Genomic DNA, 115,343 nt, shown 5'->3' on the forward strand with positions numbered 1-115,343 from the left:
CATCGGCCAGGTGGGGCTTCGCGTGCTGGAGGTCTGCGTCCAGGGCGCTCAGAAGGGCGTACTCGTCTTCCGTACCGGGGCGGCTGCCGTATGTGACGTCGTCGAAGGTGCGGGCCGCGGCGCGCAGTCGGTCGGCGTGTGCCGGCAGCGGGCGGGCGGCTTCGGCAGCCGCTTCATCGGCGGTACGGCCGGGGCCGGGTGTGAGCAGGGCGCGCTCCTCCAGGGCGAGGACGATCGCGCGCATGCGTTCCTGGATCGCCGCGCTCCATCGGCCCTCGGCGGCGTGGCCGTCGGCGGCCGAACGGTGTTCGGCCGCCGTGCGGGGAGTGTGCGAGAAGAGTGCTCCGGCGGTGGTCGGTGTGCGGCGCACGGCTCCCAGCCGCAGTCGGAGCGCCACCACCAGAAGCAGCACGAAGGCGCCGATGGCGAGGAGCCCGATCCATCCGCCTGGTGTGGCGCCCGAGGCCGCCTGGAAAAGATCGTCGACGCGATCCCAGAACCAAGTCAGCGCGCGTTGGATCGGGTTGGGGTCGTGCTGGTGGTATCGAGGGTCGGACAGCTCGCGTTCCGCCGCTTCACGGGCCGGAACACGAGGAGTCCGCACGGGTATGTCGTCTCCGGAGCGCGCTATGAGGCGTCCGACCGCGGTGCTGCTCCCCGCCGTGGTCACCGCATCAGCTTCCTGGTGCGGCGTCGGTGGGGCCCTGCGCGGGGTTGTCCCCGCCGTCGCCGGGGCGTTGAGGGGCTTCGGCGTCGGCTCGGTCGCCGCTGGTCGGACGGCTGTCGGCCGTACCGCCGTGGGCGGGGGTGACGTCGGCCGGTGCATCACCGGCGGGAGCGCTGTCGGCAGGCGTGCCGTCGGCGGTGGTGTGGGGAGCCGGGTGGGTGTCGGCAGCGTTTCCGTCCGCTGCGCTGGAGCGCTCGGCCGGGGTGTCCTCGGACGCAATGTCCTTGGCCGGGGCGCCCTCGGTTGCTTCGGGAGCGGCCGAGGGGCCCTGCGCCGGGGGCTCCGTGTAGGCGGGGAGCCCTGCGGCACGGGCCAGTTCGAGGTCGAGCGCCTCACGTCGGATGCGCTGGTCCATGTACAGGAGCGCGGTGACGCCCGCGCTGATCGGGAAGGTGATGGTGGAGCTGATGACGGCGCCGACGCCGAGCACGGTCAGGAACGTCCAACTGCTGCCGTCCGTCGTGCCGTTCGCCCAGTCCATGAGGCTCTCGCCGCCGACGAGGAAGGCGACGAGGGTGGCCGGGATCTGGACGATGAACTCGACGATGACGATCAGCAGGTAGGCCAGCAGCTGGACCCCCAGCACCCGCCACCACGTGCCGCGTACGAGCTTGGCGGACCGGCGCATGGAGGCGACGACGCCCTGCTTCTCCAGCATCAGCGCAGGGGAGGCCAGGCTGTAGCGGACCCACAGCCAGATGCTCACCACAGAGGCGGCGGCACCGCCGATCAGGGTGAGGAAGAGGCCGCTGTCCACGCTGCCCGTCGAGGCGAGGACGAGTCCGGGGGCCAGGCCGACCACGAAGACAACCGTGACGAGGAGGGGAAGCAGGACGAGCAGGCCGAGGAGGCGCGGGAGTTGGGCGCGGGCCTCGTGCCAAGCCGTCGACGTGGTCACCGGGCGGCCCAGTACGGCACGGCTGACGACCATGGTCAGCAGCCCGGTGGCGATGATCGTGGCGAGCAGGCCGATCAGCGAGGTGATGCCGGTGCCGACGAGAGAATTGCCGGCTTCCCGCAGGGTCTGGCCGAGCGGCGTGCCGGAGCGCTCGTCCAGGGTGGGGGCGCGGCCGGCGTCCTTGAACCACAGTCCGGTGACGAGGGTGACGGCCGTCTGCGAGACGACCGCGACGACGAGGGAGATGCCGAGCACGGTGCGCCAGTGGGCGCGCATGGTGGAGACCGCGCCGTCGAGGATCTCGCCGATGCCGAGCGGGCGCAGCGGGATCACACCGGGCTGCGCGGCGGGCGGCGTCGGTGCCCAGCCGGTACCCCAGCCCGGTCCGCCTCCCCAGGAGGGCTGACTGCCGGATCCGGGCTGCCCGCTTCCGCCGGCCTGGCCGACGCGCGATCGGCCACCGGCGCGGCTGCGGCTGCCCGGGCCGTCGGGTCCGCCGCTCTGGCCGGGGATGCCCGTCGGAGCCGACCACTTTCCGGGGGGCGGCTGCTCCTTGGACCAGTTCGGCGCGGGCGGCTGCTCGGCGGAGTTGGGGCGGCCCTCCGGGGCGGTCTGCTCCTGGGTGCCGCGGTCCGGCTCGTCGGAGGGGGCGGATCCGGGCGAGGCCCAGCCCGGAGAGTTGTTCATCGTCGCTCCTTCTTGCTGCCCTTCGGCCGGGGCGGCCGGGGTCCAGGGTCCGCGGTGGCAGTCATCGTGTCATGGCGTGTGGCGTTGTGTACCCGTGCCCTGAGAGCTGGGGGACCTTCTGTTCGAGGGGCTGTCGGCGGCAGACTGAGCGGATGGCCGATCAGTACGAGGTATCCGAGGTGGGCGTCGAGGCGCTCACAGTCCCGTCGTTGCGTTGGGAGGAGCTGCCCGAGGGGCCCGTCGTGGTCCTTCTTGACCAGACTCGGCTGCCGGTGGAGGAGGTCGAGTTGGTCTGCACCGACGTACCCGCGCTGGTGCAGGCGATTCGGACCCTGGCCGTGCGCGGGGCTCCGCTGCTGGGCATCGCGGGCGCGTACGGCGTCGCGCTGGCCGCGGCGCGGGGCTTCGACGTGGAGGACGCGGCGGAGACGTTGGCGCATGCCAGGCCCACCGCGGTCAACCTGGGGTACGGCGTGCGGCGGGCGGTCGGCGCCTATCGCGAGGCGGCGGCCGGCGGGGCAGGCCCGGAGGCGGCCGCAGCGGCGGCCCTGGCCGAGGCGCACGCCGTGCGTGCGCAGGAGGTCGACTCCAGCAAGCGGATGGCGGAACACGGTCTGGCGCTGCTGGGCGAGCTGCTTCCCGGTGGGGGTCACCGCATCCTCACGCACTGCAATACGGGGGCCCTGGTCTCCGGGGGCGAGGGGACCGCCCTGGCCGTGGCGCTTGCGGCGCACCGGGCCGGCGAGCTGCGCCGGCTGTGGGTGGACGAGACGCGGCCGCTCTTGCAGGGGGCGCGGCTGACCGCGTACGAGGCGGCGCGCACGGGGATGGCGTACACCGTGCTGTCGGACGGGGCGGCGGGATCGCTGTTCGCGGCCGGTGAGGTGGACGCGGTGCTGATCGGCGCGGACCGGATCGCGGCGGACGGCTCGGTCGCCAACAAGGTCGGGAGCTATCCGCTGGCGGTGCTGGCGCGATACCACCACGTTCCGTTCGTGGTGGTGGCGCCGCTCAGCACGGTGGATCTGCAGACGCAGGACGGCGCGGGCATCGAGGTGGAGCAGCGACCGGGCCATGAGGTGACGGAATTCTCGTTGCCGCATGCGCAGGGTGCCGGGGCCGAGCCGGGGACCGGGATCCCGGTGGCCCCGCTGGGCGCTCAGGCCTACAACCCGGCCTTCGACGTCACTCCGCCGGAGCTGGTGACGGCGGTCGTGACGGAGGCCGGAGTGGTGTCTCCGGTGACCCGTGAGGGCCTTGCGGAGATGTGTTCCACGTCACGATGGGGAACGTCACGATCAGGTAATGGGATGATGGCCAAATGAAGGGACGCGTCCTGGTCGTCGACGACGACACCGCACTGGCAGAGATGCTCGGCATCGTGCTGCGTGGCGAAGGCTTTGAACCGTCGTTTGTGTCGGACGGTGACAAAGCGCTGGCCGCCTTCCGGGAGACCAAGCCCGATCTTGTGCTGCTCGACCTGATGCTGCCCGGACGGGACGGCATCGAGGTGTGCCGGCTGATCCGGGCGGAGTCCGGGGTGCCGATCGTCATGCTGACCGCCAAGAGCGACACCGTGGATGTGGTCGTCGGGCTCGAATCGGGTGCGGACGACTACATCGTCAAGCCGTTCAAGCCCAAGGAGCTGGTCGCCCGCATCCGGGCCCGGCTGCGGCGTTCCGAGGAGCCGGCTCCCGAGCAGCTCTCCATCGGTGACCTCGTCATCGATGTGGCGGGTCACTCCGTGAAGCGGGACGGGCAGTCCATCGCGCTGACCCCGCTGGAGTTCGATCTGCTGGTGGCGCTGGCCCGCAAGCCGTGGCAGGTCTTCACGCGTGAGGTGCTGCTGGAGCAGGTCTGGGGCTACCGGCACGCCGCCGACACCCGTCTGGTCAATGTCCACGTGCAGCGACTGCGTTCCAAGGTCGAGCGGGATCCGGAGCGGCCGGACATCGTGGTGACCGTGCGCGGGGTCGGCTACAAGGCCGGGCCCAGCTGAGATGAGTCGGGACGGTTTCGCCCCGGAGGGAAAGCGGGGGCGCACCGTCAACCCGGCGGGCAAAATGTCCTTTTCGGGTAGGTTGGTCGCCCGTTTGTTGCGGGGCGGCCAGCTCCTGCCGGACGGCGCGGTGAGCGGGCCCGTCCACCCCTTGCTTCGGCTCTTCAGCCGCTGGGTTCGGCGTCCGCTGCTGTCCGCCCTGCGGCTGTGGCGGCGCAACATCCAGCTGCGGGTGGTCGCGACCACCCTGCTGATGTCGCTGGCGGTGGTGCTGCTGCTCGGTGTCGTGGTGGTCGGGCAGGTCCGCAACGGCCTGCTCACCGCCAAGGCCCAGGCCGCCCAGAGCCAGGCGGTGGGCGGCTTCGGTGTCGCTCAGAAGCTGGCCGACGGCGGCGACGACACCCGGCCCGACGACGGCACCCGCGCCGGCAGCCGCGGCACCCAGGACTCCGCGACCTGGCTGACGAGCCTGGTCGAGCAGCTCGCCAGTGGCGGGCAGGGCGTCTTCTCGGTCGTCGCGCTCAGCTCCGACTCCGACGAGCCGTTCGGCGACTCCAGCCCCGGTACCCGCGGGCCGCGCGCCTCCGGGGACGTCGATCCCGAGCGGAGCGTGCCCGCCGACCTGCGGCGGAAGCTGGAGACCAAGGCGGGGACGTTCCGCCAGTACACCGAGATCAAGCGCATCGGGTCCGACGACGGCGTCCCGGCGCTCATCATCGGCAAGCGCCTCAACGATGTAAACAGCAACCAATACCAGCTCTACTACCTTTTCCCGTTCAGTCAGGAAGAGGAGTCGCTGAAGCTGGTGACCGGCACGCTCGCGACCGCCGGGGTGTTCGTCGTGATCCTCCTCGGCGCGATCGCCTGGCTGGTGGTGCGGCAGGTCGTCACGCCCGTACGGATGGCCGCGGGCATCTCCGAGCGGCTGGCCGCCGGCCTCCTCCAGGAGCGGATGAAGGTCACCGGCGAGGACGACATCGCGCGGCTCGGCGAGTCCTTCAACAAGATGGCGCAGAACCTCCAGGTCAAGATCCAGCAGCTGGAAGAACTGTCCCGGATGCAGCGCCGCTTCGTCTCCGACGTCTCGCACGAGCTGCGGACGCCGCTGACGACCGTACGGATGGCGGCCGACGTCATCCATGAGGTGCGCGACGAGTTCGACCCCGCCACCGCGCGCTCGGCCGAGCTGCTGCGCGGACAGCTCGACCGCTTCGAGTCGCTGCTCGCGGAGCTGCTGGAGATCAGCCGGTTCGACGCGGGCGCGGCCGCGCTGGAGGCCGAGCCGACGGATCTGCGCGATGTCGTGCACCGCGTCATCGAGGGCGCCGAGCCGCTCGCCGAGGCCAAGGGCACCAGGATCGTGGTGCGCGGCGGCGAGCAGCCGGTGATCGCCGAGGCCGACCCGCGAAGGGTCGAGCGCGTGCTGCGCAACCTCGTGGTCAACGCCGTCGAGCACGGTGAGGGCGAGGATGTGGTCGTACGGCTGGCGTCCGGGGGCGGCAAGAGCGGCGGCGCGGTGGCCATCGCGGTGCGCGACTACGGCGTCGGCCTCAAGCCCGGCGAGGCGACGCGGGTCTTCAACCGCTTCTGGCGCGCGGACCCGGCACGGGCCCGTACGACGGGCGGCACGGGCCTCGGCCTGTCCATCGCCGTCGAGGACGCCCGTCTGCACGGCGGCTGGCTGCAGGCATGGGGCGAGCCGGGCGGTGGTTCGCAGTTCCGCCTGACGCTGCCCCGTACGGCAGGCGAGACGCTGCGCGGCTCCCCGATACCGCTGGAGCCGGACGACTCCCGGCGCAACCGGGGGCTGGACGACGCCGGCCGGCCGCATCCCGGCGTCGGCAGCAAGCCCTCCACCATCCCCGTGCAGCCCGGCGCCATCGAGCCGCGCACCTCGGCCCGGCCGACGGCCGACCCGGCGGCGCTGCCCGGCAGCGGCGCACGTGTGGTGGCCCAGGGCGAGGACGTACGCGGTGCGGACGCGGCGCAGGGCCGGGACGCGGACAGTGACGACCTGTCCGCGGACCGCGCGAGCGCCGGCAGCGCGGAGCAGAAGGCAGGGCGTGGCGCGGATCGGGAAGGCGGGCTGCGTGAACACTGAGCACGGGGACGAGCGGCGGACGAGCGCGGACGGTCCGGCGCCCGCCCGCTCCGACGCCGGGACCTGGGCTGGTGGCCTGGCAGGTCGCCGCATCCGCTTCCGGGGCGGCAGGGCCTCCCGGCCTTCGTCGCGCGCGGGGCGCAAGTTCGCGCTGCTCGGCTGTGCGGCGGCGCTGCTGGCCGGTTGCGCGTCGATGCCGGACGACGGGGACGTCAAGGCGGTCGAGCAGTCGCCGCGCGCCGAGGGGGACTCGCAGGTGCGGGTCTACGGTGTGCCTCCGCAGGACGGCGCGCAGCCGACCAATATCGTCCGCAGCTTCCTCGACGCGACGACCAGCGACGAGGCGGACTTCCGTACGGCCACGCAGTATCTGGCCAAGTCGGCCAAGCGGACCTGGCAGCCGTTCCAGGCGACCAACGTCCTCCAGGAGCGCCCCAAGGCCGAGCCGACGGTGCAGCCCAACCGCGAGGACGGCAAGGGCTACACGGTCACGCTCTCCGGCACCCAGGTGGCGACGGTCGACGACAACCACGCCTACACCCCTGAGGAGAAGCCGTACCGCCGGACGATCCACCTCATCAAGGAGGGGAATCAGTGGCGCATCGACCGGCTGCCCAACGGACTGGTGCTCGGGCAGTCCGACTTCCAGCGGATCTACCGCTCGGTGAACAAGTACTACTTCGCGTCCTACAACACCGAGGCGGGGCAGCCGAAGGCGGGCCGGAACGTACTCGTCGCCGACCCCGTCTACCTGCGCCAGCGCATAGAGCCGATCAAGGCCAGCGTGGAGGCCCTGCTGGCGGGGCCGACGAACTGGCTCCACCAGGTGACGACCTCGGAGTTCCCGACGGGCACCCGGCTCGCCGCCCGTGATCTGTCCCTGGACGACTCCAACGCTCTACGGGTCAAGCTCAGCAAGCAGGCGGTCAACACCGACACCGGCCAGTGCAAGCGGATGGCGGCCCAACTGTTCTTCACCGTCCAGGACATGACACGGGCATCGAAGATCAGCGAGGTGGAGATCCAGGACAACAGCGGCAACTCGCTGTGCTCGCTGACCCAGGAACAGGCCGACCGCGACTTCGCCCCGTCCCGCCAGGCCGGGCACTCGGCGAGCGAATACTTCATCGACGCCGACCACCGGGTCGTCGCCATGTCGGACACCGCGACGAAACCCACTCCGGTGCAAGGACCGTTCGGCACCGGCAAGACCCCGCTGCGCTCCGTGGCGATCTCGCGCGGTGAGACCACCGCGGCAGGAGTGTCGAGCGACGGACGCTCGCTCTACGTCGCCGACATGGAGGACGGCATCGAACGCGGCGGCTCCTTGCTGACCAGCGGCGCTTCGGCCAAGAACCCCCAGAACGGGCTGACCGCGCCGAGCTGGGACGGCCTGGGCGACCTGTGGATCGCGGACCGCGACACGCACGGCTCCCGGCTGCTGCGGATGCGCGAGGGCAAGGGCGACCCGGAGGCGGTGGCGGTGCCCGGGCTCGGCAAGCGGCAGATCAAGGCGATCCGCGTCGCCTCGGACGGCATCCGGATCGCGATGCTGGTGGAGGACAAGGGGCGTACGACGCTCCAGCTCGGCCGCGTCGAGCGCGGCGGATCGGCGGATCACCCGGTGCTGTCGGTGCAGGAACTGCGCCCGATCGCGCCGCAGTTGGAAGACGTGGTGGCGGCGTCCTGGGCAGGCGGCAGCCGGCTGGTGGTCGTCGGCCGGGAGTCCGGCGGAGTGCAGCAGATGCAGTTCATGGAGACGGACGGTTCGGCATCGAACGCGCAGACCCTGCCCGGCGTCAACGGTGTGAAGGCGGTGGCTGCCTCGGAGGACGAGAACAGACCGCTCATCGCCGACGCCACCGAGGGAATCGTGCGGCTGCCCCCGGACGCGAACTGGAAGACCGTGGCGAAGGACGGCACCGCGCCGGTCTACCCGGGCTGAGACGGCCCGCCGCCGGGCGGAGGATGTCGGGCTGACGGCCGTAGGGCGTAGGAGCTGCCGGTCAGTACGGGCGCCGGTCGTACGAGCGCCGGAGGCGCAGGCACGGACGGGCGGCGCCGGGGGTTTCCGGGGCTGCGCGGCGGGTCGATCGCGGCGGTGGCCGTGGGCGCCCGGGTTTCCAGGCGCTGACGCGGTCCTGGCGGGAGCGCTGCCGAGGCGGCCCCGGCGTGGTTGCGCGCCCGGTACGGCACCCGTCCGGGCGCGACGCTCCCGTACGGCGTGCGAGCTATCGCTCAGCCCTCGCCACACGCGTCGGCGACCGACCGATCGACCTGCCGCTTTCCCTTCCCGCTCCGTGCCTGACGCCCTCAGGTGGCCTCGGCCGCTCGGCCCCTTGGTCTTCTCGGCAACGCCGCGCCATTCGACGTCCCGGTGTGTCCGCCCCTCGTGGCTTTCCCTCCCGCCAGTCCGCCCTCGCTTGCCCCGCCCATCCCGTATACCCGAATACCCCGACGTCCCCGGTGGTCACAGCCGTGTTTTCCACAGGGGTGGTGGGCGGGCGCGGTCGGCGGGACAGTGGAGTCATGCGGGGGCTGTGGAGAGAACTTGCCGGGCTGGTGCTGCCGGTCGACTGCGCAGGGTGCGGGCGACCGCGTACGGAGCTGTGCGCGCAGTGCCGGCGGGCTCTGGCGCGCGGCGGGCGCGGTGCGCGGCGGGTGCGGCCCGAGCCGAAGCCCGCCGGACTGCCCCGGGTGTGGGCCGGCGCGCCCTACGCCGACGAGGTGCGGGCGGTGCTGCTGGCGCACAAGGAGCGCGGCGCCCTGCGACTTGCGGCGCCGCTGGGAGCGGCGTTGGCCGGGGCGGTACGCGGTGTCGGCGCCGGCGGGAGACCGAGAAGCGGGCAGGGCGGCAGTGGGCCGCTGGTGCTGGTCCCGGTGCCCTCGGCGCGCAGATCCGTGGCAGGGCGCGGCCATGATCCGGTGCGCAGGATCGCGCTGGCCGCGGCGGGCGAGTTGCGGCGGACGGGCGCTGGGGCACGGGTGCTGGCGGTGCTGCGGCAGCGCCGTGCGGTGGCCGATCAGGCGGGGCTGAGCGCCCGGGAGCGGCTGGCGAATGTCAGCGGTGCCCTGGAGGTGCCGGACCGGGTCGGGAGGCTGCTGGCGGGGCCTCCAGTGGTGCTGGTGGATGACCTGGTGACGACGGGCGCCACGCTCGCCGAGGCGGCACGGGCCCTCGGGACTGCCGGGGGCAGAGTGGCCGGGGCGGCCGTGGTGGCGGCGCCACGCAGTGCTTTCGTCACGGACTGGAACTGAACAAAGGAGTTCGTCGTTGCAGGTATTGAGGACAAAAAGTCACCCGAACGGAGCCCGACGCTCCGAGGGGGTGTCGACACCCGTCCAGGAGAGCTATGTTCGGTTGTGAGGACTGGCGGACGCTTTGCCTCAGATGTCGTGATGCATGCGATAAAGGGCATTTGCAGAGACCCTGAAGTCGTGGGAATGGGGATCTCATCCTCGGGGGAGGAGGAGGTGAAGGTCGCCAAGTCCGAGGCTTCGGCACCCACCGAAGCCTGGTGCAAGAAGGAATCGCTCCGTCCAGCGAGCGGCGGGGCGATCCGGGAACGGAGTTCTGCGTGGACATCGTCGTCAAGGGCCGCAAGACCGAGGTGCCCGAGCGGTTCCGCAAGCACGTGGCCGAGAAGCTGAAGCTGGAGAAAGTCCAGAAGCTCGACGGCAAGGTGATCAGCCTGGACGTCGAGGTGTCCAAGGAGCTTAATCCGCGGCAGGCCGACCGTTCCGACCGAGTGGAGATCACTCTCCGCTCCCGCGGCCCGGTGGTCCGGGCCGAGGCGGCCGCAGCCGATCCGTACGCCGCTCTCGACCTGGCAACGGCCAAGTTGGAAGCGCGCCTGCGGAAGCAGCACGACAAGCGTTACTCCCGTCGCGGCAGCGGGCGCATCCCCGCGAGTGATGTCGCCGGCAGCGTCCCCGACGCCGCGATTTTGAACACCAACGGTGAACTGGCCGCCGACACGGCGACCGAGCAGAGGGTGCCGACCAAGAAGATCGGCTCCCTGGAGGTCCAGGGTGAAGGACCCCTGATCGTCCGCGAGAAGACGCACTCCGCAACCCCCATGACGCTCAACCAGGCCCTCTACGAGATGGAGTTGGTCGGCCACGACTTCTATCTCTTCGTCGACGCCGAGAACAAGCAACCGAGCGTCGTCTACCGGAGGCACGCCTACGACTACGGCGTCATCCATCTGAATCCCGACTCGTTCGGAGAGGAAGAGCCCGGCGGCGCGGGGGGCGCGCTCGGCGGCTGAAACCCACCCGTTCGGTGCCCCCGGCGTACGCCGGGGGCACCATCGTGCCTGCTGAAACCCGGAGTTGAAGCCGTATAGTGTTTGTGCCGGCCGGGGGAGAATGTGAGCACGAAACGGCGCCACGCCGGGGAGGCGGTCGTATGGCAGTGATCGGGCTGGCCGCAAGGGGCTGTAGTCAACCAGCCTTATTCCAAGCTCAGGCCCTTCGGCCGAGTAGTTGACGGGGAGGAACGATGGGGGACAGTTTCGGGCCCGTGCGTGACCACGCGGACGACCGCGGAAGCGATGCCGGGGACGGCGACGCGGAGGGCGCGGGCGCGCCCCGCAAGGAGCCGATCCGTGTCCTGGTGGTGGACGATCACGCGCTCTTCCGACGGGGCCTGGAGATCGTTCTTGCCCAGGAGGAGGACATCCAGGTCGTCGGCGAGGCCGGGGACGGCGCGGAGGCGGTCGACAAGGCCGCGGACCTGCTTCCCGACATCGTGCTGATGGACGTAAGGATGCCCAAGCGCGGCGGCATCGAGGCCTGCACCTCCATCAAGGAAGTGGCCCCCAGCGCGAAGATCATCATGCTGACGATCAGCGACGAAGAGGCCGATCTCTACGACGCGATCAAGGCCGGCGCCACCGGCTACCTCCTCAAGGAGATCTCCACCGACGAGGTGGCCACGGCGATCCGTGCCGTCGCGGACGGCCAGTCGCAGATCAGTCCGTCGATGGCCTCCAAACTCCTGACGGAGTTCAAGTCGATGATCCAGCGGACGGACGAGCGCCGGCTGGTGCCCGCGCCCCGGCTCACCGACCGTGAGCTGGAAGTGCTCAAGCTCGTCGCCACGGGCATGAACAACCGCGATATCGCCAAGGAACTCTTCATCTCCGAGAACACGGTGAAGAACCACGTCCGCAACATCCTGGAGAAGCTGCAACTGCACTCCCGGATGGAAGCGGTGGTGTATGCGATGCGGGAAAAGATCCTCGAAATCCGATAGCGCGGACGCCCGATGGCGGCGGTCTGCGGTCTGCTCTGCGTCCTGTGGACTGCGGTGGGCGCCTCGTGCAGGTGATGCCCTCGGGGACACAAGTGCCCTCCCTCGGCGCTCGGTAGCCCCGAAGGTGGCAGGCGTCGTTCGGGCGTGCGTTCCGGTCAGTCGCCGATGCGGGTGATTTCCGTGCGGAGGGCGGCAGCTGTCGCGGGGTCGTCGCAGCGTTCCAGGCGGACGGAGTCGCAGCCGACCCAGGAAGCCGCTTCATGGAGTGCCCGGGCCATGGCCGGCACGGCCTTGACGCCCTCAAGCGAGACCTGGCGGGCGACGAGTGTGGAGCCCTCGCGGGCCGGGTCGACCCGGCCGACCAACCGGCCGCCGGAAAGCAGCGGCATCGCGAAGTAGCCGTGTATCCGCTTGGGGCGTGGGACGTATGCCTCCAGGCGGTGGGTGAAGTCGAAGATCCGCTCCGTGCGCGGCCGGTCCCAGATGAGGGAGTCGAACGGCGAGAGCAGCGTCGTGCGGTGCCGGCCGCGGGGTGACTCCGCCAGTGCGGCCGGGTCGGCCCAGGCGGGCTTCCCCCAGCCCTCGACCTCTACGGGGACCAGGCCCGAGTCGGCGACGACGGCATCGACCTGCTCCGTCCGCAGGCGGTGGTAGTCGGCGAGGTCCGCGCGGGTGGCCACCCCCATCGCGACGCCTGCCTGGGCGACCAGACGGCGCAGGCACTCGGTGTCGTCGAGGTCGTCCTTCAGCAGCCGTTCCGGCACGGCTCGCTCGGCGAGGTCGTACACCCGCTTCCAGCCACGGCGCTCGGTGCAGACCACCTCGCCGATCATCAGGGCCCGCTCCACGGCGATCTTCGCGTCGCTCCAGTCCCACCAGGGGCCGCCGTTCTTTGCGCCGCCGAGCTCCGTGGCCGTCAGGGGGCCCTCGGCGGTGAGCTGGGCGAGCACCGCGTCGTACGCGGCCTGCGGCAGGTCGTGGTGCCACTTGCGGCGGGCGCGGTAGGCGCGGCGGCGGAAGGCGAAGAGCGGCCATTCCTCGATCGGCAGGATGCAGGCCGCGTGCGACCAGTATTCGAAGCTGTGGGTGTCGGTCCAGTAGGCGGCCTCGACGGTGGAGCGGCCGGTCGCGCCGAGGCGGGCGTAGGGCACCAGCTCATGGGAGCGGGCCAGCACGGAGATCGTGTCCAGCTGCACCGCGCCCAGATGCCGCAGCACGCCGCGCACACCTGCCCGGCGGTCCGGGGCGCCCAACAGGCCCTGCGCGCGCAAGGCGATGCGGCGGGCGTCGTCGTGCGACAGGGAGATCTCGGGGCTGTGGTGCGGTGTGCGCTGCGTCACGGCGGTCATGCGGAAAGGGTAGGGGCGACCACTGACAACGGCCGCGGAATCGGCGGCGGGCCTGCCCTTGTAGGACCTCGGGGCGGTCGGCGTCCGGTGGCTGAGGGCGGCGGAGGCGGGCCGGCGCGCTGCCCGGGTCGGTCGGTACGCGGCCGCGTCACCCGGGGTACGGCAGGTAGGGCGTCGCGTCCGGGGAGGGGATGCGGGTGGTACCGGCCCGGCGGCTCTCCGTGGGCAGGTCGGTCGGGAGCAGGGAGCCGATCCAGACGTCCCGCCTGGTGCCCTCGCGCACCAGTTTGGCGCGCAGGGTGCCCTCCATCCGGAAGCCGACCTTGCGGGCCACCGCCCGGGAGCCTTCGTTGCCCGCCTCGGCCAGCCATTCCATCCGCTCCACCCCGAGGTCGGCGAAGGCCCAGCGCACCACCGCGGTGGCCGCCTCGGCGGTGTATCCCTTGCCGCGCTGCTGCTTGGCCGTCCAGTAGCCGAGTTCCGCCTGCCGCTCGGGGGTGCTCAACCGGGCGAGGCGGACCAGGCCCATCGCGCCGACCAGCGATCCGTCGTCCTTGGTGAGCACCGCGAAGGGATAGGCGATGTCGTCGCGCCAGTCCTCCTGGGCGACCGTGCCGACCCACTGTTCCGCGTCCTGGAAGGTGTACGGCGAGGGGACGCTCGTCCACCGCGGAATATCGGGTTCCTGACAGGCGGCGTGTACCGCGGCCGCGTCGGAAGGCTCGAAAGGGCGCAGAATGAGGCGCTCGGTGGTGAGGGTGACATGCTTCATGGACAGAGTCTGCTCGGGCGCGGGAGGGGCGGCGAAGGGTTTTCGCGGTGATTCCCGGCACCTTCTCGTGGGCTCGCGCGTTCACGGGGGGAGGGGATACGGCCTTCGCGGTGGCGGACCTCCCGGCCGAGGAGCGTCCTCCCTTACGATGGCCGTTGCGGCGGGGCCTGCCCCCTTGGAAAAATGCCGCGCCCGCGCACTCGACCGTGCAGGCCCGACCGGCAAGGAGACCAGCCCAAGTGTCCGTCTTCAACAAGCTCATGCGTGCAGGCGAAGGAAAGATCCTGCGCAAACTGCACCGCATCGCGGGCCAGGTCAACTCCATCGAAGAGGACTTCGCGGCCCTCTCCGACGCCGAGCTGCGGGCGCTCACCGATGAATACAAGGAGCGGTACGCGGACGGCGAGTCCCTGGACGACCTGCTGCCCGAGGCGTTCGCCACGGTCCGTGAGGCCGCCCGGCGGGTGCTCGGACAGCGTCCCTACGACGTCCAGCTGATGGGTGGCGCGGCCCTTCACCTGGGATACGTCGCCGAGATGAAGACCGGTGAGGGCAAGACCCTCGTCGGTACCCTCCCGACGTATCTCAACGCGCTGTCCGGCAAGGGCGTACACCTGATCACGGTGAACGACTACCTGGCCGAGCGGGACTCCGAGATGATGGGCCGGATCCACAAGTTCCTGGGTCTGACGGTCGGTTGCATTCTCGCCGATATGACGCCGGCCCAGCGCCGTGAGCAGTACAACTGCGACATCACCTACGGCACGAACAACGAATTCGGTTTCGATTACCTGCGCGACAACATGGCCTGGTCGCAGGACGAACTCGTCCAGCGGGGCCACAACTTCGCCGTCGTCGACGAGGTCGACTCGATTCTCGTCGACGAGGCCCGTACGCCGTTGATCATCTCCGGTCCGGCGGATTCGGCCACCAAGTGGTACGGCGATTTCGCCAAGTTGGTGCGCCGCCTCAAGCGGGGCGAGGCCGCCAACCCGCAGCGCGGTATCGAGGAGACCGGCGACTACGACGTCGACGAGAAGAAGCGCACCGTCGGCATCCACGAGTCCGGTGTCAGCAAGGTCGAGGACTGGCTGGGCATCGACAACCTCTACGAGTCGGTGAACACCCCGCTCGTCGGTTACCTCAACAACGCGATCAAGGCCAAGGAGCTGTTCAAGAACGACAAGGACTACGTCGTCATCGACGGCGAAGTCATGATCGTCGACGAGCACACCGGCCGTATCCTCGCCGGCCGCCGCTACAACGAGGGCATGCACCAGGCGATCGAGGCGAAGGAAGGGGTGGAGATCAAGGACGAGAACCAGACCCTCGCCACGATCACCCTGCAGAACTTCTTCCGCCTCTACGACAAGCTCTCCGGCATGACCGGTACGGCCATGACCGAGGCCGCCGAGTTCCACCAGATCTACAAGCTGGGCGTCGTGCCGATCCCGACGAACCGCCCGATGGTCCGCGTCGACCAGGCCGACCTGATCTACCGCACCGAGCCCGCGAAGTTCGACGCGGTGGTCGAGGACATCGTCGAGAAGCACCAGAAGGGCCAGCCGATCCTGGTCGGCACCACCTCGGTCGAGAAGTCCGAGTACCTCTCGCAGCAGCTCAACAAGCGGGGCGTGGCCCACGAGGTGCTCAACGCCAAGCAGCACGACCGTGAGGCGCCGATCATCGCCCAGGCGGGCCGCAAGGGCGCCGTGACCGTCGCCACGAACATGGCCGGCCGCGGTACGGACATCAAGCTCGGCGGCAACCCCGACGACCTCGCCGAGGCGGAGCTGCGCCAGCGCGGCCTCGACCCGGTCGAGCACGTCGAGGAGTGGGCGGCCGCGCTGCCCGCCGCCCTGGAGCGGGCCGAGGCCGCGGTCAAGGCGGAGTTCGAGGAGGTCAAGGACCTCGGCGGGCTCTACGTCCTGGGTACCGAGCGGCACGAGTCGCGCCGTATCGACAACCAGCTGCGCGGTCGTTCCGGCCGTCAGGGCGACCCGGGCGAGTCGCGGTTCTACCTCTCCCTGGGCGATGACCTGATGCGGCTGTTCAAGGCCCAGATGGTCGAGCGGGTCATGGCCATGGCCAACGTTCCCGACGACGTCCCGATCGAGAACAAGATGGTGACCCGGGCCATCGCGTCCGCCCAGTCGCAGGTCGAGCAGCAGAACTTCGAGACGCGTAAGAACGTCCTGAAGTACGACGAGGTGCTCAACCGCCAGCGTGAGGTCATCTACGGCGAGCGGCGCCGCGTCCTGGAAGGCGAGGACCTCCAGGACCAGATCAAGCACTTCATGGACGACACCATCGACGCCTACATCCAGGCGGAGACGGTCGAGGGCTTCGCCGAGGAGTGGGACCTGGACCGGCTGTGGGGCGCGTTCAAGCAGCTCTACCCGGTCAAGGTGACCATCGAGGAGCTGGAGGACGAGGCCGGCGACCGTGCGGGCATCACCGCCGACTTCATCGCCGACGCCGTCAAGGACGATGTCCACGAGCAGTACGCCGCCCGTGAGGAGCAGCTCGGCTCGGACATCATGCGGGAGCTGGAGCGCCGGGTCGTGCTGTCCGTCCTGGACCGCAAGTGGCGTGAGCACCTCTACGAGATGGACTACCTCCAGGAGGGCATCGGCCTGCGGGCGATGGCCCAGAAGGACCCGCTGGTCGAGTACCAGCGCGAGGGCTTCGACATGTTCACCGCGATGATGGAGGGCATCAAGGAGGAGTCCGTCGGCTACCTGTTCAACCTGGAGGTCCAGGTCGAGCAGCAGGTCGAGGAGGTCCCGGTGGAGGAAGCCGCGGCGAAGACCTCGCTGGGCAAGGAAGCTGCGGAGGCGGTGCCGGCGGGCGCCGGCCGCCCCGAGATTCACGCCAAGGGCCTGGAGGCGCCGCAGCGTCCGGACCGGCTGCACTTCTCCGCGCCGACCGTCGACGGCGAGGGCGGTGTCATCGAGGGCGACTTCGCCAGCGACGAGGACGACTCCCCGGCCCGCTCGGAGTCCGACGGCCTCACCCGCGCGGAGCGCCGCAAGGCCCAGAAGAGCGGCGGCCGTCGCCGCAAGAAGTGAGCCGGTGCGCCGTGCGCGGCGCGCGGTGACGAGCAGAGAACGTGAGAAGTGAGGTGGCCCGGGCACGGTGTGTCCGGGCCACCTCACGTACGGGCGCCCCGGCCGGTGATCGGCACCGTGCTCCAGGGGCCGGGGCCGGGGCCAGGGGCCAGGCGACGTTCGGATGCGCGCGGGGCGGGCGCTGTCGGCTCAGTGCGTCATCCGTGCCGAAGGGCTCCAGGGCTCCAGGGCTGCGGGCCGAGGTCGAGGGCGGCGCAGCGCCATCGTGCGTCGGCGCCCAGCTCCAGCCGGAAGGCGAGGGCCCGCAGGCGCTCACCTGCGGCGATCCGGGCGAACGCCTCGATGACGCCGCGGCGCGGCCGGCACAGTCCGCAGTCGCGGAGGGTCGGGGCGGGGGCGCGCCGTCCGGGACCGAGGACGGGCCGCAGCGGTGCCTGAGGCGCCAGCTCGGCCAGCCGGTCGTACGCGGCGGGCAGTGCGTGCCCCAGGAGGGAGTGCACCGGACGCTGGCCGCTGAGCGTGAGCAGCAGCTGGTGGGCGAACCAGTGGTGCGGCCGGTGCTCATGGGCTCGGCGTTGCGCGCCGAGGGACGGCAGAGGGGCGCCGGTGGGGCTTACCGGGCCTGACGCAGGCCGGCGGCTCGCGGCGGCCGCGCGGGCGGTCGACCGGCCGAGGGGCGGGGTGACGGGGGCGGGGCGGCCCGGGGGCGTCTCTCCCGGAGGCGGGTCGAGCAGGGGGCTGGGCTGCCTGGGAGCCGGGCGGCCCGGGGGCGTCGGCTCTTCGTCGGGGCGCTCCGGGGTGGGCCTGCTTCCGGGAGTGCTGTTCGGGAGCGGGCGGCCCGGCGTCGAGCGGGTGGTGGGGGACGGGGTGCCGGGGCGTGTGCGGGTGCGGGCGGCACCGGGCGGCCGGCCGGGCCCAGAGCCGGCAGTGGTCCGGCGGGCCGCGGCGGGGCGGCGGGGGCCGGGCACGGACGTGGGGGCGGGGACGGGGGAGCTTGCGTCGGTGCTGGGGGTGCTGGAGCTGTCGGAGGTTGTGGGGGCTGTGGCGGCTTGGGCTTGAGGGTGCTTGTCCGCGTTGTCCGTGCCCGCGGACGTAGCGGCTGGGACTCCTGTGCCGATGTCGGTGTCCGTGTCGGTGTCCGTCTCCGGGGCCGTTGGGGCGCTCGTGCTTGCCGGGACGGCCTCAGCCGTCGCGGCGTCCGCATCCGTGGCCGTCGGGACGCCCGTGCCCCTTCCCGTGCCCGCGGCCGCGCTCGTCGGGGCGCCCTCGCCCGTCGTGGCGTGCGTGCATTCGCCCGTCGTGGCGCCGGCGTCCGAGCCCGAGCCCGAGCCCGGGGCCGTGGGGCGGGTGGTCCGGGGCTCGGGGGACCTTCGGGGCTGGGGGACGGTTCGCGGGGCTGCTTCGTCACCGGAGGAGTCGGGGGCAGGGGCGCCGTCGGGTGCTTCGGGGCTGTGAGATGCGGCTGTGGCCTGGGCGGATTCGGGGTGGGGTGTGGCTCCTGGGGCGCCGGGGCCGCTGGTCGGTGTGGTGGCGTGTGCCGGGGCGGTGGGTTCCGCGGCGGCGGGTGCCGGTGTGGTCGTGCTGATCATGGTGATCCCCCGTCGTGCCGGGCCCGGTTGATTACCGGGCGGTAGCTTCGGTGGGAGATCTCTATCGGCGGGGCCGGGACGCGGGCAAGGCGGGACGGGGTGCGAGCGCGGGGGTCGCAGAGTTCACCCTTCCGTGGCGCGGCCTTGGGAACACGCGGCGAAACGGGCTCGCTGTCGGCTCCCGAGGCGGGCGGCGCCGGGGCCGCGATGGCGCCACGATGGGGGACTCACGCCCGTATGCTGGCGGGGCATTCTTCAGAGTCGAGCGAATTGAGCGAGAGCGACTGCCATGCGCGTCTATGTTCCCCTGACCCTTTCCGGTCTCGCAGAGGCGCACAGCAGCGGCGAGTTGGGTCCCGGCCCCCTGGACGCGTACGCCGTCACGCCGGCGCTGCGCGAGTGGTACGTCTCGGACGACATCGAGGAGTTGGAGTACGCGGCGCTGAACCGGGCCGCCCAGGCTTCGCTCCGCAGGCTCGCCGGGAACCCGCAGATCGCGCGACGACGGGTCGTGGTGGCGCTGGACGTGCCGGACGGCGCGGCGGTGGCCGATCCCGATCGCGGACTCGACCAGTCCTCGCTCGGCGAGGTGCGGCTGGCGGGGCCGGTGCCGCTGGCGAAGGCCGCTGCCGTGCACGTGGACGCCGATGAGGCGGAGGCGGATGTCGCTGCGGCCGCCGCGGCGCTCGGCGCGGCGGACCAGGGGGACGATGATGCCCAGTTCACGGTGGACGGCGCGGAGGACCACGACCTGATGTGGTTCGGGGTGCAGGAGATTCCTCACCTGATCGGCTGAGGGCCCCGGGCCGGGCCCAGGCCCACAGGCCCAGGCCCCGGGACCCCGGTCGGCCGATGAGGCCATCGCCCCACAGGCCACCGGCCCAGACCACGTGGCCCGCGCCCCCGGACCACGGCCCATGCCCAGAGCCCCACCCCCGCGCCCCCAGCCCCTCGCTCTTGCCCCCGTGCCCCGCCCCAGTTCCGGCCGCCCCGGCCGGTTTCTGGGCGTTGTCGGTGAGGGCAGGTATTTTTTCTTCATGGGGAACGTTCTTGGGGGTCGTATGAGGAAGGACGCGACGCATATCGTCTGGGACTGGAACGGCACGCTGTTCCACGACATCGAGGCCGTCATCGGGGCGACCAACGCGGCCTTCGCGGAGATCGGTCTGGACGCGATCACGCTGGAGCGGTACCGCGAGCTGTACTGCGTGCCCGTGCCGCGCTTCTACGAGCGGCTGATGGGGCGGATGCCGACGGAAGCCGAGTGGCTGGTGATGGACGAGGCGTTCCACCGGCACTACACCGAGCACCGCGTGGGGTGCGGGCTGGCCGAGGGCGTGGACCGTCTGCTGGAGGCGTGGCACACGGCCGGTCGCAGCCAGTCGATCCTCAGCATGTACGGCCACGACGACCTGATACCCCTGGTGCGGGGCCTGGGCATCGAGTCTTTCTTCCTGCGGGTGCAGGGCAGGACGGGGCCGTCGGGCGGCAGCAAGAGCGCGCACATGGTGCGTCATCTCGCGACGCTGGAGAGCGTGGATCCGGGGCGGACGGTCGTGATCGGCGACGCGGTCGACGACGCGGTGGCCGCCCGGGACGCCGGTGCGTACGCGGTGCTGTACACCGGCGGATCGCACAGCCGCCGCAGCCTGGAGACCGCGGGGGTGCCCGTGGTCGACAGCCTCGCCGAGGCCGTCGACGTGGCGCGCGGGGCGACCTTCTAGCTCCTGCCGCGGGAGGGCGCGGGGCCCGGGAAGCGGCCCACGCACAGATGACCCTGTCGGCACGTTGTCCAGAGGGGCCAAGTTCGGCCAGGAGTTTTGTACACCCACGGCCCATGACGGCACCCCGGGCGAGGGCGATAGCCTTGCAGCGTGATCAGCGCGATAACCCGCGGGGGCATCGAGGCCCCTGCCGTGCGCCCGGGACACCACGGTGGCCGGGCGATCGCTGGTCCTTGCGGCACGGAGACCATGTCGACTTTGTCAAAAATAGTCGATTACGGCACGGCCTTCTCTCATCGCGGCATAGCGTCGACAGCGACCGGACACCCGGCGTCGCTGCGGCGTTGTGCAGCTTCCACGGAGTTCTTCCACGACGTCACGCAACGGCGCGCGACAGGAGCCAGAGGACATGCAGACCAAGCTGGACGAAGCCAAGACCGAGCTGCTCGCCAAGGCGGCCCGGGTCGTTGAAAGCAGCCCGGCCGGGGGATCGTCCCCGGGACGGGGTCTCGCCTCGGAGACCCTGACGGGATACCTCCAGCGTTACTACCTGCACACCGCCCCTGAGGACCTCACCGACCGGGACCCGGTCGACATCTTCGGTGCCGCCCTCTCCCACTACCGCCTCGCGGAGGAGCGCCCGCAGGGCACCGCCAACGTCCGGGTGCACACCCCGACCGTCGAGGAGAACGGCTGGACCTGCAGCCATTCCGTGGTGGAGGTCGTCACCGACGACATGCCCTTCCTGGTCGACTCGGTCACCAACGAGCTCTCCCGCCAGGGCCGCGGCATCCACCTGGTGATCCACCCGCAGGTGATCGTCCGCCGCGATGTCGCCGGCAAGCTCATCGAGGTCTACGACTCCACCTGCGAGGCGCACGGCAACACCGGCAAGGGCAAGGCGGCCGAGCTGCCGCACGACGCGGTCACCGAGTCGTGGATCCATGTCGAGATCGACCGGGAGACCGACCGCGAGGACCTCCAGCAGATCACCGCCGATCTGCTGCGGGTGCTGTCCGACGTCCGCGAGTCCGTCGAGGACTGGGAGAAGATGCGCGGCGCCGCGCTGCGCATCGCCGACGAGCTGCCCTCCGAGCCGACCGCCGACGACCTGCGCGACCAGGAGATCGACGAGGCCCGCGAGCTGCTGCGCTGGCTGTCCGCCGACCACTTCACCTTCCTGGGCTACCGCGAGTACGAGCTGGTCTCCGCGCCCGGTGAGGGCGGTGCCGAGGAGGACGTGCTGACCGCGGTGCCCGGCACCGGCCTGGGCATCCTGCGCGCCGACCCCTCGCACGCCGAGGACGACGGCCACCCCGTCTCGCCGTCCTTCAACCGGCTCCCGGCGGACGCCCGTGCCAAGGCCCGTGAGCACAAGCTGCTCATCCTGACCAAGGCCAACAGCCGCGCCACCGTCCACCGCCCCTCCTACCTCGACTACGTCGGGGTCAAGAAGTTCGACGCCGAGGGCAACGTCATCGGTGAGCGCCGCTTCCTGGGGCTGTTCTCCTCCGCCGCGTACACCGAGTCCGTGCGCCGGGTCCCGGTCATCCGCCGCAAGGTCGCCGAGGTCCTGGAGGGCGCGGGCTTCAGCCCGAACAGCCACGACGGCCGTGACCTGCTGCAGATCCTGGAGACCTACCCGCGCGACGAGCTGTTCCAGACCCCGGTCGACCAGCTGCGCGCCATCGCCACCAGCGTGCTCTACCTCCAGGAGCGCCGCCGGCTGCGGCTCTACCTCCGCCAGGACGAGTACGGCCGTTACTACTCCGCGCTGGTCTACCTCCCGCGCGACCGCTACACGACCGGCGTCCGGCTGCGGCTGATCGACATCCTCAAGGAGGAACTCGGCGGCACCAACGTCGACTTCACCGCGTGGAACACCGAGTCGATCCTCTCCCGGCTGCACTTTGTCATCCGCGTCGAGCCCGGTGCGTCCCTCCCGGACCTCACCGACAGCGATGTGGACCGCATCGAGTCCCGGCTGGTGGAGGCCGCCCGCTCCTGGGCCGACGGGTTCTCCGAGGCGCTCAACGCCGAGGTCGGTGAGGAGCGCGCCGCCGAACTGGCGCGCCGCTACGGCCACGCCTTCCCCGAGGGCTACAAGGCCGACAACTCGCCGCGCAGCGCCGTGGCCGACATCCAGCACCTGGAGAAGCTCACCGGCGCGACCGGACAGGACTTCTCGGTCAGCCTCTACGAGCCGGTCGGCGCCGGACCCGGCGAGCGCCGCTTCAAGATCTACCGCAGGGGCGAGCCCGTCTCGCTGTCGCGGGTGCTGCCGGGCCTGAACCGCCTGGGCGTCGAGGTCGTCGACGAGCGTCCGCACGAGCTGCGCTGCGCGGACTCCACCATCGCGTGGGTCTACGACTTCGGCCTGCGGATGCCGGAGCACGTCAAGGGCGACGACGCCCGCGAGCGCTTCCAGGAAGCCTTCGCGGCGGTGTGGACCGGCGCGGCGGAGAGCGACAACTTCAACACGCTGGTGCTGCGGGCCGGCCTCCACTGGCGCCAGGCGATGGTGCTGCGCGCGTACGCCAAGTACCTGCGGCAGGCCGGGTCGACCTTCAGCCAGACGTACATGGAGGACACCCTCGCCAACAACGTCCACACCACCCGGCTGCTGGTCTCGCTGTTCGAGGCGCGGATGTCGCCCGAGCGGCAGCGGGCCGGGACGGAGCTGACCGACGGTCTGCTGGAGGAGCTGGACGGCGCGCTCGACCAGGTCGCCTCCCTGGACGAGGACCGGATCCTGCGGTCCTTCCTGACCGTCATCAAGGCGACGCTGCGCACCAACCACTACCAGCGCGACAGCCAGGGCCGCCCGCACAGCTACCTGTCCGTGAAGCTGGACCCGCAGGCCATCCCGGACCTGCCGGCGCCGCGCCCGGCGTACGAGATCTGGGTGTACTCGCCCAAGGTCGAGGGCGTCCACCTGCGGTTCGGCAAGGTCGCCCGAGGCGGTCTGCGCTGGTCCGACCGCCGGGAGGACTTCCGTACGGAGATCCTCGGCCTGGTCAAGGCGCAGATGGTCAAGAACACCGTCATCGTGCCGGTCGGCGCCAAGGGCGGCTTCGTCGGCAAGCAGCTGCCGGACCCGGCGCAGGACCGCGACGCGTGGCTGGCCGAGGGCGTCGCCAGCTACAAGACCTTCATCTCCGGTCTGCTGGACATCACCGACAACCTCGTCGGCGGCGAGGTCGTGCACCCGCAGGACGTCGTCCGCCACGACGAGGACGACACCTACCTGGTCGTCGCCGCCGACAAGGGCACCGCGACGTTCTCCGACATCGCCAACGAGGTCGCCGAGTCCTACGGCTTCTGGCTGGGTGACGCCTTCGCCTCGGGCGGCAGCGCCGGATACGACCACAAGGGCATGGGCATCACCGCCCGCGGTGCCTGGGAGTCGGTCAAGCGGCACTTCCGGGAGCTGGGCCACGACACCCAGACCCAGGACTTCACCGTCGTCGGCGTCGGCGACATGTCCGGTGACGTCTTCGGCAACGGCATGCTGCTCAGCGAGCACATCCAGCTGGTCGCCGCCTTCGACCACCGGCACATCTTCCTCGACCCCAAGCCCGACGCCGCGGTCGGCTACGCCGAGCGCCGCCGGCTCTTCGAGCTGCCGCGCTCGTCGTGGGCCGACTACAACACCGACCTGCTGTCGGCCGGCGGCGGCATCCACCCGCGGTCGGCCAAGTCCATCCCGATCAACGCGCAGGTGCGGGCCGCGCTGGGCATCGACCCCGGCGTGAAGAAGATGACGCCGGCCGATCTGATGCAGGCCATCCTCAAGGCGCCGGTCGACCTGCTGTGGAACGGCGGCATCGGCACCTACGTGAAGTCCTCGGCGGAGTCCAACGCCGATGTCGGCGACAAGTCCAACGACGCGATCCGGGTCAACGGCGAGGACCTGCGGGTCAAGGCCGTCGGCGAGGGCGGCAACCTCGGCCTGACCCAGCTGGGCCGGATCGAGTTCGCCCTGTCCGGCGGGAAGATCAACAACGACGCGATCGACAACAGCGCCGGTGTGGACACCTCCGACCACGAGGTCAACATCAAGATCCTGCTCAACTCGGTGGTCTCCGACGGCGACATGACGGTCAAGCAGCGCAACAAGCTGCTGGCCGAGATGACCGATGAGGTCGGCGCGCTGGTGCTGCGCAACAACTACGCGCAGAACACCGCGCTGGCGCTGGCGCAGGCCCAGTCCTCCAGCATGCTGCACGCCCAGCAGCGCTTCATGCGCCGACTGGTGCGCGACGGCCACCTCGACCGGGCGCTGGAGTTCCTGCCCACCGACCGGCAGATCCGCGACCGTTTGACCACCGGGCGCGGGCTGACCCAGCCCGAGACCGCGGTGCTGCTGGCGTACACGAAGATCACGGTCGCCGACGCGCTGATCCACACCGATCTGCCGGACGACCCCTACCTCCAGCGGCTGTTGCACGCCTACTTCCCGTCCGCGCTGCACGACCGCTTCGCCGAGCAGGTCGACGCCCACGCGCTGCGCCGCGAGATCGTCACGACGGTGCTGGTCAACGACACCGTGAACACCGGCGGTACGAGCTTCCTGCACCGCATGCGGGAGGAGACCGGCGCGTCCCTCGAAGAGGTCGTGCGGGCGCACACCGCGGCGCGGGCGATCTTCTCCCTGGGCCAGGTCTGGGACGACGTCGAGGCGCTGGACAACATCGTCGCGGCCGATGTGCAGACCCGCATCCGGCTGCACTCGCGCCGTCTGGTCGAGCGGGGCACCCGCTGGCTGCTCAACAACCGGCCGCAGCCGCTGGAGCTCTCGGAGACCATCGACTTCTTCGCGGAGCGGGTCGCCGGGGTCTGGACGGCGCTGCCGAAGCTGCTGCAGGGCAGCGACCAGGAGTGGTACCAGACGATCCTGGCGGAGCTGACCGACGCGGGCGTGCCCGAGCAACTGGCCGTCCGGGTGTCCGGCTTCTCCTCGGTCTTCCCGGCGCTGGACATCGTCGCCATCGCCGACCGCACCGGCAAGGAGCCGCTGGACGTCGCCGAGGTCTACTACGACCTGGGTGACCGGCTGCGGATCAACCAACTCCTCGACCGCATCCTGGAGCTGCCGCGCGACGACCGCTGGCAGTCGATGGCCCGCGCCTCGATCCGCGAGGACCTCTTCGCGGCGCACGCGGCGCTGACCGCGGACGTGCTGTCGGTGGGCAACGGCACCTCGACGCCCGAGCAGCGGTTCAAGGCGTGGGAGGAGGCCAACGCGGCCATCCTCGGAAGGGCCCGCGCCACCCTGGAGGAGATCCAGGGCTCGGACGGCTTCGACCTGGCGAACCTCTCGGTCGCCATGCGGACCATGCGTACGCTGCTGCGCACGCACAGCTGACGCGTCCTGTACGGCGGACGGCCCCGGAGCGACACGCTCCGGGGCCGTCCCCGTAGGTGCGGCGCGAGCCGCCCGCGCGGGCGGTCGCCGGTTACCGGAACGCTTCGTACGCCTTGACGACCTCGTCCGTCGGGCCGTCCATCACCAACCGGCCCTTCTCCAGCCACAGCACGCGATTGCAGGTGTCGCGGATCGACTTGTTGTTGTGGCTGACGAGGAAGACGGTGCCCGCTTCCTTGCGCAGCTCGCGGATGCGGGCCTCGGAGCGCTTCTGGAAGCTGCGGTCGCCGGTCGCGAGCGCCTCGTCGATCATCAGCACGTCGTGGTTCTTCGCGGCGGCGATGGAGAAGCGCAGGCGGGCGGCCATCCCGGAGGAGTAGGTGCGCATCGGCAGCGAGATGAAGTCGCCCTTCTCGTTGATGCCGGAGAAGTCGACGATGCCGTCGTAACGCTCGCGGACCTCCTCACGGCTCATGCCCATCGCCAGGCCGCCGAGGATGACGTTCCGCTCCCCGGTCAGGTCGTTCATCATCGCGGCGTTGACGCCCAGCAGGGACGGCTGGCCGTGGGTGTAGACGCGGCCGCTCGCGGGCGGCAGCAGGCCCGCGATCGCGCGGAGCAGGGTGGACTTGCCGGACCCGTTGGAGCCGATCAGGCCGATCGCCTCGCCCTTGTGGGCGACGAAGGTGACGCCCTGGACGGCATGCACCTCGCGGGTGCCGGCGGAGGTGGTGCGGCGCACGATCCGGCTCAGTGCGGAGACCGCGCTGCCCCGCCCGCCGCCCGCGCCGTGCACCTTGTAGACGATGTGGACGTCGTCGGCGATGACGGTGGGGACGCGCTCGTCGGGCGCCCCCGTCGCGGTCGGGCCGGCCGGCCGGGGGGCCGGGGAGGCAGTGGGCCGGGACGCTTCGGGGTGTTCCTCGGTAACGGTGATGGTGTCAGCCACGGCCGTACTCCTCCTCCGCCTTCCAGAAGTAGAGATATCCGACGGTGCCGGACAGCAGGGCCCAGCCCAGGGCCAGCGGCCAGACGTGCGCCGGCAGGGTGTCGGCCCGCACGGTGTCGATCAGGGCGTAGCGCATCAGGTCGATGTAGATCAGCGCGGGATTGAGGTCCAGGAGCACCGCGACCAGGTGCGGTGCGTCGCGGGTGAAGTTCGAGATGTCGTAGAAGACGCCGGAGGCGTACATCCAGGTGCGCAGCATGAACGGCATCAGCTGGGCGGTGTCGCTGGTGCGGGCGCCGATCCGCGCCATGATCATCGCGAGGCCGGCGTTGAAGACGGACTGGAGCAGCAGGGCCGGCACCATCAGCAGCCAGTGCCAGGTCAGCGGCACTCCGCAGAGCAGCACGATGGCGCCGAGCACGCCCATCGAGAAGATCAGCTGCTGGAGCTGGATGAGGGTGTGGGCGAGGGGCAGGCAGGCGCGGGGGAAGTGCAGGGCGCGGACCAGGCCGAGGCTGCCGGAGATGGACCGGGTGCCGGCCAGCACCGTGGACTGGGTGAACGTGAAGATGAAGATGCCGGTGCACAGGAACGGGATGAAGTTCTCGATGCCCCGGTTGGTGTGCAGCAGCACGCCGAAGATCAAGTAGTAGACGCCCGCGTTGAGCAGCGGGGTCATCACCTGCCAGAGCTGGCCGAGCTTGGCGGTGGTGTACGTCGCGGTGAGCCGGGCGGCGGCGAAGGAGCCGATGAAGTGCCGGCGGGCCCAGAGGCGCCGGGTGTAGGCGGGGAGCGTGGGCCGGGCGCCGCTCACCGCCAGGCCGTGGCGTTCGGCCAGCGCGCGGAGCTCCGGGTCGGGGGACGCGCCGGGGGAGGGCGCCCGGGCGGGTGCCGGGGCCGGGGGAGTGAGGGTCTGGGGCATGGAGGCCGCTTTCGTACCTGACGACGTCGGGGCGGTGAACATGCGGAGCGACGACGGAACGGGTCCGTATCGTCGCGACGCCGACAGTAGAGGGCCGGTACGTCGAAACGCAACCGTAGCGTCGTGACGCTATGCTCATGGCATGGCAAAGAACGGCAGCGAGACAGACCCCGCGGCGGCGCGCCGGGCCCCGGCCGGCGCAGCCGTGCTGCGGGAGGACAAGACCGCCGCGATCCGTGCGGCGGTCTTCGAGGAGCTGGCCGCGGTCGGCTTCGCGCGGATGTCGATCGAGGGCATCGCACGGCGGGCGGGCGTCGGCAAGACCGCCGTCTACCGGCGCTGGCGCTCCAAACTGCACCTCGTCCTGGACGTGGTCTCCGCGGTGGCGGTGGCCGGTATGCCGACCCCGGACACCGGGTCGCTGCACGGGGACGTGCGGATGCTGCTGGAGGTCGCGGCCCGCGCGCTGCGCCACCCGATGGCCGCCCAGATCATTCCCGACCTGCTGGCGGAGGCGGCGCGCAGCCCCGAACTGGCCGACGCGCTCAAGGGCGCCCTGCACGACAGTCAGGAGGGTGTGGCCACCGCGATGCTCGCCCGTGCGGCCGAACGCGGCGAGATCCCCGCGGGTGCCGACGGCCGGCTGGCCCTGGACCTGCTGACCGGGCCGCTCTACTGGCGGCTGCTGGTCGTCCGCGACGAGCTGCCGCCGGGCTATCTCGACGAGCTGTCAGCTGCGGTGGTCAGCGCACTCGCCAGGCCCTGATCGGGGCCGGGCGCCGGGCCTGCCGCCGAGGGCACGCGGGGTGTGCGGGACGCCCTCGCGGACAGGCGGGATCTGCCGTGCCATCAAATACTGGGAGCGTGCCTCTCGTCGGAGGGCTTGCTCCGGCCCGCGCGTCGCCGCGCATCGGGCCGGGCGAAGCCGCGTCCGACGCGATCCCCGATGGTGGTGGCGCCCTCGGCGCCCCGGAGGAGACCCCGAGTGCAAGCGCGCCCCCCTCGCATCTCCCGCCGCCGGCTGCTCCAGGCGACCGGCGGTGGCGTGCTGGCGGCATCGGCCGGCGCGGGGGTGTGGGCATGGCTCGCACCTGAGGACCTGCTCACCCGGTCGGCCCAAGGCGCCCGCACCGGCCGGTCCGTGGCCGCCGCCCCGGACCCCGCCTTCCTGCATGTCATCGCGCACGCCGACGACGGCCTGTACTTCATGAACCCCGATCTGGAGCAGTCCGTCCGCAGCGGCGGGCGCTCGGTCACCGTCTGTCTGACGGGCGGTGAGTCCGACGGCCACAACGTCGGCGAGGAGACCCTCGACCCCGCGAGCGTCCCGCAGGACCGGGCGGCCTTCTCGCGGGCACGGGTCAACGGGCTGCGCGCCGCCCACGCCGTGATGGCCACCGGCGCCCCGGACAGCCCCTGGGACATCGAGGCGGTATCGCTGCTGCCCGGCTTCCAGGTGGAGGTCCAGACGCTGCGGGCCGCCCCGCAGAACCAGCTGATCTTCCTGGGCCTGGTCGAGGCGCGGGCCGTCTGGGCACCCCGGGCGACCAGCCTGCGCGGCCTCTGGCTCGGGGCGTCCGACACGCTCCCCACGCTGCGCGCCGCCGGCACCCCCGTGCAGTGGCCGTTCCATTACACCCGCGAGCAGGTCGTCCGGACCCTGGTGGCGGTGCTGGAGCGGGTCGGCCCCTCGGTCGTGCGGACGCTGGACCCGAACGCGGTCCATGAGCCCCACCAGCCGGAGGACGGACCCGACTTCCACCTGGCGGGCACCGATCCCCGCCTGACCGGCCTGCGGTACTACGACCATCAGGACCACACCGCCTCCGCCTACTTCGTGCAGGCGGCGCTGGCCCGCTACTGGGGGCGCGGACACCGCAGGCCCACCCTCGTCGAGAGCTACCTCGGCTACGAGGTCGCCGCCCTGCCCGCCGGTCTGGACACCGCGGCGGCCCGCCGCAAGGGAGACCTGCTGTCGGTCTACGGCTGGGCGGACAACCGCGACTGCGGCGACCCGGCCGGCTGCGGCGACCGCAAGGTGGGCGGCTCCGCCTTCAGCGGCGGCTCCAGTGGCTGGACCCGCAGTACCAGGCTGCGCGCTCCCGGCTCCAACGGCTGGATACGGCCCGCCCGGGACGGCCGGCTCGTGGCCTTCGCCGTGCTCGACGGACGGGCATGCTGCTGGACCGAGACCGACGTGGGCAGCGGCAGCTTCGGCGGTCCGGTGAGCGTGGGCGGGGAACTGCTGCAGGGTCAGATCCAGGTGGTCCGTCACCCGGACGGCACCCTGCAGCTGTTCGCCTGCCGCACCGTCCTGCCGGGCCGCAATGCGGCCCACCGCCGTGAGCTGATGACCGCCCGGCAGCACGGCACCGCGGCGGACGGCTCGCCGGCCTTCACGCGGTGGGAGTCGCTCGGCTCGCCCGACCCGGATCCGGCCAAGTCGCTGGAGACCGGCTTTCCGGCGGCGGTGGCGGCCCGGAACGGCACGGTGCATGTCTTCGTACGGACCTGGGACGGCGGCATCGCCTGCCGCAGCGGCCCGCACGGCACGCGGTGGGGGCTGTGGCAGCGGCTGGCGGGCCCGGTCGGCTCACCCACGGCGTCGCCGCAGGTCGTCGACGGACTGGACGCCTGCCTCGACTCCAAGGGGCTGGTGCATCTGGTCGCACCGGCCCCGGGAACGGTGCACCACTGGGTGTCGAAGAAGGCCGGTGCGCTTCCGCAGCCTGCCGCTGCCACCGGCCTGCCGGAAGCGGGCGGCCCGGTCAGTGTCGTCGGGCTGGGCAACGGCGCGGTGCGGATGACCTACCGCCGGCCGGACACCGCGCAGGTGCTGATCGCCGACTGGCGGCGCCCGGCCGGCGGATGGCGGGTGACGGCGCGCTGCCCGGTGGTGGGCGGCCACGGCCGGGTGGCCGCCGCGCCGGTCGGCCGCGGCGACCGGATGGTGCTCGCGGTGCGGGACGCCGCGGGCGAGGTGCGGGTCGCGATGGCGCAGGAGGGGCCACGGCCCTGGCAGCAGGGCAAGGTGCCGCACTCGGGCGCGGCGGGTGTCGCCGTGGACGCCGAGGGCCGCGCCGTGGTGGTGGCGCTGGGCCATGACGGCTGTCTGTACGCGGCCCGCCAGCGGGCGGCCGGGAAGAGCGGGCGGTTCGTGGGCTGGCGGGCTCAGGCCGGCTCGTCGGACCGTGCCGCCGACGGTGGGGCGGCCTGAGGGCGCGCACCGTCGGGGCCCTGACCATCGGGTGCGTCGGCTCCGCGGCGGTCCGGCAGGAGGATCCGCCGGGAGACCAGGAAGGTGACCGGGAGGGCCAGCAGCGCCGCGAGCAGCGGTGCCACCGCGCTGTTCATCCCGCACCAGCTCACCAGCACCACCAGGCCGGCGCTCTGCGCAAGGTAGTTGGTGACCTGGGTCAGCGGGAAGAGCAGGAATTTACGCCAGGTGGGACGGGTGCGGTAGGTGAAATGGGTGTTGAGGAAGAACGAGCCGACCAGGCTCACCAGGAAGCCGGCGGTGTACGCCGCGAAGTACGGCAGCAGTCGGTGCAGCGGGAGGTAACAGGCGTAGAACGTCACGGTGTTGACGGCGCCGACGGCGGCGAAGCGGGCTGTCTGTCCCCACGGCACGGCCTGCGGAGACCACCGCATCAGCCCGCCTGGGAGGTGCTGGGCGCCGGGTGCGGCGGCGGGGGCGTACGGGCCGCGCGCGCGGCGTTCGCGACGTCCGTCGCGGTGATGGTGGCGGTGGTGCCGCCCGCGGTGGCGGTGGCGGTGTCCGGCCGGACGCGCGACCGGGGCGCGCCGTTGGCCTCCTTGACAAGGAAGTGCGGCCGGCGCTTGGCCTCGTAGTAGATCCGTCCGATGTACTCGCCGATCAGGCCGAGCATCACCATGTGCAGACCGCCGAGCCCGACCACGATGGCCACCAGCGTCACATAGCCCGGTGCGGTGACCCCGCCGGCGAGGGCCACGCCGATGATCCACAGGGTGTAAAAGGCGGCGCAGGTCGCCAGGCTCAGCCCGGCGTAGATCGCCAGGCGCAGCGGGCGGCAGTTGAAGGAGATCATGCCGTCCATGCCGTAGTTGATCAGCGAGCCGAAGCGCCACTTGGTCTGGCCGGCCTCGCGGGCGGCGTTGCGGTAGTCGAAGGTGACCGTGTCGAAGCCGATCCAGGAGCACAGGCCCTTGGAGAAGCGGTTGTACTCCGGCAGGGATATCAGCGCGTCCACGGCCTTGCGGGACAGCAGCCGGAAATCCCCCGCGCCGTCGATGAGTTCGACATCCACCCAGGAGTTGACGGCGCGGTAGTACATCCGGGTGAGCACGGTTCGCAGCCGTTTGTCGCCGTCCCGGCTGCGCTTGGCGACGACCTGGTCGTGGCCGAGATGGTAGAGGCCGAGCATCTTCTCGATCAGCTCGGGCGGGTGCTGGAGATCGGCGTCCATGAGGATCACCGCGTCGCCGGTGGCCTCCTTGAGGCCGGCCAGCATCGCGGGCTCCTTGCCGAAGTTGCGGCTGAAGGAGAGGTAGCGGGTCGTGTCGGCGTGCCGGCGCGCCAGGGCGCGAAGCCGGCGCAGGGTCCCGTCGGCGCTGCCGTCGTCCACGTAACACAGCTCGTACTCCACGGCGAGTTCGCCGAGGGCGGCGCGGATGGCGTCGTCGAACCGGGATATGACGTCTTCTTCGTTGTAACAGGGGACAACGATGGAGAGCTTCATGGAACTGGCCTTTTCGCCGGGGCAGGGGGCGCTTCACGCGCCGCCCCCTGAGGGCCAATTCTACTAATGTGCGCCGATGTCACTATTTGGGCGGTGCAGACGTGGTGACGCTCCGGCAGCAGCGGCCGGTGCGGCCGGCCCGGCGTCGCGGCGCCTGCGGAGGGCCGCACCGACGGCCACCGCGGTGAGCAACAGGGCGCCCGCCCCGCTCACCGCCAGCCCCGCTTTCAGACCCGGCGGAGTGTACGAGCAGGCCAATCGGGTGGCGCCGGAGCCCAGGCCGACGCTCAGCAGCCCGCTGAACGAGCGGGGCGCCCGGGACGGACCGCCGTCCACCGAACAGCTCCACCCCGGGGTGAGGGGTACCGCAAGCACCGCGTATCCCGCGCTGCCGGACGGCAGTGTCGCCGTCAGCCCGTGCCCGCTCGTGCGGAACGCGACCGGGCCCTTGGCGCGCAGGGCGTCCACCGCCGCGTCCAGCTTGCGCGGCGAGACGCAGCCGACGGCGTGCGTCGGCACGTGCTGCCGGCCGAGGCCGGTGAAGCGCACCGCGACCGTGCCGTCCGAGGGCACCGTGCCCAGTGACCTGACCGGGTTGGCGGTGCGCTCGAACCAGCCCACGGCCCGGGTCCTGCTGCCCAGCCCGCCGACGTGCCCGGAGAACCACTTCGCGTACCAGACGGCGGTGCTGCCCGGGGTGCAGCGCCCGGTGAAGACGGTCCCGGCGCGGTCCGGGTCGGCGGCCGGTTTCCGTACCGCGGGCAGGATCCAGCCGCCTCGGCTGGGCACCGCGGCGTCGCCCGGCCGGGGTGTGAGGGTGGGCACCTCGTAGACGGTGGCGCCGAGCACCCGCTCCTGGCGGGCGAAGACCGTCCTCGCGTCGCCTGCGGGCGGCAGCGTGCGTCGCACGGTCAGCAGGGGGGCGGGCCGGGCTCGGCCGGTGGTGTACCGGCCGCCGCTCTCCGGCACCGGAGCCAGATAGCTGCTGACGCCCATGATCGCCCGTCCCACGGGGTCCTCGAAGCTGAGCGTGTGACGTCCCTTCATGTACCAGCCGGCCCCCAGGCCGTGCAGGGTGGCGGCGGTCCCGGCGGGCACGAAGCTGCTGTAGTACGAGCCGCCCTCGCCGCCGATCAGCAGCGGGTCGTTGTTGGCGAACTCGTGCGGGCCGGGATCGGTGCGCGAGCGCGGCCAGTCGGCGCGCGCGGCCAGCCGGGCGTGGGCGGCCACTGCCCCCTGGTCCAGCGTGGTCTTCGGCCGGAACCAGGCGATCTTGCCGCGCTGCACCGTCACCGAGAAGGCCGCGTACGCCGAGCCCAGCAGGACCGTACCGGTCAGCGCGACGGCGACGGCGGTCCGCACCCGGGCGCGCGCGGAGTGAGCACGCAGATGGGACAGTGCCGCCAGCGCCGCCCACGCCGCGCCCCCGCCGCCGACGACCAGGATCCAGGTGGCGGTGCCGACCGAGTTCCGGTCGCGGCAGAGCATCGCGAGGAGCGCGACCAGCGTCGCCCCCGCGGCCAGTTCGCGGGGGCGCGGGCGGTACGCCAGGGCGAGCCAGGCGATCATCACGAAGATCGCGCTGAGCACGAAGGAGGCGCGGTACGGGCTGCCGTTGGGCAGCGCCCCGCCGTGCCAGAGCAGGATCGTCGGCTTCCACACGAACGACACGGCGACCCCGGCCGCCAGCCCGTACCAGCCGACGCGGACGCGCAGCGGCAGCGCGCGGACGAACGGGAAGGTGGCCACGAGCAGCAGCCCGAGCATCCCGATGGCGATGTTGGGCACCGGGGTGGCCTCTGCCCCGCCGTGGCCGCCCGGCAGCAGCTGCGCCAACTGGTCGCGCAGCGCCGGCCGGCCGAGGAAGACCGCCTCCGGCGCCGGCTGGGCGGCCTTGCTCGCCCGGTAGGTGACGGTCATCGCGGGTGCCGCGAGCGCGATGCCCACCAGCGTCGCGCCGGCGGCCCGCAGCAGCGACCGCAGCCGGTCGCCGACCGATGTCCGGTGCGCCAGGAGCAGACGCAGGAGCAGCACCAGCGCCATGGCGAGGGTCGCCATGGCCGCCGTGTAGAAGTTGCCCGCCCAGGCGAGGGCGACGAGCAGGGTGGCGGCCACCCAGCGCCGCCGGTGCAGGCACCAGTCCGCGGCGATGCCCATCAGCGGCAGCGCGATCGGCCCCCACATCCACATCGGGTCCGCGTAACCGTCGTTGAGCACCCAGCCGCACAGCCCGTAGCCCACCGACAGCAGCGCCCGCAGGAGGCCGGAGCCGGGGTGCAGCCGGGCCAGGAGGGCGGTCATCAGGGCGGAGCCGAGGCCGATGCCGAACAGGGTGACCAGGAAGACGGGGAAGTCGGCCAGATGGCGGGGGAAGAGCCCGACGAGCCAGGAGAACGGGTTCATCAGGTACGTGAAGAAGTCGGCGAGGAAGGGGACGCCGTAGCCGCTGCCCCAGTTGAAGAACAGGTCGCCGCTGGTTTCGCCGTGCAGCAGGTCCCACAGCCGGGCGTGGAACGGTACGAACTGGTTGCCCAGGTCGTTGACGGCGCGTGAGCGGGCGCCGAAGGGATAGCCGCCGTAGACCGCGAGGGCCAGGCAGTACGCCCCCATGGACAGCAGGGCCGCGAGCCCGGGTGCGGCCAGCCGTCTGATGGTTGCTCTCACGTCGCCGCGTTCTCCCTGCGCATCCCGAGGGCCGGGCAACCTCCCGCGCCCGGACCGCCTCTTACGGGGTGGAGGTCGCCGTATCGGCACCACTCCACGATCAGCGAACGCTCACACTACGGGATATGTCTCGATAGCCCGTTTTACTCTGCCGAGGTGCAGGGTGAATTCCACGGTCCGCAGGAGAGGAACGGAGCGCAGGGTGGCTGTGTCCGACGAACCGGCGGTCCCTGCCGCCGCCTGCCCTGCCGCGGCCGCTCCGACGGTCTCGGTGATCGTGCCGGTGCACAACACCCGGCGCTATCTCGCCCGCAGCCTCGGCTCGGTCTTCGCCCAGAGCCTGGACCAGGCCCGTATCGAGCTGATCGCGGTCGACGACGGCTCCACCGACGGCAGCGCGGACTGGCTGGACGAACAGGCCCGCCGGCACCCGAACCTGACGGTGGTGCGCGCGGCCGCGTCCGGCGGCGCGGGCCGACCGCGCAACATCGGGCTGGCACGCGCCACCGGCGACTACGTCTTCTTCCTCGACTCCGACGACCGGCTCGGCCCCGAGGCGCTCGACCGGCTCACCGAGATGGCCGAGACCCACGGCTCGGACATCGTCCACGGGCGCATCGTCGGGGCCGACGGCCGCTCCGCGCCGGTGGACCTGCGCACCACCAGCGGCAGCGTCTCGGTCTTCGACTCCCCGGTCTACTGGACCCTGGCCGCCTACAAGCTCTTCCGCCGCTCCTTCCTCGAAAAGCACCGGCTGCGCTTCACCGAGGGGCGGCTGCTGGGCGAGGACCTGCCGTTCGGCATCGCCGCACTGCTGCGCGCCGGCACCGTCTCCGTCCTCGCCGATCACGACTGCTACCACCTGTACGGACGGGACGACGACAGCAACGCCAGCCGCCAGGACCTGGACTGGGCCGACCAGCTTGGCTACGTCGGCACCGTGCTGGCCGACGTCGCCGAGGCGGTACCGCCCGGACCTGACCGCGACAAGCTGATGGTCCGGCACTTCCACGGCGAGATCCTCGCCTGCTTCGCCGCCCCCTACCTCGCCCGTGACGCCGCGGGCCGCCGCGAGATGGCCGAGGCCGCCCGCCCGCTCGTCGAGCGGTACCTCACCGACCGGGTACGCGCCGCCCTGCCGCCCCGGCTCCGGCTGCGCGCCCACTGCCTTGCCGCCGGACTCCTCGACGAGCTGACCGGCATCATCCGCGCCGACACCGGCACGGACCCCGACACCGGGGAACCGCGCCGGGTCGGGCCCGCGCACATCGACGAGGACGGCCGGGTGTACGCCGGCTACCCGTATTTCCGCGACCCCGGCCACGGGCTGCCGGACACTTGCTACGACCTCACCGACCGGCTCGTCCTGACGCAGCGGCTGACGGATTACCGCTGGTCGGACGGGGTTCTGCACCTGCAGGGCACCGCCGGGCTGCCCGGCTTGCGGACGCAGTCCGTCGAGGTCGTGCTGCGCGGTGGCGGAGGCGAGTACCGCGTCGCGGCCGCCCACCGTGCGGAGGGCGCCTGGCACGCCAGGATCGACCCGGCGACCGCGGCGGACGGCGCGCCGCCGGCCGACGGCTCGTGGGGCCTGAAGGTGGCGGTCGCCGCACACGTCGACGACGGTGCGGCGGCACCGGGCGTACGCCGCGAGGCGTGGCTGTGCCCCGAAGGCGGGGACACCGCCGCCATGGCGCCGCGGATCGCCGACGGCGGCGCGGCCGGCCCGCTCGTCGCCGCGCTCTTCCGCTCACAGCCGCACGGCCATCTCCACCTCGACCTGGACCGCACCGGCGTCCGCCGCCCGCTGGGCGGCGATCTGCGCGGCGAGGCGACCGTCGGCCCGTCCGGGCGGGTCGCCCTCACGACACGGCTCACCCTGCCGGGCTGCCCCGCCGACGCCCGCCTGCAACTGATCCTCTTCGACGCCGCACGGACGGTGGCGCTGCGCACCACGGTCGAACGGAGCGCCGGGGACCGCTTCACGGTGCGCTCCCTGCTGCGCAGCGGCCCGCCCGGCACCTGGCGGGTCGCGCTGCGGCTGACCGCCGGGCCGCTGCGGCGCGAACTGCCGGTGCGGGCGGCCGTACGGCGTGGGGACGTGCGGGCCCCGCTGGTCCTCACCGTGCCACCGGGCGGCTGCCTGACGGCGCCGCTGTCACGCCTCTCGCGCTGACGGCGGCGGGTCGACCGGAACGGCGCACGCCCCGTTTCCTGCCGCGCGGGGCGGCGGAGACGGGGCGTGCGGCAGGCGTCGGGGCGGCGGTCAGCCGCGGCCCTCCTGCGGGCGGTGGTGCTGCCAGCCCGCCCAGGCCGAGGTGACCATGTCGCGGACATCGTGATGGGCCTTCCAGCCCAGCTCGGTGCCGATCCGGTCCGCGGCGGCGACCACTCGCGCCGGGTCGCCCGGACGGCGCGGCGTGACCTGGGCGGTGACCTCGTCGTGTCCGGTGATCTCGGCGATCAGATCGACCATCTCGCGCACCGAAACACCCTCACCGCGCCCGATGTTGAGCGTCAGATCGCGGACCGGGCCCGGCTCGGCGAGCTTGCGGGCGGCCGCCACATGCGCGTCGGCGAGGTCGGCGACATGGATGTAGTCGCGGATACAGGTGCCGTCGGGCGTGTCGTAGTCATCGCCGAAGATGAGCGGCGCGGCGCCCTCGGTGAGCTTCTCGATGACCATCGGCACGATGTTGAAGACACCGGTGTCGGCGAGTTCGGGGGCGGCGCTCCCGGCGACGTTGAAGTACCGCAGGCAGGCGGTGCTGATGCCGTGGGCCTTACCGGCCGCACGCGCCATCCACTCGCCGGCCAGCTTGGTCTCGCCGTACGGGTTGATCGGCACGCACGGCGTCTCCTCGGTGACCAGGTCGACATCGGGCATGCCGTAGACCGCCGCGGAGGACGAGAACACCAGGCGGCCGACGCCGCCCGCGGCCATCGCCTCCAGCAGGTTCTGCAGGCCGCCCACGTTCTCGCGGTAGTACAGCAGCGGCATCTCGACGGACTCGCCGACCTGCTTCTTGGCGGCCAGGTGCACGACATCGGTGACACTGTGCTCGGCGAAGGTGCGGTTGAGCAGCTCGCGGTCGAGGGTGGAGCCGACGACCAGCGGAACGCCCTCCGGGACCCGGGCGGCCACGCCCGTCGTCAGGTCGTCCAGCACGACGACCGTCTCGCCCGCCTGCCGCAGGGCTCGTACGACATGGGCGCCGATGTAACCGGCACCACCCGTGATCAAGTAAGACATAGCGCCATCCTAGGCTCGGTGGACCTCGTCGGGTCGGATCGGGGCGGGGCGGGGGCCGCTCAGCGGCGGAGCCTGCGGGCGGCGATACGCCAGACGCTGCGCAGCCCGCACGCGATCCGCAGGGACAGCGCGCCACCGGTCGTCGCGTACGGCTGCACCAGCAGCAGGGCATGCCGCCTGCTGGGCAGCACACGGCGGCGCAGCCCCGGGCCCGTCGCCCGGAGCGACGCACGGAAACCGGCGCCGTTCGCACAGGTCACCTGCGCCATGAGGTCCCACGGCTCGGGGTCGGCGGACCGGCTGCCGTCCCGCGCGGCCAGCGCCGCGAGATCGAGCACCACCTCCGCGGTCCAGCAGACGCCGGCCCCGTCGCCGGGCGGCGCCGACGCGGTCAGCGCGGCGGTGTGCACCGTGCCCCGCCGGTCGTCGGTACGGCGCCGCAGTTCGACATCGATGGTGACCGGCTCGGCCGCCGCGAGTCGCCCGTACATCTCGTGCACGCGCAGCCGCAGCACATTGCGGGCGCCGATGACCGGCTCCGCGTCGACCGTCACCGGCAGCCGGTGCATCGGCTTGGTGCCCAGGGCGTCCAGCTCGACCTCCGGCAGGTCCGCCGACCACACCGCGCGGCCCCCGGCCTCCGCGTACGGCGGCAGCAGGCGGCCGGGCCGGGCGGCCAGGTGCGTCAGGCGCTCCAGGTCCCGCGGCTCGGGGGAGGCCAGCACCACCCGGGCGAGCCAGCGTGCCGGTGCGCGCGCCGCGAGCAGATCGGCCTCGTCGAAGCGGGCCAGGTAGGCCCGGGTCAGCCGCCACCACTCGGCGCGGTAGTCCGCGCCGCGGGTGTGCAGTTCACGGACGTACATCCGCAGGTCGTGGTCGAGGAACTTGATGTCCGCGGCGTGCGCCAGCGCCTTGTGCCCGGCGTCCTCGAAGATCTGCACGCTGGTGCGGTGGGCGTCGATGCGGGCCTGCCAGTTGGCGACGTCCTTGCGGTCCAGGGAGATCGACTGCTTGGCGGCCGCGCGGCGCACGTGCCAGACGTAGACGCTGTCGGGGATGGTCGCGATCCGCGGGGCCGCGGCCAGCACCCGGGCGGTGAACACGAAGTCCTCGTAGGTGAACCGGCCTTCGGGGAAGGCGATGTCGTGCTCGGTGAGGAACGCCCGGTCGTAGAGCTTGTTGACGCACAGGGTGTCCCGTACCAGCTGAGGGCTGCTCTCGGGCGAGCCGTGCACGGCCGCCTCGCGGTAGAGGCCGGGCTGCCAGGCGACGTCGCGCCGCGAAGGCAGCTCACGCCGTACGCAGGCGCCGGCCGTTACCGGGGCGTCGTGCCGCAGCGCGGCCGTCAGCAGCGCCTGCACCGCGCCCGGGGGCAGCACGTCGTCGCTGTCGAGGAACATCACGAACCGCCCGGTGGCCGCACGCACCCCGTCGTTGCGCGGGGTGCCGCAGCCGCCGCTGTTCTCGGCGCGGTGGATGACCCGAAGCCGCGGATCGGCGCGGGCGAGGGTGTCGAGGGCCGCGCCGGTGCCGTCGGTGGAGGCGTCGTTCACCGCGATCACCTCGGTGACCGTCTGTCCCGGTGCCCCTTGCGCCAGAGCCGAGCGCACGGCCTCGGAGACATGGGCGACATCGTTGTAGGCGATGACGACGATGCTGACCTGCGCGGTTGGCGTGATGGTGGGCCCAGGCCGTGGCTCTAGGGCTTCTTTCACAGTCACTACATCTACATTTCGTGTCGACAGCGTCTCTGGGCACGAGCGGGGTCCGGACTCCCTGTCCGATGGGTCAGAGGGGGATTCCCGCTGAGCGGTTGCACCCGTCGCCACGGTTTTCCGCGTCCTTACTGTCCTGTGACGGAACGAAAGACCGGACTTGGGTATGCGGGTGTCCGTGAGGACGCCTGCACATGCTGTAACGACCAGAGTGCCGCCGGATGCCGATCCGCGCCGTACGACTTGCCGCGGCCCGGTCGCCGCGGACGGGCCCGGCACGGGTCCGGGCGTCGCGCGTCACTCCGCCAGCAGGTCGGCGACCCGGCCCGCCGCGCCGCCGTCGTCGCGGTGGCAGAACGCCTGGCGGAAGTCCGCATAGGCGTCCGCCCCGGCCCGGGCGATGGCGTCCAGATCGCCCAGGGCGTCGACGAGTTCCTCCGTCGAGGTGAGCAGCGGGCCGGGCACGCGGGCCTCGAAGTCGAGGGTGAAGCCGCGCAGGGTGTCGCGGTAGTGCGGCAGGTCGGGGGTCAGGAAGAGCATCGGGCGGCCGGTGTTGGCGAAGTCGGCGGCGAGCGAGGAGTAGTCGGTCACCAGGACATCGGCGGCCAGCAGCAGCTCGGTGGCATCCGGGTGCGTGGAGACGTCCACGGCGAACGGCGCGTGGTGGGCCGGCAGCCGGTCGGCGACCAGCGGGTGGCCGCGGACCAGCAGCACGTGATCCGCCTCCAGCGCCCGCCGGGCGGCCGTCAGGTCGAGCGGCAGATGCAGGCGGTGGTGGCGGGCGTCGTATGCCAGATGGTCCCGCGGCGTCGGCGCGTACAGCACGACCTTCTTGTCCTGCGGGATGCCGAGGTGCGCGCGGACCGCGGCGGCCGCGCGGTCCCGCTCGGGGTGCACCAGCGCGTCGGTGCGCGGCAGGCCCGACTCCAGCAGCTCGCCGGAGTAGCCGAGCGCGGAGCGCAGCACCGGTGTGCTGTGCGCGTTGGGTGACAGCAGCACGCTCCACTGCCGTTCCGGCCGTGCCCGGGGTGCCAGATGGGCCAGTCCGGCGCAGAGCGTGCCGGCCAGGTCGGCGCCGATCCGCTTGAGCGGGGTGCCGTGCCAGGTCTGGACGACCGTCTGGCCCTCCCGCCGGGTGAACCACGCCGGCAGGTGGGTGTTGGTGACGACCCAGCGGCTGTGCGCCAGCGCGCCGTGCCAGGCGGCACTGCCCACCACCACCGCGCGGGCGTCGCCCGGTACGGGGGTCTGGGCGTCGCGTACCGCCCACAGGTGCTCCACCTCAGCTCCCCTGCGCAGCAGTTCCTCGTGCACGGCGCGCGGGGAGTCCCCGTACGCGCGTCCGCCGAAGCTGCTGTAGAGGACGGACTCGCGCAGGGGGCGGGTGCGGTGCAGCGGATAGTGCTGTTCGCGCAGCACCCGGCGGCGGTAGGGGCCGCGGTCGACGGCCGGCAGCGCGGGCCCGGCCGAGACGAACGCCTCGTCGTGCCGGTGCCGGTCGAGGACGAGCGGCTTGCCGCGGACGGTGCGGGTTGCCGGCAGCCCGTCGAAGACGGCGGGCAGGAAGCGCACCGGGGCGTCCAGTAGCGTGCCGGCCGCGCCCTGCTCGCGCAGATGCAGCGTCCAGCGGCCCTCCCGCAGCGGCACAGGACCGGCCAGCGAGGGCAGCGCGCCCAACGGCAGCGCGCAGTGGAAGCGGCTGCCGTCATGGGTGGTGGGGAAGGCCGTCTCGGTGGCGTGCGCGGCGTGCCGCAGCACCAGCTCGGTGGTGTGCGGCGCGGCGTCCGGCAGGGGGCCCGCCACCAGCAGGGTGCCGTCGGCGCGCCAGAAGACGCGGTCCAGGAACGGCTGCGGGGTGCGGTCGTGCAGGACGAGATCCCCGCCCGGGGTCGCCGCCACGACCAGTTCCCGGCCGTGCGAGAGGGGGTGGGCGACGGGTGGGAGGTCCGGTGCGCAGGCGAGGGGTTCGGTGCCGCCGTCGGCCAGGACCAGCTCCGCCGCCCAGCTCTCGGTGTGTGCGGGCGGGATCGCCCGGGGAGCGCCGTCCCTGGTGGGCCGCGCGTCGGCGACGGTGTCGAGGCGGATGCGGACGGTGAGCCGCCGGGGGCCGGACGGGGCGTCGTCCCCGCTCCCCGACGCCTCGGCGTTCTCCACCGGGAAGGACACCACCGTGCCGGTTCCCCGGTGCGTCAGGCGCAGGGCGGCCGGGGCCGGGCCGGGGGTGATGACGGTCAGGTCCAGGGCGCCGGCCGCCGCCGCGTGGTGACCGGCCAGCCGGTGCGACCGGCGCTCGACGGACAGCCGCAGCCGCCCGTCCGCGTACCGGGGGGTGACCCGCACGGCGTACGCACCGGATGCGGTGGCCGTGCCGTGCGGCGTCTGCGCCTCCCGGCCGGCCCGCTCGCCTGCCCCACCGTCCTCTCCTGCGTCTGCACCTCCCGGGTCGGACGCCGCCTCGGCGAACGGCACGACCTCGTGGCCGAGCGGCTCGGCGCCCGAGCCGGTGTCCGGTGCGCACAGCCCGGCGGCCCGCACCACGCCGGCCGAGGCCAGCAGCACACCGACGCTCCAGTCGCCCTCCTCCCAGCGGCCGGCCTTGCGCAGCCGGCGCGGGTCGAGGGCCAGCTCGAAGCCCGACCAGTCGTAACAGTGCTGTTCCTGACCGGAGTCGGCGGTGGCCTGCGGCATCGCCACCGGCCGCAGCGGCAGCAGGATCCGGCGACGCCCCTGGGAGACCACGGCCGTCCTGAGGTAGCCGTGCCGGGTGGCGGCCTCCAGGTTGCGGATATAGGCGTAGCCGCGCAGCAGCAGCGTCCCGTTCCGCCACACCGCCTCCAGGACCCGGGCGCGTACGGGGAAGTCCGTACGCTCCAGCCTGGTCACGCCCGGCGGCAGGGCGAGCGGCGGCGTGAGCGGCAGCACCGCACGTTTGCGCAGCGGCGGTCCGGTGATCGCGAAGCCGCCGGGGTTGCGTGCCTCGTGCGCGAGCAGCGTCAGCAGGTCCGCGAGCCGTCCGGCGCGGACCAGATACCAGCGCATCCGCAGCTCCACCGGCAGCGCGGGGAAGAGCTGGGGGTCGACACGGGCGAGGAAGTCGCGGGCGCACTCCAGGAAAACGGTCCTGCACTCCGCCGAGGCGGCCGGCAGCGCCTCGATGAGGCCGGGCAACTCGTCGGTGAGCACCGCCCGGTCGAAGTCCGGCAGATGTGCCGACCAGCGGCTGCGGGCCGGATCGGTGAGAAGGGCGCGGACGGCCGCCACCGCCGCGAACCGGTCCCGGACCGACCGGGCGTCCGGCGCCCGGTGGCGGCCGGGCCCGTCCGGCAGGCGCCAGTAGCAGACGTGCTCGTGCAGCACGTCGACCGCGTCGGCGAGGAAGTGGGCGGGCAGCGTCACGGCCGCGTCCTCGCACCGCTCGCCGTCGGGAAAGGCGAGGCCGTGCCGGTCCCAGAAGGCCCGCCGGAAGACCTTGTTGCGGGCGAAGTGGTCGGACAGCAGGGTGAGATCGTCGGTGATGTGGGTGCGCAGCACGGTGTCCCGGCCGGCCGGATGGTGCCGGGACTGGCTGCGGCCGGCCGCGCCGAGCCGGTAGACGTTGCCGGTCGCGAAGTCCGCGCCTGACCTGTCCAGCAGGCCGACGAGGTCCTCGTACGCGCGCGGCAGCAGCACGTCGTCGGCGTCGAGGAAGGCGAGATGGCCGGTGTCCGGATAGGCGTGCCGGGCGCCGGCGTTGCGCGCGGCGCCGGGGCCACAGGAGCCGTGCGCGGCGCCGCGGACGATGCGGAACCGCGGGTCCCGCTCGGTGAAGCGGCGGGCGAGGGCGGCGGGCGCGCTCTCGGCGGATCCGTGACCGGTGGCCTCCTCCGCCGGTCCGGCGTCCACCAGCACCACATCCAGCGCGGTCAGTGTCTGGGCCGCCACCGACTCCAGGCACTCCTCCATATTCCGCTCGGACCCCTCGGTGCGAGGGACCGGTACGACAACCGTGAGCCGAGGCTTCATGCGCGGACCAAGCCTTTCCGGACAGGTGAGACACGGGACGGGGCGTTCAACTCGCCGGTCGGCGACCCGGTCACCGGATCTGCGCTGAAAGGGTGAGGCGGATGATCGACACTCCGTATCCGCATCGTTACCCTCGGTGTCCGTCCACTGTCTGAGTGTCTCGATTCACGGGATGGCCATGCCCCGCTTCAGCGTCATCGTCCCCGCCCGCAGCGTGCAGGGATTCCTCCGCGGCTGCCTCAGTTCCGTCCTCGACCAGCCCTTCGGCGACCTGGAGTTGATCGCGGTCGACGACTGCTCGGCGGACGAGGGCGGGGGCATCATCGACGAGTACGCCGGCCGTGATCCGCGGGTGGTCGCGCTGCATCTGGCGCGGCCCGGCGGCGCGGGGCCCGCCCGCAACGCCGGGGCGGCCCGCGCGCGCGGCGACTACCTGCTCTTCCTCGACGGCGACGACACCCTCGCACCGGACGCGCTGGCCGCCGTCGACAAGCGGCTGCGCGCCACCGGCGGCCCGGACGTCCTGCTCTGGGACCACGCGCGCACGGACGTCTGGGAGCGGGTACGGCCCAGCGGCGACGGGGAGTTCCTGGCGCGCGCGACGGCGCACACCACGCCGGCGCCCAGGGCGGCCGTACCGAGCGCCGCGCACGCCCCCGGCTCCGCCGCGTCCCGCACCGACGTCTTCACCGCCGCGGAACGCCCCGCGGTGCTCGGGGTGCTGCCCGCCGCCTGGAACCGCGCCGTACGCCGCGACGTCTGGCGCGCGCAGGCCCTGGCGTTCGCCGACGGCCCCTACGAGGATCTCCCGGTCGCCTTCGGCATGCTGCTGGACGCCGAGCGCATCGCGGCCCTGGACCGCGTCTGCGTCACCTGGCGCCGGCGCCGCCGCGGCAGCGCCTCGACCACCCCCGGCCGGCACCACCTCGTCGCCGTGGACCGCTACGACGACCTTCTGCACCGCGTCGCCCGGCACCCGGACGCGGCCGTCCTGGCCCCCGCGCTCTACGACCGAGCCGCCCGCCACCTCCTGGCGATCCTCGCGGACGGCGCCCGCGTCCCGCCGGCCGACCGTGCCGACTTCCACCGCGCCGCGGCCGGCACCCTGCGCCGGCACCGCCCGTCGGGCGTGCCGCTGCCCGCAGGGCTCGGCTCGTACGGCGGCTACCGTTCGCTGCGCGGCGCCGACGCGCTGCGCCGCGGTGCGGCCGAGCAGCTGCGCACCCGCCGCGAGGCCGCCGCCCGTACCGCGTCCGAGCGCTACTACCGGCTCCAGCTGCGCCGCCCGCTGGACGACAACCTCGTGCTCTACGGCGCGGGCGGCAACCGCGGTGTGCACGGCAGCCCCGCCGCGGTCTACCGCAAGGCCCGGGAGATCGCGCCCCATCTGCACGGCGTCTGGGCGGTGAACGCCCGCGACCGGGGCGAGGTGCCGGCCGGGGTCGACCATGTCGTGGCCGGCTCCCGGCGCTACTGGGAGGTGCTGGCCCGCGCCAAGTACCTCGTGCACGACGCGGACTTCGGCCGGCCGTTCCACAAGCGGCCGGAGCAGATCTTCCTCCAGACCCACCACGGGACGCCCCTGAAGGCCATGGGCATGGATCTGCGCCGCTACCCGGCTGCCGCGGCCGGCGTCAGCTTCACCCGGCTGCTGGACCACGCGGACCAGTGGGACTACAGCCTCAGCGCGAACCCGCACTCCAGCGAGGTCCGGGAGCGGGCCTGCCCCAGCGGCTACGAGACGCTGCCCACCGGACATCCGCGCAACGACGCCTACTTCACCGCCACCGCCGACGACATCCGCGCCCTGCGCGCCCGGCTCGGCATCCTCCCCGGCACCACCGCCGTCCTCTACGCCCCCACCCACCGCGACTACCTGCGCGACGGCACCCCGCCGCTCGACCCGGAGCGGCTCAGCCGCGACCTCGGGGCGGGATACCAACTCCTCGTCCGTACCCACCCGTTGTACGGCCCGGACGCCGGGCCCGCGGCCCTCCGGGACACCGGCGCGATCCTCGACGTCTCCCGCCACCCCTGCGTCGAGGAGCTGTGCCTGGCCTCCGACGCACTGCTCTGCGACTTCTCGTCCCTGGTGTTCGACTACGCCTGCCTGGACCGGCCGATCGTGGTCCACTCCGCCGACTGGGAGACCTTCCGGCGCGCCCGCGGCGTCTATGTCGACCTGCTCTCCGGCGAGCCGGGCGACACCCCCGGCCCGGTCGCCGACGACGAGAACGCCGTCGCCGACACCTTCCGCTCCGGCCGTTGGGACGGCCCGCACGCGGCAAGGATGCGGGCCGCGTTCCGGGAGCGGTTCTGCCCGTACGACGACGGGCAGGCCGCCGAGCGGGTGGTGCGCCGGGTGCTGCTCGGTGACGACGAACTGCTGCCGCTGCTCCCGGCGTCGGAGCGCACCATGGCACCGACCCCACGCGTCGCCGAGGAGGGCGTGCGCCTGCTGGGCGCGGGCGTATGAGGTGGCAGCGGGGCGGGCGCCGGGCGGCCGGTGCGCCGCCGGGCCGGGGAGTCGTGCGGGGTGGACCGGCGCGCCGTGCGGGCCGGGCCTGCCCGATGCCGTAGACCCGTTGGGTGTCGTCCCGGCGCCGTTGCGCCGTACCCCGAGGGAAAGGTGACCGCGACCCGATGTCCGGCCGTACCGACAGCTCCGCCGCCACCGACAGCCCCGAGGCCACCGGGCCCGGCGGCGACCCGGCCGCCGCGCCGGGCACCGGCGCCCCCCTCGCCGGCACCGCACCGCACGCCTCGACCGCGCGGCTGCCCGCCCCCGGGCGCTCCGGCCCGCCGCGTACCGGGCCCGTCCGGCCCCCGTACCGCAGGCACTTGCGGCGGATCGGCCGGGGCCGGGTCCTCGACATCGGCTGCGGCGCCGGCGACGCCCTGGCGGGCTGCGCGTCCGGCAGCGTCGGCGTGGACCACGACCCGGAGGACGTGGCGCGGTGCCGGGCCCGCGGTCTGAGCGCCTATACCGCCGACGCGTTCCTCGCGAGCCCGCACGCCCGGCCCGGCGCCTTCGACACGCTGCTGTGCGCGCACGTCCTGGACCGCCTGGACGACGAGCAGGTCGAGGGCCTGCTGCGGGCCTATGTGCCGTATGTACGGCCGGGCGGCGGGATCGTGCTGATCACCCCGCAGGAAGCAGGCCACCGGGCGACCCCCGCCGCGGTCCGCTTCACCGACTTCCCGCTGCTGCGCGCCTTCGCCGAATCCGCGGGCCTGGCCGTCCGGCGCACCTACTCCTCGCCGCTGCCGCGCCCGGCCGGGAAGCTGCTGCGCGGAAACGCGTTCGTGCTGGTGGGGCAGGTGCCGCTCTGAGAGGCGCCGGCACGGCACGGCCCGTCGCGCGGCGTCCGGCCTAGCGGGATGCCGCGCGGGCCCTGCGGCGGGCGGCGACGACCGCCTTGGTGAGGACCGGCGGCAGCACGTTCAGCGCGACGCGGCGCAGTGTGCCGGGCCGGGGGCGGGGGACCACGCGGGCCGCGGACGCCGCCGGCGCCCGGTTCTCCGCCGCGCGCGGGCGGAGCGGCGAGGCGTGACGGGAGACCGGCTGGGCGGGGTCCTTGGCGCCCTTGGCGCTCAGCCGGATCAGCGGGGCGCCGTTGACCTGCTGCACCTCGTGCCAGATGTCCTCGCGGGAGTCGATCCACGCCAGCAGGGCCGTCTGCAGCGGCTCCGGGTCGCCCCACGTGCCGTAGAACTTCGTGCCGGTGATGCAGACCGGGCGCAGGCCCTCGTTCGCCACGGCCTGCCAGGTGGCCGCGGCCACGCCGGGGCAGTGCTCGGCGCGGAAGTCGTCCAGGACGACGATGCCCTGGCCGGTCAGCAGCTCGCGGACCGCCAGGATGTCGCCGTGGACGTGCTCGTACAGATGCGAGGCGTCGATGTGGGCGAAGCGCACCGAACCGTCCGCCACATGCTCCCGGACGACGGAGCTCAGGCCCTGCACGATGGTGGGCAACGCGTCGTGGAACGCGAGGTAGTTGGCTTCGAACGCGCGGCGGGTCAGGGTCGCGTAGGACTTCTTCATCTCCCGGGAGTTGGAGACGTCCTCGGCGGGGGAGTCGAAGAGGTCACAGACCGTGAAGCGCTCGCCGGAGCGCAGCCGCGCACCGAGGAAGATCGCGCTCTTGCCCATGTACGCGCCCAGTTCGAGCAGGTCGCCCGACAGGGCCCGGTCCTGCTGGTGCGCCAGGAACCAGTCGAAAAGCAGCTGGTCAGCGGTGAAGAACCAGCCTTTGACCTCGGACAGTCGAGTGGGTCGCGGGAGTTGTTCGGCACTGTGGTCTGCGGTGAGGGCAGTCATGTGCGGTCCGTCTCCAGACGGTCGGGAATCCAGGGCGAGGGGCGACGCGCAGGTGTGCGGTGCGATATGTGGCGGCGATGCTGCGCCGCGGATGTGTCCGCCGGGTGCTGCTGCCGATACGGCCGGATGCCGTGGCGTTGCCGCGGCGCGCGGGACCGGAGGGCGCCCGGGGCGCCACCGCTCGGCACGGGCGGGGTGTGCGCGCACGCGGCTGCCCCGGCGCATGCCGCTCGCACCACGCGGTGCACGGCGTGACCGTCATCGGCCGTCATCGTAGGCGGACGGAAATGAACGGAAGATGGCGCGCGGACCGGCGTCGGTGGCGCGCTGCTTCACCGTTCCTGCTACTTCACCGCGCCCGCCATCACGCCCGAGACGAACTGGCGCTGGAAGGCGAAGAAGACGATCAGCGGCACCACCATCGACACGAACGCGCCGGGTGCCAGGACGTCGATGTTGTTGCCGAACTGCCGCACCTCCTGCTGGAGGGCGACGGTGATCGGCGGGCTGCCGCTGTCCGCGAAGATCAGCGCGATCAGCATGTCGTTCCACACCCACAGGAACTGGAAGATCCCCAGGGACGCGATGGCGGGGCCGCCCAGCGGCATCACCACCCGGGTGAACAGCCGCAGTTCGCCCGCCCCGTCCAGCCGGGCGGCCTCCAGCAGCTCCCGGGGTATCTCCGCGAAGAAATTGCGCAGCAGGAACACCGCGAACGGCAGGCCGAAGGCCGTATGGAAGAGGATCACCCCGGCCGTCGTCTCGAAGAGCCCGACCGCGCCGAACAGCTTCGCCACCGGGATCAGCGCCACCTGGACCGGGACGACCAGCAGCCCGACGACGACCATGAACCAGGTGTCGCGGCCGGGGAAGTCCAGCCACGCGAAGGCATAGCCGGCCAGCGACCCGATGACGACGACCAGCACCGTCGCCGGCACCGTGATCGCCGCGGTGGTCAGCAGCGAGCCCATGACCTTGTCGTTGGACAGCAGCTGACTGTAGTTGTCCCAGGTGATCTGCGCCGGGGCCCGGAAGACCTGCCACCACCCGGACTCGGCGATCTGCTGCGGGCTGCGCAGCGACGAGATCAGCAGCCCGATGGTGGGCATCAGCCAGAAGAGGGCGACGAGGACCAGGAAGATCCGCAGCGCGCCGCCGCCGGTGCGGGCCGCCAGCCGCGCGGCCATCGACTGCTTGGCCCGTACGGGACCGTCCACGGTGGTCATCGGCGGCGCTCCTTCCGTATGCGGCGGAGATTGACGTACATCACCGGCAGCACGAGCAGCAGCAGGAAGACGGCGATCGCGCTGCCCAGGCCCTCGTCGACGTCCGTGCCGAACGACGACTGGAACAGCTGGAGGGCGAGCACGTTGGCGGACCTGATGCTGGAGCCCGGCGCGATGATGTAGACCAGGTCGAAGATCTTCAGCACGTTGATCATGAGCGTGACCAGCACGACCACCAGCACCGGCGCCAGCAGCGGCACCGTCACGCGGCGGAAGACCTGCCACTCGCCCGCGCCGTCCACCCGCGCCGCCTCCAGCAACTCCCGCGGCACCGCCGCCAGACCCGCCGCGATCAGCACCATCGCGAAGCCCGCCCACATCCACACGTAGCTGCCGATGATGGCCGGGGTGACCAGCGCGGGGCCGAGCCAGTTGATGCCGCGGTATGCCTCCGCGAAGTTCGCGGCGGGCAGCCGCAGCCGGGCGCCGTCGGCCCGGTCGGCGGGCAGCGCGTACGTCCCGTCCGCCGCCGTGGTCGCCGACGCGACCACCTTGCCGTCGCGGACCGCCTCGACCGTGATCCCGGCCAGCGCCTTCTCGCCCGGGTCGATGGCGTCGACGCGCCCGCCGCCCCCGCGCGTGAAGTCCAGCCAGACGGTGCCGGTCACCTTGCCCGGCCGGGCGGTGGCGGCGACCGCCCGCTGCGCTCCGCGCACCTCGTCGGGCTGCACGGCGACCAGCGGCACATTCGCCGGCGACGCGGCGGCCACCGCCGACCTCGTCGTGAACGCGCCGCCCCCGGACGGGCGCAGATCCGCGTTGGGCCGCGGCTTGGCGCCGGGGAACGGTGCCGGATCGGCGAACGTGTCGTGCACACCGACCCACACCGCGTTGGCGACCCCGCGCTCGGGATCCTGGTCGTAGACCAGCCGGAAGATGATCCCGGCCGCCAGCATCGAGATCGCCATCGGCATGAAGACGACCAGCTTGAAGGCCGTGCCCCAGCTGATCCGCTCGGTCAGCACCGCGAAGATCAGCCCCAGCGCGGTGGAGACCGTCGGCGCGACCACGACCCAGATGACGTTGTTGCGCAGGGCCGTGCGGATGCCCTCGTCCGAGAACATCTCGCCGTAGTTGTCCAGCCCCACGAAGCCGTCACCGGACGCGTCGAACAGGCTGCGCTGGACGGAGAAGACGATGGGATAGACCACCAGCGCGCCGAGCAGCAGCAGCGCGGGCAGCAGGAAGGCCGCCGCGATCCAGGGGCGGGTACCCGTCAGCCGTCGGCGTTTCCTGCCGGTGCGGCCCGGACCGCCGGTGGCCGGCGGTCCGCCCGCCGTGCCGTCGGCCCGCTCGGTGCTGGTGCGTACGTCGCTCATCGTGACGGTCCCCCGGTCCCGGTCGAGGCGGTCGGCGTCAGTGCCCGAACGACTTGGCGGCGTCCTTCTCCAACTGCGCCTGGGTGCCCGCGACGTCCTTCGGGCTCTTGAGGAAGTCCTGGAGGTCCTTCCACTCGCCCTGCCCCGGCTTGCCGCCGAACCCCGCGGGCGCCTGGTCGGACATGTCGAAGCGGAAGTCGTTGCCCGCCGCGATCAGCGCCTCGGCGATCTCACGCATCACGTCGTTGGCGTACGCCGCCCGGTCCAACTCCTTGTTGGGCGAGATGAATCCGCCGGCCTGCGCCCAGATCTTGGCCGCGTCCGTCGAGGCCAGGAACGTCAGCAGCGCCTGCGCCGCCTTGCCGTCCTTGAGCGCCACCGCCACATCGCCGCCGGTCACCACGGGGGACTTGGCGCCCACCGCGGGGAACGGGAAGACCTTGGCGTCGGTGCCGATCGCGGCCTTGGTCTGGCTGATGTTGGCGGCGGCGAAGTCCGCCGACGAGACCATCGCGGCCTTGGGGGCGTCGCCGCCGCTGAAGGTCTGGGTCACCGACGTCGGGAAGTCCGTCTGCAGCGCGCCCGCGTTGCCGCCGGCGAGCAGGTCCTTGCGGCCGAACAACCCGCCGAGCGTGGTCAGCGCCTCCTTGACCGAGGCGTCGGTCCACTTGATCTTGTGCTGGGCCAGCTGGTCGTACTTCTCCGGGCCCGCCTGCGAGAGGTAGATGTTCTCGAACCAGTCGGTCAGCGTCCAGCCGTCCGAGCCGCCGACCGAGACCGGCTCGACGCCCGACTCGGAGAGGGTCTGCGCGGTCTTGAGGAAGTCCTGCCAGGTCTTCGGCTCCTGCGCGCCGGCGTTGTCGAACGCCTTGGCGTTGTACCAGACCAGCGACTTGTTGCTGGCCTTGAAGTAGACGCCGTACTGCGTGCCCTTGTGGGCGCCGAGGTCCTGCCAGCCCTTGGTGTAGTTCTTGGTGAGCTGCGCCTTGGCCGCAGGACCGAGCGGCTTGAGCCAGTCCTTCGCCGCGAACTCGTTGAGCACGCCCACCTGTTGGAGCATCGCGATGTCCGGCTGGCCGCCACCGGCGATCTTGGATCCGACGAAGCCGGCCATGTCGTCACCGCTGGGTACGAAGTCGACGGTGGCGCCGGTGCGCTTTTCGAACTCGTCGAGCACCTTGACGAAGTTCTCCCGCTCGGCACCCGTCCAGACCGCCGTGACCTGGAGCTTCTGGCCGTCGAGCTTGGGCAGCGACACGGTCGGGGCGGTGCTGCCGCCCTTGCCGCCCTCGCTCTTCTCCCCGCCGCCCCCGCCGCAGGCCGACAGCGCGAGGGCGAGCACCGCGGTGGCCGCGAGGGCGGACGTGGCGCGCTTCCGTCCCGCCGGCGTCCGGCCGTGTGTGCCGCCGCCCCTTCGCGCCTGCGTGCCGTGTGCGGCCGTGCGGTCGAGTCGTGTGCGCATCCCCGTCAGCCCCTTTTCCGCCGCGCCTGCCGTGCCGGGTGCGGAGGGAGCCGTGTCACGTCGTGCCGCGGCGTCCCTGCCCGTGCCGTTCGCGTCGTGCTGTTCGCGCCGTGCCCTGAGTGGTGCCGTGGTGCCGTGCTGTGCAGCTGTGGTGTGCGACAGTCCTACGCCCTGATCACCCGGGCCGCAATACCGTCTCCCGCGCCAACTGGCCTTTTGTGATCGGGCTGTTACGGGTGATGGGGGCGGCGGGGCGGATGGTGCGAAGACGTCCCCCGGACACCCCCGGCCCGCCCACGGCTCACACCAGGGGCGGGGCGGACGGCGCCTCGGAGGACTGCGCGGCCCGCTGCAACGCGCTGGCCAGCAGCGCCAGATCGGTCGGGCCGTTGCCCAGCTCGCGCAGCGGGCGCCGGGCCGGGGGATCTCCCATCCGCTGCCACTCCAGCGGCACGACCGTCGGCCGCAGGGTCGAGGTCCTGGGTATCCGCCCGGTGACCCGGCCCGCCTGGAACGGCGTGGAGGAGCCGTCCTCCGCGCGGTGCAGCCGTCCCCGGCCGGGCGGGACCGGGTCGGACGGATCGCCGGAGGCTCCCAGCCGCACCCGCAGACCGGCGTGGGCGGAGGTCGCGGTGTCGGCCGTACGGTCCGGATGGCCGGTCGTGGCGATCAGATGCACGCCGAGCGCGGCTCCCTCCCGGGCGACCGCCTCCAGGGCCCGCACCACCGAACCGGCGGCCGGCCGGCCGGTGCTGCCCAGAGCCGGGGACACCAGCTCGTCGAAGTCGTCGACCAGCACGAACAGCCGCGGCATCGGCGTCGCCGCCCCGCCGTCCGCCACCGGCGCACCGCTGCGCGCCCGCAGCCGCAGCGTCCCCGTCGTGGACGGGTCCGGCTCACCGGCGGCGCTGCCGGTCGTGCCCTCGGTCGTACGGCGCGGGGCGATGATCCGGGGCGCCGGCAGATGCTTGGCGCGCCACTCCGCGAACGGCGTCCCGGCCAGTATCTCGGCGCGCCGCTTCAGCTCCGAGGACAGCGCCTGCGCGAACTCCCGCATCCGGACCGGGTCCGAGGCGGCGAGATACGTCGTGACATGCGGCAGGTCGGTGCACACCCGGAGCCCCTCGCCGCGTTCGCTGCTGCCGTCCACCAGCACCATCGACAGCAGATCCGGGCGGTCCGCGGCGGCGAGCGAGGCGGCGAGCGAGCGCAGCAGCTCGGTCTTGCCGGTGGCCGCCGTGCCCTCCACGAGCAGATGGGAGCCGTCGGCGGCGAGGTCGGCGGAGAGCGGGCCGTGCGGGCCGGTGCCGAGGACCGCGGCGGCGCCCTGCCGGTCGGTGTCCGTCGCGGCTGCCCAGCGGGCCATCAGCGAGGCGGGGGTCGCGCGGGCCAGCCCCAGCTCGTCCAGCAGCCGGGAGGAGTCGGGCAGCGGGACGGCGGCGCGATGCACCGTGCGTCCGCCGACGGTGGCCGTCGCGTCGGCCTCGCGCAGCGGCGCCAGCGCGCGGGCGAACCGCTCGGCCCAGGCACCGGAGACCGCGTCCACGGTCGCGACCGTGCCGTTGGGCCCGGAGCCCGGCTGGACGACGCGCAGTGCCGTGGCGACATCGCCGCTGAGCACCGCCACCGCCCCGCACTCGCCGAACGCGGGCGACGCCACGCGGGCCGCTTCGTACGTCGCGGCCAGCGGGAAGACGGGGGACGCGGCGGGGGTCTCCGCCAGGCAGATGAGGTGGATACCGGCCGCGGGACCGCCCGCCGCGAGGCGGGCCGCCGTCTCGCGCAGTGCCGAGGAGCCGAGGTCGCCGTCGACGATCACGACGGTGTAGGGGCCCTGGTGGCCCGCGGCGGCCGAGGCCACATCGGCGCGGTCGGCGCTGGCCCATCCGGGGCCCAGCGGACCGTCGTCCAGCCGGCGCACCAGCTCGGTCGTACGGGCCGTCGCCTGCTCCTTGTCGAAGGCCAGCAGCAGGCGGCAGTCCTGGCCGTGTGCGGGCCGCACCTGGGGGAGCCAGCCCAGCCAGGACCAGTCCGCCACCCGCTCCTCGGTGCTGCGCGAGCGGTCCGTGCTGAGCAGCACGATCTCCAGGGTGCCGGGGGAGTGCAGGGCGGCGAGCTGGGCGACCGCGGAGCGGGTCAGTCCGGCCAGCCGTCCGCGCGGCCCGGCGAGGCCGAGGGCGCCCGCCCGGCGCAGATCGACGGTCACGGGCACGGCGGCCCGGCCGCCGCTGCCGCTGGCCGTGCCCAGCCGGACGGTCAGTACGTCGGCGTGGTCGGGGCCGCGCTCCCAGAGCCGCGGTCCGGGGCCGAGCGCCGTCAGCAGGACCGCGGCGGCGTCGGGCCATCGCTCGTGGGCGGCGGGCCCGGCCGCCGCGGAGTGGTCGGAGGCGGCGGCCGGGGGCGACGCGGTGTGCTCCGCGGCGGCGTCCACCGTCCGCTCCGGGGAGTCCGCGGGGCGGTCCACCGCGGACCTGCCGCCGGCCAGCCGCCGCGCCCAGGCACCGATCCCGCCGCGTCGCGCACCCCTCGGGGCCTCGGTCGGGGCCAGGGCCTGCTGTCCGCCGTGCGTCCGCTCCTGCGCGCCTGAGGGCAGGCCCTCGGCGCGCTCCCGGATCCCGGGGCCGAGGCCGTCGGCGGGGGTGCCGCGCAGGGGCGTGCCGCGGGTGCCGGGTCCGGCGCCCGCCACGGGGCTGTCGTCGTACTCCTGGTGAGCATCGGGGCCGCCGGGCACCTGCCGGTCGTGGGCAGGGTGGCCGGAACGGTGGTGGTCGTGGCCCGGGTGGTCGTGTCCGCGGTCGTCGTACCCGGGCGCGGCGTATCCGCGAGCGGCGGGGCCGGGCCGCGGGGGGATTCCGGAGCCGTCCTCGGGGCGCCGGGCGGGACGGCCGGTGGAAGGGCTGTCCAGGAAGTCCGCGCCGGCGCCGGCGCGGGGGGAGGCGGGCGGCTGCGCGTCGTCCCACGCGGTGGTGCCGCGCAGCGGCGTGTCCTGCCGCACCGGTCCGCCCGCTGCCCGGGCGGGCGACGGGAAGGTGCCCGATTCCCGGCCGCCGCCGGAGCCGCCCGGCTGCGTGCCGAACGCGTCGTACGCGCCTGGCCGGGATTCCGGCCCGGTGAGGTCGCCGGGGTGGCCCGGGAGGTCCGCGCCGGGGTGCCGCGTGCCGCTGTCCTGGCTCCGTGTCCGCCCCTGCGCCGGGACGTCGGGGCCGTACGCCCCTGTCCCACCGGGTTCGGGCCACCGGACCGACGCGCCGGAACCGCCATCGGCCCGCGAGCCCGGTGGCCCCGCGGGGTCAGGCGCCCCGCCCGGGTCCCCGTGCCGAGCCCGGCTCTCGGCCCCCGCCGCCTGCGGGGTGATGCGCAGATGGCCCTCGCCGTCGGGCGTGGCGGCCAGGGCCGGGTCGGGGGCGCCGGGGGAAGCCTGCAGGCGCAGGGCGGACTCGCCGATGCGCAGCAGGGTGCCGGGACGCAGCGGGGCGGGCTGTTCGCCGAGGTCGGTGCCGTCGACGGCGGTGCCGTTCGTGGAGCGCAGGTCGGCGACGTACACGGAGCCGTCCGGCTCGACGGTCACCGCGCAGTGCAGCCGGGAGACGTCCGGGTCGTCGAGGGGGACGTCGGCGTCGGCGGAGCGGCCGATGCGGATCTGGCCGCCGTGCAGCAGATGGACGCCGCCGGCGTCGGGCCCGGAGACGACGCGCAGCCTGGCCTGGCCGTGCGGCAGGCCGTGCGCCGGGGCGGGGCCGGGGCCCTGGAGGGAGAGCACCGCGCCGTCGATCAGGGGCGGCTCGCCGATCGCGGCACGCTGGAGGTCGAGCCGCTCGGCCCCGGCGTACAGCACGACCGGGCTGCTGCCGGTCCCGCCCGGGCCGCCGGAGCTCCCGGAGCCCCCGCCGCCGACGTCCGCGCCGGAGCCGGCCACCGACGCCGCGAGGGAGCCGGCCACCGAGGCCAGTGGGGTTCCGGCGGGCGCCGTCACGAGCACGTCGCAGGCCCGGGTGGTGTGGCCGCTGCGCGGCCCGAGGACGGTCAGCCGGATCTGCATCGCCGTCAACGGTCCCTTCTGCCGGGAAAACCGGCAGGGGCCGCGCTCACTCCCCCACCGCACCCGAGCACGTCGGCACGTACAAGTCCCAAGTGCACGTCGCGACAAAGACCGCGCGCCCCACCGCATGCGTGCTGGGTGCATCCTCGCACCTGCCGCTGACAACACGCCCGCCGACCGCCAACGAGTGATCTTGTTTGGTCTTCCAAGGCCGAAAAAGTGCCTGCTTGCGCGCGGTGAACGGCCGGATTTCGATCGCAATGATCAACTTCGGAAGGGGTCGGCCCTGCCGAGGCGGTCGCGCGCCCCTGCGGCCGACCGCCGGTGGCAACCATTCGCGGCTTCGGCACGTCTTCCCCACAAGCCCCGCCGCCGTCGCGAGCCCAGGAGCTTGTACGACGGCATTACAGTGGGCGGACGGGCCGCGTGCTGACCCAGCGGGCCAGGCAAGAGGAACCACCAAGACCAGGGAGCGCATGACGTGCGGCCGGTAGGCAGCAAGTACCTGCTTGAGGAACCGCTGGGACGCGGTGCCACGGGCACCGTCTGGCGTGCCCGTCAGCGGGAGACCGCGGGCGCCGAGGCCGCGGTGGCCGGCGAGCCCGGCGAGACCGTCGCGATCAAGGTCCTCAAGGAAGAGCTGGCGAACGACGCGGATGTGGTGATGCGCTTCCTGCGGGAGCGCTCCGTCCTGCTGCGGCTCACCCACCCCAACATCGTCCGGACCCGTGACCTCGTCGTCGAGGGCGATCTGCTCGCCCTGGTGATGGACCTGGTCGACGGCCCGGACCTGCACCGCTACCTTCGCGACAACGGCCCCTTCAGCCCGGTGGCGGCCTCCCTGCTGACCGCGCAGATCGCCGACGCGCTGGCGGCCAGCCACGCCGACGGTGTGGTGCACCGCGACCTCAAGCCCGCCAACGTCCTGCTCGCCGGGTCGAACGGCAGCGGCGAGATGCACCCGATGCTGACCGACTTCGGCATCGCGCGCCTCGCCGACTCCCCGGGCCTGACCCGCACCCACGAATTCGTCGGGACCCCCGCCTACGTGGCGCCGGAGTCCGCCGAGGGCCGTCCGCAGACCTCCGCGGTCGACATCTACGGCGCCGGCATCCTGCTGTACGAGCTGGTCACCGGCCGGCCGCCGTTCGCCGGCGCGACCGCACTCGAAGTGCTGCACCGGCACCTGAGCGAGGAGCCGCGCCGCCCCAGCACCATCCCCGAGCCGCTGTGGACGGTCATAGAGCGCTGTCTGCGCAAGCGCCCGGAGGAGCGGCCCAGCGCCGAGAACCTCGCCCGCGGCCTGCGCACCGTCGCGGCAGGCGTCGGAGTGCACTCCAACCCGGCCCAGGCCGAGGCGGCGCTCGGCGTCGCCGCGCTGCTCGCGCCCGACCCGGCCCCCGCCGTGGTGCCCGGGACGGAGGGCGCCCCGGACGGCGGCGACGCCACCCAGGTACTGCCGTCCCACGCCGGCTCCTACGACCCGGCCGCGGCGACCAGCGTCATGCCGTCCACCGGCGGCCCCGGCTACGGCCAGGGCGACCCGACCCGCGCCATGCCGCCGGTGCCGCCGATGCCCCAGGGCATGCCCGGCGGCGGACCGCAGGAGCCCGACGGGCCGCACCCCTGGGAGTCCCAGATGCGGGCCGCCCGGGACCGCAGCGAGCAGACCCAGGTGCAGTACCTCGACCCGAGCGAGGACCCGCTGCGCCGCCGCCCCCAGCGCCGGCCCGCACCGCAGCAGCCGCCGCAGGGCCGGCAGCAGTACGGCGGCGGTCCCGCGCCGTACGCCCAGCAGCCGCAGGCACCGCAGCGCCGCCAGGAGCCGCCGCCGCAGCGCTACGAACCGCAGCGCCCGCCCGCCCCGGAGCCCCGGCCCCGGCGCGAGCCGCGTCAACGCAGCGCCAACCCGATGCGGATTCCGGGCCTGGGTTGTCTCAAGGGCTGTCTGTTCACCCTGCTCATACTGTTCGTGGCGAGCTGGCTGATCTGGGAACTGACTCCTCTTCAGGAGTGGATCGGCACGACGAAGGGCTACTTCGACCAGATCGGGGACGCCTTCCGCACCGTCGAGGACTTCGTGCAGAACCTCTCCAAGTAGCGCCCACCCACCGGGGCGGCAGCCCCGCCCCGGTGCGTGACCTCGTGGATTTGTCGACTTCCGGCGGGCGATTTCCTCAACAGAAGTGAAGGTTGCCGCCGTCCGGGGCACTGAACCCGTCGGTACCCGCGTAGCTTTGACGCCAACTTCAGCCCCCGCAGGACGCTCGGGGGCCCGACACGTCGGAGCAGTCTTGGCACGGAAGATCGGCAGCCGGTACACCGCCCACCAGATCCTGGGGCGCGGCAGTGCCGGCACGGTATGGCTGGGCGAGGGCCCCGAAGGGGCCGTGGCCATCAAGCTGTTGCGTGAGGATCTCGCCTCCGACCAGGAGCTCGTCGGCCGCTTCGTGCAGGAGCGTACGGCGCTGCTGAGCCTGGACCACCCCCGCGTCGTCGGCGTGCGCGACCTCGTCGTCGACGGCAACGACCTGGCGCTGGTGATGGACCTCGTACGGGGCACCGACCTGCGCACCCGCCTGGAGCGCGAGCGCCGGATGGCCCCCGAGGCCGCGGTCGCCATCGCCGCCGACGTCGCCGACGCGCTGGCCGCCGCGCACGCCGCCAGGATCGTGCACCGCGACGTCAAGCCCGAGAACGTCCTGCTGGACATGCAGGGCGCGCTGGGCCCCGGCGGAGCGCACCCCGCCCTGCTCACCGACTTCGGCATCGCCCGGCTCGTCGACTCGCCGCGCAGGACCCTCGCGCAGCCGCCGGCCGGCGGGACCCCCATCCCGCTTCGCTCGACGAAGGTCATCGGCACCCCCGACTACCTCGCGCCGGAGATCATCGAGGGCCTGCCGCCGCGCGCGTCCGTCGACGTCTACGCCCTGGCGACCGTCCTGTACGAGCTGCTCGCCGGCTTCACGCCCTTCGGCGGCGGCCACCCCGGAGCCGTGCTGCGCCGCCATGTCACCGAGAGCGTCGCGCCCCTGCCCGGTATCCCCGACGAGCTGTGGCAGCTGTTGCTCCAGTGCCTGGCGAAGGCTCCCGCGTCCCGGCTGCGCGCGCCGGAGCTGGCCGCCCGGCTGCGCGAGATGCTTCCCGACCTCGCCGGGATCCCGCCGCTGGACATCGACGAGCCGGACGGCGAATCCCAGGAGGACGAGCGGGCGGAGGACGGCGGCGCACCGCGGGAGGACGCGCTCTACCCGACGGTGTCCCCCGAGGCGGGCCCCACCCGCGGCGCGGTCCCGCTCGTCCAGGGCGCGGCGCCGGACTCCAACCGGGACACCCACACGAGCATGCGGGTCCCCGGCCCCGACGAGCTGGCGGGCGGCGCGCACGGCACCGCCCGCACCCCCAGGGCCGCCGGGGAGCGCCGGGCGGGTTCGGCCCGGCACCGGGCGGTGCGCCGCCGGCGGATCAAGCTCGGCGCGGCCGCCGCCGCGGTGGTCGTGGCGGCCGGTCTCGGCGGCTGGCTGGCCTCCGGTGACGACGAGCCGGGCGACGCCGGGCCCGGCGTCCACAGGTCGGAGCCCGACGCCCCCTGAACGCGCCTGCCGGGCCGTGCCCCCAGGGGCCCGCGGCAGCGCCCGCGGCCGCCCGGCAGCGGGCGACAGCGGCCCGGCCGGGCCTTGGCGGGGCCGTCCCGACGGGGCCGGGGCACGACGGCGGCGTCAGCCGTTAGGCTGGGTGCGTGGCAGTCGTCGATGTATCCGAAGAGCTGAAGTCCCTCTCCTCGACCATGGGGTCGATCGAGGCCGTCCTGGACCTCGACAAGATGAGGGCCGATATCGCCGTGCTCGAGGAGCAGGCCGCGGCACCGTCCCTGTGGGACGACCCGGAGAGCGCGCAGAAGATCACCAGCCGCCTGTCCTACCTCCAGGGCCAGCTGCGCCGCGCCGAGGAGCTGCGCGGCCGGGTCGATGACCTCGAGCTGCTCTTCGAGATGGCCGAGGACGAGGGCGACGAGGACGCCCGCGCCGAGGCCGAGGCGGAGCTGACGTCCGTGCGCAAGGCGGTGGACGAGCTGGAGGTCCGCACCCTCCTGTCGGGCGAGTACGACGCCCGTGAGGCGCTGGTGAACATCCGCGCGGAGGCCGGCGGTGTGGACGCCGCCGACTTCGCCGAGAAGCTGCAGCGGATGTACCTGCGCTGGGCCGAGCGGCACGGCTACAAGACCGAGCTGTACGAGACCTCGTACGCCGAAGAGGCCGGCATCAAGTCGACCACCTTCGCCGTCCAGGTCCCCTACGCCTACGGCACCCTCTCGGTCGAGCAGGGCACCCACCGCCTGGTGCGCATCTCGCCGTTCGACAACCAGGGCCGCCGCCAGACGTCCTTCGCGGGCGTCGAGGTGCTGCCGGTCGTCGAGAAGACCGACCACATCGAGATCGACGAGTCCGAGCTGCGGGTGGACGTCTACCGCTCCTCCGGCCCCGGCGGCCAGGGCGTCAACACCACGGACTCCGCGGTCCGTCTGACGCACCTTCCGACCGGCATCGTCGTCTCCTGCCAGAACGAGCGCTCGCAGATCCAGAACAGGGCGTCGGCGATGAACGTCCTCCAGGCCAAGCTCCTCGAGCGCCGCCGCCAGGAGGAGCAGGCGAAGATGGACGCGCTCAAGGGCGACGGCGGCAACTCCTGGGGCAACCAGATGCGTTCGTACGTCCTGCACCCCTATCAGATGGTCAAGGACCTGCGGACGGAGTTCGAGGTCGGCAACCCCTCCTCCGTGCTCGACGGCGACATCGACGGCTTCCTGGAGGCCGGGATCCGCTGGCGCAAGCAGCAGGAGAAGTAGCGCTTTTCGGCGCATACGCCTCATCAGACAACTGCCTCTCCTCGGAGGGCAGTTGTTTTTTGATGTGGCGGTTTGGTCACAGTCGTACGTCCATGTACCGCCCAACTTCTGGCAATTCGGTCATCGAGACTTTATTCGACCTTGACGATGTTGGCGGAACTGGGAAGGGTGGGCGCGGCATGCGTATGTCTGGGGCGCGTGTATGAACGGGGAGATGAGTGGCCCGCCCGAGTGTGGGGCCGTGACTCGCGTACCCCCTATCGGCCGTGGCCCCGGTACAGCGATGCTCCATTGACGAGTTCAGCTACTGGGGGTAGCAGCACATGACGAAGAAGACGCGGCTGCGCGTAGCGCGCATCGCAGCCGGCGCGGTGATCGCGGCCGGTGCGTCGCTCACCGCGGCCGGCGCCGCCTCGGCGGCAGGTCCCGGTCAGGGCCCCAACGGTGATGGCGACACGGGCATCATCGGCGGCCTCATCGGCGGCATCATCGGTGGCGGCGACTCCGGTGGCGACACCGGCGGCGACACGGGTGGTGACACCGGCGGCGACGACGGCGGCATCGGCGGCGAGATCGGCGGTGACGACAGCACCGGTGGCGAGATCGGCGGTGACGACAGCACCGGCGGTGAGATCGGCGGTGACGACAGCACCGGCGGTGAGATCGGCGGTGACGACAGCACCGGTGGCGAGACGACCGGCGGTGAGACCACCGGTGGTGAGACCACGGGCGGCGAGACCACCGGTGGCGAGACCACGGGCGGCGACGACAGCACCGGCGGTGAGACCACCGGCGGTGACGCCAGCACCGGTGGCGACGCCAGCACGGGCGGCGACGACAGCACCGGCGGTGACGACAGCACCGGTGGCGACAGCACCGGCACCGGCACCGACAACGAGGGCAGCAAGCCCGTCGAGCAGCCTGGTGAGGGCAAGGAGCAGATCGCTGACACGCCCGGTCAGGCGAAGCAGCAGGCCAAGGGCGGCGAGCTGGCCGAAACCGGCTCCTCCGGCACGACCTTCCTGCTGATCGGCGCGGCGACGATGATCGCCGGCGGTGTCGGCTTCCGCCTGATGCCCCGCTTCATCAACAAGAGCGGCGGCGGCGCGGCCGCGGCCTGACGCTGACGCAGTACACGACGAGGGCCCGGAGCGCAGCCAGCGCCCCGGGCCCTCCGGTGTTCTCCCGATGCGGATGCGTGCCGGCCGGGCATACACCCGACGCACGGAAAGTGCGCGTCCGCTTGCGCTACGTGAGGTACCGGGTGCTCGCACCGCACACGGCGGCGCTCACCCGCGTCTGCGCTGCCCGCCTCAGACGGTCTGCTGCAGGAGCAGCCCGACCGCGATCAAAATGATCAGCAGCGCTACCAGCATCACGGGGTTGAGCTGGGCGAACATGCCGCCCGTCTGGTGCTGAAGTCGTTCCCTGCTGGCCCGGCAGACCGGGCAGCGGCCCTCGCTCACAGGGGCCGCGCAGTTGGCGCACACCAATCGGTCGTACGTCATGCGACCTCCTTCTCCACTGCGCCAACGCACCGGAAGGCACATTGGTTCCCCCTACCACTGTGCCAGGTCCGTGACGGAACGGCGCGCCCCGCGGGATTGTGCTCCTTTTGTCCCGTAGGTGCCGTGAATAAACGCACCAACCGCCGACGGCGACTGCGCCGCCGTGTGAGGTTCGCGTATGGTCACGCACACCGACGGGAGCCGCAACCCGGCATACCGTGCCCTCTATCCAGGTCGACCGTGGTGCATCAGTGATCCGATTCGACAACGTCTCCAAGACCTACCCGAAGCAGAACCGCCCTGCGCTCAGGGACGTCTCGCTCGAGATCGAGCGCGGCGAGTTCGTCTTCCTGGTGGGTTCCTCGGGCTCCGGTAAGTCAACCTTCCTGCGCCTGCTCCTTCGCGAGGAGCGCGCCAGCCATGGCGCCGTGCACGTACTGGGGAAGGACCTCGCGAAGCTGTCCAACTGGAAGGTGCCGCAGATGCGGCGCCAGGTGGGCACGGTCTTCCAGGACTTCCGCCTGCTCCCCAACAAGACGGTGGGGCAGAACGTCGCCTTCGCGCTGGAGGTCATCGGCAAGCCGCGTGGCCAGATCCGCAAGACGGTGCCCGAGGTCCTCGAACTCGTCGGCCTCGGCGGCAAAGAGGACCGTATGCCGGGTGAACTCTCCGGTGGTGAGCAACAGCGCGTCGCCATCGCGCGGGCCTTCGTCAACCGCCCGATGCTGCTCATCGCGGACGAGCCCACCGGAAACCTCGACCCGCAGACCTCCGTCGGCATCATGAAGCTGCTGGACCGGATCAACAGGACCGGTACGACGGTGGTCATGGCCACCCACGACCAGCAGATCGTCGACCAGATGCGCAAGCGGGTCATGGAACTCGAGAAGGGCCGGCTCGTACGCGACCAGTCGCGCGGCGTGTACGGCTACCAGCACTGAAAGGACGCCATGCGCGCCCAGTTCGTCCTGTCGGAGATCGGCGTCGGTCTCCGCCGTAATCTCACGATGACCTTCGCCGTCATCGTTTCGGTGGCCCTTTCGCTCGGCCTGTTCGGCGCTTCGTTGCTGATGCGCGACCAGGTCAGCACGATGAAGGGCTATTGGTACGACAAGGTCAATGTCTCCATCTTCTTCTGCAACAAGAACGACGCCGGCAGCGGCACCAACTGCACCAAGGGTGCGGCCACGCAGCAGCAGAAGGACGACATCAAGGCCGAGCTGAACCGGCTGCCGCTCGTGCAGAAGCCGGTGCAGTATGAATCCAGCGACCAGGCATACAAGCACTACAAGGAGCAGTTCGGCGACACGCCCGTCGCCGGACTGGTCACGCCCGACCAGCTTCCGGAGTCCTTCCGGGTCAAGCTCAAGGACCCCACGAAGTACACGGTCATCAAGTCGGCGTTCTCCGAGCGGCCCGGCGTGCAGGAGGTCCAGGACCAACGGGACACCGTTGAGCCACTGTTCAACCTCCTGAACGGCATGAATATCGCCGCGCTGTGTGTGATGGGGCTGATGCTCGTCGTTGCGCTGATGCTGATCGTCAACACCGTCCGGGTGTCGGCGTTCAGCCGAAGGCGGGAGACCGGGATCATGCGCCTGGTGGGAGCGTCCAGCTTCTACATCCAGATGCCGTTCATCCTGGAGGCCGCCATCGCGGGGCTGCTGGGGGCGGTGTTCGCCTGCGTGCTGATCGTCGGCGGCAAGTACATCCTGGTCAACAACTGGCTGGCCGAGAAGATCCAGGTGATCAACTTCATCGGCTGGGACTCGGTGGCGGCGGTCTTGCCGCTGGTGCTGCTGATCGGGCTGCTGATGCCCGCGCTCGCCGCCTTCTTCGCGTTGCGCAAGTACCTCAAGGTGTGAGCTTTGCCAAGGGGCGTCGTACGGTCAACTCACCGTACGGCGCCCTTTTGTCACCTAGACTCACCGGCATGTCGGGCCCGTGTGCGTACGACCGGCCCCGCCGCATCCGCCGCGGGGCAGCCCTGACGTTGGTCTTCGCGAGTGTGCTCGCGACCGGCGCCGCGGCGGGTACATGGAACGAGAGCGCCGAAGGCGCCGTGGAGCGGCCGGTGCGTACCAGCGCCGACGGCCGGGCCGAGCGGATCGCCGACCGCGCGGCCGTCGAGCGGGCGGCGTCCGAGGCCATGGAGGACGGCAAGTCCGGTTCGCAGGCCGCTGCCGACGTCGTCAGCCGCAGCGGCGACCGCTGGTCGGCGATCTACTCGCCCGGCGAGTTCGAGGGCTTCCAACAGCAGCTGGACGGTGCCTACGTCGGCGTCGGCCTGTGGGTGCGCCAGGCGCACGGCGGCCGGATCGAGGTCTCCGGGGTGCAGGACGACAGCCCCGCGGATCGCGCCGGCATCGCCGTCGGTGACGCGCTGCGTGCCGTCGACGGCCGGCCCTCCCGGGGCAGGCCGGTCACCGAGATCGTCGCCCGGCTGCGCGGCGCCGCCGAGGACGGCTCGGGCGAGCACTCCGCCGAGGCCGGTACGTCCGTCCGGCTGGATCTCCGGCGCGGGTCCCGCTCCTGGACCGCGACCCTGCACCGCACCCGTCTCAGAACGCAGAACGTCACCACCGAGCGGTCGGCCCACGGCCTGACCCGGATCAAGGTCGCCGCCTTCGCCAAGGGCACCGGTGAGGAGGTGCGCCGGGCGGTCCGCCGTGCGGCGCCGCACGGCGGCCTGCTGCTGGATCTGCGCGGCAACACCGGCGGCCTGGTGACGGAGGCCGTCGACGCCGCCTCCGCCTTCCTGGACGGCGGCCTGGTCGCCACCTACGACGTCCGCGGCAGCCAGCGCGCCCTGTACGCCGAGCGGGGCGGCAATACCCGAGTTCCGCTGGTGGTCCTCGTCGACGGGGGCACGATGAGCGCCGGTGAGCTGCTCGCCGGCGCCCTGCAGGACCGCAGCCGGGCGGTCGTCGTCGGCTCCCCGACCTTCGGCAAGGGCTCGGTGCAGATGCCCAGCGAGCTGCCGGACGGCTCGGTCGCCGAGCTGACCGTGGGCCACTACCGCACACCGTCCGGCCGGGCCGTCGACGGCCGGGGGATCACCCCCGATGTGCTGGCCGAGAGCCGCACGGAGAAAAGGGCCCGGACGGTATTGAGTGGCCTCGGGGGTGGGTCGTAGTGCGAAAATGGCCGCACTATGGCTAAAGAGACGGGGCGCAAGCTCATCGCGCAGAACAAGAAGGCGCGGCACGACTACCACATTCTGGACACCTACGAGTGCGGCCTGGTGCTGTGGGGCACCGAGGTGAAGTCGCTGCGGCAGGGCAAGGCGTCGCTGGCCGACGGCTTCGTGCACATCGACGGTCACGAGGCGTGGCTGCACAACGTCCATGTGCCGGAGTACACCCAGGGCACCTGGACCAACCACAGCGCCCGCCGCAAGCGGAAGCTGCTGCTGCACCGCGCCGAGATCGACAAGCTGGAAGCGAAGAGCCAGGAGAGCGGCCACACGATCGTGCCGCTGGCGCTGTACTTCAAGGACGGCCGGGCCAAGGTCGAGATCGCTCTGGCCAAGGGCAAGAAGGAATACGACAAGCGGCAGACGCTGCGTGAGCAGCAGGACCGCCGCGAGACGGAGCGCGCCGTGTCCGCCGCCCGCAGGCGCCAGCGCGCCTGACCCCCGGCCGGCGCCCGCCCGCCACGGGGCCGGGGGCAGGGCCGGGGAATACGCTGGCATGGTCGTGCGTTGGTCCCGTACGATGGCACTGCACCTCACGGGGTGTGCAGGAGCTGCCGCCCCATGCGGGTGTCAGTGCATCACCTTGAAAAAACAACATGGGGATGATCGGTTTCGACAGCGGATGTTGAAGCAGGGGAAGCGAGTCGAGGAAGCGGCAATGATCTCGTAAACCATATGTCGCAAACAATAATCGCCAACACCAAGCGCGATTCCTTCGCCCTCGCTGCCTAAGTAGCGACTTGCGAAGTGTCAGCCCGGGGCTGTTCCCGACCCGGATCCTGGCATCAGCTAGGGAACTAAACTTCTAGACCCGGTCACGGGGTTTAGAAGGAAATCAAACAGTGGCTGAGCCCGTCGGAGACTTGTTCGCGTGATCTCCGGGGCCGAGAAAATCGCAGCGAACTGCACTCGGAGAAGCCCTGTTGCTGCACCGTTGGACGCGGGTTCGATTCCCGCCATCTCCACAATTCCCATGTGAGGCCCAGGCCCCGTGTGTCCGTGAGGACACCGGGGCCTGAGTCGTTTTTGTGGTCGCCGGCCACATATCGGCGCCCCCGGGGCCCGCCTACCGTCCCTCGGCAACGACGGACGGCGAAGGGCAGGGACGGGGCGTGATGAGACGGACGATGCGGACGAGATGGGGCCGGCGGACGGCCGGGGTGCTGGTGCTGCTCGCCGGGCTGCTGGCGGGCGGGCTGTCGCCGGTGGGCGGCGCGCGGGCGGAGGCGGCCTCCGGGGCGATCGAGGAGGTCACCGGGTTCGGGACGAATCCCGGGGCGCTGCGGATGTACCGCTATGTACCGTCCGGGCTGCCGGCGGGGCGACCGGTCGTGGTCGCGATGCACGGCTGTACGCAGAACGCCGTCGACTACGGACGGCAGAGCGGGTGGGTCGAGCTCGCCGACCGGTGGGGCTTCTCGGTCGTGCTGCCGGGGCAGAGCACGGCGAACAACGCCACCTCGTGCTTCAACTGGTTCACCGCGGGCGACACGGCCCGCGGGCAGGGAGAGGCCGCGTCCGTCGCGCAGATGGTGCAGCGGCAGCGGTCGGACACCGGGGCCTCGAAGGTCTATGTCACCGGTCTGTCGGCGGGCGGCGGGATGGCGACCGTGATGATGGCCGCGTATCCGGAGGTGTTCACGGGCGGCGGGGTGGTCGCCGGGCTGCCGTACGGCTGTGCGCAGGCCGCCGGGTCGCCGTATGTGTGCATGTACGTCGGGGCGACGCAGACGCCCGCGCAGTGGGGTGATCGGGTGCGGGCGGCGTATCCGGGGTACGGCGGCCCCTGGCCGACGCTCACGGTGCTGCACGGCACCGCCGACACCACCGTGAAACCGGTGAACATGGCGGACCTCGTCGAGCAGTGGACGAATGTGCACGGTATCGACGGGACGGCGGACCGGACGGACACGGTGGGCGGATATCCGCACGCGGTGTATGAGGACGCCGCGGGGGCCCCGGTCGTCCAGACGTACGCGATCACCGGCATGGGGCACGGGCAGCCGGTCGATCCGGGGACGGGACCGGCCCAGTGCGGGACGGCAGCGGCGTATGTGCTCGATGTGAACCTGTGTGCCGCGTACGAGTTGGGGCGGGGATGGGGGCTGGGCGGCTGAGCGGCCGTGCGCCCGCCGGGGCCTGCCGGTTCAGCGGCGGGCCCGGGCGGCGAGGAAGGTGGTGACGAGCGCCAGGCCGGCCGCGCAGGCCGGGACGGTGTAGGCGGCGGGGGGTGAGTCGGGGAGGTGGTCCACCGCCCAGCCGCCCGCTGCCGTGCCGGCCGCGATGCCGCCGAGGAGGGCGGTCACGGCCAGGGTCATCCCTTCGTTCAACTGCCCGACGGGCACCCGTGATTGGACCAGGCCCATGCCGGTGACCATGGTCGGCGCGGTGGCCATGCCGGCCGGCAGGAGCGCGGCGGCCAGGGCCACCACGCTGCCCGTCGAGGCGGCGAGGAGCGGGAGCAGCATCAGGGCGGCCATCGCGGCGACGCAGAGGAGGAAGCGGCGGGCGGTCCGGCCGGCGGGCGGCAGCAGGCCGTAGAGCAGGCCGGCGGCGCAGGAGCCGGCTGCCTGGAGGGCGAGCATGGCCCCGGCGGCGGAGCGCACACCGTGGCGGTCCGCGAAGGCGACGGTGACGACCTCCAGCGAGCCGAAGATCGCGCCGGTGCACAGGAACGTGGCGAGGAGTGGCGGCAGGCCGGGCAGGCGCAGCGGTGGCCGGGGGCGGGCGCGGTCTTCCCGGGGGGGCGGCACGGGCGGTTCGGTGCGGCGCTGGGCCGCGAACAGCAGTACGCCGGCGAGCAGGAGCGCCGCCGCCACGGCCGTACCCGCCTCGGGGAAGAGGGCGGTGCACAGCAGGGTGGCGAGGACCGGGCCGAGCATGAAGCAGAGTTCGTCCGCCGCCTGTTCGAAGGAGTTGGCGGTGTGCAGGGCGGCGGGGTCCCCGCGCAGCAGATGGGCCCAGCGGGCGCGGGACATGCCTCCGGTGTTGGGCGTGGTGGCGGTGGCCGCGTAGCAGGCGAACAGGGTCCAGGCGGGCGCGTCATGGCGCACGCACAGGAGCAGGCCGACGGAGCCGAGGACGGCGAGGACGGTGGCGGGGACGGCGATACGTGCCTGGCCGTGGCGGTCGATCAGCCGGGCGGTCCACGGGCCGGCCAGCGCGGTCGCGGCGAGCCCGGTGGCGGTGACGGCCCCGGCCAGCGCGTAGGACCCGCGCGATCCGGCGATCATCAGGACCGCGCTGATGCTCAGCATGCCCATCGGGAGGCGGGCCAGGAGGTTCGCTGCGGTGAAGGCGCGGGTGCCGGGCACGGCGAAGATCCGGCGGTACGGCACGAGCGGCCCGCGGCGCGAGCGGCGCGGCCGGGGCGCGCGACGGGGCGGCCGGGCAGGGGGCCGTACGGGCGGGGCGGTGACCGGGCGGGCGGCGAGGAAGAGGATCATGCCTCTACCGTCGCGGCGGACGAGGCCGGTCGTCCAACACCTGATCAGACCGCATTCACGCAACAGGGTTGTTAATGCTGGGTGGTGGCTGGGAAGGTGGCCCGGTGCCGTATGACATCGACCCGCGTCTGCTGCGGGCGTTCACCGCCGTCGCCGAGGAACTCCACTTCACCCGGGCCGCCGCCCGGCTGTACGTGGCCCAGCAGGCGCTCAGCCGGGATGTCCGGCGCCTGGAGCGGGAGCTGGGTGCCGTCCTCTTCGTGCGGACCACGCGCCAGGTCGCGCTCGCGCCGGACGGGCAGCGGCTGCTGCCGTACGCCCGGCGGGTGCTGGCCGCACAGGACGAACTGGCCGCGGCGTTCCGGGCGGTGCCGGAGCGGCCGCTGCTGGTCGACGTGGGCGTGCCGATCGGGACGGCGCACCGGGTGCTGGAGACGGCTCGTGCCCGGGTGCCGGAGAGCTGCGAGCTGGTCGCCCGCTTCCACAGCGGACTGACGGGCGCGGCCGCGGAATTGGCGGACGGACGGCTCGATGTGTCCTTCGGCCGGGTCGCGGCGCTGCCGGCCGGGGTGCGGGCCGGTCTGGAGCATCAGCCCGTCCGGCTGGAGCCGATGGCGGTGCTGCTGCGCGAGGGCCATCCGCTGGCCCCCCGGGGCGCGGTGCCGCTCGCGGCGCTGGCCGGGGAGACGCTCTACGCCGGTGCCGGGAATCCGCAGACCGCGGAGTGGACGGATCTGGCGGCCCGTCTCTTCGAGGGGCGCGGGATCGCGATGGCCGCTCCTTTCCCGGAGATCGAGGGCTCGCGGGAGTTCGTGCGGGTGGTGCGGAAGCGGGGCTGGTCGGTGCTGGCGAGCGTGGAGTTCATCGAGGTGCCGGGGATGGTGCTGCGACCGCTGGTCGATCCGGTGCCGCTGTCGCCGATTTCGATGGTGTGGCGCAAGGGGCTGCGGCATCCGGGCCTCGACGCGCTGCGGACCGCCGCACACGAACTCGCCGCCGACGCGGGCTGGCTGACCGCTCCGGCGAAGGCGTGGCTGCCCCGGGAGGACGCCCGCGCGATGGGCGTCGGCTGACGGAGCGGCTCCGTACCCGGCGCCGGGCGGGCCCTGCCGGGGGCGTGGGGTCGACAGGGCCCTGTGGTGGTGCCGATTCACCACCAGCCGTGGTGGAATCCGGCCAGGCCGTCCCGGTGGGGGCCGAGGAACCCGAGCGCCGGCTCGGTGGAGTCGCCGGCCTCCGCCGGCTCGGGTGCCTCGTACTCGGCCTGCTCCTGCGGTTCCTGCATGGAGGTGTCCCCTTCCTCGGACGGGCCGCGCACCGGTCATGCACGCATGTACGCAAAGTGCCGTGTTGATTACCCAACGTTCTCTTGTCAGGTTGTCAGCGGCCGGCGCCGATGCCATTGCCCCCATCGGGTGAACGGAGGGGGCGTGCGGCGCATCCGGTCGCGGAGCTGTGCCCCCGCGCCGCCGGGCCTCTGCGCCGCACAGCGCGCGCTGCGCCCGTCCGTTACGGTGTCGGCTCACCACGTGGCCGGGGAAGGCGTGAGTGCAAGGTTTCGCCGTGGTCACCTGTCGGCACGGGCCGGAAACGCGCCGTACCTAGCTTCGGGGGAAGAGGACACGACCCTGGGAGGCGCGATGACGGCCGAGGCCGCGGCAGAGACCGGTAGCGGTAGTCGTACGAGAAGAGGAGGCCGGTGGATCGAGCGGTGGGATCCCGAGGACGAGGGCTTCTGGAAGGAGACCGGTGAGAAGACCGCGCGGCGGAACCTGGTCTTCTCGGTGCTCTCCGAGCACATCGGCTTCTCCATATGGAGCCTGTGGTCGGTCATGGTGCTCTTCATGGGCCCGGAATACGGGGTCGATCCGGCCGGGAAGTTCTTCCTGGTGGCGATGCCGACGATGGTGGGCGCCGTGCTGCGGGTGCCCTACACCTTCGCGGTGGCGCGCTTCGGCGGACGTAACTGGACGGTGCTGAGCGCGCTGATGCTGCTCGTCCCGACGGCCGCAGCGGCGCTGGTGATGACGCCGGGCACCTCGTACACGACATTCATCGTGGTCGCGGCGCTGGCCGGGGTCGGCGGCGGCAACTTCGCCTCGTCGATGACCAACATCAACTCCTTCTACCCGCTGCGCAAGAAGGGGTGGGCGCTGGGCCTGAACGCCGGCGGCGGAAACGTCGGCGTGCCGGTCATCCAGCTGCTCGGCCTGCTGGTCATCGGTACGGCGGGGGCCGCGCACCCGCGGATCGTGCTCGCCGTCTACGTGCCGCTGATCGTGGTCGCCGCGGTGCTCGCCGCGCTCTTCATGGACAACCTCGGGCCGGTCACGAACGACACCGGGGCGGCGCGCGACGCGGCCAAGGAGCCGCACACCTGGGTGATGTCGCTGCTGTACATCGGCACCTTCGGCTCGTTCATCGGCTACAGCTTCGCCTTCGGCCTGGTGCTGCAGAACCAGTTCGCCCGCACGCCCCTCCAGGCGGCCTCCCTGACGTTCATCGGGCCGCTGCTCGGCTCGCTGGTGCGGCCGGTCGGCGGGCGGTTCGCGGACCGGTTCGGCGGCGCCCGGATCACGCTGGGCAACTTCGTGGCGATGGGGGCGGCGACCGGCGTGGTGATCTACGCGTCGGCGGCGCGGTCGCTGCCGGTCTTCCTCGTGGGGTTCATCGCCCTGTTCGTGCTGACCGGGCTCGGCAACGGCTCGACGTACAAGATGATCCCGGGGATCTTCCAGGCCCAGGCCGTCAGGCGGGGGCTCGCGGGGGAGGCGGCCGCGACGTACGGGCGGCGGCTCTCGGGAGCAGCCATGGGGCTGATCGGCGCGGTGGGCGCGCTCGGCGGGCTGGCCATCAACCTCGCCTTCCGGCAGTCGTTCCAGATGACGGGATCCGGCACCCCGGCGTTCGTGTCGTTCCTCGCCTTCTACGCGGTGTGTTGCGCGGTGACCTGGGCCGTATACCTGCGCAAGCCGCGGCGCGGCGGGGCCGCGGCCGGTCCGGAGACGGGCGCGGACGCGGGAGAGGCGGCCGCCCGGCCCGTCTACGCGGAGGTGTGAGCGGCGCCGCGGGACGCGCTGTAACACTTGGGAAATACTGGGTGACCGGGCCTGTCACGTGGTGTTGGCAGGCTCGGCACCATCGGACCCCTCTCGCCCGAGCCGCGGCGGTGAGGGAGCGCGTACGCACGATGCACCACACCACTCTGGGCGGAGCGGGACGACCATGCACGATCAGCAGCAGGAGCAGCAACCACAGCAGCCGGGCGACCAGCAGCCGCAGCCGGGCGACGGGGACCGGCCGGAGACCCCGCGTGAGGCCGCGCAGGGCGTTCGGCCGCTGGAGGGATTCACCGTCGGTGTCACCGCCGCGCGGCGTGCGGAGGAGCTGGGCACGCTGCTGGAGCGCCGCGGCGCGCAGGTGATGCACGCACCGGCGCTGCGTATCGTCCCGCTGCCGGACGACACCGAGCTGCTGGCCGCCACCCGGGGCCTGATCGAGGACGCGCCGGACGTGGTGATCGCGACCACCGCCATCGGCTTCCGCGGCTGGATCGAGGCCGCCGAGGGGTGGGGGCTGGGCGAGGAGCTGCTCGGCCGGCTGGCCGGCGTCGAGCTGCTGGCGCGCGGGCCGAAGGTGAAGGGCGCGATACGGGCCGCCGGGCTGACCGAGAAGTGGTCACCCGCCTCCGAGTCCATGGCCGAGGTCCTCGACCGGCTGCTGGAGGAGGGGGTCTCCGGGCGCCGGGTGGCCATCCAGCTGCACGGGGAGCTGCTGCCGGGCTTCGTGGAGGCGCTGCGGGCCGACGGCGCGGAGGTCGTGGGGGTCCCCGTCTACCGCTGGATGCCGCCCGAGGACATCGCCCCCGTGGACCGGCTGCTGGACGCGGTGATCGGCCGTGGCGTGGACGCGGTCACCTTCACCAGCGCCCCTGCCGCCTCGTCGCTGCTGCGCCGCGCCGAGGAGCGCGGCATCCGGGAGGAGGTGCTGGCCGCCTTGCGCCAGGACGTGCTGTCGGTGTGCGTGGGGCCGGTCACCGCACTGCCCCTCCAGGCCCACGATCTGCCCACCCTCCAGCCGGAGCGCTTCCGGCTGGGGCCGATGGTCAGCGTCCTGTGCCGCGAACTCCCGGGCCGGGTGCTGTCGTTGCCGGTCGCCGGGCGGCGCATCGAGATCCGCGGCCACGCCGTCGTCGTGGACGGCGAGCTGCGGCCGGTGCCCCCGGCCGGTATGGCGCTGCTGCGCGCGCTGGCCCGCCGCCCCGGCTGGGTGGTGGCCCGAGCGGACCTGCTGCGGGCGCTGCCGGGCGCGGGGCGGGACGAGCACGCGGTGGAGACGGCGATGGCCCGGCTGCGGGTGGCCCTGGGCGCGCCGAAGCTGATCCAGACGGTGGTCAAGCGGGGCTACCGGCTCTCGCTCGACCCGCACGCGGACACCGGCAAGTACGACGGCGTCTGACCGGTCCGCCCGGGCGTGCCGGGGTGATGGCGGCCGCGGCGCGGGTCAGGTCGGGTTGTTGACGCGGATCTTGGACTGGCCGTGCGGCCGCTTCTCCCAGTCCTCCATGAACCGGGCCTCCAGGCCGTGCTTGCGCGCCAGCCGCAGCAGGGTCTCGGTCCGGTAGTAGAAGTCCTCGCGCAGCACCTGGTGTTCGGCGCCCTCGGTGCGGTCGAAGGTGAAGTCGAAGAAGCCGCCGGGCGCCAGGACGCGGCCGACGTGGGCCAGGCACTCGTCGATGACCTCGACCGGCGAGTGGGAGAAGACGCTGTGCGCGTGCACGACGTCGAAGTGGCCGTCCGGCAGGAAGTCCAGCGTGAGGTCGTGCGTGAGGGTCAGATGCGGCAGCTTGGCCTGGAGGCCGTAGGTGGTGAGGGTCTTCTTCGCGGAGATCAGGATGTCCGGCGAGATGTCGATCCCGTAGTAGTTGCCGGTGTCCAGGTACTCGATGAAGCGCCAGCCCGCCCGCAGGTTGCCGCAGCCTATGTCGAGCATCCGGTGGACCGGCTTGAGGCCGTGCTCCGCCAGGTAGTCGAACTGCATCTCCCCCAGCGCCAGCCAGCGCTCATGGCTCCGGCTGCCGACCGCCGCCTCCGGGTTGCGGGCCGCGTCGGACGCCATGACCGCGCGGTAGTAGTCCACGTGGCGGGGGTGCTTGACGCGCAGCCAGGTGTCGCGCGCGGTGCGCTTGAGGTAGGGGGTGACGCGGGCCGGGTTCCGGATCGCGTAGGCGACTTTGTGGGTCAGGCTGGCGCGGTTCCTGAGCAGGGATTTCGGCGACATGGAGACCTTCGTCCTGGAGGGGCCGGAAGGGGCAGGGCGCGGCGGTCGGCAGGGCCGTCCGGGCACCACGCCGCGGACTATACCCGAGAGGTATACATCCAGTGTCTACTCGATGTGTCTACGGGCGGTGCACCTCCGTGGTGGGCGCCCCCGGAGGGTTCCCGGCGGCCGCCGCGCCGGGCACTCTTGGGGCACACGCGTTTGTTCTCTAAGGAGTGACAGGCACATGGCGGCGCCTCACGACCTGCGGTTCGACTGCGGGCGGATCTGCCTGGATCTGGTGGCCACGACCGGCGGCACCCCGGCCGAACGGCTCACCGGGCCCGAGCATCTGACGGCCTGGCTCGTCGGCGCGGGGGTGGTACCACCCGGAGTCCCGCTGGAGGCCGTCGACGGCGGCTGGGTCACCCGCTTCAGGGCGCTGCGCGAGCTCCTGCGCCGCGTGGTGCACGACGAACTCCGGGACCGGGCGGCCGACGCCGACCTGACGCTGCTCAACGCTACCGCCGAGGTCGCGGATCCGCCCGCCGTGCGCCTGTTGCGTACCGCCGATGGGAGCCTGGCCCGTACCTTCTCCGGCCCGCCCGACTGCGCCGGGCTGCTCGCCGCGGTCGCGCGGGACGCCGTCGCGCTGCTGACGGACGGGGCGGCCCGCGGGCAACTGCGGGAGTGCGAGGGCGAGAACTGCTCGCTGGTCTATCTGGACACCTCCCGGGGGCGGCGCAGGCGGTGGTGCTCCAGCGAGGTGTGCGGCAATCGGGAGCGGGTGGCGCGGCACCGCAGGCGGTCGATGCGGCGGGGCACGGGCGCGCCCCCGGGCGAGACCTCCGGGAGGGCCCCCGGCCCGGCATCCGCCCCTCCCGCCCCTCCCGTCCCTCCCGTCGTTCCCTCGGCGCCCGCGCCGCCGGCCCCCGCCGCGCCTTCGTCCCCCGCCGCGGCTTCCGCCCCTTCCGCCCCCTCTTCGGCCACCGCCGCAAAATTTTCCGCCGGACAGTGAGTCGCCCCGCCCCTTTGGCCCGTACTCCTCTCCGCAAGTCCGATCCGTGGCATGGTCCCCGGCCCGCTCCGGTGATCCGCGCTATCGACCCGGGAGTTGGAGTGCGCAAGGATGCCGTCGTGGCAGACCGGACGACACCAGACGAGGCGCTCATGCGAGCCCTCTACGACGAGCACGCGGGTCCGCTCCTCGCCTTCGTGCTGCGGCTGGTGGCGGGCGACCGGCACCGCGCGGAGGACGTGGTGCAGGAAACGCTGGTGCGCGCCTGGCGCAACGCCGACCAACTGCAGCGCGCGACCGGCTCGATCCGGCCGTGGCTGGTGACGGTGGCCCGGCGGATCGTCATCGACGGACACCGAAGCCGCCAGGCCCGGCCCCAGGAGGTCGATCCCACCCCGCTGGAGACGATGCCCGCGGCCGATGTGATCGACCGGGCGCTGCGCCTGATGACGATCTCCGAGGCGCTGAGCGACCTCAGTCAGGCCCACCGAGAGGCCCTCGTCGAGACGTACTTCAAGGAGCGTACGGTCAGCGAGGCTGCGGCGGTGCTGCGGGTGCCGGCCGGGACCGTGCGGTCCCGGGTGTTCTACGCCCTGCGCTCCCTGAAGCTCTCGCTAGAGGAACGAGGAGTGACGGAGTGAACCCGCCCACGCAGCCGGACCGGCACACCGACGTCGGCGCCTACGCGCTGGGCGTCCTGGACGCCGCCGACGCGGACCGGTTCGAGGCGCATCTGGCCGGCTGCGACCGGTGCGCGGCGGAACTCGAGGAACTGATGGGCCTGCCCCCGTTGCTGGCCGAGTTCAAGGAGTCCGCCCCCACCCCGCAGACCCTCACCGCCACCCCGGGGCCCGGCGTCCTGGACGGCCTGCTCGACGAGGTCGCCGCCGCCCGCGGCACCCGGCGCCGGCGCAGGCTCTACCTCGTCGCCGCGGCCGCCGTGCTGATCATCGGCGGGCCGCTCGCCGCGGTCTCCATGACCTCCGCCGGATCCGGGAGCGGCACCGAGGCCGTGCCGCCGCTCGCCAACGCCGTCCGCGCCCAGTACGCCGAGGGCGAGCGGGTGACCTCCGTCGATCCCGACACCAAGGTCGCGGCGGGCGTGTCCATGGCGCCCCGGCCCTGGGGTACGCAGATCGTCCTCGAACTCGCCAACGTCAAGGGCCCGCTCACCTGCGACCTGGTCGCCGTCGGCAAGGACGGCCGGCGCCAGACCGTCACCACCTGGGCGGTGCCCCCGGGCGGTTACGGCATCAAGGACAGCGCCGCCAAGTGGAACCGGCAGCCGCTGTACGCCGCGGGCGGGGCGGCCCTGGGCCGGGGCGACATCGACCGGTTCGAGATCCGCACCCTGGCGGGCGAACGGCTGGCCACGGTGGACGTCTGAGCCCCCGTCGGCTCGCCCGTCGGCGGAGGTCAGGGCCCCGCGGCACGCCGCGGTAGGGCCCGGCCCTCCGCCGGACGGGGCACCCCCGGCCGGCCTCCCCGGGTGCGAAGTCGATGCCTGAGTCAACATCCGACCGAACACGTCCCTTTTTGTCCGTATGGCCAGGTGCGCGCGGTGCCCGGTTCGCGTACGGTTGACGGCTGCCCTACGCACAGCAGAAGGGGGCCTGGGTGGCCGCGCAGAACGCCACGCACGCGCCGGATCACGCTTCGGATTCCGTTCGCGACCGCGAGATCGAAACCGAGCAGACGCATCTGGACCGCGTCTACCGGCGCCTCGAGGAGAAGATCCACGAGGCGGAGTTCCTGATGGACGACGCCGCCAAGCGCGGGCAGGTCGGCACGCCCGGCGCCCTCGCCGAGCGCGACGCACAGGTCTTCCAGGCCGGCGTCCATCTCCACCGCCTGAATTCCGAGTACGAGGACTTTCTCTTCGGCCGTATCGACCTGCTCCTGGGCAAGGACGGCAAGAAGGGCCCGGACGGCGCGTACACCTCCGTCGAACCCGCCGACGGCGCCATCGAGGACGGCCGCGCGGCGATCGCCGAGACGCTGCACATCGGCCGCCTCGGCGTCCTCGACGCGGACTACTCCCCGCTGGTCATCGACTGGCGCGCGCCCGCCGCCGCACCCTTCTACCGCGCCACCCCGGTCGCCCCCGGCCGGGTCGTACGCCGTCGCGTCATCCGCTCCAAGGGCCGCAAGGTCCTCGGCGTCGAGGACGACCTGATGCGTCCGGAGGTCACCGCCACGCTGGACGGCCGGGAACTGCCGGCGATCGGCGACGGCGCGCTGATGGCCGCCCTGGGACGGGCCCGCAGCCACACCATGCGGGACATCGTCGCCTCCATCCAGGCAGAGCAGGACATGGTCATCCGGGCCCCCGCCGCGTCGGTGACGGAGGTCGAGGGCGGTCCCGGCACGGGCAAGACCGCCGTCGCGCTGCACCGCGCCGCCTACCTCCTCTACCAGGACCGCCGCCGCTACGCCGGCGGCATCCTGATCGTCTCCCCGACACCGCTGCTGGTCGCCTACACCGAGGGCGTGCTGCCCTCGCTCGGCGAGGAGGGGCAGGTCGCCATCCGGTCGCTCGGCTCCCTGGTCGACGGCGCAGAGGCGACCGCCTACGACCCGCCCGCGGTGGCCCGCATCAAGGGGTCGAGCCGTATGCAGAAGCTGCTGCGCAAGGCCGCCCGGGGAGCGCTGGAGACGGCCGCCGGGGGAGCGGCGGAACCGCCGGAGGACGTCCGGCCCGCCGCGGCCGAGCCCGCGGCCGCCGACGCCCAGCTGTCCCTGGAGGACCTCTTCGCGGCCGCCGGGGACGACACGAGCCCCGACCGGCCCGCCGACGACGGGCGGAACGGCCGCAGGACCCGCTCCAGACCCTCGCGCCCCGCCACCACCGCGCCCACCCGGTTGCGGGTGGTCGCCTTCGGCGGCCGGATCGAGCTGGAGGCCGAAGAGCTGCGCGCCATCCGCCAGACCGCCCTCAGCGGTACGGCACCGGTCAACCTGCTGCGGCCGCGCGCCCGGCGGCTGATCCTGGACGCACTCTGGGCCAAGTCCGGCGCGGCCCGCCGCTACACCGACCCCGAGCTGGTCGCCGAGGCCCGTCAAGGCTTCGACGAGGATCTCACCACCGAACCGTATTTCCAGGAATTCCTGGAAGCCTGGTGGCCCGAACTCACCCCGCGCGGGGTGCTGGCAGCGATGGCGGACGAGCGCCTGCTGGGCCGCTGGGCCCGGCGGGTCCTCAACCAGCGCGAGGTCCGCCAGCTCGCCCGCTCGCTGCGGCGGCTGCAGGCGGCGGACTCCGAGGACGCCGCCTCCGGCCGCGGAGGCAAGGCGGCGGGCCAGGGTCCGCTCTCGGTGCACGACGTGGCCCTGCTGGACGAGCTGCAGCTGATCCTCGGCGCGCCCGCGCGTCCGGCCCGTCAGCGCGAGGCCGACCCTCTGGACCACCTGACCGGTCTGGAGGAGCTGTCGACCTACGCCGAGCGCAACGGCGGCGGCCGCAGCCGCCGTGAGCGGCTGGAGGAGGAACGCGCCGACTACGCCCACGTCATCGTCGACGAGGCGCAGGACCTGACGCCGATGCAGTGGCGCATGGTCGGCCGACGCGGCCGGCACGCGACCTGGACCGTCGTCGGCGACCCGGCGCAGTCCTCCTGGTCGGACCCGGACGAGGCGGCCCTGGCCCGGGACGAGGCACTGGGATCCCGCCCCCGGCGGCGCTTCACACTCACCGTCAACTACCGCAACCCCGCGGAGATCGCCGAACTGGCCGCCCGCGTGCTGGCGCTGGCGATGCCTGGCATGGAATCGCCGAAGGCGGTCCGCTCGACGGGTCTGACGCCGCGATTCGCGATCGCCACCACGGACGGCGCGCGGGGCGCCGCCGCCGACGACGCGCTGGCACGGGCCACCGTCGAGGAGGCCGGGCGGCTGCTGGGCGAGGTGGACGGCACGGTCGGCGTCGTGGTGGCCATGCAGCGCCGCGAACAGGCACGCCGCTGGCTCGCCGGACTCGGCGAACGGGTGGTCGCGCTGGGCTCGCTGGAGGCCAAGGGTCTGGAGTACGACGCGACGCTGGTCGTCTCGCCGGCCGAGATCGCCGACGAGTCCCCGGCCGGTCTGCGGGTGCTCTATGTGGCCCTGACCCGGGCCACTCAGCAGCTGACGGTGCTCTCCGCGGAGCGCGACGAGCCCGACGCGGACGGGGTGCCCGACCTGCTGCGGGACTGACCCGTACGGCGGCCCGCGCGAGCCGGCGCGGACCGCCGTCCGAGGGGTCTTGAAATCGTCCCCCCGCGACGGGATTCGCTTCCGGGGATGGTTTGTTAGCCTGGGTGACGGCACCGGCTCGATCCAAGCCCCCGGGCCCAACCATCGTCGCTACGAGCGACCACTTGCCGCGAGGCGAGCATGGCGGGTCGGTGCCACCTAGCGGAACTGCGGGCGTCTCTCCCTCGGGAGAGGCGCCCGCAGTCGTTTTGCGCCCCCTGATCGTCCTGCCCTGAGCGGCCGCTCAGGGCAGGACGTAGGGGAGGGGCTTCCCCTCGAACCACATTCTCTCGTATGGTGGAAGAGTTCTTCCGAAATTTGTAGCTGGTTACCGTATACCGGCTGGTAGGTGGGACGATCGACCAACACGCTCCGGACCTGCATTATCAGGTATCGGAGCGATGTGCAGAGTGAATCCAGGGAAAGCAGAGGAAGTCGGCCATGGCAACGGCGCCTAGCGTCTCGTATTCGATGACGGTGCGACTGGAAGTTCCCGCGAGCGGCACCGCCGTCAGCCAGCTCACCACGGCCGTGGAGTCCTCCGGTGGTTCGGTCACCGGCCTGGATGTCACCGCGTCCGGGCACGAGAAGCTCCGGATGGACGTCACCATCGCGGCGACGTCGACCGCGCATGCCGACGAGATCGTCCAGGAGCTGCGGGGCATCGAGGGGGTGTCGCTGGGGAAGGTCTCGGACCGTACGTTCCTGATGCACCTCGGTGGCAAGATCGAGATGTCGTCCAAGCATCCGATCCGTAACCGTGACGATCTGTCGATGATCTACACGCCGGGTGTGGCGCGGGTGTGCCAGGCGATCGCGGACAATCCCGAGGATGCCCGGCGTCTGACGATCAAGCGCAACAGTGTCGCGGTGGTCACCGATGGCTCGGCGGTGCTGGGGCTGGGCAATATCGGCCCGAAGGCGGCGCTGCCGGTGATGGAGGGCAAGGCGGCCCTGTTCAAGCGGTTCGCGGGGATCGATGCCTGGCCGCTGTGCCTGGACACCCAGGACACCGACGCGATCGTGGAGATCGTCAAGGCCATCGCGCCGGGGTTTGCCGGGATCAATCTGGAGGACATCTCCGCTCCGCGCTGTTTCGAGATCGAGGCGCGGCTGCGTGAGGCCCTGGACATTCCGGTCTTCCACGACGATCAGCACGGCACCGCGATCGTGGTGCTGGCGGCGCTGACGAACGCGCTGCGGGTGGTGGGCAAGAAGGTCGAGGACGTGCGGGTGGTGATGTCCGGCGCGGGTGCGGCGGGCACGGCCATCCTCAAGCTGCTGATCGCCGCCGGTGTCCGGCACGCCGTCGTGGCCGACATCCATGGTGTGGTGCACGCCGGGCGCCCGGATCTGGTCGATGCCGATCCGGACTCGCCGCTGCGCTGGATCGCGGACAACACCAACCCCGAGCGGGTGACGGGCACCTTGAAGGAGGCCGTGGTCGGGGCGGATGTCTTCATCGGTGTGTCGGCGCCGAATGTGCTGGACGGTGAGGATGTGGCGCGGATGGCGGAGGGGGCGATCGTGTTCGCACTCGCCAACCCCGACCCGGAGGTGGACCCGGCGATCGCGCGGCAGACCGCCGCGGTGGTGGCCACCGGCCGGTCGGATTTCCCCAACCAGATCAACAACGTCCTGGTGTTCCCCGGTGTCTTCCGGGGCCTGCTGGACGCGCAGTCCCGTACGGTGAACACCGAGATGATGCTGGCCGCGGCCGGTGCTCTCGCCGAGGTCGTCCTGGACGACGAGGTCAACCCGAACTACATCATCCCCAGCGTCTTCAACGACAAGGTCGCGGGCGCGGTGGCTGGTGCGGTCCGGGAGGCGGCCAAGGCGGCGGGCGAGACTGTGACTGCTGCCACGGCGCTCTGAGTACGGCGCGTCGCGGGACACGCCGTACACGAGGCCCCCATAGGGTGGCTGGAAGTAAACGGCCACAGCCCTGCGGGGCCGGCCCGGAGCGGCACGGTGCGAAACGTCACCACTACGAGGCAGTGGCGCTTTTCGTGTGACCCTCCAGGGTGCCGGATTGGCTTTACCGCCGCAGGTGGGGGCAGGATGCGTATCCGGGCGCGAGGGTCTGTCAGCAGACCCGGGTCCGGGGACTGTCCAAGGGCCCTGGCAGCATCGGCTTCGATCTCACGCCTCATTGGCAAGAAGAACACGGGAGTACAAACATGAACCGCAGTGAGCTGGTGGCCGCTCTGGCCGATCGCGCCGAGGTGACCCGCAAGGACGCCGACGCCGTTCTGGCCGCCCTCGCCGAGGTGACCGGCGAGATCGTCGCCAAGGGCGACGAGAAGGTCACCATCCCCGGCTTCCTGACCTTCGAGCGCACCCACCGTGCCGCTCGCACCGCGCGCAACCCGCAGACCGGCGACCCGATCCAGATCCCGGCCGGCTACAGCGTGAAGGTCTCCGCGGGCTCCAAGCTCAAGGAAGCCGCCAAGGGTAAGTAAATCCCCTAGCACGGCACGAAAGGGCGGCCATCCCTCCCAGGGATGGCCGCCCTTTCGCATGCCCGGGGAGGGCGCGGTCCGCGGCGGGGTCAGGCCACCCGGGTGAACGGGAAGTCGGCCAGGTCGACGTCCTCCAGGGAGGCCACGACGGACGTACGGGGGCCCGGGGTGATACCCGGCACGGTCGGTACGGCCAGCAGGCGGCAGCCCGCGGCCAGCGCGGCGGCCGCGCCGGTCGGGGTGTCCTCCACGGCCAGGCAGTCCGCGGGATCGACGCCGAGGCCCGCCGCGGCGGCCAGATAGGGGTCCGGGTGCGGCTTGCCGCGCGGCGCCTCGCCGGAGGTCACCGACAGCGCGAAGCGGTCCGCGCCGAGCGTGCGCAGCACCAGATCCGCGACATGGCGTTCGGACGCGGTGACCAGCGCGGCGGGCACACCCAGCGCGCGGGCCCGGTCCAGCAGCCGCAGGGCGCCGGGCTGCACGGTGACGCCCGCGGCGACCCGGGCGGTGAATTCCCGGTCGAGCACCGCGTTCGTACGGGCGACGCCGATCCCGACGCCGTGCTCGCGCACCAGGCGCTCGGCGGCCGCGTCCACCGGGGACCCGGCGTACGCCGTCAGCACCTCCTCGCCGGCGGGGAGGCCCTGCTCCCGCAGGAAGGCGGCCACCGTCGCCAGCCACTGGTGCTCGGTGTCGACGAGAGTGCCGTCCATGTCGCACAGCAGGGCTGCGGGGAGCGTGGCGGCGGGCAGAGAGGGCATGCGGGCTCGCTGTTCGCTGGAAGGGCCGTACGGGCCCGAGGGGCAGGGCTTGAGGGGGTCGGGCCGGGTCAGTCGGCCGTGGTGCGCGCCAAGGGGTTGGCCTGGGTGGAGTTGCGCACGGTGAAGACGACCGCACCGGGGCGGTAGCGGTCGTCCGAGGTCTCGACCGGGCGGCCTTCCGCCGTGGTCGTGGTGCGGCGTACGCGCAGCAGCGGGCTGCCCCGTCGCACCCGCAACTCCCGGGCGTCCACGGTGCCCGCCGCGAGGGCGTCGATGTGGTGCTCGCCGTGCGCGAAGACCAGGCCGCAGGAGTCCAGGAGGGCCTGCGTGACGGACTCGCAGTCGGGCGGCAGGACTTCCACCGCGTCGGCGATCCAGGCCGCGTACACGGTGCGCTCCAGGAGCACCGGTTCGCCGTCCAGGGTGCGTAGCCGCAGCACCCGCAGCACCTCCGCGCCCGGCGGGAGTTGCAGCAGCGCCGCCTCCTCGCCGTTCGCGGTGCCCCGGGCGGAGCGCAGGACCTGGCCGCCGGGGGAGTGGCCGCCGGCCCGCGCCCACTGGGCGAAGCTGCGCAGCTCGGTGAAGCTCTGGCTGGGCGCCGTGCTGAGCACGATGTGCCGGGCGCCCTGGCGGGAGCCGATCAGGCCCTCGGCGAGCAGAGCGGCGAGGGCCTGGCGGACCGTGCCCCGCGAGACGCCGTGCGCCGCGGCCAGTTCGCTCTCCGACGGCAGTGTGCTGCCCACGGGGTGGGCGCCGTCGGTGATGGCACGCCGCAGGGCCTCGGCGATCTGCTGGTGGCGTCGGGTCAACAGGGCTCCTCGCGGCCTGGTGATGAAGGCTTTCCCGGGGTTTCCCGGGGCCTGCGGACGATCATCCCACCTGTGCACAGTGGTGCGCATCCCGGCAGGTGCGGAGTATGCGTCTAACCGTCTGGCGGAACTCTAAACCTATTCTTTCATAACGCTTATGACCTGCGGTTTTATTGCCCCCAGGGCTTTGTTTGGGGGTTGCCTTGCTGTTAGCTTGCCGAGGCTTACTGACTAGCGGCTTGTCCATACAGGTTGGCGGCCGAAGACCCAGGAGTACCCATCGTGCTGTGTCATCCCGGAGGGCGACCCCCGGACCCCCGGCCGAAGAAACCGGCCCGGACCAGGCGCCGGGCCGTGACCGCGGTGGCGGCCGCCCTGGCCGCCGTCACCGCCGCCGGCTGCGGCTACGCCCCGGCCGCCGTCACCGGCAAGGCCGCCACCGCCCGTTCGGCCGCGGACCTCGGCGGGATGAAAGGGCTGGTCGAGGCCGCCAAGAAGGAGGGCAGGCTCAACGTCTACGCGCTCGCCCCCGACTGGGCGAACTACGGCGAGATGATCAAGACCTTCGAGAAGACGTACGGCATCGAGGTCCACAACGAGAACCCCGGCGGCACCAGCCAGCTCGCCCTGGGCGCCGCCGACAAGCGCCGCGGCCAGGACCGGGCCGTCGACGCCCTGGACCTGGGCACCGCCTTCATGCGCAACGCCCGCGGCAAGAAGCTGCTCGCGCCGTACAAGGTGCGGGGGTGGCAGGACATCCCCCGCACCCAGAAGCAGGCCGACGGCTCCTACCTCAACAACTACGGCGGCTACATCTCGATCGGCTGCGACGCCAAGGCCGTCGGGAAGTGCCCGCGCACCTTCGCCGAACTGCTGGAGCCCCGCTACCGCAACAAGGTCGCTCTCAACGGCAACCCCGCGGAGTCCTCCTCGGCCTTCTCCGCGGTCTTCGCCGCCGCGCTCGCCAACGGCGGCTCCTTCGACGACGTGCAGCCCGGCCTGGACTTCTTCAAGAAGCTCAAGGAGCGCGGCAACTTCGTGCCCGTCCAGTCCTCGCCCGCCACCATCCGCAAGGGCGAGACCCCGATCTCCATCGACTGGGACTACCTCAACCTCGGCTACAGCAAGGAACTCAAGGCCAAGGGCGTCGACTGGAAGGTCGCGGTGCCCTCGGACGGCGCCTACGCGCAGTACTACAACCAGGGCGTCAACGCGTACGCGCCGCACCCCGCGGCCGCCCGGCTCTGGCTCGAATTCCTCTACAGCCCCACCGGCCAGAACATCTGGCTCAAGGGCTACTCCCGGCCCGCCCTCCTGGACGAGATGACGAAGGACGGCACCGCCGACGCGCCGGCCGCCGCCCGCCTGCCCAAGGTCCACGGCACCCCCGAATTCCCCACCGGGGAACAGGAGGACGCCGCGAAGGTGGCCATCAACGAGGGCTGGGGCAAGGCCGTCGGCTGACCCGTGATCCGCCCCTCGACCCTGCTCACCGCCCCCAGGAGAAACCTCCGCGTATGAGTGACCGAACCCCCCTCCCGAGCGCCGGCGGCGCGGCAGCGCCCGCCCCGGCCGCCCGCAGACCACCCCGGTCCGGCGGGCGCACCTGGCCCGCCGTCGTGCCCTTCTTCGCCTTCCTGTTGCTCTGCTTCGGGCTGCCGGCCGGCGCCATGGTCCACGGCGCGTTCACCGCCACCGACCCGGCCACCGGAGCGAGCCACGCCACCCTGGACAACGTCCGCCAGTCGCTCAAGGGCATCTACGCCACCGGCCTCGGCGGCAGCGTCCAGCTCTCCCTGCTGTGCGCGCTGCTGGCCACCGTGCTCGGCACGCTCATCGCGCAGGCCGTGATCTCCTCGCGGCGGCCCGTCCTGCGCCGGGCCGTGGTGGCCGCCTCCGGAGTGCTCGCCAACTTCAGCGGCGCCCCGCTCGCCTTCGCCTTCGTCGCGACCCTCGGCACCACCGGCACCCTCACCCGGCTCATGTCGCTCGACTCCACCGGCTTCAGCCTCTACACCACCGCCGGACTGGTGCTGGCCTACCTCTACTTCATGATTCCGCTGATGGTGGTCACCGTGCTGCCCGCCCTCGACGGGCTGCGCACCCAGTGGCAGGAGGCCGCCGCGTCCTGCGGCGCCACTCGCGGCCAGTTCTGGCGGCACATCGGCATCCCGGTGCTCACCCCGTCGCTGCTCGGCGGCGCGGTCCTGCTCTTCGGCACCGCCTTCGCCTCGCACGCCACCGCTGCCGTCATGGTCGGCAGTTCGGTGCCGCTGATCACCGTCCAGATCTCCAACGCCCTGGCCGGCAACGTGCTGGTCGGCCAGGAGAACCTCGCCCTCGCCATGAGCCTGAACATGGTCGTCATCGCGCTGCTGGTGATGGCCGTACAGATACCGCTGCAGCGCAGGAGCGCCCGATGGCTGGGATGACGACCGCCGCGCAGGCGCCCGTGGCGCCGCCCGAGGAGACGGCGCCGGGCGCGCGCACCCCGGCCCGCCGCGGCCGCCGCCCCTACGGACGCCTCGCCGTCCTTCTCCTCGCCCTGCTCTACTTCGCCGTCCCCGTGGCCGCCTCCCTGTGGTTCACCGTCGACGACCCCGCCAAGGGCTTCTCGCTCGACGTCTACACCGACCACCTCGTCTCCGGCGACATGCTGGGCAGCCTGCTGCTCTCCCTCGAACTGGGGCTCGCCACCGTCGCCTTGGGGCTGCTGCTGGTCGTCCCCACCATGGTGGTGATCCATCTGCGGCTGCCGCGGCTGCGCCCGGTCGTTGAGATCCTGTGCATGACGCCGCTGGTCGTCCCGCCGATCGCGCTGGTCGCCGGCGTCAACACGGTCCTGTCCTGGGCGCCCGACCTGGCGAGGACGCCGTTCTATCAGACCCTGATGGTCCTCCAGGACGAGAACTTCCCGCTGGTCCTGGTGCTGCTCTACACCGTCATGTCGCTGCCGTTCCTCTACCGGTCGCTGGACGCCGGACTGCGCGGCATCGACCTCAAGACCCTGGTGGAGGCCTCCCGCAGCCTGGGCGCCGGGCGGCTGACCACCCTCGCCCGGGTCGTCGTGCCCAACCTGCGCTCCGCCGTCGTCGGCGGCGCCGTACTGGGCCTAGCGATGGTCCTGGGCGAGTACACCGTCGCCTCCGTGCTCGGCTACCGGCCGTTCGCCGTCTGGATGGTGGAGGTCGGCGACGCGGACGCCGAACTCGCCGGCGCCGCCGCGATGTTGAGCCTCTTCATCACGTGGGGCCTGCTGCTCCTGCTCACCACCTTGGCGGGTGGCCGACGCGGCCGCACGCGCAAGCAAAGGAAGACGTCATGAGTGTGTCCGTAGAGAGTGTGACCCCGGCGAGCGCCCCCACGGCGGGCGTGCCCGTCCGGCTCGAGGGGCTGCGCCGCCGGTTCGGCACCACCACCGCGCTGGACGGCCTGGACCTGGACATCGCCCCCGGCGAACTGGTCGCCCTGCTCGGCCCCTCCGGCTGCGGCAAGACCACCGCGCTGCGCATCATCGCGGGCTTCGAGACCGCCGACAGTGGCGTGCTGACCATGGACGGCCAGGACGTCACGCGGATCCCCGCGCACCGCCGCGACATCGGCATGGTCTTCCAGTCCTACAGCCTCTTCCCGAACATGACCGCCGCCCAGAACGTCGGCTACGGCCTGCGGGTCCGCAAGGCCCCCGCCGCGGAACGGGACGCACGGGCGGCCGAGTTGCTGGACCTGGTCGGCCTGCCCGGCCGCGGGGGCCACTACCCGCACCAGCTCTCCGGCGGCCAGCAGCAGCGCGTCGCGCTCGCCCGCGCGCTGGCCGCCCGGCCGCGGGTCCTGCTGCTCGACGAGCCGCTGTCCGCGCTCGACGCCAAGGTGCGGCTCACCCTCCGCGAGGAGATCCGCCGTATCCAGCTCGAACTCGGCATCACCACCGTCTTCGTCACCCACGACCAGGAAGAGGCGCTGTCCATGGCGGACCGCGTCGCGGTGATGCAGAACGGGCGGCTCGAACAGTGCGCCGCCCCCGCGGAGCTCTACGAGCGCCCGGCCACGCCGTTCGTCGCGGAGTTCGTCGGGACCATGAACCGGCTGCCGGGCACGCTGCGCGCGGGCGGGACGGTCGAGTTGTTCGGCCGCCGGCTGCCGGTCCACGGCACCGTGCCGGACGCCTGCGCCGAGGACAGCGAGGTCGACGTGCTGGTACGGCCCGAGGGCCTCGCCGTCGCCGCCGGTACGGTCGCGGGCGCGGAGGGGGCGCTCGCGACCGTACGGGTGGCGACCTTCCTCGGCGCCACCACCCGTCTGCACCTGACGACCGGGTCCGGGCTGCAGATCAAGGCCGACCTGCCCAGCTGGGAGGCCGGCGACCTGACGGCGGGCACGTCCTGCACGCTCACCCCGCACGACAACCCGGTGCTGGTGGCCGAGCGGGCCGGCTGACGGAGCGCCGAAGGGCGGCCACCCGGTCGGGGTGGCCGCCCTTCGGCGTGTGCTGAGGCGGGCTCGGCAGGTCAGTCGCGCAGCGCGCCGTTCGGCAGCTCGACGTGCGCGCCGAGGCTGACGAGCTTCTCCATGAAGTTCTCGTAGCCGCGGTTGATCAGGTCGATGCCGTGCACCCGGGACGTGCCCTGCGCGGCCAGCGCCGCGATCAGGTACGAGAAGCCGCCGCGCAGGTCGGGGATGACCAGGTCGGCGCCCTGCAGCTTGGTCGGGCCGGAAACGACGGCCGAGTGCAGGAAGTTGCGCTGGCCGAAGCGGCACGCGGAGCCGCCCAGGCACTCGCGGTAGAGCTGGATGTGTGCGCCCATCTGGTTCAGCGCGGAGGTGAAGCCCAGCCGGGACTCGTACACCGTCTCGTGGACGATGGACAGGCCCGACGCCTGGGTCAGCGCGACGACCAGCGGCTGCTGCCAGTCGGTCTGGAAGCCGGGGTGGACGTCGGTCTCCAGGGCGATGGCGTCGAGCGAGCCACCCGGATGCCAGAAGCGGATGCCCTCGTCGTCGATCTCGAAGGCGCCGCCGACCCTGCGGAAGGTGTTGAGGAAGGTCATCATCGACCGCTGCTGGGCGCCGCGGACGTAGATGTTGCCCTCGGTGGCCAGCGCGGCGGACGCCCAGGAGGCGGCCTCCAGGCGGTCCGGGAGGGCGCGGTGGTTGTAGCCGTCGAGTTTGTCGACACCGGTGATCCGGATGGTCCGGTCGGTGTCCATGGAGATGATCGCGCCCATCTTCTGCAGTACGCAGATGAGGTCCTCGATCTCCGGCTCCACGGCGGCGTTCGACAGCTCGGTGACGCCCTCCGCCAGGACGGCGGTCAGCAGCACCTGCTCGGTCGAGCCGACCGACGGGTACGGCAGCCGGATCTTGGTGCCGCGCAGCCGCTGCGGGGCCTCCAGGTACTGCCCGTCGGCGCGCTTCTCGATCGTGGCGCCGAACTGCCGCAGCACGTCGAAGTGGAAGTCGACCGGCCGGCCGCCGATGTCGCAGCCGCCCAGGCCCGGGATGAAGGCGTGGCCCAGCCGGTGCAGCAGGGGGCCGCAGAAGAGGATCGGGATCCGCGAGGAGCCGGCGTGCGCGTCGATGTCGGCGACATTGGCGCTCTCCACGTGCGACGGGTCGAGGATCAGCTCGCCCGGATCGTCGCCCGGGCGCACCGTGACACCGTGCAGCTGCAGCAGGCCGCGCACGACGCGGACGTCGCGGATGTCGGGCACGTTGCGCAGCCGGCTCGGACCGCTGCCGAGGAGGGCGGCGACCATGGCCTTGGGCACAAGGTTCTTCGCACCGCGAACCCGGATCTCGCCGTCGAGCGGGGTGCCGCCGTGGACAAGCAGTACGTCGTCAGTAGAGACGGTCATGGATCTCGCGTTCCTGGAGACGGGCAGGGCCAATGAGAAATGGTAAGGGCGCCGGAGGGCGTCTCCGTAGAGGTGTGCGGGCTTCGGGCATGTAATGGCTTTGTCACAACACGCTCCGCTACGATCAGGCTTTGATCTGTAATCGCCATTTGGCTGAAATGCCAGTAAATGTCTTGAATGTGTTATCCGGGTGTGTCGCGTGCGCCGGTACTGCCGCCGTACGCCCTGCCCTGCCCTCGCACGGCTGCGCCCGTTGACTCCCCGCTCCGGCCCGAAGTGCGGGATCATGTGGCCATGACCGAGGTGTCCTCGCTCACAGGCCGGCTGCTCGTCGCCACGCCCGCGCTCGCCGACCCGAACTTCGACCGCGCGGTGGTGCTCCTCCTCGACCATGACGAGGAAGGCTCCCTCGGCGTGGTCCTCAACCGCCCGACGCCCGTCGGCGTCGGGGACATCCTCGCGCCCTGGGCCGAGCTGGCCGGCGAGCCGGGGGTCGTCTTCCAGGGCGGACCGGTCTCGCTGGACTCCGCGCTCGGCGTGGCGGTGGTCCCCGGCGGGCTGTCCAAGGAGGGCGGCCTGCCGCCCGTGGAGAGCGGCGCGCTGCCCGGCGGGGCCGAAGCGGAGGTGGCCGGCGCGCCCGCCACGGACGCGGCGGACGACCTGGCGCCGGGCGACGAGCCGCTGGGCTGGCGGCGGGTGCACGGCGCGATCGGGCTGGTCGATCTGGAGGCGCCTCCGGAGCTGCTCGCCGCGGTGCTCGGCAGCCTGCGGATCTTCGCCGGATACGCCGGCTGGGGGCCCGGCCAACTGGAGGAGGAGCTCGTCGAGGGCGCGTGGTACGTCGTCGAGTCCGAGCCGGGAGACGTCTCCTCGCCCGCCCCTGAGGGCCTGTGGCGGGCCGTGCTGCGGCGGCAGCGCAACGAGCTCGCCATGGTCGCCACGTACCCGGACGACCCGTCGCTGAACTGACCCTCCCCGCGGGCAGCTTGTTACGGCTTCGTCATGGGGAATTGTCAGTGCCCGTCGCTAGGCTTCGAGAGGTCAGGGGAGGTGCGCGGACGCGACGGCGGGCCCGCGCGGGACGAACGGGGAGCCTCATGCACAGGCCGGGCGTGCCCGAGGATCTGGATCATCCGCGTCTGCTGTGGGCGCGGGCCGCGACGCTGGCCGTCGTATCGGCCGCCATCGACGACCGGGACGAATTCACCTGGAGCCCGGCCGGGCTCCAGTGCTGGAACGGCGGCGGCAGCTACTGGTGGCGCCTGCGGCTCCTCGGCGGCGGCCGCGCGCTGCTGTGCGGCCAGGACTCCGACGGCAGCTACACCCACAGCAGGGGCCGGCAGATCGACTTCCTGGCCGGCGGCCCGGACTGGCTGCCCTGGGAGCAGCTGCGCCATGAGGCCGAGGGCAACCTCTTCGGCTTCGTCTACTGGTGGCAGGACGGCGCCTGGGGCCGTGCGCCCTATCCCGCGACGATGCTCGACGACGGCCTGGAGATGGCCGTGAGCTGGGCCGGGACCGGCGATGCCGCCATCGAGCGGATCGTCGACGATCTCGTGGCGTGGACGGAGGCGGACGTCGAGCCCGCCGACGCCGCCCGTGCGGTGCGGGCCTTCCTCGCCGCCGCCGAGACCTGCTCGGTCGGTGGCGCGGAGATGGCCGCGCTCCTTGACGCGGTCGTCGACCGCGATTCCTGGTACGAAGTCCGCCCGCAGGCCGCGCTGGCCTTCGCCGCCGAGCTGGGGCTGACCGCCGGTGACCGGGGTGCCGTGCCGGTCGCGTCCTGACGGCGGCGGGCGGGAGCCGGGGCGCGGAGGGGGGCGGGTGCGGCGCGCGGCGGTCGCGGGGCGGGCCCGCGGACGGCTGCGGGCCGAGGCTCCCGGGTTTGCGCGCGCGTGAGTACCCTTGGCAGTTATGAGCACTGTTGAGCCCGAGCGCGGGGCAGGTACGGGGACCCTCGTAGAGCCGACGCCGCAGGTGTCGCACGGCGACGGCGACCACGAGCGCTTCGCCCACTACGTCCAGAAGGACAAGATCATGGCGAGTGCGCTCGACGGCACTCCCGTCGTCGCACTGTGCGGCAAGGTCTGGGTCCCGGGGCGGGATCCCAAGAAGTACCCGGTCTGTCCCATGTGCAAGGAGATCTTCGAGTCCATGGGCGCCGGTGGCGACAAGGACAAGGGTGGCAAGGACGGCGGCAAGAAGTAGCCGCAGCCGGCCGCCGAGCAGCAGCGCACCAGCGGTTCCACGCAGCCCATGGCTGCTCGGGCCACCCCACCGCGGGCACGGGCCCGGGTCCTCAGGGACCCGGGCCCTTTGTCGTTTCCGCGCCCGCCGCTGTGCCCTCGGCGCCCCCGTTCGCGCCCTCGTGGGGTACTTCTCGTGACTCGGCCCGTCGCCCCATCGGGCGATTTCCGCCCGATTGCGTACCCCTGATGGGGTGTCGTCCGGCCGCCCGTCACCCTCTGGGCGGAGCCGATGGTCACGGAGTGGTTGAGACCACTGGGGAGCTCTTGTGAGGCCCTGCCGCCGCGCTTAATCTTCCGGCAATTGCTCAGTGCGAAACGCTCGTTGCGCATGTTGCAACCATGCCTCGGAGGGTCCTTCCATGCAGATCCCTGCCCGCATCGCCGCCGCCACCGCGTCCGTTGTCCTCGCGTCGCTGACCGCCACCGCCTGCGCACCGTCCACGGCCGACACCGGCGCCAAGGGGGACGCGAAGACCGGCACGCTGCGGGTCTGGCTCTTCCAGGAGGTCAACAACGCTCCCAAGGAACGGGCGGTGCGGCAGGCGGTGTCGGCGTTCACGGCCGGCCACGACGGTGTCGAGGTCGACGTCGACTACATACCCGTCGACACCCGCGCGCAGCGGATCAAGGCCGCCTTCAACGACCCGGACAGCGCGCCCGACGTGATCGAGTACGGCAACACCGACACCGCCGGGTACGTCAAGGACGGCGGACTCGCCGACGTCACCCGGGAGTTCGGCGCCTGGCCGGAGGCCGAGGACACCGATGCCACGGCCAAGGAGTCGGTGACCGTGGACGGCAAGGTCTACGGGGCTCCGCTGTTCGTCGGTGTCCGCGCGCTGTACTACCGCACCGATGTGTTCAAGGACCTCGGCATCCGCGTGCCCACCACACAGGCAGAGGTCGTCGCCGCCGCCAAGAAGGTCCGCAAGGAGCGTCCCGACCTCTACGGCCTCGCGGTCGGCGGCGCCTACACCTATGGCGCACTGCCGTTCATCTGGGCGGCCGGCGGCGAACTCGCCACCGAAAAGGGCGGCACCTACCGCGCCGCCCTCGACGGCGCCGCGGCCAAGAAGGGCATCGCCGCCTACACCGGCCTCTTCGGCGACGACAACTGCCCCGCCGCCAAGTGCGCCGACATGGGCGGCAACGACACCGTCACCGCCTTCGCCTCGGGCAAGGCCGCCATGGCCATCGGCGGCGACTTCAACCACCAGGCCGTCGAGGACGGCAAGGTCAAGGGCAAGTACGCCGTGGTGCCGCTGCCCGGCCTGACCAAGGGACGCATCGCACCGGCGTTCGCCGGCGGCAACAACATCGGTGTCCTCAACAGCAGCAGCCACCGCACCCTCGCCGTCGGCCTGATGAAGGAACTGGCGGGCAAGAAGACCCAGCGCCGGCTGTTCGACGCGATGGGCTTCCTGCCGACCTACCGCGACGTGCGCGCCGAGGCCGCGCGGCGCAAGCCCTACGTCGCGCCGTTCGTCAAGACTCTCGACGCCGGCGCCAAGTTCGTCCCCGCCGCGCCCGGCTGGGGCGAGATCGACTCCTCACTGGTGCTGCCGACGATGTTCCAGGAGATCGTCAGCGGCCGTAAGGACGTGGACGCGGCGGCCGACGCGGCCGCCCGCAAGATGGACGAGGCCCTCCGGAAGTGAGCACCCCGCGCAGCGGCAGCCGCCGCGGCGGCTGGACACCCTGGCTGTATCTCGCCCCCGCCCTGGTGGTCCTCGGCGGCCTGCTGGTGTACCCCGTCTACCAACTCGGCCTGATCTCCTTCCTCGAATACACCCAGGCACAGGTCACCGGTGGCGAGCCGACCACCTTCCAGGGCCTGGGGAACTACGCCGAGCTGTTCGGCGACGGCGAGTTCTGGCGGGTGCTGCTGGCGACCGTGCTGTTCGCCGCGGCCTGTGTGCTCTCCACCGTCACACTGGGCTGCGCGCTCGCCGTGCTGCTCACCCGCATCCGCGCGCTGCCCCGGCTCGCGCTGATGCTCGCCGGGCTCGGCGCCTGGGCGACCCCCGCCATCACCGGATCCACCGTCTTCGTCTTCCTCTTCGACCCCGACTTCGGGCCGGTGAACAAGGTCCTGGTGGCGCTGGGCCTGACCGGCTTCGCGGACTACTCCTGGACCTACGACCGCTACAGCGCCTTCGCCCTGGTCCTGCTCGAAGTGGTCTGGTGCTCCTTCCCGTTCGTGATGGTGACCGTCTACGCGGCCATCCGCGCCGTACCGGGGGAGGTGCTGGAGGCCGCGGCGCTCGACGGCGCCTCGCAGTGGCGGATCTGGCGCAGCGTGCTCGCTCCCCTGCTGCGGCCGATCCTCGTCGTCGTCACCATCCAGTCGGTGATCTGGGACTTCAAGGTCTTCACCCAGATCTACGTCATGACCAACGGCGGCGGCATCGCGCGACAGAACCTCGTGCTCAACGTCTACGCCTACCAGAAGGCGTTCGCGTCCTCGCAGTACAGCCTCGGCTCGGCCATCGGCGTCGTGATGCTGCTGATCCTGCTCGTCGTCACGCTCGGCTACCTGCGGCTGATACGCCGCCAGGGGGAGGAACTGTGAGCCGTCCGCGCCCCCTGGCCGTCCGCCGGCCGCGCCGGCCCTGGCGACTGGCCGCGGAGGGCGGCGCGCTGCTCCTCGCCGCCGCCGTCGCCTTCCCCCTCTACTGGATGGTGCTCTCCGCCTTCAAACCGGCCGGCGAGGTGCAGTCCGCCGCGCCGCGCCCCTGGACCCTGCAACCGTCGCTCGACGCCTTCCGGCGGGTTTTCCAACAGCAGGATTTCGGCCGTTACTTCCTCAACAGCCTGTTCGTCGCCGGTGTCGTGGTCGTCGCCTCCGCGCTGATCGCCTTCCTCGCGGCCACCGCCGTCACCAGGTTCCGGTTCCGGTTCCGCACCACCTTGCTGATCATGTTCCTGATCGCCCAGATGGTGCCCGTCGAGGCGCTCACCATCCCGCTGTTCTTCCTGCTGCGCGACGCCGGCCACATCGCCCCCGGCATCGGCCTGAACACCCTCGGCTCGCTGATCCTGCCGCACCTCGCCTTCTCCCTCCCCTTCGCGATCTGGATGCTGCGCGGCTTCGTCCGGGCCGTCCCGGAGGCCCTGGAGGAGGCCGCCTACCTGGACGGCGCGAGCCGCACCCGCTTCCTGTGGCAGATCCTCTTCCCGCTCGTCCTCCCCGGCCTCGTCGCGACCAGCGTCTTCTCCTTCATCTCCACCTGGAACGACTTCCTGTTCGCGAAGTCCTTCATCATCAGCGCCACCGAGAACTCCACCCTCCCCATGGCGCTGCTGGTCTTCTTCAAACCGGACGAGAACGACTGGGGCGGGATCATGGCCGCCTCCACCGTGATGACCCTGCCCGTGCTGGTCTTCTTCGTACTAGTGCAGCGCCGCCTGGTTTCGGGCCTCGGCGGCGCGGTGAAGGACTGACGCCGTGACCGATGTACTGACCGACCTGATCCCGCTGCCCCGCACCGTCCGGCCGTTGACGGGCGCGGGCTGCGTCCTGGGCGCGGACACCGAGATCGAGGCGCTGCCCGGGACCGAGGACGTCGCACAGTGGCTGCGCGCCACGGTCGGCGCGGCCACCGGCCTCCCGCTGGCGCCGTACGCGACCGCGGAGAACCGCGTCGTGCTGCGCCTCTCGCCGGGTACCGAAGGGCAGCTGGGCCCCGAGGGCTACCGGCTCGTCACCGAAGGCACCGAGGTCCTCATCGAGGCCGGCACCGGGACCGGGCTGTTCTGGGGCGCCCAGACACTCCGTCAGCTGCTGGGCCCCGCCGCCTTCCGGCGCGCGCCCGTCGACAGCGGGCGGCGGAAGTGGCCGCTGCCGGCGCTGCGGATCGAGGACACTCCCCGCTTCGCCTGGCGCGGCATGATGCTCGACGTCGCCCGGCACTTCATGCCCAAGGACGGGGTGCTGCGCTATCTCGACCTGCTGGCCGCGCACAAGCTCAACGTCCTGCACCTGCACCTGACCGACGACCAGGGCTGGCGCATCGAGATCCCGCGCTACCCGCTGCTGACCGAGGTCGGTGGCCGGCGGGAGCGCACCAAGCTCGGCCACCGGGCCTCGCCGCTCTGGGACGAGCGCCCGCACGGCGGCTTCTACACCCAGGACGACCTCCGCGAGATCGTCGCCTACGCCGCCGCACGGCACATCACCGTCGTCCCCGAGATCGACATCCCCGGCCACTCGCAGGCCGCCATCGCCGCGTATCCCGAATTGGGCAACACCGACGTCCTCGACACCACCGCGCTGAAGGTCTGGGACACCTGGGGCGTCAACCCCAACGTCCTCGCCCCCACCGACCGCACCCTCCGCTTCTACGAGCACGTCCTGGAGGAGGTCCTGGCGCTCTTCCCCTCGCCGTTCGTGCACATCGGCGGCGACGAGTGCCCCAAGGACCAGTGGCGGGCCTCGCCCACCGCCCGGGCCAGGATCGCCGAGCTGGGGCTGGCCGACGAGGACGCGCTGCAGAGCTGGTTCATCCGGCACTTCGACCGCTGGCTCGCCGACCGCGGCCGGCGCCTGATCGGCTGGGACGAGATCCTGGAGGGCGGCAGCCCGGAACCCGGCGGCGGCACCACGGCGTGCGGCCTCGCCCCGGGCGCCGCCGTCTCCTCCTGGCGCGGGTACGCGGGCGGCATCGCCGCCGCCCGCGCGGGCCACGACGTCGTCATGTGCCCGGAGCAGCAGGTGTATCTCGACCACCGTCAGCACGCGTCCCCCGAGGAGCCGGTGCCGATCGGCTACGTGAGGACCCTGGAGGACGTCTACCGCTTCGAGCCGGTGCCCCCGGAGCTGACGGAGGAGGAGGCCGCCCGCGTACTGGGCGCCCAGGCCAACGTCTGGACCGAGGTCATGGACAGTCAGCAGCGCGTCGACTACCAGGTCTTCCCGCGGCTCACCGCCCTCGCCGAGGTCGCCTGGTCGCAGCTGCCGCCGCCGGCCGCGCGCGACCACCACGACTTCGTCCGGCGGATGACCACCCACTACGCCCGCCTGGACGCCCTCGGCGTCGGCTACCGCCCGCCCGGCGGCCCCCACCCCTGGCAGAAACGCCCCGGCGTGCTCGGACGCCCGATCGACGGGGCGCCCCCAAACGTGTGAGCCATGGTGCAAGCAGGGCGCCCCCGGGGCCGGACCCTGGGACGGTGGTGCCCCGCACCGCCACACGGGCGAGGAGCACCCCTCGGAGGCACACCGTTCGCCCCGCCACGACGCAAGGCACGGCAATTCACGGCAATCCCCGCACATTCATCGCAGCGGGCGAAAGTGGACCAGCAGCCCGTTCCCGGACGGAACGTCGCTTCGTGGACCCTCGCGTCGTGGGTCCGGGAAGATGTGCCAGAGTTGCCACGTCCGGGCTGTGAGCACGTACCGTACGGCGGAGCGGAACAGCCGGGAAACCGGGGAAGGGGCAGCTGGCTTGACCACGCACGCACCGCACGCGTCGCACACGGTGACGTTGCCGGCCTCGCTCGACGAGGCGGTGGCGGCGCTCACCGCCATGCCCGCCGCCGTGCCCGTCGCGGGCGGCACCGACCTCATGGCGGCCGTCAACGCCGGACTCCTCAGACCCGCGGCCCTGGTGGGCCTCGGCCGGATCAGCGAGATCCGCGGCTGGCAGTACCAGGACGGCCACGCCCTGCTGGGCGCCGGCCTCAACCTCGCCCGTATGGGACGCCCCGACTTCGCCGCGCTGATCCCGGGCCTTGCCGCCGCCGCCCGCGCGGCCGGCCCGCCGCAGATCCGCAACGCCGGCACCCTCGGCGGCAACATCGTCACCTCCGCCCCTACGGGTGACACCCTTCCCGTGCTCGCCGCCCTGGAGGCCACGGTGATCATCGCCGGGCCCGAGGGCGCCCGCCGCGAGATCCCGGTCAGCCACCTCCTGGCCGGCCGGGAGATGCTCGGCCCCGGTGAACTCGTCGGCTTCGTGCGGGTACCGCTCCTGCACGCCCCGCAGACCTTCCTCAAGGCCACCGGCCGCACCGGCCCCGGCCGCGCCACCGCCTCGGTGGCGCTGGTGATGGACCCGGCGCGGCGCGGGGTGCGCTGCGCCGTGGGCGCGGTCGCCGCCATGCCGCTGCGCCCGCTGGAGGCCGAGCAGTGGGTCGCCTCGATCATCGACTGGGACGGCGAACGCGGCCTGGTGCCGGAGGCCCTGACGGCCTTCGGTGACTACGTTGCCGCCGCCTGCATCCCCGACCCGGCACCACCGCAGGACGGCTCGGAACCGGTGGCCCTGCCGCCGGCCGCCCTGCACCTGCGTCGTACGGTGGCAGCTCTGGCCCGCCGCGCACTCGGGAGGGCGCTCTCATGAGCGAGCGCAGTGAGGGAATCATCAGGAGGTGCGCGCCTCGCGCAGGCGAGGCCGAGCGAAGCAGCGAGGGCTCGGCATGAGCGACGCAGACCACCGCAACCCGCAGCAGCCGTACCCCGATCAGGGCTGGCAGCCGCTGCCGCAGGGCGGCGAGTACGAGTCGGAGGCGACGGCCTTCGTGCAGCTCCCGGAGGGCTTCACCACCGGGGCCTACGGACCCGGGACATCCGGCTACGGCACCCCGGGCGCCGATCCGCTGGCCGCGCCCGGCCACGGCTACACCCCGCCCGCCTCCTTCACCCGGTACGAGTCCACGCCGCCCATCCCCGGCGCGGGCACCGACCCCTCGGCGACCGGACAGTGGACGATGCCGTTCGCGGACTCCTCGGCCGGTTACGCCGACCCGTCCGCCGGTTACGCGCAGCAGGCGCACGATGCCCACCAGGGCCACGCCGCGGACTCCGCGGGCTACCGGGGCGGCGCCCCCGAGGCCGCTCAGCAGTGGGGCGACCGGGTGGAGTGGCCGGTCGCCGGCAGCACGGAGGCCGCGGCCGGACCGTGGTCGGTGCCGGCCGCGGACGACGGCCAGGAGGAGTCCGGCGAATACCTGGTCGGTGACGAGAGCGGGCCGTCACATGCCGGACTTCACGGACACGGCGGCTACTCGGGTCACCCGGGCCACCCCGGCCTCGCCGGACCGGGCGCCGCCGGCTACCAGGACGCCGGCTACCAGGGCGGATACGGCGCCGGCGAAGGCGCCGCCGACACCAACGGCGCCGGCCGGACCGGGCACTGGAACTTCGCCACCGGACTGACCGCCACGAGCGGCGCGGCCGGCGACGGCTACGGCGGCGCCGAGGCCCTCCGTGACGCCCAGGACACCCCGCACGGCGGCACCGCGCACGATCCCTTCGGCGGCCCCGTCGACGACCCGTACGGAGCGGGCGGTACGGCGAACGGTGCCGGCGGCGCGACCGGGCACTGGTCGCTGCCGGCCGACGCGTTGGCCCAGTGGCCGCCCGCCACGGAGACGCCGCAGCACGGCACACCGCACGACGGGGCCCCGCACGACCAGGGCCACGGCCACCAGCCGCATCCGCACGACCCGCACCCGCACGGAGGCGAGGAGGCGCCCGGCACGGACGCCGGGCCCGCCGACCCCGGCGCGGACAGCTGGACGGTCCCCGTGGCCCCGGGCGAACAGCCCGACGAGTCCGGCGCGTTCGCCCTCGCGGCGGGCGACAGCAACGGCGCGGGCACCGCCTACGGCGCCCAGGAGACGTACGACGGCGCCGCCGCCATCGACGGCGCGCCGGTGGCGCAGGCCGCCGGTCCGCAGGCCGAGGACGCCGAGGCGCAGGCGGACGGGACCGGCGCACAGCACGAACCGGAGGCCGGGGCGCCCGCCCCCGCCCCTGAGGAGCCGGCTGCGGCGGCCGACGCCCCCGCTCCCGAGGGCACCGCCGGTACGGCGGACGCCCCCGCCCGGGGCGCCGAGCCCGAGGCCCCGGCCGGCCCGTACGCCGAGGGCGCCGAGCCGGCCGAGCCCGTGTTCGACGCCCACGACGAACACCCGGCCGCCTCCTACGTCCTGCGCGTCAACGGCACCGACCGGCCGGTCACCGACGCCTGGATCGGCGAATCGCTGCTCTACGTCCTGCGCGAGCGCCTCGGCCTCGCCGGCGCCAAGGACGGCTGCTCCCAGGGCGAGTGCGGGGCCTGCTCCGTCCAGGTGGACGGGCGGCTCGTCGCCTCCTGCCTGGTGCCCGCGGCCACCGCGGCGGGCAGCGAGGTCCGCACCGTCGAGGGGCTCGCCCAGGACGGCACCGCCTCCGACGTACAGCGCGCCCTGGCCGCCTCCGGGGCCGTGCAGTGCGGCTTCTGCGTACCCGGCATGGCGATGACCGTGCACGACCTCCTGGAGGGCAACCACGCCCCCAGCGAGCTGGAGACCCGCAAGGCGCTGTGCGGCAACCTCTGCCGGTGCTCCGGCTACCGAGGAGTGCTGGACGCCGTCGACGAGGTCGTCAAGGCCCGTGCGGAGGCGGCCGACGCCGCGGCCTCCGGACCGGCCGACACCGTCCTCATCCCCCACCAGGCGGGCCCCGCCGACCCCACCGGCCCCGCCCCGCACGACCAGGATTCCGGCCACCACCCCCACGACCCGCTCACGCACGGAGCGCACCACGAGGGACCGGGCGCCGATCCGCAGACGGGAGGCCCCGCATGAGCGGTACGACCGACGGCACCGTCACCGACACGCCCGCGGCCGGCGTCCCGGTGCCCGTCGAGCCGCCGCCGCACGGCCTGGGCGTCTCCCTGCCGTCCGCCGACGCGCCGGCGAAGACCGAGGGCACCTTCCCCTACGCCGCGGACCTGTGGGCCGAGGGGCTGCTGTGGGCCGCGGTCCTGCGCTCCCCGCACCCCCGCGCGCGGATCCTGTCCATCGACACCAAGCACGCCGCCGAGATGCCGGGCGTGCGCGTCGTCGTCACCCACGAGGACGTCCCCGGCGACGCCGGCCACGGCCGCGGCACCGCCGACCGCCCGGTCTTCGCCAAGGACGAGGTCCGCCACCACGGCGAGCCGATCGCCGCGGTGGCCGCCGAACACCCCGACACCGCCCGGCTGGCCGCCGCCGCCATCGCCGTCGAGTACGAGATCCTCGACGCGGTCACCGACCCGCAACTCGCCTTCGAGGCCGAGCCGTTGCACCCGGACGGCAACCTCATCCGGCACATCCCGCTGCGCTTCGGCGACCCCGAGGCGATCGGCGCGGTCATGGTCGAGGGCCTCTACCGCATCGGCCGCCAGGACCCCGCCCCCATCGGGGCCGAGGCCGGGCTCGCGGTGCCGCGTCCCGACGGCGGGGTGGAGATCTACACCGCCTCCACGGACCCGCACACCGACCGCGACCTGGCCGCCGCCTCCTTCGGCCTCGACCCCGAGCGCGTCAAGGTCGTGGTGACCGGTGTCCCCGGCGCCACCGCCGACCGCGAGGACCCCGGCATCCAGCTCTCCCTGGGCCTGCTGGCGCTGCGCACGGGCTGCCCCGTCAAACTCGCCGCCACCCGTGAGGAGTCCTTCCTCGCGCACGCCCACCGCCACCCCACCCTGCTGCGCTACCGCCACCACGCCGACGCCGAGGGCAAGCTGGTCAAGGTCGAGGCGCAGATCCTCATGGACGCCGGCGCCTACGCCGACACCTCCGCCGAGGCACTGGCCGCCGCCGTCTCCTTCGCCTGCGGCCCGTACGTCGTCCCGCACGCCGTCATCGAGGGCTGGGCGGTGCGCACCAACAACCCGCCGTCCGGGCACATGCGCGGCGAGGGCGCCCTCCAGGTCTGCGCCGCCTACGAGGGCCAGATGGACAAGCTGGCGGCCCAACTGGGCATGGAGCCGGACGAGATCCGGCTGCGCAACGTCATGGCCACCGGCGATCTGCTGCCCACCGGCCAGACCGTCACCTGCCCGGCGCCGGTCGCCGAACTGCTGCGCGCCGTGAAGGAAGCACCGCTCCCCGAACTGCCCAAGGACACCCCGGAAGCGGAGTGGCTGCTGCCGGGCGGCCCCGAGGGCGCGGGCGAGCCGGGCGCGGTGCGCCGCGGTGTCGGCTACGGCCTGGGCATGGTGCACATGCTCGGTGCGGAGGGCGCCGACGAGGTGTCCACCGCCACGGTCAAGGTCAGCGGCTCGGTGGCCACGGTCATCTGCGCCGCCGTCGAGACCGGTTCCGGCTTCTCCACCCTGGCGCGGCAGATCGTGCAGGAGACGCTCGGCATCGACGAGGTGCATGTCGCGGCCGTCGACACCGATCAGCCGCCGGCCGGTCCCGCCTGCCACGGCCGGCACACCTGGGTCTCCGGCGGCGCCGTCGAGCGTGCCGCGAAGATGGTCCGTACGCAGCTGTTGCAGCCGCTCGCGCACAAGTTCGGGATGTCCACCGAGCTGCTGCAGATCACCGACGGAAAGATCACCTCCTACGACGGGGTGCTCAGCACGACCGTCGCGGAGGCGCTGGACGGCAAGGAGCTGTGGGCCACCGCGCAGTGCCGGCCGCACCCCACCGAGCCGCTGGACGAGAACGGCCAGGGCGACGCCTTCGTCGGCCTCGCCTTCTGCGCCATCCGGTGCGTGGCGGACGTCGACATCGAACTGGGCACCATCCGGGTCGTGGAGATGACCGTCGCCCAGGACGTGGGCCGGGTGCTCAACCCGCGCCAGCTGCGGGCCCGTATCGAGGCCGGCGTCACCCAGGGGCTCGGCGCCGCCCTGATGGAGAACCTGCGGACCACCCGCGGCCAGGTCCGCCACCCCGACCTCACCGGCTACGCCCTCCCCACCGCGCTCGACGCCCCGGACATCCGGATCGTCAAGCTCGTCGAGGAGCGCGACGTGGTCGCCCCCTTCGGCGCCAAGCCCGCCAGCGCCGTCCCGGTGGTCACCGCGCCCGCCGCCGTCGCCTCCGCGGTCCGCGCCGCCACCGGCCGCCCCATCGGCCGCCTCCCGATCCGCCCCCAGGCGGCGGTCGCACAGGTCAAGCAGCAGTAGACGTCCGGGGGCGCCGACACGCCCCCGGGCGGCTCGTGCCGACCGCAACAGAAAGCAGGGGGATGAGCATGGCTGTGCTCGTTTTGTCAGGCGTTCTCGTGCTCGCCGTCGGCGCGTGCGTCTGCGTCGTGTGGGCGGCGCGGGGCGGCCCACGCTGGGTGCGCGCGGTGTCCGCGGTGACCTTGGTGGTGTGCGAAATAGTGAGCGACACGGCGCGCAGGGGCAGAAGCTCGAACCGACAGGGCAGCTCGGGCGACTAGCCCCCGGACCCGTCACACGGGCGACGATCCGGCGCATCGCCGCGTCGCTGTTCGGACAGTGGAGGCCGTGGCGGGATTCGAACCCACGTAACTCGCTTTGCAGGTCTGCTCTCGCTCATCAGGGCGCTATACGCGATCGTTCGCAGCCGTTCACGGCGGGCCGAGGAGCACCGAGGCGGACGGCTGAAGTACCGCCGTGAACGGTCGCGTACGGGCGTGAACGAGACGGGAAGTGAGACGGAGCGGCGGGTCCGAGGGTCTCGTCGGGAGCGCTGAGCTCCCTCTCGCTGATCGCTGACGGCGTCGCCAATAGGCCAGTCTCTCTCGATTGGAGCCGGAGGACAGCCCGGAGCGTCATGCTCGGGAGATGGAGGAATTCGAGTTCGAGTGTTGGCGGTGCTGGGAGACCAACGTCATCAAGGGGAGCCCCAAGGGCTTCTGGACGACGACTCATTACGAACTCCCGGGGGAGTGGGACTGCTGGTCGTGCGGCGCCCTCAACCAGACTCCCAGCGACTAGAGCCTGATCGACGAAAAGGATCTACAGGCCCCGGACGTTCTGTCCGGGGCTATTTCCATTCAGTTCCGCATCCTTGCCGTGGTGGTCGTCGGCGGAAGCCTCATGCCCGCTGGCCATCACGTCGGTACCGTGAGAAGTGCCCTACTCGGCATCGGGAGGCAACATCCATGCGTGGTCTCGGAGATCACCTCAGCATCGGCGAACGGATCGCGTTCTACAGGAAGCGCCGCGGATACACGCAGGAGGTTCTGGCCGGCCTGGTGGGACGCAGCACGGACTGGCTCGCGAAGGCAGAGAGCGGCCGACGTAAGCCGCCGCGGATCGACATGCTCACCGAACTCGCGAGCATCCTCCGCGTACCGCTCGGTGATCTGATCGGCCAGTCGGCGCTCATGGAAGACGAGAAGCAGCAGGACGACGTACCTGCGGTCCGAGACGCGCTCATGAGCCCGCGGCGCCTTTCCCGGCTCCTCTTTGGCCCCGAGGCCGATGTCCAACTGCCTACGCCGGCACCGACGGCCGTGCGGGTTGAGAAGGCGTGGGGTGATTACCAGGCAGGGCGGCTTGGCAGCGTCATCGCTGCGCTTCCCGCGCTTCTGGAATGCGCCCAGCAACTGGAGGACCGCGCCGCACGCCGGGAGGCGGACCGGCACGGCTGCTGGGCCGTTTCGGCCCGCACGCATCACCTCGCGGCCACCACGCTTGCGAAGATCGGGGAATCCGACATCTCCTGGCTCGCGGCTGAGCGTGCGATGCAGGCGGCTGACGCTTCCGATGACCCGCTCGTACTGGCTTCGGCAGCACGCTCCGGTACCCACGCCCTTCTCGCCAACGGCCGCTATGAGGCTGCGATGGAGTTGGGAGACGCAACAGCGCGGTGGCTGTCGCCCAATGTGGCGGACAATGATCCGTCGGCCCTCAGCCTGCTTGGCATGATTCACCTCCGGGCCGCTGTCGCTGCGGCCCGGCATCAGGATCGGGCGACCGCTACCCGGCTGCTGCGGAGCGCCGAGGCGCTGGCGGAAGACCTCGGTTCCGACGAGAACTATTGGCAGACCGGATTCGGCCCGACGAACGTGATCCTTCATCGCCTGTCCATCGAGCTGGACCTCGACAACGTCGCGTACGTCGTGGAGCACGGGCGGATCGACGTGGAGCACATGCCGCAGGAGCGGAGCGTTTCGCACCGGATCGACTTCGCCCGCGCGCTGTCCCTGGCCGGTCATGGAGACGACGCCTTCGCTGAGCTTCGGAAGGCCGAGAAGACTTCTCCACAGCTTGTGCGCAACAATCCTCGGGTGCGTGAGACGCTGCGGGACCTGACCAAGCAGGCTCCCGTGACTGCCGGTTCCCGCACATCTGAGGTGTACGTCATGGCCCAACGATGCAGGGCGGTGCAGTGAGCACGGAGTCGCGCAAGGTTCTTGGCGTTGTGGGATCGGCGGCTGGCGGGGTCGAAGCGCTGCGTACCGGCTTGGTCGAGCCGGCCCTGGCACGTGGGTGGCGAGTCGCCGTGACGCTGACACCCACAGCGGGCAGGTGGCTGAGGCTGAACGGGGAAGCGGCGAAGCTCGAAGAGCTGACAGGGCTCCCGGTGCGAGATGAGTCGCGCCTCCCTGGGGAGGCCAGTCCTCACCCGCCGGTGGACTGCTATGTGGTAGCCCCGGCGAGCGCGAACACGGTCGCCAAGCTCGCGACAGGCGTCGCTGACAACCAGGCGCTCACCCAGGTCTGTGAAGCTATGGGGACGCGAGGCTTGCCCGTAGTTCTGTTCCCGAGGGTGAATGCGGCTCACGCGCGTCACCCGGCCTGGCAACGTCATCTCGACGCACTGGAGTCCGCGGAGGTCCGGCTCGTTCAAGGTGACGACGTATGGCCGTTGTACGAGCCGCGGGAAGCGCCGCCTGGGCGGCTACTTCCGTGGCGTGCTGTGCTCGATACGGCGCAGCAGATGACTACCTGAGGATCTGTCAACTGCTCTGACCTGCAACGACTGTGGACCCGGACAATGTGTCCGGGTCCACAGTCGTCTCTGGATCGAAGCTGTCTCACATGGCAGAGACGTTCGAGCGGCATAGCGCGCGAGTGGGGCTCACTGACGCCCACATCGCCTTGATCACGGCAAGCCTTAGGCGTGTGAGGCAGGAGGCGGACCACCTCGCGCGGCGAACTGACGCCGTCAGCGAGCGGGTGGCGCGCCGGAGCCCTCGACAGCCTGCTCAAGGCGCTCAAGGCGGTCACCGAGACTGCGGATCGTCTCATGCATCGCGCTGATTTCTGCGGCGAGCGTCATGAAGGCCGAACCGCCACGGTTCTCATCGTCCGGCGCCTGCTCAGCGGGGTCGACGACGAAGGTGCCGCGACCCTGCTGGGAGACCACAAGCCCCTCGTCACGCAGCTCGCGATAGGCGTTCTGGACGGTCACGAGGGTCACCCCGTAGTGCTTCGCCAGCTCGCGGGCTGCGGTGAGCTGATCGCCCGGACCGCGGGTGCCAGTCACCAGTTCTTGGCGGATGTCTGCCGCGATGTCCTTCGCGGTCACGCGCGGTTTTCCAGGGCTCTTCTCCATGGCTTCGAGCGTAACCGGCATAGGTCAATTCGAACCGGGCCGCTCCCCTTGACGGGGCGGATTGACTTAGGTAACTTCTCTTCATGTGAGGCGAGTGACCTAAGTCAATCTAGCTCTAGTAGTTGCTTTGACCTGCACGAATGCATAACCAGTGCCGTCCGGACGCCCTTGTGACAGAGGGCGAAAGGAAGCGGTCGCTCCTTGAGAACTGAACAGCGTGATCCGCCACCGCAGCACCAGCCGTGATGACACCGGCTGGAGGTGAGTGGAGACCCGTCGGTCAGGGCACCGCAATTCGCGGCTGTCTTGGGCTCGTTCTTCCTGCCTCTGTGGAGGGAGGACGCGCCGCAGAACTGACCGACGTTAAAGATCAACGCGGCATCAACCTTTCGTCGCCACGACGTCCGGGAGGGGACTCACCGGACCGAGCGCGGCCGCGTCTATGCGAGCCCCACGGCCCCTCACAGGGCTGACGTACTACCTGACTACCGGAGTCTTCGCGCTCCGGCCGGTTGCCTCCTCCGCCCGTCCATCGCCTTCGGGTGCTGTACGGGCGGGGCTGAGGGGAGCCGGAGTGGTTCCACAACGGCGCGCGGCCCCGGTGGGCAAACACCGGGGCCGCTTCGGGCCGTCCCACTGTGAGGAGACAACGACCCATGAGGACTATCGCTGCACTTCAGGCGGTTGTTACCGCCAACCCGCCCGTCGGTGGCCCGACGGCCGCTGAGCTGGATGCGATCGAGGCGGAGATGCCGGTCATCTCCGCTGAAGTCGAGCTGCTGGATGTACAGATCAGCCTGCTGGACCGGCCGGCCACAGAGTTCGACGAGCGCCGACTGCGCCGGGCCCGCCGCCGGGTGCTGGACGCCCATCGGGACCTGCTCAACCTCGACGCCACGCAGACCGGCGGTGCCGCATGAGCTACTCCTCTGCTTCCCGCTCGCGGCGCGGTCTGGTCCTGGTGTTCGCCGGGATCGCCGCCGTGTTGGTGGGAGTCAACGCGCACCACGTCACTGACGACGCGACGTGGAACGGCCTGACTGTGGCCGGCCTGTTCGTCCAGGGCGCCGGCTGGGTGCTCTTTGTCCGGGACGGGAGGCAGCCATGACCCGAGGTGCCAAGACAGGGCTCGTGGTCGCGCTGGTCGCCGTCGTCGCCATGGCCTTCCGCGTCTCGTGGAACGCGCTCAAGGACATCGCCGGCGCGGTCGGGGCGGACCCGACTGCCGCTTTGCTCTACCCGTTCGTCGTCGACGGCCTGATGGCGCTGGCGCTGATCGCCACGCTCGTTCTCGATGCCGACGACCGGAAGTTCGCCCTGCGGGTGCTGGCTGGCTACACGCTGGCCTCCCTTGTCCTGAACTACGTCCACGGGCTCATTCCGGAACTCCACGCCAGCACACAGCGTGTGCAGTTCTCGGACCGGCCCTGGGCGAACTGGACGCTCGTCCTGCTGGCGACCTCCCTGCCGGTGGGCTCGATCTACTTCGGCTCAGACCTCGTGGCCAAGGTCCTCCACCACCAGCCCCAGACGACCGACACGCCTGACGGTGAGGCGGTGTGCGGGGAGGCCCGTGCGGCATCCGCACAGCACCCGCACACCATGGCCGAATCCCCCGCACGCCCCACCAAGGTGCTGCCCGAAGCAGGCGCCGCCACGGTCGATGAGAGCCCGGCGCGCGAGGCATACGCGCAGGCCACCGGCCATGCGGCCCCCAGCGAACGGGATGCCCGCACGGCCGATCCGCACACCGCCCGCACGGCGGACGCTGACACCCCCGACAGTGCCGCTTTTGAGGAAGCGGAGCTGGAGCGCACGAGGCAGGACGCCCGCCGTACGTACAGCGAATCCGTACAGGCCGGCCACCCACTCAGCGCCCGTGCGCTGGGCGAGGCGTACGGGCTCAGTGAGAGCTGGGGCCGCAAGCAGATCCTCGCCGTCCGCGACGACCACAGCCGCCCGCAGCTCGTCGCGGTAGGTAAGTGATGACCGCCCGCACCCGGTTCTGGGACCCCGACGGAACCCGCTACGGCATCCCCACCTACCCCTACCGCCTCGCCCCCGACGGTCTTGCCAGCCGCCGCCAACTCCGCGCCAAAGGACTGCGCCCGGGTGGCCAGGAGATCGCCGCGCAGATCCTCTGGCGCTCGCGTCGTCCCCGGCCCGGAGTTCGTGCGGCCTACCTCTACCGCATCGAACTGGCCTTGCCCGTCCGGCCGATGACGCCAGCCAAGTGGCAGGCCGTCGCCGCCGCGCTCGCCGCCCGCCGAATGTGTCCCGACTGCGGGCTGGATCGCGGCTACACCATCCCCACTTCGCTCGGTGTCTGCGTGCCCTGCGCGTATGCACCCACCCTCGCCGCCTGAGCATCGATCACCGAGGAGTTTCGCTGTGACCAGCCAGAACACCGCCCCCGCCGTCCAGCAGCAGGGCACCCACCAGTGGGTGATCACCGTGGAGCTGCCGGGCCGGGCGATGGAGACGTTCTACGGCACCTACACGCCGCCGGCCGGGGCCACCCGTCATGACGTGTTCCTGGGCATCAAGGGCGACATCGCCCTGAAGTCGCCGGATATGGCCCGCGCGAACGTCGTCTTCTTCGCCCTTGAGCCCAACCAGCTCTGACGACCCCGCACGATTCGCTGCGCGGTGGCCCGGACTTCTGCTTGGTCGGCCGGGTCCGGGCCACCGCCTCCCCATAAAGGAGTGCACTCAGCATGACCGACACCACTATCGCTCCGGTAGCGGGCTCCCAGGCCCCGCCGGACGCCCCACCGCCCCCGCAGCCGGAGGACAAGCCCGCCCCGGCGGCAGAGATCGACCACACGTCTGGCGGGTGGCCGGTTGTCCCGCTCGCGGTGACCGGTACGAACGCCACCACCTCCCTGCTCGCCACTGCCGCCCTGGTCGGTGGCCCGGCCGCACTGGCCGCCGCTGCCACCGGCGCCGTCGTCCTGGGCACGGCTGCCGCTACCCGCAAGCACCGCAGCCGCAAGGCCAAGGGCAAGACCGGCGGCCGGGCGCCGGCCGGGACCGCGTCGACGGGCCGCAGTACCCGCCACGGCGCAGCGGGTCGGGTCCCGCTTCAGAAGCGCCCCAGCAGCCCGAGCAAGGGCGGCAGCAGCGGCCGGGCAGCCGGTTCGACCGGAGTCGGCAAGACGGGCTCCGGCGGCCGGGCCGGAATGCCGAACAAGTCCCGCTCGCAGTCCGCCGGTTCGGGAACGGCTGCGGGTAAGGAGCGGGGTCGTGCGGGGCAGGTCAAGGCGCTGCGGGAGTCTGCGCGGCAGTCCTCGCCCTCGCGGGCCGCGCGCCGGGCTGACACCGCTGGGTCCCGGCGGTCGGTTGCCGATGCACGCCGGAATGCCAAGGCAGCCGCGCGATCCGGATCGTTGGCGAGGAAGGGGGCGGCCGGGCGGGCGGCGAGCAAGGCCGCGGGCCGGGTCGGCAAGGCCCGGGGCGCTGCCATCGAGCGCAACAGGGCCGCCCGCGACCAGCGGGCGGCCGGTCAGGTCGCCGGGCAGCGGGATGCGGTGCGCAAGGCGCCCGTCCGCAAGAAGGCTCGCAAGGCGTTGTGGCGGTCTGCCGCCCGCCACCAGGGCCGACGGCTGCTCGCCGCGCTGCTGGGCGGTGCGCTCGGCCTGGTCGGCGCGGTCACCACCCCGCTCGGGCGCAAGCTCGGCTGGGCATGGCTGCAGCATCCCGGACGTCGTCTTTTCCGGCACGTGATGCGCACCGCCGAGGAGCGCAAGGCCGCCCGCGACACCGCGATACGCGAACAACTGGCCGCCGAAGAGGCAGCCCTCGACGAGACCGCCGAGGGCGAGGACCTGGAGATCGGCGACAGCGTCCAGCGTCCGTTCCACCTGCTCCCCGCCCCGTTCACCACTGCTGTGGAGGTTGTCAGCATGTCCGGTTTCAAGTTCGAGGAGGCCGCCGCGGAGATGGAGAACGCGGCTCGCACCTACGAGCCCGAGAACAGCATGGAGATCCTCTCCATGGTCGAGAACCTGCCCGACGCCCTGACGTCGGTGGCCAACACCTTCCGCATCCTCGCCGAGCGCTCCGACAGCGAGTTCCCGCTGGAGAAGGACATCGCCGGGGCCTTCGACGAGATCTACGGCGCCCTCATCCGAGCCGTCGACGCCTCCGCCGACCTCGGTGACCTCTTCCACCAGGTCCACGAGCACGACATCTCCCGCCACGAGGACCCCCGCAACGGCCCCGAGGCCGAGAAGGGCTGGAACGTCTAATCATGACCACCAACACCGCCTCTACAGGGCCGGTGTGGGATTGGGCTGCCGGTCACGGACCCGTGACCGGCGCCCTGTCCGCCACCACCGGAGCCTTCGCCGTCGCCACCACCGGCGCCGCCACCGGCATGCCCCCCGGCTGGGCCCTCACCATCGGCGCGGCCGGTGCGATCGGCCACACCATCAGCAGCCTGCGCGAACGCCTCTCCGCCCGCACCATCACCATGCGCGCCGCGTCCTGGCTCGTCGGAGCGGGCTGGACGACATGGGCCATGACCACCGGGCCCCTGACCTGGGCCGCTCTCGGCTCGCTCGCCACGATCGGCGTCGGAATCGGCGCCTCCGCCCGCTCCACCCTCCTCTATGAGGAGGCTCGTGAGCTGGAGGCCATCGCTGCGAACGAGCGGCAGGTCGCCCGCGAGCTGTCTGCCGAGCGTCGGGCGATCGCCGCCGAGTGGATCGACCGCGTCCAGCGCGTCTGCGGCATCATGCTGCGGGTCCTGGCGGTGGAGATGTGGCCGACCGGCACCGGCTTCACGATCGACGCCGAACTACCCGCCGGCGGTACTACCTACGACAAGATCGCGGGCTACTCCGCCGCCCTGTCCGCCGACGCACGGTTGCCGCACGGCTGCACCGCCGTCGCTTCCCAGGGCATCGACCAGGGCCGGGTCCTCATCGACGTGACCACGGTCAACGTCCTTGCTGAAGAGCGCACTTACCCCTCCGACTACTCGCCGCTGTCGATCTACACCGGCATCCCGTGGGGCTACCGCACCAACGCCGAAGAGATCTGCGTCTACCTGCGCGAACAGTGCGCGCTAGTGGTCGGCCCCACCGGGTCGGGCAAGACGAACATGGTCCACGTCATCCTCGCCGGATTCGCCCGCACCACCGACGTCCTGACCTGGGTCATCGACCTCAACGCCGGATCAGCCGGCCTGTCCTGGGTCCGCCCCGCACTCGATGAGAACGGGGCCCCGGTCGAGGGGGTGCAGCCGGGAATCGACTGGCTTGCCTCGACCTACGAGGAGGCCGCGCTGATGCTCGATGCGGCCCTGGCGATCGGCCTGCGCCGCAAGGTCGCCTACCAGGACCTCATGGCCCAGGCGAACACCGACCAGCTGCCCATCAGCGCGAAGATTCCCCAGATCATGCTGGTCATCGACGAAGGCGCGGAGATCCTGACCAGCAACGACCGGAACATGAAGGATCTCGCCAAGAAGATCCTCGAAGTGATCCGGATGCTGCGGGCCATGGGCATCCGCACGGTTCTGACCGCGCTCGGCGCCACCAGCTCCGTTCTCGGCAACCTGATGATCCGCCGGGAAGCCAAGGCCCGCGTCTGCCTCACGGGCGGCGAGGTCGAGGGGATGGACCTGAGCAAGGTCTTTCCCGGCGCCCGGGGACTCAAGGTCGACCAGGCCCCCTACAAGGGCGCCGGGTTCATGGGCACCCCGGAGTCCGCAGCGGCCCTGTTCAAAAACTGGCGGATCCTGCCCAACCAGATCCGCGACATCGTCGCCGCCACCTCCGACATGCACCCCCACCTCGACGACATCTCCAGCAAGGCCGCCGGAGCCCCCTACAGGGACCGGTGGGCGCCGGAGCGCACGGCCTGGATGCGGGACACCACCCACACACCCGCCGCCCCGGTGCAGACGGCCGGCGGCACCGAGGGCACTGGCGGGCTGAACCTCTCCGCACTCCGCGGCAGTCGCGGCTCTGCCGAGGAAGCACTCGCGCGGAAGTTCCGTGAGCAGATCGACGCCGAGTTCGCCACCTTCGACCAACCCGGAACGACCACCGAGCAGCCGCGCGCGGCGGCCGGATTGAACCTGTCCGCGCTGCGGGGCGAGGAGGACAACGCCGCCAAGGAAGCCGCGCTCGCCCTGCTGCTCGCCGCAGGACCCGAGGGCACCGGGGCGTCAGCGATCGCCCGCGCGCTCGCGGATGAGCACGGCACCACGCGGCAGACGGTCGTGGGATGGCTCAAGGGGTGGGCCGAGGACGGTAGCGCCGTGCGCGTCGGGACCGGCACCAAGGTCCGCTACGTCCACCACCGCCACGCCCCCGAGCCCCCGCCCCAGGGGTGAGCGCCTGTCGCTTGTCGCCCCTGCCACCAGAAGGCCCCTGGGTGGCTCTGTGAGGGCCGGAAACGGCTTGTGACCTGCAAGGCGACAAGCGACAAGACAAGACAAGCGACAAGCCACACGACAAGCGACGCGACAAGCGAGACGACAAGCCGGCACCGGGCAGCACCCCACCCCTGGGGTGCTGCCCGCCGTCGCTGAAGGGACCCTGTTGTGCACTCCGAGACCCCGGACGAGATCACCACCGTCCCCCGCCAGCCCACGCGAACACACGGCGCGATGCTGCCGAGCGAGATCCCGCCCGGCGTCCAGGAAGTCATCCTGCCGAGCGGCGAACGAGCCCTGGCCTACAGCACCGGCCCCACCAACTCGCCGCAGGTTCCCGTCCCGGCTGCGCCGGCCGCTCAGCCGATCCCGGCCTGGGCCAAGGCCACGGCTCTGCTCGCGCCGACTGTCGGGGGCGGCATCGCGATCGCTGCGGTCGGACTCTCGGCTGCGGCTCCGGGGCTGGTCGCAGTGAGCCATGTCCTGTGGTCCGCGGTCGCCGCCATTGCGGCTGGCGGTGTCGTCGCTGGTGCGGTCATCGGCCGTGTCCGGGCGCGCATCACTGCCGCACAGCGGCCCCACATCACCCAGCACATCACCGCCAGCGGCATGTTCGGCCGCGCCAACGGAACCATCAACCACCGCTGAGGAGCAGCCCATGTACGAGGACGACGACTGCATCGACTGCTGCGGGTGCGGTGCCGAGGACTCCACCGAGTCCTACCCGCACTGCTGTGGGTGCGGGGCCAACGGCTCCAGCGAACGCCCCGACTGCACCTGTGCCTAGCCGTGGCTAGGGCGGGCCGCCTCTCACGCCAATGATCGCGGCCCGCCCTGGTCTCCAGCTCCAGCATGAAGAGGAGACATTCAGCATGACGCAACCCGCCCCCAACCGGCTACTGGCCACCGCGCTGACGCTAGCCGCCACCGGCGTGCCGGTCCTGCCCCTGAGCCAGGGCAAGCGACCCTTCGCCAACTGTCCGTCCTGCGAGAAGAGCCGTTGCGGGGACCGCCCGCACATGAAGGCGGAGGGCCCCTGCCAGTGCACGAGGCCGTGCCACGGCTGGGCCGCGGCCACCACCGACCACGCCACCCTCACCTCACCCGCATGGGCCGGGGCGTGGTGGCAGGCGACTGCGGTCGCCTACCACCCCGGCGGGGCCGGGCTCACCGTCGTTGACCTGGACGACGCCGACGCCGTCGCATGGGCACGCCAGAGTCTGCCGCCCACCCGGATCGTGCGAACGACGCGGGGAGAGCACTGGATCTACGTCCGCACGATGCGGTCCGCGAACCGGGTGCGGCCCGGCGTGGACATCAAATCGCGCAAGTCGTACGCCCGTTGGCTCGGCCCGGGCACCGGCACCATGACGGAACTCCCGGGCGCCGTCCGCACCCTCGTTGAGACAGAAGAGACCACCCCGCGCGAGGTGGTGGTCTCTTCTCCCTCCCTGCGCGTCGCCGTCGACCGCACCCGCTCCACAGGATGCCGCCACACCGAGGGCTATGTGCTCTCCGGCCTTATGCGGGGTCTCGAAAAGGTCCAGGCCCGCACCAAGACCGGCGCCGGATCGCAGGCATACGGCGTCGCCAGCTTCATGGCCGCTCAGCATGCCGACTGCCCCGGACCGTGCGGCCTCGACGCGCTCAGCGAGCACATCATCGCCGCAGCCGTCTCCGTCGGCGTCCCCGAGCCCTACGCCCAGCGAGCCGTCACCAACGGCCTCAACAGCAGCGTCAGGAGGGCTTCGTGACCCCCGACCGCATCAACTCCGCCGAACTCGCGGGCCCCCCGTCCGGCAGTGGTGCGCCGACAGTCGTCGCCCGTCAGGGCGTCCTTTCAGCAGTTCGCCCTGACTCGCACCCGGCCGCCGGTCATGAGCCGGAGCGGGTGTTCGTCGGCCTCCACATCGTCGCCCCGCCCAGCTTCTCGGCTGCCACCAGCGCTACCGCCGCGTGCCCTTGCGGATACCGCCGCAGCGCCAAGGCCCGGTCCGGCGTGCTGCAACTCGTCGCCGACTACACCGACCACAAGACCGCCTGTGCCCGCTACACAGGCATTGCCGAGAAGAGGAACGTCGCATGAGCGTGCCAGAGACGGACCTGTGGGCCGGGTTCGACGACGGGGCCGCCGAGGATCTGACGGGGCCGGTGTGGGACGAGCCGGTACCGCTCAAGGCGCGCCCGGCACTGCCCGAATTTCCCGTAGACGCGCTGCCCGGATGGCTGGCCGGCATGGTGCGCGGAGTTGCCGAAGAGACGCAGACCCCGGCCGACCTCGCCGGGTGCCTGGCTCTGGCGGTCATCGCCACGGCGGCCGGCGGGAGGGTGAAGGTGTGCGTAAGGGGTCACTGGCGCGAGCCGGTGAACGTCTACACCGCCGTCGCCCTGGACCCCGGTAACCGCAAGTCCGCCGTGTTTGACCTGATGGTGCGCCCCCTGCTGGCCGCAGAGAAAGCCCTCATCGAACTGTCCGGGCCCCTGCGAGCCGAAGCCGAGACCACACAGCGGCTGGCCAAGGCCGCCGCAGACAAAGCAGCAGGCAAGGCCTCGAACGCAACGCCGGAGGAGCGCGACCAGCTCACCGCCGAAGCCGTCTCGCTCGCGCAGGCCGCCGAGGAAATCACCGTGCCCGCGGTGCCGCAGCTCGTGGCGGACGACGTGACGCCGGAGAATGTGGGAACTCTCCTGGACCAACAGGGCGGCCGTATCGCCTGCTTGAGCGCCGAGGGCGAGCTGTTCGACATCATCGCCGGTCGCTACACCGGCAAGCCGAACATGGGCATGTTCCTCAAGGGCCACGCAGGCGACATGATCCGCGTCAACCGCCAGGGCCGCGAAGCCCAGCACATCGACGCCCCCGCAGTCACCATC

Annotated in this window: 88 protein-coding genes, 1 other RNA gene and 1 pseudogene (2 of these 90 only partly in view); 64 read left to right on the forward strand and 26 right to left on the reverse strand. The window is 72.3% G+C overall.

The annotated features are described in order from the left end of the window. Together QOM21_RS22360 and QOM21_RS22365 are read right to left on the reverse strand one after the other, a co-directional pair. Positions 1-670 carry the 5' portion of a DUF4129 domain-containing protein gene (locus QOM21_RS22360; RefSeq protein WP_407552614.1) on the reverse strand. It extends 23 nt beyond the left edge of the window, so the window shows 670 of its 693 coding nt (coding positions 1-670); the start codon lies at positions 668-670; the stop codon falls past the left edge of the window. Positions 671-674: 4 nt separating this feature from the next. Next, a complete protein-coding gene (locus QOM21_RS22365; RefSeq protein ID WP_407552615.1) occupies positions 675-2,312 on the reverse strand; it encodes a hypothetical protein in 1,638 nt (545 codons plus the stop codon). 152 nt (positions 2,313-2,464) lie between these two features. Here QOM21_RS22365 and mtnA point away from each other — a divergent pair, with 152 nt between their 5' ends. The 7 genes from mtnA to QOM21_RS22400 all read left to right on the forward strand — a co-directional run bounded on the left by mtnA (position 2,465) and on the right by QOM21_RS22400 (position 11,672). Next, the gene (mtnA, locus tag QOM21_RS22370; protein WP_407552617.1) at positions 2,465-3,637 is read left to right on the forward strand and encodes an S-methyl-5-thioribose-1-phosphate isomerase; all 1,173 of its coding nucleotides are present in this window, start codon (positions 2,465-2,467) and stop codon (positions 3,635-3,637) included. After that, positions 3,634-4,311, forward strand: coding sequence for a two-component system response regulator MtrA (gene mtrA, locus QOM21_RS22375; protein ID WP_393897314.1), 678 nt, complete (start codon positions 3,634-3,636; stop codon positions 4,309-4,311). Before mtnA ends, mtrA begins: the two co-directional genes overlap by 4 nt. Before the next feature lies 1 nt (position 4,312). Beyond that, complete coding sequence (mtrB, locus tag QOM21_RS22380; protein WP_407552619.1) at positions 4,313-6,412, forward strand: MtrAB system histidine kinase MtrB; 2,100 nt, start codon at positions 4,313-4,315, stop codon at positions 6,410-6,412. Positions 6,413-6,503: 91 nt separating this feature from the next. Then, positions 6,504-8,357 carry an LpqB family beta-propeller domain-containing protein gene (locus tag QOM21_RS22385; protein ID WP_407555762.1) on the forward strand — a complete coding sequence of 618 codons (1,854 nt, stop codon included), beginning with the start codon at positions 6,504-6,506 and terminating at the stop codon, positions 8,355-8,357. Between the two features lie 584 nt (positions 8,358-8,941). Beyond that, the gene (locus tag QOM21_RS22390) at positions 8,942-9,670 is read left to right on the forward strand and encodes a ComF family protein (protein ID WP_407552620.1); all 729 of its coding nucleotides are present in this window, start codon (positions 8,942-8,944) and stop codon (positions 9,668-9,670) included. Between the two features lie 320 nt (positions 9,671-9,990). Next, positions 9,991-10,683, forward strand: a complete 693-nt coding sequence (gene hpf, locus QOM21_RS22395) for a ribosome hibernation-promoting factor, HPF/YfiA family (RefSeq protein WP_398560571.1) — start codon at positions 9,991-9,993, stop codon at positions 10,681-10,683. 233 nt (positions 10,684-10,916) lie between these two features. After that, entirely contained in the window at positions 10,917-11,672 is a 756-nt protein-coding gene (locus QOM21_RS22400) for a response regulator (protein WP_407552622.1), read from the forward strand. A 155-nt stretch (positions 11,673-11,827) separates the two neighbouring features. On the opposite strand, the gene QOM21_RS22405 is transcribed toward QOM21_RS22400, so the two are convergent. Further along, positions 11,828-13,021, reverse strand: coding sequence for a winged helix-turn-helix domain-containing protein (locus QOM21_RS22405; protein WP_407552624.1), 1,194 nt, complete (start codon positions 13,019-13,021; stop codon positions 11,828-11,830). Between the two features lie 148 nt (positions 13,022-13,169). Beyond that, entirely contained in the window at positions 13,170-13,793 is a 624-nt protein-coding gene (locus QOM21_RS22410) for a GNAT family N-acetyltransferase (protein ID WP_407552626.1), read from the reverse strand. Between the two features lie 239 nt (positions 13,794-14,032). On the opposite strand from QOM21_RS22410, the gene secA reads away from it, so the two are divergent. Next, complete coding sequence (gene secA, locus QOM21_RS22415) at positions 14,033-16,864, forward strand: preprotein translocase subunit SecA (RefSeq protein ID WP_407552628.1); 2,832 nt, start codon at positions 14,033-14,035, stop codon at positions 16,862-16,864. A gap of 197 nt (positions 16,865-17,061) precedes the next feature. Here the strand turns inward: secA and QOM21_RS22420 are convergent, their stop codons facing one another. Next, positions 17,062-17,364 (reverse strand): Rv3235 family protein, encoded by a 303-nt coding sequence (locus QOM21_RS22420; protein ID WP_407552630.1) that lies wholly within the window; start codon positions 17,362-17,364, stop codon positions 17,062-17,064. 1,378 nt (positions 17,365-18,742) lie between these two features. On the opposite strand from QOM21_RS22420, the gene QOM21_RS22425 reads away from it, so the two are divergent. From QOM21_RS22425 to QOM21_RS22435, 3 genes are all read left to right on the forward strand, one after another. Then, on the forward strand, positions 18,743-19,249 hold the full coding sequence (locus QOM21_RS22425; RefSeq protein ID WP_407552632.1) for a DUF6912 family protein: 507 nt from the start codon (positions 18,743-18,745) through the stop codon (positions 19,247-19,249). A gap of 265 nt (positions 19,250-19,514) precedes the next feature. Further along, positions 19,515-20,177: an HAD family hydrolase gene (locus QOM21_RS22430; RefSeq protein ID WP_407552633.1), complete on the forward strand. Its 663-nt coding sequence runs from the start codon at positions 19,515-19,517 to the stop codon at positions 20,175-20,177. A gap of 409 nt (positions 20,178-20,586) precedes the next feature. After that, positions 20,587-25,545 (forward strand): NAD-glutamate dehydrogenase, encoded by a 4,959-nt coding sequence (locus QOM21_RS22435; RefSeq protein WP_407552635.1) that lies wholly within the window; start codon positions 20,587-20,589, stop codon positions 25,543-25,545. 91 nt (positions 25,546-25,636) lie between these two features. On the opposite strand, the gene QOM21_RS22440 is transcribed toward QOM21_RS22435, so the two are convergent. After that, the gene (locus tag QOM21_RS22440) at positions 25,637-26,371 is read right to left on the reverse strand and encodes an ABC transporter ATP-binding protein (protein ID WP_407555763.1); all 735 of its coding nucleotides are present in this window, start codon (positions 26,369-26,371) and stop codon (positions 25,637-25,639) included. A 115-nt stretch (positions 26,372-26,486) separates the two neighbouring features. After that, entirely contained in the window at positions 26,487-27,416 is a 930-nt protein-coding gene (locus QOM21_RS22445) for an ABC transporter permease (RefSeq protein WP_407552637.1), read from the reverse strand. A 142-nt stretch (positions 27,417-27,558) separates the two neighbouring features. On the opposite strand from QOM21_RS22445, the gene QOM21_RS22450 reads away from it, so the two are divergent. Together QOM21_RS22450 and QOM21_RS22455 are read left to right on the forward strand one after the other, a co-directional pair. After that, the gene (locus tag QOM21_RS22450; protein WP_407552639.1) at positions 27,559-28,182 is read left to right on the forward strand and encodes a TetR/AcrR family transcriptional regulator; all 624 of its coding nucleotides are present in this window, start codon (positions 27,559-27,561) and stop codon (positions 28,180-28,182) included. Between the two features lie 219 nt (positions 28,183-28,401). Next, positions 28,402-30,633, forward strand: a complete 2,232-nt coding sequence (locus QOM21_RS22455) for a PIG-L family deacetylase (protein ID WP_407552640.1) — start codon at positions 28,402-28,404, stop codon at positions 30,631-30,633. Here QOM21_RS22455 and QOM21_RS22460 read toward each other — a convergent pair. The 3 genes from QOM21_RS22460 to QOM21_RS22470 all read right to left on the reverse strand — a co-directional run bounded on the left by QOM21_RS22460 (position 30,588) and on the right by QOM21_RS22470 (position 34,801). Continuing rightward, the gene (locus tag QOM21_RS22460) at positions 30,588-31,067 is read right to left on the reverse strand and encodes a GtrA family protein (RefSeq protein ID WP_407552642.1); all 480 of its coding nucleotides are present in this window, start codon (positions 31,065-31,067) and stop codon (positions 30,588-30,590) included. The genes QOM21_RS22455 and QOM21_RS22460 overlap by 46 nt on opposite strands. Next, complete coding sequence (locus tag QOM21_RS22465; protein WP_407552644.1) at positions 31,067-32,137, reverse strand: glycosyltransferase family 2 protein; 1,071 nt, start codon at positions 32,135-32,137, stop codon at positions 31,067-31,069. Before QOM21_RS22465 ends, QOM21_RS22460 begins: the two co-directional genes overlap by 1 nt. A gap of 63 nt (positions 32,138-32,200) precedes the next feature. Further along, positions 32,201-34,801, reverse strand: a complete 2,601-nt coding sequence (locus tag QOM21_RS22470) for a YfhO family protein (protein WP_407552646.1) — start codon at positions 34,799-34,801, stop codon at positions 32,201-32,203. 202 nt (positions 34,802-35,003) lie between these two features. Here QOM21_RS22470 and QOM21_RS22475 point away from each other — a divergent pair, with 202 nt between their 5' ends. Continuing rightward, positions 35,004-36,977: a glycosyltransferase family 2 protein gene (locus tag QOM21_RS22475; RefSeq protein WP_407552648.1), complete on the forward strand. Its 1,974-nt coding sequence runs from the start codon at positions 35,004-35,006 to the stop codon at positions 36,975-36,977. 90 nt (positions 36,978-37,067) lie between these two features. Here QOM21_RS22475 and galE read toward each other — a convergent pair whose 3' ends face one another. From galE to QOM21_RS22490, 3 genes are all read right to left on the reverse strand, one after another. After that, positions 37,068-38,054: a UDP-glucose 4-epimerase GalE gene (gene galE, locus QOM21_RS22480; protein WP_407552650.1), complete on the reverse strand. Its 987-nt coding sequence runs from the start codon at positions 38,052-38,054 to the stop codon at positions 37,068-37,070. 59 nt (positions 38,055-38,113) lie between these two features. Further along, positions 38,114-39,769 (reverse strand): glycosyltransferase family 2 protein, encoded by a 1,656-nt coding sequence (locus tag QOM21_RS22485; protein WP_407555764.1) that lies wholly within the window; start codon positions 39,767-39,769, stop codon positions 38,114-38,116. 297 nt (positions 39,770-40,066) lie between these two features. Then, entirely contained in the window at positions 40,067-43,771 is a 3,705-nt protein-coding gene (locus QOM21_RS22490; RefSeq protein ID WP_407552652.1) for a CDP-glycerol glycerophosphotransferase family protein, read from the reverse strand. A gap of 172 nt (positions 43,772-43,943) precedes the next feature. On the opposite strand from QOM21_RS22490, the gene QOM21_RS22495 reads away from it, so the two are divergent. Continuing rightward, the gene (locus tag QOM21_RS22495) at positions 43,944-46,247 is read left to right on the forward strand and encodes a CDP-glycerol glycerophosphotransferase family protein (protein WP_407552654.1); all 2,304 of its coding nucleotides are present in this window, start codon (positions 43,944-43,946) and stop codon (positions 46,245-46,247) included. Between the two features lie 167 nt (positions 46,248-46,414). Then, positions 46,415-47,104: a class I SAM-dependent methyltransferase gene (locus QOM21_RS22500; protein ID WP_407552656.1), complete on the forward strand. Its 690-nt coding sequence runs from the start codon at positions 46,415-46,417 to the stop codon at positions 47,102-47,104. 40 nt (positions 47,105-47,144) lie between these two features. Here QOM21_RS22500 and QOM21_RS22505 read toward each other — a convergent pair whose 3' ends face one another. The 5 genes from QOM21_RS22505 to QOM21_RS22525 all read right to left on the reverse strand — a co-directional run bounded on the left by QOM21_RS22505 (position 47,145) and on the right by QOM21_RS22525 (position 56,198). Next, positions 47,145-48,092 (reverse strand): class I SAM-dependent methyltransferase, encoded by a 948-nt coding sequence (locus QOM21_RS22505; RefSeq protein WP_407552657.1) that lies wholly within the window; start codon positions 48,090-48,092, stop codon positions 47,145-47,147. Between the two features lie 344 nt (positions 48,093-48,436). Then, positions 48,437-49,318, reverse strand: coding sequence for a carbohydrate ABC transporter permease (locus tag QOM21_RS22510; protein WP_407552659.1), 882 nt, complete (start codon positions 49,316-49,318; stop codon positions 48,437-48,439). Then, positions 49,315-50,697 carry an ABC transporter permease subunit gene (locus QOM21_RS22515; RefSeq protein ID WP_407552661.1) on the reverse strand — a complete coding sequence of 461 codons (1,383 nt, stop codon included), beginning with the start codon at positions 50,695-50,697 and terminating at the stop codon, positions 49,315-49,317. Before QOM21_RS22515 ends, QOM21_RS22510 begins: the two co-directional genes overlap by 4 nt. Before the next feature lie 37 nt (positions 50,698-50,734). Beyond that, positions 50,735-52,159 (reverse strand): ABC transporter substrate-binding protein, encoded by a 1,425-nt coding sequence (locus tag QOM21_RS22520; protein ID WP_407552663.1) that lies wholly within the window; start codon positions 52,157-52,159, stop codon positions 50,735-50,737. 301 nt (positions 52,160-52,460) lie between these two features. Then, positions 52,461-56,198: an FtsK/SpoIIIE domain-containing protein gene (locus tag QOM21_RS22525; protein WP_407555765.1), complete on the reverse strand. Its 3,738-nt coding sequence runs from the start codon at positions 56,196-56,198 to the stop codon at positions 52,461-52,463. A gap of 481 nt (positions 56,199-56,679) precedes the next feature. Between QOM21_RS22525 and QOM21_RS22530 the strand changes: the two genes are divergently transcribed. From QOM21_RS22530 to QOM21_RS22545, 4 genes are all read left to right on the forward strand, one after another. Next, positions 56,680-58,299, forward strand: a complete 1,620-nt coding sequence (locus tag QOM21_RS22530) for a protein kinase domain-containing protein (RefSeq protein WP_407552665.1) — start codon at positions 56,680-56,682, stop codon at positions 58,297-58,299. Between the two features lie 193 nt (positions 58,300-58,492). Beyond that, on the forward strand, positions 58,493-59,791 hold the full coding sequence (locus QOM21_RS22535) for a serine/threonine-protein kinase (protein WP_407552667.1): 1,299 nt from the start codon (positions 58,493-58,495) through the stop codon (positions 59,789-59,791). A gap of 146 nt (positions 59,792-59,937) precedes the next feature. Beyond that, positions 59,938-61,044, forward strand: coding sequence for a peptide chain release factor 2 (gene prfB, locus QOM21_RS22540; protein WP_407552669.1), 1,107 nt, complete (start codon positions 59,938-59,940; stop codon positions 61,042-61,044). A gap of 323 nt (positions 61,045-61,367) precedes the next feature. Further along, complete coding sequence (locus tag QOM21_RS22545) at positions 61,368-62,165, forward strand: hypothetical protein (RefSeq protein ID WP_407552671.1); 798 nt, start codon at positions 61,368-61,370, stop codon at positions 62,163-62,165. Positions 62,166-62,357: 192 nt separating this feature from the next. Here the strand turns inward: QOM21_RS22545 and QOM21_RS22550 are convergent, their stop codons facing one another. Then, a complete protein-coding gene (locus QOM21_RS22550; RefSeq protein WP_407552673.1) occupies positions 62,358-62,552 on the reverse strand; it encodes a hypothetical protein in 195 nt (64 codons plus the stop codon). A 251-nt stretch (positions 62,553-62,803) separates the two neighbouring features. Between QOM21_RS22550 and ftsE the strand changes: the two genes are divergently transcribed. The 6 genes from ftsE (at position 62,804) to QOM21_RS22580 (ending at position 67,865) form a co-directional block, all read left to right on the forward strand. After that, positions 62,804-63,493 (forward strand): cell division ATP-binding protein FtsE, encoded by a 690-nt coding sequence (ftsE, locus tag QOM21_RS22555; protein ID WP_030069385.1) that lies wholly within the window; start codon positions 62,804-62,806, stop codon positions 63,491-63,493. A gap of 9 nt (positions 63,494-63,502) precedes the next feature. Continuing rightward, positions 63,503-64,417, forward strand: a complete 915-nt coding sequence (ftsX, locus tag QOM21_RS22560; protein WP_393897346.1) for a permease-like cell division protein FtsX — start codon at positions 63,503-63,505, stop codon at positions 64,415-64,417. Positions 64,418-64,485: 68 nt separating this feature from the next. Further along, on the forward strand, positions 64,486-65,688 hold the full coding sequence (locus QOM21_RS22565) for a S41 family peptidase (RefSeq protein WP_407552675.1): 1,203 nt from the start codon (positions 64,486-64,488) through the stop codon (positions 65,686-65,688). 18 nt (positions 65,689-65,706) lie between these two features. Beyond that, positions 65,707-66,186, forward strand: a complete 480-nt coding sequence (gene smpB / locus QOM21_RS22570) for an SsrA-binding protein SmpB (RefSeq protein ID WP_407552677.1) — start codon at positions 65,707-65,709, stop codon at positions 66,184-66,186. A 160-nt stretch (positions 66,187-66,346) separates the two neighbouring features. Continuing rightward, positions 66,347-66,716: a transfer-messenger RNA gene (gene ssrA / locus QOM21_RS22575) on the forward strand. Positions 66,717-66,875: 159 nt separating this feature from the next. Beyond that, positions 66,876-67,865 carry an alpha/beta hydrolase family esterase gene (locus QOM21_RS22580; RefSeq protein WP_407552679.1) on the forward strand — a complete coding sequence of 330 codons (990 nt, stop codon included), beginning with the start codon at positions 66,876-66,878 and terminating at the stop codon, positions 67,863-67,865. A 30-nt stretch (positions 67,866-67,895) separates the two neighbouring features. Here the strand turns inward: QOM21_RS22580 and QOM21_RS22585 are convergent, their stop codons facing one another. Then, positions 67,896-69,194 carry an MFS transporter gene (locus QOM21_RS22585; RefSeq protein ID WP_407552681.1) on the reverse strand — a complete coding sequence of 433 codons (1,299 nt, stop codon included), beginning with the start codon at positions 69,192-69,194 and terminating at the stop codon, positions 67,896-67,898. A gap of 104 nt (positions 69,195-69,298) precedes the next feature. Here QOM21_RS22585 and QOM21_RS22590 point away from each other — a divergent pair, with 104 nt between their 5' ends. Then, a complete protein-coding gene (locus QOM21_RS22590) occupies positions 69,299-70,267 on the forward strand; it encodes a LysR family transcriptional regulator (protein ID WP_407552683.1) in 969 nt (322 codons plus the stop codon). 77 nt (positions 70,268-70,344) lie between these two features. On the opposite strand, the gene QOM21_RS22595 is transcribed toward QOM21_RS22590, so the two are convergent. Next, on the reverse strand, positions 70,345-70,479 hold the full coding sequence (locus tag QOM21_RS22595; RefSeq protein WP_407552685.1) for a hypothetical protein: 135 nt from the start codon (positions 70,477-70,479) through the stop codon (positions 70,345-70,347). Positions 70,480-70,834: 355 nt separating this feature from the next. On the opposite strand from QOM21_RS22595, the gene QOM21_RS22600 reads away from it, so the two are divergent. Together QOM21_RS22600 and QOM21_RS22605 are read left to right on the forward strand one after the other, a co-directional pair. Continuing rightward, positions 70,835-72,253, forward strand: a complete 1,419-nt coding sequence (locus tag QOM21_RS22600; protein WP_407552687.1) for a nitrate/nitrite transporter — start codon at positions 70,835-70,837, stop codon at positions 72,251-72,253. Between the two features lie 166 nt (positions 72,254-72,419). Beyond that, positions 72,420-73,652 carry a uroporphyrinogen-III synthase gene (locus tag QOM21_RS22605; protein ID WP_407552689.1) on the forward strand — a complete coding sequence of 411 codons (1,233 nt, stop codon included), beginning with the start codon at positions 72,420-72,422 and terminating at the stop codon, positions 73,650-73,652. Positions 73,653-73,697: 45 nt separating this feature from the next. On the opposite strand, the gene QOM21_RS22610 is transcribed toward QOM21_RS22605, so the two are convergent. After that, positions 73,698-74,474 (reverse strand): class I SAM-dependent methyltransferase, encoded by a 777-nt coding sequence (locus QOM21_RS22610; RefSeq protein WP_407552691.1) that lies wholly within the window; start codon positions 74,472-74,474, stop codon positions 73,698-73,700. Between the two features lie 226 nt (positions 74,475-74,700). On the opposite strand from QOM21_RS22610, the pseudogene QOM21_RS22615 reads away from it, so the two are divergent. The 6 genes and pseudogenes from QOM21_RS22615 to QOM21_RS22640 form a co-directional block, all read left to right on the forward strand. Next, positions 74,701-75,285, forward strand: a pseudogene (locus QOM21_RS22615) (CGNR zinc finger domain-containing protein); the annotation flags it as partial. Between the two features lie 287 nt (positions 75,286-75,572). Further along, positions 75,573-76,112 carry a sigma-70 family RNA polymerase sigma factor gene (locus QOM21_RS22620; RefSeq protein ID WP_393897356.1) on the forward strand — a complete coding sequence of 180 codons (540 nt, stop codon included), beginning with the start codon at positions 75,573-75,575 and terminating at the stop codon, positions 76,110-76,112. Then, positions 76,109-76,858: an anti-sigma factor family protein gene (locus tag QOM21_RS22625; protein ID WP_407552693.1), complete on the forward strand. Its 750-nt coding sequence runs from the start codon at positions 76,109-76,111 to the stop codon at positions 76,856-76,858. The genes QOM21_RS22620 and QOM21_RS22625 overlap by 4 nt, the downstream gene beginning before the upstream one ends. 230 nt (positions 76,859-77,088) lie before the next feature. After that, positions 77,089-79,662: a HelD family protein gene (locus QOM21_RS22630; RefSeq protein ID WP_407552694.1), complete on the forward strand. Its 2,574-nt coding sequence runs from the start codon at positions 77,089-77,091 to the stop codon at positions 79,660-79,662. 480 nt (positions 79,663-80,142) lie between these two features. Beyond that, positions 80,143-81,576: an NAD-dependent malic enzyme gene (locus QOM21_RS22635; RefSeq protein WP_407552696.1), complete on the forward strand. Its 1,434-nt coding sequence runs from the start codon at positions 80,143-80,145 to the stop codon at positions 81,574-81,576. A 305-nt stretch (positions 81,577-81,881) separates the two neighbouring features. Beyond that, positions 81,882-82,163: an HU family DNA-binding protein gene (locus tag QOM21_RS22640; RefSeq protein WP_030069353.1), complete on the forward strand. Its 282-nt coding sequence runs from the start codon at positions 81,882-81,884 to the stop codon at positions 82,161-82,163. Between the two features lie 89 nt (positions 82,164-82,252). On the opposite strand, the gene QOM21_RS22645 is transcribed toward QOM21_RS22640, so the two are convergent. After that, positions 82,253-82,924, reverse strand: coding sequence for an HAD family hydrolase (locus QOM21_RS22645; RefSeq protein WP_407552699.1), 672 nt, complete (start codon positions 82,922-82,924; stop codon positions 82,253-82,255). 68 nt (positions 82,925-82,992) lie between these two features. Further along, a complete protein-coding gene (locus tag QOM21_RS22650) occupies positions 82,993-83,733 on the reverse strand; it encodes a GntR family transcriptional regulator (protein ID WP_407552701.1) in 741 nt (246 codons plus the stop codon). 354 nt (positions 83,734-84,087) lie between these two features. Here QOM21_RS22650 and QOM21_RS22655 point away from each other — a divergent pair, with 354 nt between their 5' ends. The 4 genes from QOM21_RS22655 to QOM21_RS22670 are packed head-to-tail and all read left to right on the forward strand — an operon-like array spanning position 84,088 to position 88,170. After that, a complete protein-coding gene (locus QOM21_RS22655) occupies positions 84,088-85,197 on the forward strand; it encodes an extracellular solute-binding protein (RefSeq protein WP_407552703.1) in 1,110 nt (369 codons plus the stop codon). Positions 85,198-85,250: 53 nt separating this feature from the next. Beyond that, positions 85,251-86,165, forward strand: coding sequence for an ABC transporter permease (locus QOM21_RS22660; RefSeq protein ID WP_407552705.1), 915 nt, complete (start codon positions 85,251-85,253; stop codon positions 86,163-86,165). Then, a complete protein-coding gene (locus QOM21_RS22665) occupies positions 86,153-87,058 on the forward strand; it encodes an ABC transporter permease (protein ID WP_407552706.1) in 906 nt (301 codons plus the stop codon). The genes QOM21_RS22660 and QOM21_RS22665 overlap by 13 nt, the downstream gene beginning before the upstream one ends. Next, complete coding sequence (locus QOM21_RS22670) at positions 87,055-88,170, forward strand: ABC transporter ATP-binding protein (RefSeq protein ID WP_407552707.1); 1,116 nt, start codon at positions 87,055-87,057, stop codon at positions 88,168-88,170. The genes QOM21_RS22665 and QOM21_RS22670 overlap by 4 nt, the downstream gene beginning before the upstream one ends. 71 nt (positions 88,171-88,241) lie before the next feature. Here QOM21_RS22670 and murA read toward each other — a convergent pair whose 3' ends face one another. After that, positions 88,242-89,588: a UDP-N-acetylglucosamine 1-carboxyvinyltransferase gene (murA, locus tag QOM21_RS22675; RefSeq protein WP_407552709.1), complete on the reverse strand. Its 1,347-nt coding sequence runs from the start codon at positions 89,586-89,588 to the stop codon at positions 88,242-88,244. A 294-nt stretch (positions 89,589-89,882) separates the two neighbouring features. On the opposite strand from murA, the gene QOM21_RS22680 reads away from it, so the two are divergent. From QOM21_RS22680 to QOM21_RS22740, 13 genes are all read left to right on the forward strand, one after another. Continuing rightward, positions 89,883-90,557 carry a YqgE/AlgH family protein gene (locus QOM21_RS22680; protein WP_407552710.1) on the forward strand — a complete coding sequence of 225 codons (675 nt, stop codon included), beginning with the start codon at positions 89,883-89,885 and terminating at the stop codon, positions 90,555-90,557. Between the two features lie 128 nt (positions 90,558-90,685). Beyond that, the gene (locus tag QOM21_RS22685; protein WP_407552712.1) at positions 90,686-91,375 is read left to right on the forward strand and encodes a hypothetical protein; all 690 of its coding nucleotides are present in this window, start codon (positions 90,686-90,688) and stop codon (positions 91,373-91,375) included. Positions 91,376-91,502: 127 nt separating this feature from the next. Next, on the forward strand, positions 91,503-91,796 hold the full coding sequence (locus QOM21_RS22690) for a DUF3039 domain-containing protein (RefSeq protein ID WP_078568732.1): 294 nt from the start codon (positions 91,503-91,505) through the stop codon (positions 91,794-91,796). Positions 91,797-92,196: 400 nt separating this feature from the next. After that, a complete protein-coding gene (locus tag QOM21_RS22695) occupies positions 92,197-93,495 on the forward strand; it encodes an extracellular solute-binding protein (RefSeq protein ID WP_407552714.1) in 1,299 nt (432 codons plus the stop codon). Continuing rightward, a complete protein-coding gene (locus tag QOM21_RS22700) occupies positions 93,492-94,409 on the forward strand; it encodes a carbohydrate ABC transporter permease (protein WP_407552715.1) in 918 nt (305 codons plus the stop codon). The genes QOM21_RS22695 and QOM21_RS22700 overlap by 4 nt, the downstream gene beginning before the upstream one ends. Next, positions 94,406-95,281, forward strand: coding sequence for a carbohydrate ABC transporter permease (locus QOM21_RS22705; RefSeq protein WP_407552717.1), 876 nt, complete (start codon positions 94,406-94,408; stop codon positions 95,279-95,281). The genes QOM21_RS22700 and QOM21_RS22705 overlap by 4 nt, the downstream gene beginning before the upstream one ends. Positions 95,282-95,285: 4 nt before the next feature. After that, complete coding sequence (locus tag QOM21_RS22710; protein WP_407552719.1) at positions 95,286-96,965, forward strand: beta-N-acetylhexosaminidase; 1,680 nt, start codon at positions 95,286-95,288, stop codon at positions 96,963-96,965. Between the two features lie 319 nt (positions 96,966-97,284). Then, the gene (locus QOM21_RS22715) at positions 97,285-98,181 is read left to right on the forward strand and encodes an FAD binding domain-containing protein (protein WP_393895306.1); all 897 of its coding nucleotides are present in this window, start codon (positions 97,285-97,287) and stop codon (positions 98,179-98,181) included. A 76-nt stretch (positions 98,182-98,257) separates the two neighbouring features. Then, positions 98,258-100,411 (forward strand): 2Fe-2S iron-sulfur cluster-binding protein, encoded by a 2,154-nt coding sequence (locus tag QOM21_RS22720; protein WP_407552721.1) that lies wholly within the window; start codon positions 98,258-98,260, stop codon positions 100,409-100,411. Further along, positions 100,408-102,732, forward strand: a complete 2,325-nt coding sequence (locus QOM21_RS22725) for a xanthine dehydrogenase family protein molybdopterin-binding subunit (protein ID WP_407552722.1) — start codon at positions 100,408-100,410, stop codon at positions 102,730-102,732. The genes QOM21_RS22720 and QOM21_RS22725 overlap by 4 nt, the downstream gene beginning before the upstream one ends. A gap of 627 nt (positions 102,733-103,359) precedes the next feature. Next, positions 103,360-103,512 (forward strand): hypothetical protein, encoded by a 153-nt coding sequence (locus QOM21_RS22730; RefSeq protein WP_407552724.1) that lies wholly within the window; start codon positions 103,360-103,362, stop codon positions 103,510-103,512. Between the two features lie 167 nt (positions 103,513-103,679). Then, on the forward strand, positions 103,680-104,915 hold the full coding sequence (locus QOM21_RS22735) for a helix-turn-helix domain-containing protein (RefSeq protein ID WP_407552725.1): 1,236 nt from the start codon (positions 103,680-103,682) through the stop codon (positions 104,913-104,915). Further along, positions 104,897-105,475: a flavoprotein gene (locus QOM21_RS22740; protein ID WP_407552727.1), complete on the forward strand. Its 579-nt coding sequence runs from the start codon at positions 104,897-104,899 to the stop codon at positions 105,473-105,475. The genes QOM21_RS22735 and QOM21_RS22740 overlap by 19 nt, the downstream gene beginning before the upstream one ends. 216 nt (positions 105,476-105,691) lie before the next feature. Here QOM21_RS22740 and QOM21_RS22745 read toward each other — a convergent pair whose 3' ends face one another. Further along, entirely contained in the window at positions 105,692-106,081 is a 390-nt protein-coding gene (locus QOM21_RS22745; RefSeq protein WP_407552728.1) for a GntR family transcriptional regulator, read from the reverse strand. A 656-nt stretch (positions 106,082-106,737) separates the two neighbouring features. Between QOM21_RS22745 and QOM21_RS22750 the strand changes: the two genes are divergently transcribed. The 12 genes from QOM21_RS22750 to QOM21_RS22805 all read left to right on the forward strand — a co-directional run. Continuing rightward, on the forward strand, positions 106,738-107,001 hold the full coding sequence (locus tag QOM21_RS22750; protein ID WP_407552729.1) for a DUF6284 family protein: 264 nt from the start codon (positions 106,738-106,740) through the stop codon (positions 106,999-107,001). Beyond that, complete coding sequence (locus QOM21_RS22755; RefSeq protein ID WP_407552731.1) at positions 106,998-107,189, forward strand: hypothetical protein; 192 nt, start codon at positions 106,998-107,000, stop codon at positions 107,187-107,189. The genes QOM21_RS22750 and QOM21_RS22755 overlap by 4 nt, the downstream gene beginning before the upstream one ends. Further along, on the forward strand, positions 107,186-108,067 hold the full coding sequence (locus QOM21_RS22760; RefSeq protein WP_407552732.1) for a DUF2637 domain-containing protein: 882 nt from the start codon (positions 107,186-107,188) through the stop codon (positions 108,065-108,067). Before QOM21_RS22755 ends, QOM21_RS22760 begins: the two co-directional genes overlap by 4 nt. Next, positions 108,067-108,447 carry an RRQRL motif-containing zinc-binding protein gene (locus tag QOM21_RS22765; protein WP_407552733.1) on the forward strand — a complete coding sequence of 127 codons (381 nt, stop codon included), beginning with the start codon at positions 108,067-108,069 and terminating at the stop codon, positions 108,445-108,447. Before QOM21_RS22760 ends, QOM21_RS22765 begins: the two co-directional genes overlap by 1 nt. Positions 108,448-108,472: 25 nt before the next feature. Then, positions 108,473-108,706, forward strand: coding sequence for a hypothetical protein (locus QOM21_RS22770; protein WP_407552735.1), 234 nt, complete (start codon positions 108,473-108,475; stop codon positions 108,704-108,706). 92 nt (positions 108,707-108,798) lie between these two features. Continuing rightward, positions 108,799-110,331, forward strand: coding sequence for an ECF-type sigma factor (locus QOM21_RS22775; protein ID WP_407552737.1), 1,533 nt, complete (start codon positions 108,799-108,801; stop codon positions 110,329-110,331). 2 nt (positions 110,332-110,333) lie between these two features. Continuing rightward, positions 110,334-112,427, forward strand: coding sequence for a hypothetical protein (locus QOM21_RS22780; RefSeq protein WP_407552739.1), 2,094 nt, complete (start codon positions 110,334-110,336; stop codon positions 112,425-112,427). A 210-nt stretch (positions 112,428-112,637) separates the two neighbouring features. Continuing rightward, positions 112,638-113,117: a hypothetical protein gene (locus tag QOM21_RS22785; protein ID WP_407552741.1), complete on the forward strand. Its 480-nt coding sequence runs from the start codon at positions 112,638-112,640 to the stop codon at positions 113,115-113,117. Between the two features lie 10 nt (positions 113,118-113,127). Beyond that, the gene (locus QOM21_RS22790; RefSeq protein ID WP_407552743.1) at positions 113,128-113,256 is read left to right on the forward strand and encodes a hypothetical protein; all 129 of its coding nucleotides are present in this window, start codon (positions 113,128-113,130) and stop codon (positions 113,254-113,256) included. An 85-nt stretch (positions 113,257-113,341) separates the two neighbouring features. Continuing rightward, entirely contained in the window at positions 113,342-114,223 is an 882-nt protein-coding gene (locus QOM21_RS22795) for a bifunctional DNA primase/polymerase (protein WP_407552745.1), read from the forward strand. Then, positions 114,220-114,555 carry a hypothetical protein gene (locus tag QOM21_RS22800; protein ID WP_407552747.1) on the forward strand — a complete coding sequence of 112 codons (336 nt, stop codon included), beginning with the start codon at positions 114,220-114,222 and terminating at the stop codon, positions 114,553-114,555. The genes QOM21_RS22795 and QOM21_RS22800 overlap by 4 nt, the downstream gene beginning before the upstream one ends. Continuing rightward, on the forward strand, positions 114,552-115,343 hold the 5' portion of the coding sequence (locus tag QOM21_RS22805; protein ID WP_407552748.1) for a YfjI family protein. The gene runs 750 nt beyond the window's last position; 792 of the gene's 1,542 nt are visible here — the first part of the coding sequence; it begins with the start codon at positions 114,552-114,554; its stop codon lies off the right edge, out of view. The genes QOM21_RS22800 and QOM21_RS22805 overlap by 4 nt, the downstream gene beginning before the upstream one ends.

This window comes from Streptomyces sp. Pv4-95 (assembly GCF_045782725.1).
In the GTDB taxonomy this organism is placed as follows: domain Bacteria; phylum Actinomycetota; class Actinomycetes; order Streptomycetales; family Streptomycetaceae; genus Streptomyces.

What these genes read in the sequence shown, in the direction of transcription:
- QOM21_RS22365 (WP_407552615.1), bottom strand. Translation starts at nt 2,312, where the DNA reads ATGAACAACTCTCCGGGCTGGGCCTCGCCCGGATCCGCCCCCTCCGAC.
- mtnA (WP_407552617.1), top strand. Translation starts at nt 2,465, where the DNA reads ATGGCCGATCAGTACGAGGTATCCGAGGTGGGCGTCGAGGCGCTCACA.
- mtrA (WP_393897314.1), top strand. Translation starts at nt 3,634, where the DNA reads ATGAAGGGACGCGTCCTGGTCGTCGACGACGACACCGCACTGGCAGAG.
- mtrB (WP_407552619.1), top strand. Translation starts at nt 4,313, where the DNA reads ATGAGTCGGGACGGTTTCGCCCCGGAGGGAAAGCGGGGGCGCACCGTC.
- QOM21_RS22390 (WP_407552620.1), top strand. Translation starts at nt 8,942, where the DNA reads ATGCGGGGGCTGTGGAGAGAACTTGCCGGGCTGGTGCTGCCGGTCGAC.
- QOM21_RS22400 (WP_407552622.1), top strand. Translation starts at nt 10,917, where the DNA reads ATGGGGGACAGTTTCGGGCCCGTGCGTGACCACGCGGACGACCGCGGA.
- QOM21_RS22405 (WP_407552624.1), bottom strand. Translation starts at nt 13,021, where the DNA reads ATGACCGCCGTGACGCAGCGCACACCGCACCACAGCCCCGAGATCTCC.
- QOM21_RS22410 (WP_407552626.1), bottom strand. Translation starts at nt 13,793, where the DNA reads ATGAAGCATGTCACCCTCACCACCGAGCGCCTCATTCTGCGCCCTTTC.
- QOM21_RS22425 (WP_407552632.1), top strand. Translation starts at nt 18,743, where the DNA reads ATGCGCGTCTATGTTCCCCTGACCCTTTCCGGTCTCGCAGAGGCGCAC.
- QOM21_RS22430 (WP_407552633.1), top strand. Translation starts at nt 19,515, where the DNA reads ATGAGGAAGGACGCGACGCATATCGTCTGGGACTGGAACGGCACGCTG.
- QOM21_RS22435 (WP_407552635.1), top strand. Translation starts at nt 20,587, where the DNA reads ATGCAGACCAAGCTGGACGAAGCCAAGACCGAGCTGCTCGCCAAGGCG.
- QOM21_RS22445 (WP_407552637.1), bottom strand. Translation starts at nt 27,416, where the DNA reads ATGCCCCAGACCCTCACTCCCCCGGCCCCGGCACCCGCCCGGGCGCCC.
- QOM21_RS22450 (WP_407552639.1), top strand. Translation starts at nt 27,559, where the DNA reads ATGGCAAAGAACGGCAGCGAGACAGACCCCGCGGCGGCGCGCCGGGCC.
- QOM21_RS22460 (WP_407552642.1), bottom strand. Translation starts at nt 31,067, where the DNA reads ATGCGGTGGTCTCCGCAGGCCGTGCCGTGGGGACAGACAGCCCGCTTC.
- QOM21_RS22465 (WP_407552644.1), bottom strand. Translation starts at nt 32,137, where the DNA reads ATGAAGCTCTCCATCGTTGTCCCCTGTTACAACGAAGAAGACGTCATA.
- galE (WP_407552650.1), bottom strand. Translation starts at nt 38,054, where the DNA reads ATGTCTTACTTGATCACGGGTGGTGCCGGTTACATCGGCGCCCATGTC.
- QOM21_RS22490 (WP_407552652.1), bottom strand. Translation starts at nt 43,771, where the DNA reads ATGAAGCCTCGGCTCACGGTTGTCGTACCGGTCCCTCGCACCGAGGGG.
- QOM21_RS22495 (WP_407552654.1), top strand. Translation starts at nt 43,944, where the DNA reads ATGGCCATGCCCCGCTTCAGCGTCATCGTCCCCGCCCGCAGCGTGCAG.
- QOM21_RS22500 (WP_407552656.1), top strand. Translation starts at nt 46,415, where the DNA reads ATGTCCGGCCGTACCGACAGCTCCGCCGCCACCGACAGCCCCGAGGCC.
- QOM21_RS22505 (WP_407552657.1), bottom strand. Translation starts at nt 48,092, where the DNA reads ATGACTGCCCTCACCGCAGACCACAGTGCCGAACAACTCCCGCGACCC.
- QOM21_RS22510 (WP_407552659.1), bottom strand. Translation starts at nt 49,318, where the DNA reads ATGACCACCGTGGACGGTCCCGTACGGGCCAAGCAGTCGATGGCCGCG.
- QOM21_RS22515 (WP_407552661.1), bottom strand. Translation starts at nt 50,697, where the DNA reads ATGAGCGACGTACGCACCAGCACCGAGCGGGCCGACGGCACGGCGGGC.
- QOM21_RS22520 (WP_407552663.1), bottom strand. Translation starts at nt 52,159, where the DNA reads ATGCGCACACGACTCGACCGCACGGCCGCACACGGCACGCAGGCGCGA.
- QOM21_RS22525 (WP_407555765.1), bottom strand. Translation starts at nt 56,198, where the DNA reads ATGCAGATCCGGCTGACCGTCCTCGGGCCGCGCAGCGGCCACACCACC.
- QOM21_RS22545 (WP_407552671.1), top strand. Translation starts at nt 61,368, where the DNA reads ATGACGAAGAAGACGCGGCTGCGCGTAGCGCGCATCGCAGCCGGCGCG.
- QOM21_RS22550 (WP_407552673.1), bottom strand. Translation starts at nt 62,552, where the DNA reads ATGACGTACGACCGATTGGTGTGCGCCAACTGCGCGGCCCCTGTGAGC.
- ftsX (WP_393897346.1), top strand. Translation starts at nt 63,503, where the DNA reads ATGCGCGCCCAGTTCGTCCTGTCGGAGATCGGCGTCGGTCTCCGCCGT.
- QOM21_RS22565 (WP_407552675.1), top strand. Translation starts at nt 64,486, where the DNA reads ATGTCGGGCCCGTGTGCGTACGACCGGCCCCGCCGCATCCGCCGCGGG.
- smpB (WP_407552677.1), top strand. Translation starts at nt 65,707, where the DNA reads ATGGCTAAAGAGACGGGGCGCAAGCTCATCGCGCAGAACAAGAAGGCG.
- QOM21_RS22580 (WP_407552679.1), top strand. Translation starts at nt 66,876, where the DNA reads ATGCGGACGAGATGGGGCCGGCGGACGGCCGGGGTGCTGGTGCTGCTC.
- QOM21_RS22585 (WP_407552681.1), bottom strand. Translation starts at nt 69,194, where the DNA reads ATGATCCTCTTCCTCGCCGCCCGCCCGGTCACCGCCCCGCCCGTACGG.
- QOM21_RS22595 (WP_407552685.1), bottom strand. Translation starts at nt 70,479, where the DNA reads ATGCAGGAACCGCAGGAGCAGGCCGAGTACGAGGCACCCGAGCCGGCG.
- QOM21_RS22600 (WP_407552687.1), top strand. Translation starts at nt 70,835, where the DNA reads ATGACGGCCGAGGCCGCGGCAGAGACCGGTAGCGGTAGTCGTACGAGA.
- QOM21_RS22605 (WP_407552689.1), top strand. Translation starts at nt 72,420, where the DNA reads ATGCACGATCAGCAGCAGGAGCAGCAACCACAGCAGCCGGGCGACCAG.
- QOM21_RS22610 (WP_407552691.1), bottom strand. Translation starts at nt 74,474, where the DNA reads ATGTCGCCGAAATCCCTGCTCAGGAACCGCGCCAGCCTGACCCACAAA.
- QOM21_RS22635 (WP_407552696.1), top strand. Translation starts at nt 80,143, where the DNA reads ATGGCAACGGCGCCTAGCGTCTCGTATTCGATGACGGTGCGACTGGAA.
- QOM21_RS22640 (WP_030069353.1), top strand. Translation starts at nt 81,882, where the DNA reads ATGAACCGCAGTGAGCTGGTGGCCGCTCTGGCCGATCGCGCCGAGGTG.
- QOM21_RS22645 (WP_407552699.1), bottom strand. Translation starts at nt 82,924, where the DNA reads ATGCCCTCTCTGCCCGCCGCCACGCTCCCCGCAGCCCTGCTGTGCGAC.
- QOM21_RS22660 (WP_407552705.1), top strand. Translation starts at nt 85,251, where the DNA reads ATGAGTGACCGAACCCCCCTCCCGAGCGCCGGCGGCGCGGCAGCGCCC.
- QOM21_RS22665 (WP_407552706.1), top strand. Translation starts at nt 86,153, where the DNA reads ATGGCTGGGATGACGACCGCCGCGCAGGCGCCCGTGGCGCCGCCCGAG.
- QOM21_RS22670 (WP_407552707.1), top strand. Translation starts at nt 87,055, where the DNA reads ATGAGTGTGTCCGTAGAGAGTGTGACCCCGGCGAGCGCCCCCACGGCG.
- murA (WP_407552709.1), bottom strand. Translation starts at nt 89,588, where the DNA reads ATGACCGTCTCTACTGACGACGTACTGCTTGTCCACGGCGGCACCCCG.
- QOM21_RS22680 (WP_407552710.1), top strand. Translation starts at nt 89,883, where the DNA reads ATGACCGAGGTGTCCTCGCTCACAGGCCGGCTGCTCGTCGCCACGCCC.
- QOM21_RS22685 (WP_407552712.1), top strand. Translation starts at nt 90,686, where the DNA reads ATGCACAGGCCGGGCGTGCCCGAGGATCTGGATCATCCGCGTCTGCTG.
- QOM21_RS22690 (WP_078568732.1), top strand. Translation starts at nt 91,503, where the DNA reads ATGAGCACTGTTGAGCCCGAGCGCGGGGCAGGTACGGGGACCCTCGTA.
- QOM21_RS22695 (WP_407552714.1), top strand. Translation starts at nt 92,197, where the DNA reads ATGCAGATCCCTGCCCGCATCGCCGCCGCCACCGCGTCCGTTGTCCTC.
- QOM21_RS22720 (WP_407552721.1), top strand. Translation starts at nt 98,258, where the DNA reads ATGAGCGACGCAGACCACCGCAACCCGCAGCAGCCGTACCCCGATCAG.
- QOM21_RS22725 (WP_407552722.1), top strand. Translation starts at nt 100,408, where the DNA reads ATGAGCGGTACGACCGACGGCACCGTCACCGACACGCCCGCGGCCGGC.
- QOM21_RS22730 (WP_407552724.1), top strand. Translation starts at nt 103,360, where the DNA reads ATGGAGGAATTCGAGTTCGAGTGTTGGCGGTGCTGGGAGACCAACGTC.
- QOM21_RS22735 (WP_407552725.1), top strand. Translation starts at nt 103,680, where the DNA reads ATGCGTGGTCTCGGAGATCACCTCAGCATCGGCGAACGGATCGCGTTC.
- QOM21_RS22740 (WP_407552727.1), top strand. Translation starts at nt 104,897, where the DNA reads ATGCAGGGCGGTGCAGTGAGCACGGAGTCGCGCAAGGTTCTTGGCGTT.
- QOM21_RS22745 (WP_407552728.1), bottom strand. Translation starts at nt 106,081, where the DNA reads ATGGAGAAGAGCCCTGGAAAACCGCGCGTGACCGCGAAGGACATCGCG.
- QOM21_RS22750 (WP_407552729.1), top strand. Translation starts at nt 106,738, where the DNA reads ATGAGGACTATCGCTGCACTTCAGGCGGTTGTTACCGCCAACCCGCCC.
- QOM21_RS22755 (WP_407552731.1), top strand. Translation starts at nt 106,998, where the DNA reads ATGAGCTACTCCTCTGCTTCCCGCTCGCGGCGCGGTCTGGTCCTGGTG.
- QOM21_RS22760 (WP_407552732.1), top strand. Translation starts at nt 107,186, where the DNA reads ATGACCCGAGGTGCCAAGACAGGGCTCGTGGTCGCGCTGGTCGCCGTC.
- QOM21_RS22765 (WP_407552733.1), top strand. Translation starts at nt 108,067, where the DNA reads ATGACCGCCCGCACCCGGTTCTGGGACCCCGACGGAACCCGCTACGGC.
- QOM21_RS22775 (WP_407552737.1), top strand. Translation starts at nt 108,799, where the DNA reads ATGACCGACACCACTATCGCTCCGGTAGCGGGCTCCCAGGCCCCGCCG.
- QOM21_RS22780 (WP_407552739.1), top strand. Translation starts at nt 110,334, where the DNA reads ATGACCACCAACACCGCCTCTACAGGGCCGGTGTGGGATTGGGCTGCC.
- QOM21_RS22790 (WP_407552743.1), top strand. Translation starts at nt 113,128, where the DNA reads ATGTACGAGGACGACGACTGCATCGACTGCTGCGGGTGCGGTGCCGAG.
- QOM21_RS22795 (WP_407552745.1), top strand. Translation starts at nt 113,342, where the DNA reads ATGACGCAACCCGCCCCCAACCGGCTACTGGCCACCGCGCTGACGCTA.